Source organism: Pseudomonas sp. RC10 (assembly GCF_038397775.1).
GTDB classification, from domain to species: Bacteria; Pseudomonadota; Gammaproteobacteria; order Pseudomonadales; family Pseudomonadaceae; genus Aquipseudomonas; species Aquipseudomonas bambusae.
Map to the genome: position 1 here is coordinate 345,125 of NZ_CP151650.1, position 115,343 is coordinate 460,467.

Here is a 115,343-nt window from a genome sequence, read left to right on the forward strand (position 1 = left end):
TTCGTCTCGACTGTTGTAAACGCGTTGCCAATGAATGGGGAGCAAGGCAGGCAGGACGGCGTCCAGCTCGTCTTCGCCACCCAGCACCTTGGCGCCAGTGGCGGCGTGAACCGGGTTTGGCGCGCCGCTGCTGGCGCGAGTCAGGGCGCTGACGGCCATGCTGGTGACAAACGATGTCGCACCGGCCAGCAACATGCACGGCAGATTGCTGACAAATTTTCCCTTGCCGCCCTTGAGCATCATCAACGCCGCGATGGCCAGGCCAATACCCGGCGTCTTGCCGCTGCGAATTTCCCGCACCACTACTTTGCCGCCGCCAATGCGCACGTTGGGTGAGATCAATCCGGACGAAACGACAGTGGCATCACACGTGCTGCGGTCGCCACTGCGAACGGCGGGTTGCCCGTTGATGGTGACCTTGTCCGACCCTTCGGCAAGAAACTGCGGCGGCATGGGCGGGTGCCGTGTGCAAAGCACCAAGTCCAGCGGTTTGGGCACGACGCCCGGCGCGGGAACGGCCACTGTGGGGCGCCACATTTGGGCGAAGAACCCCTTGGCCATGTCCAGATAGGTAGGTTCGGCAGCGGGCTCCGCAGTCTCGGGTGTACCGCTGGCTTCAAGGTCGGACGGCACAGCACCCGCGGCGCGCGCGGCGGGAATCCCGTTGATGAAAGTGTCGGTCGATCCAGTGAGGATGTTGGCCTGTACCGTCGGCGGGAACAGGCCATTGCCGATGTCCTCGCATAACTCGCTTAACCCTTTGTCCGCCCCGGTCTTGCTCATCGCCACGCCGACCACCACACCGACCACGACCCCCAGCACGCAAGCGCCGAGCCCGCCGGTGGCTACGGTGATGCCCGTCGCGGCCACGACCGCCGCAGTGGCGAGTGCAGTGATTGCAACGTTGGCCGCGACCTCAAGCACACCCCCGAGGATGTCCGCCATCATCGGGGTGTGGGAAAGGGCGTCGCCGAGGCGGGCTGCGTAGAGGGGGTCAGACATTTCTTCTTCACGCCACGTAAGCGGGGGTTAATGGGCTACGGCTTTTTTACCTTCCAAACCCGAGTTGCAGCGGTGAACGATATGCCTCTAAAAAACAACGCCAGTTGGTTTACCTCCTCCCACCTGTAGGTCTGGGCTGAACTGAGGATAACGGAAGCGTCTTGGTTGGAGACTTCCAGAAAGTAGTGATCTTTTTCATAGTCACCACCACCATCCGTATTCAGAGAGTAACGAGCTGGGCGCATTGTTATTACGCAGTCATCCGCAAGATAAACAGTCGTTTCAAACTCAGCCTCGTCTTGATTCCACGGGTTTTTCTCCGGATGTTCTGGTAACTCATTTTGCGCATGACAAACCGTGTACCAATAAGGCTTCACCCCGACATCCAGCGCATTCTCGAGATTCGAACTCCAGCGTATGGCGTTTTTTTTCATATCAGTAGTCCAGATGAAGGTTGGATGTGATGCCTTTTTCAGTGTTCCACGCATTTACGTGGGGTCCAGCACCCAGCTGAGGGTGACCCGGTGAGTCATCTCTCCATCCAGATGTTTCAGATTGATTTCTCATCCCGATTTTGGTTTGCGAGTTTTTCCAGGTAGGCGGTCCGCCTCGGAATTCTGCCTTTGTAAAAGGCACAGGTCTGGACCCCAAATTACCCGCAATCTCCGAAGCAGCCTGTCGCGCCGCGCGCCGATTAGGCATTTGATACCGGTTTTCAGCCGCCGCCACGCCGCCATGTCTCTTGATGATCGACTCAGCATGAGCTTGAGCTTTTGCGTCTCGGAAGCATGGTTTCCAACCCAGCGGATCCACCCACCCAATCGGATTCGGCGCATACGCATACAGATTGATCCCACCCGCCAGCCCAATCGGGTCTGGCGTGGTAAACCGGCCCACGTCCGGGTCGTAGAACCTGAAGGTGTTGTAGTGCAGTCCGGTCTCGCGATCAAGGTATTGGCCTTGAAAACGCAGGTTCTGCTCTTCAATGAAATAGGGCTCGCGAACCTCTTCGGCGGTGTTGCCCCAGACTTGGTAACGCGCCTGCCAGACGATGTGGCCGTCGGTCTCGGTCAGTTGTTCGGGTAGGCCGTTGAGGTCGTTGTGGTAATAGCGGATTTTCTGAAAGTCGCCGCTGCCGTCGACCCGCGCGACAGGCTCGTGGCCATCGTCCGCGTAGACATAAAGGCTGGTCTGGGCGTGACGATACTCCTGTAGCAGACGCAGGCCGTCCCACGTGAAGCGGGTTTCGCCGATCAGCAAACCCTTCGCGTTGTGTTCGCTTTTGCCGACGCGTCGACCCAGCGGGTCGTAGGTCATGCGCACTACATGACCGTTCGGATTGTGCACTTCGAGCAAACGGCTCTCGGCGTCGTAAACGAAGCGCTGTGTGCCCTGTCGCACGCTGTGTTTTTCGATCATTCGGCCGAAGCCATCGTAGCGATAGCGTTTGTCCTGCCAGGTCAGCAGCTTGTTATGGCGGACCCATCCGGCGTTGGGACAGGGACCGTCCAGCAGGTTGGCCGCTGCGTCGTAGGCGAAGATTTCATCGCGACCGTGAGCGCTTTCCTGAGTGGCGAGAATTCGCGCCGTGGCATCGTAGTGCAGCAGTGTGCGCTGATCGCCTTGACGATTCCGCTGCAGGCGGCTGATCAGATTGTCTGCAAGGTCATATTCATAGTCTTTTGCGCTCTCGGCCGGCAATTGAACCGGTTGACCGGCGAGGCGTTGCTGGCGCGTGCGCAACCGGCCGCTGCGGTCGTACTGGCTGCGGGTGTTGATTTGGCCTTGGGTGCGCAGCACCTCGCGATGCAACCGGTCACGTTCAAAGTCGCAGATGACTTGGCCGCCCAGATTGATCTGGTGCAAATGGCCGCTGCCGTAATGCAGACGATTGAGCCAGCGGCCATCCGGCAGCAGGGTCTGAGTGAGATTGCCCAGTTCGTCGTAATGATGCTCAAGCGTCCCGGAGGCAGAGTTTTCAGTCAGCAATTGGCCAAGGGCGTTGTAAGTGAAGCCCACCCTTTGCTGCGCGCCGTCCGGATTGGTGAAAGTGATCTCGGTAAGTTGATCCCGCGCGTCGTAGCGGTAATCCGTTCGACCATCGGCGGTTGTCTTGGCGATCAATCGTCCCACCGCATCGCGTTCCAGCAGATGGCTCATCGCGTCAGAAGCTGGAATGCCCGCGTCCAGTGAGGGCCGTTGTTCGACTCGAACCGGATTGTTCAGCGCGTCGTAGGTGTAGCGCTTTTGACTGCCATCCAGATCCTGCTGTGCGACCAGCCGATCCCCTGCATCCCACGCAAATCGATAGCGCTCGCCATTCTCGTTGGTCAGCGCGTCCAGCCGACCATAGCCATCGTAATGAAACTGCACCTGACGCTGATGAGCGTCGAGGCGTTGCAGCGCCCGGCCACGGCGGTCGTATTGATAACGGGTGGTATGGCCTGCGGGATCGGTGTAGCCGGTCAGTCGTCCGCTGCTGTCTCGCATGTAATGCTCGACGCGCCCTTCGGGCAGCTGGCGCTGCAGCAGCCGTCCCTGAGCATCGTGCTGATACACCGTGCGCTCACCCAGCGCATCGGCGATGAAGTGCAGGTGGCCGCGTCGGTCATAGCCGAACGCTGTGCGGTATCCGGAGCAGTCGATGTGTTCGGTCAACTGCCCGTGTTCGTTCCAATGCAGCCGTTTGATCTTGCCCGTGGCATCGACGATTTCCCGGACCTGTCCGCGCTCGTCGTGGCGGTACTGGGTGAGATGACCGAGCGGGTCGGTCTCGTGGGTGCAATTGCCGCGTGCATCGTAACGGTATTGCCAGCTATGGCCCGCCGCGTCGGTCTCGGTCAACGGCAGCGACCAGTGCTCCAGCCAGAGTGTTGAGGTGATGCGCCCCAACGGGTCCTGGGTTGAACAGAGATTGCCTGCCTCGTCATAGGCGTACTGCCACTGTCCGCCTTGGGGATCGGTGGCCCCCAGCAACTGACGCTCATCGTTCCACGAAAATTGCCAGGTATCGCCCAGATTATTGGTGTACTCGGTGATCTGGTGCTGCGCGTTCCAACGACGAAAGCTCGCTCGGTTCAGGCCATCGGTGATCCGCGTCACGCCTGCACTCAGGTCATAGTCGAAGCGGTATTCGTCACCTTCATCGGTCCAGTGACGCACGACGCGCCACTCACGATCATCGATCAAAGCCCAATCGTAAAAACAGCGCAGCCCTGTGGGCAATTGATGCTCGACCATCCGTTGAGCGCTGTCGTAGGTGAAGCGCCGCTGCACATGGCCCAATGCATCACGGACTTCGGACAGATCGCCGCGCACGTCAAATCCGTAGGTCGCCAGCGTTTCGACGGATTGATCGTCGAATACCCGGTCGATGCGCTCGACGCGCCCCGGCCATTGCGCCGAATAGACCAACGTCACCCGCACAACATCGAAGGTGTCGCGCAGCTGGATCAGCCGCCCGTCAGCGTCGTAATCCAGATAAAGGCGGTTGTCATTCCGGTCTCCCCATTGCGTCAGACGCAAGCGGGCTGGGTCGGCCAGCGTCGGCTCAAACAGCCGATACACACCGTCTTCGCTTTCGATCAGCAACTGGCCGTTGCCATGACGCCGCACGGCCAAACCTTCGCCTGCGCTGAACGTGGCGCCGCCCAGCGGAATCGATCCCATATCAATCCGCCGTGCTTGTTCATCGATGTAAACCAGCCGTTCGCCGCCGTCCGGATGCGGTTCGACCTGCACGCTGATTTCATGCGCGACACTCCAACCCGCGCCGAACAGGCTGTCACGTCGCTCGTCCCGGCTGCTGTAGAAGCGTTGCCATGCCAGCGGAAGGATGCCGGGCAAGACGAAATCCAGCTCTTCGGCGCCTCCCAGAACTTTCGCCCCTGTCGCCGCGTGGACGGGGTTCGGCGAGCCGGCGATAGCGTTGGTCAACGCGCCCATCGCAGAACTCACGACAAAAGAATTCACCCCACTCATCAGCATGCACGGCAAATTGCTGAGGAATTTGCCTTTGCTGCCTTTGAGCATCATCAACGCGGTAATCGCCAAACCGATGCCCGGCGTTTTGCCGCTGCGAATCTCGCGTACCACGACTTTGCCGCCGCCGATGCGCACGTTGGGCGAGATCAGTCCCGAGGACACGACCGTGGCATCACAGGTGCTGCGATCCCCGCTTCGAACGGCGGGCTGGCCGTTGATGGTGACCTTGTCCGAGCCTTCGGCAAGAAACTGCGGAGGCATTGGCGGATGCCGAGTGCAAAGCACCAAATCCAGCGGTTTGGGAACGACACCCGGCGCGGGGACGGCCACCGTGGGACGCCACATTTGCGAGAAGAATCCTTTGGCCATGTCGAGAAAGCCCGGCTCTTCACCTTGAGCCTCTTCGGGAATTGCCTCGGCCGAACCGGTGGGGGCGAGCATTGACGGCACCGAGCCTGCCGCTCGCGCTGCCGGGATGCCATTGATGAACGTGTCGGTAGAGCCTGTCGAAATCGTGGCCTGCACCGTGGGCGGGAACAGCCCGTTGCCGATGTCTTCGCATAACGAGCTCAGCCCCTTGTCGGCGCCGGTCTTGCTCATGACCACGCCCACCACCACGCCGACCACCGCCCCCAGCACGCAGGCACCCAGACCACCCGTGGCGACGGTGAGGCCCGTCGCCGCCACCACCGCAGCCGTGGCCAATGCGCCTATTGCTACGTTGGCGGCCACTTCGAGCACGCCGCCAAGAATGTCCGCCATCATCGAGGTATGTGACAGCGCGTCGCCTACCCTGGCCGCCCATAACGCGTCAGACATCCGTTTCCCTCATTCGCGGCGACCTCACTGAATGCCGTCGAACGTCAGGGACAGTTTTATCCGCGTCCAGTGTTCAGCCTCGGCATCGCCCAGCGGCTGAGCCTTGACGTAACTCAGCGCGAGCATTTTGCGGGTGCCAGGCAGCACCAGCGCCAGTTGGTACTGATACACGTTGTCGGCGGCCTTGCTGAATTGACTGCGCAATTCCAATGCCTCGATTTCTTGCGCCGGACCCACGCGGACGGCCTGCGGGGGCTGATAACGGAGGCCGCTGACCTGTTGCTCCAACCGCTTGAGCTGTGCATCGAAATTGCTGTGCAATGTCTCGTCATCGGCCAGAAAACTGCGGCTGATAATCAGGCTGGTCTCAAGCGCCGGAAACTTGAGAATGTTGATGGAGCTGTCTTGCAGCTCGGCATCTGGCAGCGCGAACTGGAATTCATTGATGCGGTAAGTCATGACAACGGCTTCTCTTCAAATAGGGTCACTGGCTGGATTTGGGTTCGGGAAACATCCCTTTGACGGCGGCATCGATGCTGCCCTTGTCGCCCTGGCCATCGGGCGTTGCGCCCGGGCCACCGCCGATGTTCAAGTGCAGCTTGCCGCCGGTGTTGATCTCGGCGCTGCCTTCGGTATTGAAATTGAACTGCACGCCCGTCAGGTTGATCTGGCCGCTGGCGTTGAGCTCCAGCACGCTCTTGCCACACACCAGACGCAGGTTGTCACCGACCTCAATCAGATAGCTGCGACTGATGCTGTCAGTTTTGCTCGACCCCACCAGCAACACATCGTCCTGTTTGACGGCGCGAACCCGGTTTCGACCAATCGTCACCTGCTCATCATTACCAATGCTTTTATGCCGGTCATGCCCCACCGAATGGCTCTCATCGACCTCGACCACGATGTCCTGATTACGCTCGGCATGGATGTACAGCTGCTCCTCGCCCTTTTTGTCTTCCATGCGGATTTCGTTGAAGTTCGCGGGCGTGCCGCCTTTGCTCGAACGGCTTTTGGTGCCGCTTTGCGTGGCGTTGGCGGGGAGGTCGTAGGGCACGGTCTGTTCGGCGTTGTAGACGCGCCCGGTGATGATCGGACGGTCGGGGTCGCCTTCCAGAAAACTGACAATGACTTCCTGGCCGATGCGCGGAATTTGCATCGAACCCCAGTTTTTACCGGCCCAGGCTTGGGACACCCGAATCCAGCAGGAGCTGTTTTCGTTGGACTGATCGTGGCGGTCCCAATAGAAGTGCACTTTCACGCGGCCAAAGGAGTCGGTGAAAATTTCTTCTTTCTCGGGGCCGACGACGAGGGCGGTCTGCGGGCCTTTGACGATGGGGCGCGGGGTGGCGGGCAGAGGACGGAAACTCTGGTGCGCGTCGATGCAGGTGAGGTCGCTTTCGAATTGCAGTCCACCATTGCCCTGACCGGTTTCCAGGCTTTCCTGGGTGACCGTGTATTCGGCGCGGACAATCAGGTATTCCCGGTTCTGATCCTGACGGCTGAAGCCGCTGAGGCTGAACACATGGCCGGCGCCAAGACCGCGTGCGTTGCTGTTCAGCTCGACCCGTTCGTGCAGGCTCTGAATCGCTTCGATGCGGGTGCGCGCGTAGTGTTCGCCGTCCTCACTCTGCACGTAGGTGCCGGGGTAGTCGAACAGCGGATAGTCGCCCGCGCTGTGTGGACGGGGCATGGCGGAACGCACGTCGATGCGCGCGCTGGGGCGTTGGAAATCGTAGTCGTTGAGTTCAAGAGAACCGGGCTGGACTTCCTGCGCGAGTTTCCAGCCGCTGATGTGATCCCGTTCCCGATGCTGGCCGTCGGGGTGATAAAACGGCACGGATTCGTAACCGGGTGCAGGTGCATGAGCGCCGTAGGCATCGGCCAGGACCAGCACGTGACGGTCCTTTTCCTGGCGGAAGAAGTAATAAATCCCTTCCTGTTCCATCAAGCGGCTGACGAAATCGAAGCTTGTTTCCCGGTACTGAACGCAGTACTCCCACTCCCGATACGGGCGGCTGAGGGCGTCTTCGAAATCGGAAAAGCCGAGGTCGCGAAACACCTGCTTGATGATCTGCGGGATCGTCAGGTGCTGAAAAATCTTGCAGTCGGACGTGCGGGTCAGCATCCACAGCCAAGGGCGCAAGGTGACTTGATAGCTGGCGAACTGGCCCGTGTCCACGCCCTGACCGCACCGCGCGACCAGCCCGTGAAAGTGACGGCTGCCGCCACCGTCCAACTGCACCGACACGCTCATGGGCTTGCCGAGCAGTTGGTTGAGGTCGATGGCGTCGTCGTGGGAGGTCAGTTGAAGCTCGTAGGTGAACAGCCGACCCAATTCGTCCGTGCCGGCCAGGCTTTTGAGCAGCAGAACATCCGGGCCGAGCGGGCTGCTGACTTGCGCCAAGCGGGTGAGTTGCGTGAATAGCATGATTATTCCGAATGATGTGTGGGCGCTTGTAGGAGCGCGCTTGCCCGCGAATGCAATGTGTCTGAAACCTATGCACTCACTGACACACCGCCATCGCGGGCAAGCGCGCTCCTACAAAAGCGAAGAGGTGCTTAACCTCGATCGCTAAATTGATAATCCAACTGGTTATCCCGCTCGCTGATCCTGACCCCCGCCATCGGCTTGCCGTCGAGCATGCGCGTCAGGAACTCGCGGCTCATGTCCGGCAGCAGGGTGTTGGTCAGAATGGTGTCGATCATTCGGCCGCCGCTTTCGGTTTCGGTGCAGCGCGAGACGATCAAATCGACCACCGCGTCGTCGTAGTCGAATGCGACCTTGTGCGTGTTTTCCACGCGTTTCTTGATGCGGTTCAGTTGCAGACGCGTGATCGCCTTGAGCATGGTGTCGCTCAGCGGGTAATACGGGATGGTCACCAGCCGCCCGAGCAGCGCGGGCGGGAAGATTTCCAGCAACGGCTGACGTAGGGCTTTGGCGATCTCTTCCGGATCGGGCACGTTTTGCGCGTCTTTGCACAGGTGTGAAATCAGCTCGGTACCGGCGTTGGTGGTGAGCAGGATCAGGGTGTTCTTGAAGTCGATCACCCGGCCTTCGCCATCTTCCATCACGCCCTTGTCGAACACTTGAAAGAAGATTTCGTGCACATCCGGGTGAGCTTTTTCCACCTCGTCCAGCAGCACGACGCTGTACGGTTTGCGACGCACCGCCTCGGTCAGCACGCCGCCTTCGCCGTAGCCGACGTAACCGGGCGGGGCGCCCTTGAGCGTCGAGACCGTGTGAGCTTCCTGGAACTCGCTCATGTTGATGGTGATAACGTTCTGCTCGCCGCCGTACATGGCTTCGGCCAGGGCGAGGGCGGTTTCGGTCTTGCCCACCCCCGAGGTGCCCGCGAGCATGAACACGCCGATGGGTTTGCTCGGGTTGTCGAGGCCCGCGCGAGACGTCTGGATGCGCTTGGCGATCATCTGCAGCGCGTGGTCCTGGCCGATGATGCGCTTTTTCAAGTGCTGGTCGAGGTTGAGCACGGTTTCCAGCTCGTTGCGCGCCATGCGGCCGACGGGGATGCCGGTCCAGTCGGCGACCACCGAGGCGACGGCCTGATAATCGACGGTGGGGAGAATCAACGGGCTTTCGCCTTGCAGGGCGCTGAGGCGTGATTGCAGGTCAACCAGCTTTTCCCGCAGCGCGTGGCTTTGCCCGGCCCCAACGTCCTGATCGACGACGCCCGCGATTTCGCGCAACTCGGCGCGTGTGGCGAGCAGCTCGTCCACCAGCGACTTCTCTTCGCTCCAGCGGCTTTCCAGTTCTGTCAGTCGTGCGCGCTCGCTGCTCAGCAGATTCTCGCTGTTGGTGCGGCGTGCGCCCGTGTCGATACCAATCGCATGCTCCCGCGCAATGATCTGCAACTCGGTTTCCAGCGCTTCGATCCGGCGACGGCTGTCGTCGACCTCCGCAGGCACCGCGTGCAAGCTCATGGCAACGCGGGCGCAGGCGGTGTCCAGCAGGCTGACGGATTTATCCGGCAACTGACGCGCTGGAATGTAGCGATGGGACAGCTTGACCGAGGCCTCCAGCGCTTCGTCCAGAATCTGCACCTGATGGTGTTTTTCCATCGTCGAGGCGACGCCGCGCATCATCAGCAGGGCCTTGTCCTCCGACGGCTCGCCGACCTGCACCACCTGGAAACGTCGGGTGAGGGCGGGGTCTTTCTCAATGTGTTTTTTGTACTCGGCCCACGTCGTCGCCGCGACCGTGCGCAAGGTGCCCCGCGCCAGAGCGGGCTTCAGCAGGTTGGCGGCATCGCCCGTCCCCGCCGCACCGCCCGCGCCCACCAGCGTATGGGCTTCGTCAATGAACAGGATGATCGGCTTCGGCGAGGCCTGAACGTCTTCGATAACCTGACGCAGACGCTGTTCGAACTCGCCTTTCATGCTCGCCCCGGCTTGCAACAGGCCGACGTCGAGGCTGCGCAGTTCGACGTCCTTGAGTGCAGGTGGCACGTCACCGGCCACAATACGCAGCGCAAAGCCTTCGACCACGGCGGTTTTGCCGACGCCCGCTTCACCCGTGAGGATCGGGTTGTTCTGCCGACGGCGCATGAGGATGTCGACCATTTGCCGAATCTCTTCGTCGCGCCCGACGATAGGGTCGAGCTTGCCGCTACGGGCCTGTTCGGTCATGTCCACGGTGAAACGTTTGAGGGCTTCCTGTTTGCCCATCGCACTCGGCGCGATTGCGCCGCTGGCCTCGCCGGGTGTCGAGGCGGCGTTGAAGCCGTCGTTGGCGCTGAGGGCGTTTTCCGGGGAATCGCCAACGTACTCGTCAAAGCGCTCACTCAGGGCTTCGGTTTTGATCTTGTCGAACTCGCCTGACAGGCCCAGCAACGCGTGACGCAGGCTTGGCGTCTTGAGGATGCCGATCAGCAGATAGCCCGTGCGCACCTGGCTTTCACCAAACATCAGGCTGCCGTAAACCCAGCCGCGCTCGACGGCTTCTTCGACATGGGACGACAGATCGGTGATCGACGTCGACCCGCGTGGCAGGCGATCCAGCGCTTCGGTCAAGTCGCGGGCGAGGCGCGCCGGTTCGACGTTGAATTGGCGAATGATGCGGTGCAGGTCGGAATCTTGCAGTTGCAGTAACTGATGAAACCAGTGCGCCAGTTCCACGTACGGGTTGCCCCGCAGCTTGCAAAAGACCGTGGCGGCTTCGATAGCCTTGTAACCAACACTGTTGAGTTTGCCGAACAGCGCCGCGCGACTGATTTCACCCATGTTCCGTGCTCCTTGCGAATTGGTGTGGTGAAGGCGCGACGTCAGGTTGCGCGGCACTCGCCTCATCGGCGTAATGTCGGGCGAGAATCAGGTCGTCGGCGTCTTCTTTCGGCTGTCCCAGCCAGGTGTTGAACCCCAGGCGAAACTGGCCGTTGAGTTGCAATGTGGGAATGTGCGGTTGTTGCAGGATCAGGTTCAGGTCCCAGTCCAGCTCATGGCCCAGGTATTCAGCGACCCACGCCACCAGGTGCTTGAAGGGCTCGCCGTCGGGCAGCATGCCCATGTATTCGTCGAGCGTGAGAGGACCGAGGCGGATGCGGAATTTGTGCTGGCGATCCCAGACATGGCTGCCCAGACAGAAATCGATCCCCAACTGGTTGGCGCTGACACCCACGCGGCTCCGCTCGGGCAATTCGAGCCACTGACCCACGTACTCTTCGATCGCCACCGGCAAGCCGAAATAATCCTCAAGAATCGCTTTCAGGCCATCGGGGTAGCGGGTTTGCGCGGACAGGTGACCGCTGAAGTGCAGCTTGGCGGTGTCGGGAATCAGCCCCTGATTCAGCAGGCTCGGCATGCCTCTGCCACTGAACGCGGCGAGCCGGGCGGACCAGTAATCATCATCAGGCCGGTCGTGGCTGACGGTGGGTCGAGCCTCCGCCCACGCCCGATAAAACAGACTGAGCAGGCGATGATGGAACACGTCCAGAAAGCGCTTGCTGGTGCTGTCGGCGTTATTGCGCTCGCGCTCGCGGACGTACTCGGTGAGGTGGAGCGGCAACGGGCCGTTGGGGCCGCCCAGACCGAAGAAATACTGTTCGAGCCGCGCTGGCCGTTCGTCGTCAGCAGGCGTCAGCGCTGCCAGGGTCGAAGGCGCGAAAGCGCAGTCGGGCTGCTGACCCAGTCTCAACGGGTCGTCGGCCAGTCGCACGGAATGCCCGAGGCGCGGCAGGTCCGGGGACTCGCACTCGATGCGCCGCAGCGCCTGGAAGAAATCGTACTCCCACGGCGCTTCGTGCATGTCGGTGAGCGTACTCACAATGTCGGACGCCGACCGGGCTGAGCTTTCCAGCGCATGATCTCGCCGCGCTCGCGGGTGCGAATTACCGTTTCGGTGAAGCTGTTGATGGACACGTAGCGCGCCAGAAAGCGCTGGAACACCGAGCCCATCAGAAACACGCCCGTGCCGCGAAAGGCGTTCTCGTCGAACTCCAGGGTGATTTCCAATCCACGCCCAAACACGATGGGCCCCGGCATCGGCAGGCGTCGGGTGCAGGGCTTGCTGCTCACGTCAATCAGCCCCTCGATCTGCAATTGCAATGCCGCGTCTTGAGCGTCGCCGTAAAGGCGCAGCAACTCGCGCAATGCCGCAGCGCCTTGGCCCTGCTCGCTGAGTGACAGGTAATTCAGCGAGAGTTGGCTGATCAGGCGCCAGGCTTTCTGATCGTGGGCGTGGCTGGCGCGAGGACGGCTTGGGCCTGCCAGGCAACGAATCGATGTTACGGGTGCACTGTCGGCGAGGGTGAAGTCGGTCTTGCCGCCACCCACGTTCATGAACAACGGCAGGTCGCGATTGGTGCACAACGCGCTGACGCCCAGTTGACGCAGATCATGACGATGCGGGGCCTGTTGACTGTCCACCAGGCTGACAAAGGTTTCGCTGCCGACGTAGGTTGAGCGCGTGCCGGTGCGGCGTTGTTCGCTGGACAGCACGCGAGGTTCGCGACGTAGTGTGTAATAGGCTTTGTCACGGCCATAACGCGATGGATCGCGCACCGCGTAGAACGGCAAAAAGGCCTGTTCGGGACCGGTGCCATGCCCTGTCACGCCAGTCAGCGAATGAATTTCAAAATCCATCGGGCGCGTGCGATCAGCGATCACGTGGTGTTCGTTGACCCGGTCAGACAGGTGAATCCGATCGACACGACGCGGAAACAGATTGATCGCCGGGGTGCAGAACGGCACGAACTGCTGAGACCCGACGCTGCCTTCAAGGCTCTGATCAAGGCGCTCGAACAGCACGATCAATTCCAGCTCTTGGCCTTCGCACCGTTGCACCGCACGACTCAGCCCGGTGAAGTCGACGAACAGGTAGCGCTGGGGCAGGGCGAAATATTCCTGTAAAAGCCGATAGCCCTGAAACGCCTGCGCGACCACGGGCATTGCGGCTTCCCGGTCGTCGAATCCACGAGGCTTCAGCGCGTCACTTGGCAGGCGCTCCACCCAATCGCTGCCGGGCTGTCGTGCAAACACCGCGCAGGCATTGCCCAACAACTGCTCGTAAAGATGAAACGGCAATTCATCCGCGCCATTAAGGTACAGCGGCAGGTTTTCCAGATTCAGCGAATTGAACGGCAGTTCGGCGCCGGTCTTCAGCGTGATCCGCAACCCGGCTTTCGCCTTGGGTTCGCTGGCGGCGAGGCGGCCCAATACAGTCGCGGGATTGCCGAAATATTCAGCGTGGCTGACCTTGAGCGGCCACAGGGTAACGGCATGGGCGCTGCGGTATTCACAGGATGTCTGAGAGTCCCGACCCAAGGTGGCGCGCAACACGCTGTCACGGGGCAGGGTAAAGCCGCTGCTCAGCGAGCCTTCGTTGGGGTCGATCTGCATCTGCACCACCGTCATCGACGGCGTCGGTGCGAGGTAATGCGGGTAGGCGATTTCCAGCAGATTGTGGGTGAAGGTCGGGTACTCGGCGTCGAGCTTCAACTGCACTCGCGCCGTGAGATAAGCAAATCCTTCCAGCAGACGCTCGACATACGGGTCGGCGCAGTCCAGCCCGGACAGCGTCAGGCGCCCGGCGATTTTCGGGTATTCCTTGGCAAACTCCGCCGCGCTTTCGCGTACGTGTTGCAGTTCCTGGTTGTACAGTTCCAGCAGACGCGGGTTCATGTGCGTCTCCGTTGTTCGGCTGGCACAACCTGCACATGACCGGATTCCAGATCCAGATCGGTGCGCAATAAGAGCGGCAGCGCCACCGGTTGCGCCCACAGGTCGCCTTCGATCTCGAAACTCAGGGCGTTGTGGTTCATCTGGTCGGGCAAGGTCTGGGCGCGGACACGCAAGGTGTGGCGCAGGATGCGTGGCTCAAATGTGGCGATGGCCTGATGAATCAAGCCCTCCAGAACACCGACATCAATGCTCGACGCGCTGTTGCCGGCCAGTGCAGGCAGACCGTAATTAATCACTGATGTGCCGGCAGGGGTGTGCAACGTGGCATCGGCATCGAGCAAGGACGTGGTATTGAGCAGCCAGGTCAGGTCTCGTAATACCGACGCCTTGAGCTGGGTGAGCGACAGCACGCGTTTGTCCGCACCTTCCTGCAGATTGCCGGGTTCATCATCGGTGAGACGGTCGAGCAGCGAGGGCTGCAAGCGTTCGCGAGAGGTCAGGGTGTTCACCAGTCGAACTGCCCAACGAAGATTTTCTGGTCCCACCGGCGGATATTGCATCTTTCCACTTGGTGTACCGGAGCAAGTTCCACGTGGCCTTTGAAATAGCGGATGGCCTGCAGATCCGTCGTGCAGTTTGTGTCGGGAGGTGCTGCGCGATTGCTGTGCTGAACCATAAATATGTCTGCCGAAAGGTAGTTTTCGAGAACTGCCTTACCCAGAAAGTTTTGGCTGAATTGGCAAGGCCATTTCACATCAAGGCGCAGCAACGAATCGTCTGAGCGTGCCAAGGCGCACTGACCTTCGTCGTTGACCAGGCTGATGTTCCGGCCATCGAAAGCGAGTTTGCGTATTTCCTTCTGATCTTGGGGTTTAGTGCCAGCGTACGCTGCGAAGGTCAGTAGGCTCAGAAGGATGACAGCAAGAGATTTCATCACGCGAGCTCCCAGAACCAGACGCTTTTGGATCGATGGAAGTAGTCGCTGCCCCTTGTAGCGGTAATCCCGCGGTCCCACAGATCAATGTGATCCCCGCTTGGATGTCCTTCTGCATCATTGGGCTGATAAAAGAAATCCTTGAAGAAAATGATCCCCACCTTGTTCAGGATTTTGTCGCGATCAGATGCGCCATTCGTATAAATCGCCGGACGCCCGAGCTGGTTTTTCCACAGCCAATTGGCCAGGGACTCTGCCCCTCTGGCGTGCTCATGGGCGCATTTGGGTTCGCTGTAGGTGGATTTGTTTACCTTGATCGTGTGCTCGGCATTGAGCGTAATGCTCATGCGAATCGCACACTGGTTGACCCATGGCCCATCACATGGATCGCCGGCGGGATGATCGGCCATCAATCTTTCGTAGGCATTCCACAAATTGATAAACGACGGCTTGGCCACGGCTACGGCTCCCTGCAAAAAATGTCCAATTGAGCCACGCGCCTGCTCCGCGATGAGCAGGCGCATGGAGACAATCACAGCTTGGTGTTGGTGCGGATGTTCCAGCCGTACTTGATCAGGCCGCCATCCTTGGTGCCGTCAGCTTTCTGAGGCTGGTAGTCGACACGAACCTGGGCGAAGTTCAGCGTCAACTTCTCGGTCAGGCGATCCTCTGCACCCGAGCCACCGGTGTCGTAGCCGGTCACGATGACTTCCTCCAGCGTAATCACCAGATACTCGACCTGGCTCTCGCCACCGGCCTTGCGCACGGTCAAGGTGACCTTGTCGATGTGCTTGCCGCTGGAGCACACCATCATCAGATTCGGCGTTGCCTTGTCGATGTACTTGGTGAACGACAGGTCCCGAACGCTGACCTTGCCCGCACCGCCGCCACCACCGGTGTGCATGTTGCCGGACTGAGTCATGCCCCAGCTCCAGTTCAGAACATCGATTTCGTCCTTGTGGGCCTTGTCCTGCGACTCGCCCTTGATGTCGCCAATCTTGATGAAGATATCAACAGCCATGTTTTCTCCAGTGTGGTCTTCACCACGATGTTGATGACCCGAATGCCCGGATTCGGTGGGCATTCAGGATTCGGGGTTCAATCTGTAGGCGCGAATTCATTCGAGAAGCGGTCGGACGGGCGATCCATTTGCGGCGCCTGCCAGTCAGTTCCGGAATAAATTCGCTCCCACAGTGTCGAGATCGCGCTATCAGGCGCCCTTCGCCGAAGGCAGCTTGGACACCAGGCGCAGCGACACTGTCAGCCCTTCAAGCTGGTAGTGCGGGCGCAGGAAGAACTTCGAGTTGTAGTAACCCGGATTGCCCTCGACGTCCTCGACCACCACCTCGGCAGCTGCCAGCGGTTGCTGCGCCTTCGTGGTTTCGGTGGAATGCGCGGGGTCCCCATCGACGTAGTTCAAGATCCAGTTCTGCAACCAGCGCTGCATCTCGTCCTTCTCTTTGAAGGAGCCGATCTTGTCGCGCACGATGCACTTCAAGTAATGGGCGAAGCGGCAGGTGGCGAACAGGTACGGCAGGCGCGCCGCCAGATTGGCGTTGGCCGTGGCGTCCGGGTCGTCGTATTCGGCCGGTTTCTGCAAGGACTGCGCGCCAATGAAGGCGGCGAAATCGGTGTTTTTCTTGTGCAGCAGCGGCATGAAACCGTTCTTGGCCAGCTCGGCTTCGCGACGGTCGGAGATCGCGATTTCGGTCGGGCACTTCATGTCCACGCCGCCATCATCGGTCGGGAACGTATGGGCAGGCAGGTTCTGCACTTCGCCGCCGGACTCGACGCCACGGATTCGCGAACACCAGCCGTAATGCTTGAACGACCGGTTGATGTTCACCGCCATCGCATAGGCCGCGTTGGCCCAGGTGTACTTGGCGCTGTCGGCACCGTCGGTGTCTTCTTCGAACGCGAAGGCTTCCACCGGATCAGTCTTGGCGCCATACGGCAGGCGAGCCAGGAAGCGCGGCATGGTCAGGCCGATGTAGCGCGAGTCTTCCGATTCACGCAGCGAACGCCAGCCTGCGTATTCCGGGGTGGTAAAAATCTTGGTCAGGTCACGCGGGTTCGACAGCTCCTGCCACGACCCCATGCCCATCACGGTCGGCGAGGCCGCTGCGATGAAGGGGGCATGCATCGCCGCGCAGGTTTTCGACAGCTCGGTCAGCAGCTCGACGTCCTGTGGCGACTGGTCGAAATAGTAATCGCCGACCAGACAGCCGTAAGGCTCGCCGCCGAACTGGCCATATTCTTCCTCGTACATCTTCTTGAAAACCGGGCTTTGGTCCCACGCCGTGCCCTTGAATTTCTTCAGGGTCTTGTGCAACTCCGGCTTGGAGATGTTCAGCACGCGAATCTTCAGTTGCTCATCGCTTTCGGTGTTGTTGACGAGGTAATGCAGCCCACGCCACGCGCTTTCCAATTGCTGAAATTCCGGGTGATGGATCACCTGATTCACTTGCGCGGTGAGCTTGGCGTCGATGGCGGCAATGATCGACTCGATCGACGTAATGGCGTCGTTGGAGACCAGATCGGTCTGCGCCAGTGCCTGCTCGGCAAGGGTGCGAACGGCGGTTTCAACGGCTTCGCGAGCACGCTCGGTCTTGGGTTTGAACTCTTGCAACAGCAGCGATGCGAACGCGTTGGCGTCTTCGGTCTGGGCGGCGGGGGCCTGGGTGTCACGCAGCAATTCAGTCATGGTCGTTCGTCCTGATCAGGCCTTCGGCTCGGTGTCTTGGGGCTGAGCGCCTTGCGGTTTCGGCGCGCTGGCCAAGGCTTGCAGCAGGGCCGGGTCCTTGATCGCCTTCATGATGATTTCTTCTGCGCCTGTCTTGCCGTCCATGTAGGTCAGCAGGTTGGCCAGTTGGGTACGCGCTTCGAGCAACTGATTGAGCGAATCGACCTTGCGTGCCACGGCGGCAGGGCTGAAGTCGTCCATGCTCTCGAACGTGATATCGAGGCTGAGGTTGCCTTCGCCGGTCAGTTCGTTCGGGACATGAAACGCGACGCGAGGCTGCATGGCCTTGAGACGCGAATCGAAGTTGTCGACATCGACTTCCAGAAACTTGCGATCCGCCACGGCGGCCAGCGGTTCGGCGGGCTTACCGGCGAGGTCCGCCATCACACCCATCACGAAAGGCAGCTGGACCTTCTTCTCGGCGCCGTACAGCTCGACGTCGTATTCGATCTGGACCCGCGGGGCGCGGTTGCGCGCAATGAATTTCTGAGAACTAGTGTTCGCCACGTTGCTCCTCCTGGTCGCTGCTGCGACGTGATTGGCGTCATCGGTCGAGGCCGGTAACGGGGTTGCGTGATCCTGGTCGGTATTGGTTCGCTGTCTGAGCGAACCGGGTTACTCGAGGTCGGGCCCGCGCAGGTTTTCGAATTGGGACATGCCGTCGGGAATCAGATTGCGCACGATGGTCGCGAAGTCAGCGTGCACCAGATTTTTCGCGCGATTCAGCAACACTGGCAGCGGGCTGGAAGGCTCGCTGCGGGCGTAGTAACTCAGAATTTTGTCGAGGCTGCGGACCACGTCATCGCGGTTGTTCACGTCCCCGGACATGCGCGGTGCGACGAGTTCAGCGCGTTCTGGTGACGGCTCAACGAATGCCTCGGTTTCGCGTGTTTCGCGGGCATTTGTCTCGGTCACGATGCCGCCCGGCGCGTACTCGGCGAGGATGTGCAGCGCCTGCTTGAGCGGTTGCTTCAGAGCGGACAAGTCCACGCCCTGCGCCGAACCCACTTGGCTGGACACGTAATGCTCGATGGCGTCGACAGCGCTGTGGGCTTCCTGCAATGCGGAGCGCACGGCGGACAACTGCTCGGCGTCGGTGTCGCGCAGTGCGCCTGCCAATTCGTCGGCGGTGAGGTGTTCGTCTGCGAAACTCTGCAAGCCGCTGGCGTTCAGCGCCGCTCGCAGGCTGACCGAGCCGAGCGCACGTGAGCGGGTCAGCAGGCTCTCACGCAACAGCCGAACGTTGGTGTCGCAGGCGATTCCGGACAGGGCGTTGATGCGTACGGTGGGATCGTTGTCGTCGTCCGAATCGAGCTGCGGGTAGAGCGTTGGCCAGTACTGTCCCAACAGGTCGTTGATCAGCGTCAGGGCGTTGGCCAGCCCCGAAAATCCGTCGAGGGCCAAGGCGCTTTGCAGGAGAAAATGGGTGATTCGCAGGTCTTTGCTGCGTTGCAGAAGTGCGATGCTGGACTGTTCCACACGTCGCCAATCAGGCGGCTCCGCCGGGTGAACGGCATCACCCATACTGCGCTCGGGCTTGCCTTGGGCGTCGCGCTCCAACTGCAAAAAGTCCGCGTCATACTCCAGGTCTTCGCCACAGGGAGAGTTCGCGGAAACTGCAGCGAGCAACAACGGAACATCCACCAAAATCGATCTCCTTATCGGGTGCGGATAACTCTGATAGTTAACGAGGAAATTTCCTACGCCAACTACGGAACATTCTTTGTTTTATATGATCTGTGATGTCACATGGACATCATTCATGTTCAGAAAGTTGTGCATTTTTGGTGTGGAAGTTATCCGTTGTCAAGGTAAGCTATGCGCCCTCTGTGACAGTTGTGATGTATGTAACAGCCAGCAGGACTGGCGAGTCAGTCTCTGTACGACTGTCACGGATGTGTGGTTAGAATCTTGAAAAAGCCACCGTTTGACCCGTTTAAAACTGTTTTTTGAGCGTTTTTGCACGACATTCCCCTGTCAGGCGTAGACCCCCGTGTCTGTGTCTGGAGGCCCTAAGTGCAAGCAAGGAGGCGCAGTGTCGCTCTGTCTGACTATCACCAGTTATCACAAGATAACCCCTGGCCAAGTTCCTGAAAAAACACTGGGAACCGGGGTGATGGCAATTGGCCGCAGTCAAGAAAATGACTGGGTACTTCCCGATCCCGAACGTCTTGTTTCTTCACGACATTGCGTCATTCAATATAAAGACGGCCGTTACTACATTACCGACAACAGCACTAATGGCGTCGAGCTCGTAAACGCGGGCGTCCGGCTCCGTCGTGGAAACAGCGAACCGCTCGAAAACGGCGAAGTTATCCGCATTGGTGATTACGAGATTCAAGCGCGTATTGATTCAGCAATGAAAGAGCCTGAAGTGGGACTTTCAAAAGTTGACTATTCCGACAGTTTCGAAGCGTTGATGGGGCGTCAGAACAGCTCTACGCCGGTCGCGCTGGACATTTCTCCTGCCGCGCATTTTCAAGGCGGTGCGGCTCAGGACACGTTCCCCGATTTGTTCGATTTCCTGACCCCGTCCAGCGTCCCGCCGGCCACCCAGTCGGATCATGTCCCGGCGGAACGTCATGATTTTCGGCCGCCCATGCCCAACATTCCGCCCGCACCGCCCAAACAGGTTTCGGCACCTGGCGTCATTCCCGAAGACTGGGATCTTTTCGCTGACACGCCCAAGGTCCAGGCGCCTGCTCCTGTCGTGCAGCCCGATCCTGTTCCCGTTGTTTCAGTGATTCATTCGGAGCCTGTTTCCACGGTGCCAAGCCCTCTTGTGGACAACCCACATGAGTCTGCTTCCTCCGTGTCAAATCCGGATCTGCTCAAGGCATTTCTGCGCGGTGCGGGTCTCGATCACCTGCGGATTGATTCGGCTCAGACCGAGGCGCAGATGGAATCCATCGGGCGCAGTTACCGGCTGATGGTTGAGGGGCTGATTGACGTGCTGCGGGCGCGCAGCAGCCTGAAGGGTGAGTTTCGCTTGCAGCAAACCATGATTCAGCCCGTGGAAAACAATCCACTGAAATTCGCGCCCAATGCCGACGAGGCGCTGATGTTGCTGTTGCGTCACGGCAATCAGGCGTTCATGGCGCCGGATCACGCGATTGCGGACAGTTTCAACGATCTGCGTGCCCACCAGCTTGCCGTGATGGCGGGCGTTGAGGCGGCAATCAAAGCGCTGCTCAAGCGTTTCGAACCTGGGGAGCTTGAGGCGCGGATGGGCAAGCCCGGCGCCCTGTCGAACCTGTTCGGCTCACGTCAGGCCCAGCACTGGCAGCAATTCACCGAGCTTTACACGCAGATTTCCCGCGAAGCCGAAGACGATTTTCAAGTGCTCTTCGGCCGTGAATTCAGCCGCGCCTACGAGGAACACAGCACGCGACTGCGCCGCTCTTGAGCGACACACCAGGAAAAACGGATAGACAGTCAGTACGTCACGAGGACGAAGGATGTTTCGAAGAGTGGTATCGGCAATGGCCATGGCGCTGTTGCTGGTTTCTTGTGCCAAAAACGCGGAACCGCCGCAGCCGGTCGACACGACCCCTGATGCTTCCACCGTCACGCTGCATTTCAGCGCCGCAGCCGGGTTAAACCCGGGTGCCAATGGCCAGCCTGCGCCTGTGCGGGTGCGGCTTTTCGAATTGAAAAACGCTGCCAATTTCGGTCGTGCGGATTATTTCGCTCTGGCCGAGCGTGCGCCAAGTGCATTGTCCGCCGACCTGATCGATCAGGATGAAGTGCTGCTGCAACCGGGACAGGACTTGACTCTGGAGCGCCACCTCAACGAAGCCACTCGCCAGGTCGGACTCGCCGTGGGCTATCGCGAAATCGATCAAGCCCAATGGCGCGCATTGCTGAGCGTCACGCCACGTCAGGCCAGCGAATACCAGATCCACCTTGACACCCATGCCGTCAGCGTGAGCCGCGCATCTGCCGCTCAATCTGTCCGCCCTGCCCAATAGACAATCGGAGAACCCATGGCCTGGAACAATCGTGTGGTCTGGTCGGAAGGCATGTTCATCGGAACACAGCACTTTCAGCAGCATGACCGCTACCTGGAGAATCTCATCGATGCGCGAAGCCGTCCGCTGTCGGCGGGGGCGTGGGGCTTTTCCGAGCTGTCGCTGGATCACGGACTGCTGGCGCAGGGCAAGCTGGCGATCACCTCTGCACGCGGGCTGCTTCCCGATGGCACGCCGTTCAACATTCCCCATGATGACCTGGCGCCCAGCCCGCTGAACGTCGAGGACGGTTTGCGCGATGGTGTGATTTACCTGGCCCTACCGCTCAAGCGTGCGGGGCAGCGAGACACGGTGGACGAGGGGGAAGCACCGGGCGGGGCGCGCTTCGTCAGTCAGGTACGTGAAGTCCGCGACGACAACGCGCCATTCGAGAATCGCGTACCCGTTGCCGTAGGTGCGCGGGCCTTTCGGTTGCTCACCGAGAAGGAGGGCTTGAGCGACTACGCTGCCGTTGGACTGGTGCGGATCAAGGAAAGACGCGCCGACCGCGCACTGGTGCTGGATGACAGTTACATCCCGCCGGTCCTTGATGTGGCGGCGTCGGCCTCGCTCACGGCCTTTCACAGCGAATTGTCGGGCTTGCTCCACCAACGAGGCGAGGCATTGGCGGGACGGGTGGTCGCGTCGGGCGCGGGCGGCGCTTCGGAAATTGCCGATTTCATGCTTCTGCAACTGGTCAACCGCGCTCAACCGTTGATCAGTCACCTCAGCCAGTTGAGTCCGCTGCACCCTGAGCGTCTTTACAGCGAACTGGTGAGCCTCGCGGGGGAGTTCGCAACCTTCTCGAACGCGGGACGCAGGCCGGACGCGTTCGTGCGTTATCAGCATGACGATCTGGCGGCGAGTTTCGCGCCAGTGATAGACGCGTTGCGTGAAGCCCTCTCGATGCTGATCGACAGCAAGGCCACGCCGATCCCTATCCTCGAAAAGGCGTACGGCATTCACGTGGGCATGCTCAAGGATCGCACCTTGATTGACAACGCCAGCTTCATTCTGGTGGTGCGCGCCGACATGCCCAGCGAGACGCTGCGTGGCCGCTTTGCACAGCAGAGCAAGATCGGTTCGGTCGAGCACATCCGCGATCTGGTCAACCTGCAATTGCCGGGCATCAGCCTGTTGCCGTTACCCGTGGCGCCTCGACAGATTCCGTTCCACGCAGGGTCGACTTATTACGAACTGGATCGTGGCAGCGAGCACTGGAAGCTGCTGGCACAGTCGGGCGGTTTCGCGTTCCATGTCGCCGGCGAATTTCCCGGGTTGAACCTGGCTTTCTGGGCCATCCGAGGATAACGCGCGATGCCTTCCCACGACGAACCCCTCAACCCGCCGATGCCCGGAAACGACCGCACGCAGTTCATGCCGCGTCCCGGTGGCCGCTCGCCGCAACCCCCTGCTCAAGCGAATCCGCCGCCGCCGCCACTGTCCGTGCCCGCTGCGCCGTTGCCGTTGGGGCAGGCGCAAGGTTTGAACCCCCTTGAAGCCGCTGCCGGTCCGCTGCTGGCGCTGCTCACCCGTCTGCGCAGCACCATCGCCCACCCGGCGCCCGCGAGTCTGCGGGCACAGCTGTTGGGTTATCTGCGCCAGTTCGAAGAGCGCGCCGAGGCAGCAGGCGTCGTCCGCAATGAAGTGCTGCTTGCGCGCTACGCCCTCTGCACCGCACTGGATGAAGCCGTTCTCAGCACGCCGTGGGGCAGCACCAGCGAGTGGGGCAAACAGAGTCTGCTGATCACGGTGCACAACGAATCCTGGGGCGGTGAAAAGGTCTTCCAACTGCTGGAGCACTGCCTGCAAAGCCCCCGCGAGCGTCTGTATCTGCTGGAGCTTTTGTACCTGTGCATGTGCTTGGGATTCGAAGGCCGATATCGGGTGATGAACGACGGTCGTAGCCAGCTGGAAGCGCTGCGTGAACGGACCAGCGCTGCGATTCGCACGGCCCGTGGGGAATTCGAGCGGGAGCTGTCGCCGCATTGGCGTGGGCTGAGTGTTGTTCGTGACCGGCTCTCGCAGTTTGTGCCGCCTTGGGTCGGATTCGCGGTGGGGTTGGCGCTGTTGCTGATGCTGCTGTTTGGCCTGCGCCTCAAGCTGGCGTCCGACGCCGAACCGGTGTTCAAGAACATTCACGCGCTGGGCGAAATTCCGGTCCAGGCCATCACGCCCGCTGTCGTTCAGCCGAGGGTCATCGAACGGCCTCGTCTTGCGGGTTTTCTGGTGGAAGATATCAAGGCCAACCGGGTCGCCGTGGAGGATGCGATGGATCGCTCGGTGGTGACGATTCGCGGCGACGAGATTTTCTCGTCTGGCAGCGCCACCATCGTTGACGATTTTCAGCCGCTGATGCTGCGCATCGCCGATGCCATTCGCCACGTCAAAGGCCAGGTCCGGGTTACCGGCCACAGCGACAACCGCCCCATCGCCACCCTGCGTTTTCCCTCCAACTGGGCGCTGTCCCAGGCACGGGCCGAACAGGTCCTGCACATAATGGCGGCCAAGACCGGCGAGCCTGAACGTTTTTCTGCCGAAGGGCGTAGCGACACCGAGCCTGTGACTTCCAACGCCACGGCCGAAGGGCGCGCGAAGAATCGCCGGGTTGAAGTCACTGTGTTGGCGGAGGGGGTCGAGTGAAGGCGTTTTTCGGTTTTGTGATTCGCTGGGTCGTGCCAGTGCTCGGGCTGATCGCGCTGAGCCTGATCATCTGGTTCGTCGGCCCGGTGCTGGACATGCTGGTGCCCGAAGGTCGGCGCTGGGCGTTGATCGTTCTGCTGTTCGCCATCTGGATCGCGTGGCGGGTCTTTCGTATCGTTCAGGCCCGTCGCCACGCGGCGAACGTCATGGCCAGCCTGGCCGCGGAAACCCCACCGGACCCTGCCAGCGTCGCCACTGCGCAAGAGTTGGCCACCTTGCGTCAACGCATGGACGAAGCCCTCACGCTCCTGAAAAAAGCGCGCTTGGGCGGGGATGAACGTCGCAACCTCTACGAGCTGCCGTGGTACGTGATCATCGGCCCGCCGGGTTCGGGCAAGACCACCGCGCTGGTCAATTCCGGGCTGCATTTTCCGCTGGCCGCACAGATGGGCGCGGGCGCGATTCGAGGCGTGGGCGGCACGCGCAATTGCGACTGGTGGTTCACCGACGAGGCCGTTCTGCTCGACACCGCAGGCCGCTACACCACGCAAGACAGCCACGCTCAAGTCGACAAAGCAGCCTGGCTGGGCTTTCTCGACCTGCTGAAAAACCAGCGCTCCCGTCGCCCCATCGACGGCGCGTTCATCGCCATCAGCTTGTCCGATCTGCTGCTGGGCAGCGAGGCCGAGCGCGCTGCTCATGCGACGGCAATTCGTGCGCGGATTCAGGAGCTTTATAGTCAACTGGGCGTGCGCTTCCCGATTTACGTGATGCTGACCAAGCTCGATTTGGTGCCCGGCTTCATGGAGTTCTTCGATGCGTTGAGCAAGGAAGAGCGCGCGCAGGTCTGGGGCATGACCTTCGCCCTCGACGATGGCAAGCAGGCTGACGGCCCGCTGACGAACTTCCTCAGCGAATTTGCCCTGCTGGAACAGCGCCTGAATGCACGGCTGGTCGAGCGCTTGCAGCAGGAGCGCGACCCGGCAAGACGGGATCTGATTTACGGTTTTCTTCAGCAATTCGGCGCGCTGAAAGAAACCCTGCAAGGCTTTCTCGAAGGCGTTTTCAAGCCTAATGCGTTCGAAGACCGGGCGTTGCTGCGCGGGGTGTATTTCACCAGTGGCACGCAGGAAGGCAGCCCGATCGATCGGCTGATCGGCGCCATGGCCCAGAGCATGAATCTGGACCGCCAGCACTTGGCACGCCAGACCGGCACGGGTCGCAGTTACTTCATCGAAAAACTGTTCACCGCCGTCGCCTTCGCCGAGCGCGGGTTGGTGGGTGTGAACCCGAAAGTCGAACGTCGTCGCAAATGGCTGACCCGTGGCGCGCTGGCGGCGACCGTTGCGGTGGTGTTGGTGGTCGGCACCTTGTGGGTGATCAGCTACCGCGCCAATCAGGCGTACATCGCGCAGGTCGATCAGAAAGTCGCACCCCTTGGCCAAAGCGTGCAGAGCCTGAGCCCTGCGCAGCGCGACGTATTGGCCGTGCTGCCGCTGCTCAACGCCGTGCGTCATTTGGCGGGCGATCCTCCGGGCATGGCGCAAGGTTTGGGGCTGTATCAGGGCGACATGCTGGAAGCCGAATCCGGCAGCGTGTACCGCAAACTGCTGATCGCGGTGTTCGCGCCGCGCCTGGTCACCCGAGTGGAAGAGCAATTGCGCAGCGGTGGCAGTTCGGATTTTCTCTATGAAGGTTTGAAGGCTTATCTGATGCTGGCTGACAGCGAGCATTACGACCCGGATTTCATCAAGGCATGGGTCGCGCTGGATTGGGATCAAAGCCTGCCTCGCGATCTGCCGCCTGATCAGCGTCAGGCACTGGGCGAGCACTTGCAGGCGTTGTTCGAACGTCATCCGCCTAATGCCCGTCTGGATCAACGGCTGATCGATGATTTACGTCGGCAATTGCAGCAACTGCCGGTAGCTCAGCGTGTCTACGACCGGGTCAAACGCCAGAAGCTGCCCGACAGCGTCCCGGATTTTCGCCTGACCGACGCTGCGGGGCGTGATGCTGCACTGGTGTTCGCGCGCAAGAGCGGCAAGCCATTGGGCGAACCGCTGAGCGGCTTCTTCACGGCCAAGGGCTATCGCGAGGTGTTTCTGGCCACCAGCCTGAGTCAGGCCGGAACCCTGGCGGAAGAACAGTGGGTGTTGGGGCTGGATCGTGCCGATCAACAGAACGTCGTCAGCCTCGCCGGGGATGTGCGGCGCCTGTACTTTCAGGATTACCAGCGTCAGTGGGATGCATTGCTGGCGGACATCGATTTCGTGCCGATCACCAGCGTGGCGCAGGCGGCTGACGTGTTACGGGTGATTTCGGGGCCGACCTCGCCGCTGAAAAAGCTGCTGGTGGCGGTAGCGAAGGAGACTGATCTGCAACAGGAAGACAAGCTGCTCGCCGATCAGGGCAAGAAAGTTGAGGGCGGTGTCGATCAGCTCAAGCAACGCCTGGGCTCGATCCTGGGTCAGGAACAGGTCAGTCAGACAGCCGCGCCTGCCGCTGTTGAAGATCCGGTGAGCGCGCACTTCGCTGAACTCAACGCGTTTGTCACGAAGGGAGAGGGTGAACCGGCAGCTGTCGATGGCCTGCTCGCGGACATGAACGCGCTGTACGTTCAGGTCAGCGCGATGGTCGGTGCCAGTGGCGATGCGTTGCTGGGCGAAGCGAAAAACTCCGCCAGCGCTGCGGCGACGCGAGTGAATCTGAACGCCGACCGGGAACCACCGGTGGTGCAGAGTCTGGTGAAGTCAGTCGTCAGTTCGACCACCAACACGATGATGGGCGGCGTGCGCAATCAGCTGAATGCGGCGTGGGTCAGCGATGTAGTGAACGTTTATCGCCAGTCCCTTAGTGGTCGTTACCCGCTGGCACCGGGCAGCGCACGTGACGCCACGCTGGACGACTTCGGTCAGTTCTTCGGCGTGGGCGGAGTGATGGACAATTACTTCCGCAAATACCTGCAACCCTATGTCGATACCTCAGCTTCCAGCTGGCGCTGGCAACCGGGCGCCGCGCAGAAGCTGGGCATCAACGCCTCGGTCTTGCAGACCTTCCAGCGCGCAGCGGCGATTCGCGATGCCTTCTTCCGTTCCGGTGGCGTGCAGCCGACCGTGCGTTTCGAACTGAAGCCCGTCGCGATGGACGCTTCAGTCACCCAATTCCTGCTGGACCTCGACGGGCAGCAGATCAGCTACGACCACGGCCCCAGCCGCCCCGTCGCCATGCAATGGCCGAACCCCGGCAGCATCGGCGTAGTGCGCCTGTCGATCTCGCCGCCTGCGGCCAGTGGTCGTTCCGGCATCACACTCGAGGGTCCTTGGGCGTGGTTCCGTTTGCTGGACCAATCGGACCTCGTCGCCGGTGGATCGCCCGACCGCTTCAACCTGCGATTGCGGGTCGACAACGCCAGCATTTCCTACGAGTTGCGCGCCAACAGCGCGTTCAACCCTTTCAAAAGCCGTGTGTTGAGCGGTTTCAGCCTGCCGGAGCGGTTATGACGACGCTTGGTTTTTACGGCAAGTTGGCCAGTCGTGGCGATTTTGTCAGCCGCGGATTGCCGCAGAGCTTCATCAAACCTTGGGACGCGTGGCTGGCGGCGGGGTTGCAGGTCAGTCAGCAGCAGCTCGGCGAAGACTGGCTCAACGCTTATCTGGTCAGCCCGTTGTGGCGTTTTGCGCTGGCGGCGGGGGTATGTGGGCCAGATGCGGTCGTCGGCGTGTTGATGCCGAGCATTGATCGGGTCGGACGGTATTTCCCGCTGACGATGGCGCAGACGCTTGAACCCGACCAATCGTTGGCGGCGCTTACGGCTGCGCCAGAGGCGTGGTTTGAGCAGGTCGAAACGCTGCTGCTGGGGACGCTGGAAGAGGGCGCGGATTTTTCCGTTTTCGACGACCGCGCGTCCACGCTCGGCTTCCTGCCCACCACACACCGCGAGCCCATCAGCCGCTTTGCCGGTTTGCAGCGCACCACCGCGAACGACCCGGACAGCCGTCATCGAATGCTGGCGGAGCTGGCCTGTGAGGGTGCGAGCCTGTGGTGGGGCAAAGGGTCCGAGCGTATTGCGCCGGGGTTGATGCGTTGTCAGGGTTTGCCCGATCCGGCCGAATTCGGCAGCTACCTGCTCGGACAAGGAGCGTCGATCTAGATGCCTGCATTACCCCCAAACCCTCTTTTGCGCTCTGCCAGCAAGACCCATGTCGGCATGGTGCGGCAGATCAACGAAGACGCCTTTCTCGAATTACCGGAAAACGGTCTTTGGGCCATCGCCGATGGCATGGGCGGTCACGCGGCTGGGGATTACGTCGCCAGCCTGATCGTCGACAGCTTGCGCCGTTCCCTACTCTTCACGCCGCTGTCGCTCTACTCCGACGGTATTCGCACGACCCTGGCTGAAGTGAACGCCGCCGTACGTGAAGAAACTCGCCGTCGGGGCTTGAGCATGATGGGCAGCACCGTCGTGGCGCTTTTGGTACAGGGCGATCAAGGCGTGTGCCTGTGGGCCGGTGACAGTCGGCTTTATCGCCTGCGCGACGGCGAATTGCAGGGCCTTTCCCGCGACCACAGCTACGTGCAGGACTTGCAGGACAGCGGCTTACTCAGCGAAGCGGAAGCGCGGGTCCATCCGCGCGGCAACATCATTACCCGCGCCATTGGCGTCGAGGACACGCTGGACCTGGCCATGATCCACCTCGACATCCTGCCCGGCGACACCTACCTGCTGTGCAGCGATGGCCTGAACAAAATCGTTGAAGACCATGAGATCCGCGACGTACTCGCCCACCCCGACCCTTGGCAAGTGGTTCGCAGCCTCGTGCACCTGGGACTGACCCGGGGCGCCCCCGACAACATCACGGCCATCGTCGTCAAGGCTGCCTGAAGACAGATATGGACATACAGATTCCCGGATTCGACATAGAAGGTGAGATTGGCGAAGGCGCCATGGCCACCGTCTATCTCGCCACCCAACGCTCGCTGGAGCGCAAGGTCGCTTTGAAAATCATGGCGGCAGCGCTGGCGGCCGACGCCACGTTCTGCGAGCGTTTTTTGCGCGAAGGCAAAACCCTGGCGCGCCTGTCGCACCCGCACACGGTCACCATCCACGACATCGGCAATGTCGGCGCGCTGTATTACATGGCCATGGAATACCTGCCCAACGGCACGCTGAAAGAACGCGTTGCGGCGGGCATGAGTGCCGAACAGGGCCTGACCTACATTCGCCAGATCGCCTCGGCGCTGGGCTATGCCCACGCGCAGGGGTTGGTGCACCGCGATGTGAAGCCTGCCAACATCCTGTTCCGCGCCAATGGCTCGGCGGTGTTGTCGGACTTCGGCATCGCCAAATCGCTGGACGACCGCACACAGTTCACCCAAGCCGGTTTCGCCGTCGGCACCCCGAGTTACATGAGTCCCGAACAGGCGCGCGGGCTGGAGATCGACGGTCGCGCTGACCTCTATGCGCTGGGTGTCGTGCTTTACGAAATGCTGGTCGGAAAGCTGCCTTACAACGGCACCGATGCGCTCTCGACAGCGCTCGCGCACCTGACCGAGCCGCTGCCGGAGCTGCCGATTCATCACGGGCGTTATCAGCACATCCTCACCAAGCTGCTGGCCAAGGATCGCGATGACCGGTTCTCCGACGCCGCCGAGCTGATCGCCGCGCTGGATAACCTGCCGCCTGACAACATCGACGCGACGCAGATTCGTGTCTTGCCGCTGCCGCCAGCAGACTTGCACGTCGAGCCTGCGCCGAAAACCGATTTGGCTGGCCTGACGCCTGTCTCCATCGAAATACCCGATTTGCCGCCGCAACAGCCTGTAACACCGGTGAGACCCACGCCTGTGGGCGAGGCGTCGAGTCAGTCCGGACAGCGCAAAGGCCCCGTGCTGGCTTTGCTTGGCGTGGCGATTGCGGCAGCACTGGGATTGGGTCTTGGCGGGTATTGGTGGTTGAGTGACGGCAAGCCTGTGGTGGCTTCAACCGCAACCGCTTCAACGACGTCTGCCAATAAGCCACCTGGCGCCAGCCCGTCAAAGACGCCACCTGCATCGCCTGAAAAAACGCCCGTCACGCCCCCTGCGCAAGCCTCAGTGGTGGAGGCTGATGGTGGGGATCGCCCATTGTTGATGGCGAACAAAAAGACACTGTTCCAGCGTGTGTTGAGCAAGCCGGGTGCGAAGTTTTCCGCAGACGCCGGGGCAATGGGCGATCAAGCGCTCCCAGCGTTTTCGGTGCTGTACGCCTATCAGCGCAAAACCGTGAATGGTAGCGAGTGGCTGCGCGTCGGCGCGAGCAGTGACGGTCATAGCGAAGGCTGGCTGCCAGCGGATCAAGTCAGCGACTGGAAGCAAAGTCTGGTGCTGAAATTCAGCGAACGTTCAGGGCGCGCTCCGGCGATGTTCATGCGTGAGCCAAAGCAACTGGAGAAGCTGCTGAATGACCCTGCGGCAGCGAAAAAACTGCTGCTGGAGGCGCAGAAAAACGCCGACGCCAGCCACCAAGTGCTGGCCCTTGAACCCGCAGCGAGTGCGGTACCGCAGAACCAGTTCTACCTGCTGCCGATCTTCGACGCTAAAGAGACCTTTGATCAGAACGGCCAGCCGGTCCAGTTGCTCAACGTCGCCTCCATTGATCCCGGCAACACCCCGCAACGCACGGCCTCGGGTGAACAGATCAAGACGGCTGCCAGCAAAGACGCCTTCCGCACCGGGGTGGTGCTGGTGGTGGACACGTCGGTGTCGATGCAGCCCTACATTGATCAGGTGCGTGACGTGGTCGCCGAGCTGCAAAACCAGATCGGCAAGCGCGGCGAGCTGGATAACGTCAGCTTCGGCCTGGTGGGCTTTCGCAATAACGTGAGCAAGACGCCGGGTCTGGAATACCTCAGCAAGACGTTGGTCACGCTGGAGCAAGGCCGCGATCCGCAGCGCTTTCTGGAGCTGGCCCGGCAGGTCAAGGCCACCAACGTTTCAAGCCACTCCTTCAATGAAGATGCCTTCGCCGGGGTGATGCAGGCGGTCAATGGCATGGACTGGTCGGGGTATGGCGGACGCCTGATTCTGCTGGTCAGCGACGCTGGTTCCCTGCGCAAGAACGATCCCTACAGCAGCACGCAGATGAACGAGGCTGAAGTACGGCAGGCCGCGCTGGGCAAGCAGATCAAGATTTACGCGCTGCACCTGAAAACCGACGCTGGCAAGAAAAACCACGCTTTCGCCGAACAGCAATACCGCACGCTGACCGCCGACGCCAACCCGCAGATTGGTGATTTGTACGTGCCGGTGCCGGGCGGCGATGTGCAGAAATTCGGTGACCGCGTGGCCGAGATCGGCTCAGTCTTCGCCGATCTGGTGCATCAAGTGCGTAGCAATCAACCCCAGCTCGCGCCAACGCTTCCGGCGGCCCCAACCGTCGCCGACAAATCGGCCGCCATCGGCTACGCGATGCGCATGGACTTCCTCGGTCAGCAAACCGGCGTGCGCGCGCCGCAACTGGTCAGCGCCTGGACGGCGGATCGCGACCTCACCAACCCGACGCTCCCCGCGTTTCAGGTCTGCGTGATGCTCAGCAAATTGCAGCTGAACGACCTTCAGCAATCGCTGAAACTGATCGTCGATGCCGCGCGTAAAACCCAAAGCTCACCCAAGGATTTTTTTCAGGAAATTGCCAGCGCCAGTGCCTATATGAGTCGCGACCCTTCTGCCTTGCGCAAGGGCGGCAACCTCGCGCAGAGCGGGGTGTTGGGCGAGTATCTGGACGGCCTGCCGTATCGCAGCAAATCCCTGAGCATGACTCAGGATCTGTGGTTGTCGCTGAGCGTGGCCGAACAGGAAGATTTTATCGACGAGCTGGATTCGAAAATTCGCCTCTACGAAACCTTCCACAACGATCTGGCGAATTGGGTCCGTTTCGGCGACGCCGAGCCGGGTGATGCGCTGTACCGCGTTCCGTTGTCGACGCTGCCGTGATGATGAGTCTGCGAGACGTGCGCAAGACGCGAGGCGAAGGCAGCCAGCGTTACAGCCTGGTGATTCCGCGACTGGAATTGGCAGCGGGCAGGCAGTTTGCGTTGGTCGGCCCCAGCGGGTCCGGCAAAAGCACCGTCCTCGACCTGCTGGCGCTGGTTCTCTCGCCCGATGGGGCGCAGCGGTTTGACTTCATCAGCGACCAGGGGCACGTCGATGTTTTCGGGCTGTGGCGTGCCGCGCGGCAGAATCAGCTGGCGCAATTACGCAGTCGGCAGATCGGCTATGTGCTGCAAACCGGTGGGCTGTTGAGCTATCTCGATGTGCGCAGCAACATCAATCTGCCGCGCCAATTGCTAGACCTGCCCGATGACGGCTCGGTCGAGCGATTGGCTGCGCAGTTGGAAGTCGGCGAACACTTGCACAAGAAGCCCCAGGCGCTCTCGGTCGGGCAACGGCAACGGGTCAGTTGCGCACGGGCGTTGGCTCATCATCCGCACTTGCTGCTCGCCGATGAACCCACGGCTTCGCTCGACCCGCTGAACGCCTTGCGTGTCATGCAATTGTTGTTGGGCCGCGTACGAGAGCAGGGCGCCTGCTGCGTGATCGCGACCCACGACGAAGGGCTGGCGCGTAATGCGGGTCTGCATCCGCTGCGGATTGCGTGTTCACGTGATGATGATGGTGGCGTGACCGCAACGCTGGAGGACGCGCGCTGATGCGTATGGCTCTGGTGATGTCGCTGGCCTGGCAGAATTTTCGCGCCGATGCGCGACTGTCGGCCTGTGCGGTGTTGGCACTGGTCGCGGTGATTGCGCCGTTGCTGGTGCTGTTCGGGCTGAAGTTCGGACTGGTGGGCAGCCTCACCGAGCGGCTTGAACGTGACCCCACCGTGCGTGAAGTGATCCCCATGGGCGGCGGTCGTTTCAATGCCAAATTCATCGATGCGTTGGTGAAACGTCCAGACGTGGCATTCGCGTTACCCCGCACCCGACAGATTGCGGCGACGGCGGACCTGTCGATGCCCGCGCAAGATTCAGTGCTCAATGTCGAAATGATCCCCACCGCAGTGGGCGATCCGCTGCTGGGTGCTGCCTTGGCCCCGACCGAACTGGACCGTGTACTGCTGACCCAGACCGCTGCGGAAAAGCTCGGCGCCAAAGCCGGGGATTGGTTGGACGCCACCTTCACCCGTCAGGTCGGGGGGCAACCACAGGCCCAGCGCACCCGATTGCAGGTCACTGGGATTTTGCCGCTTGAGGCGTTTGGCCGTGATGGAATCTTCACCTCCCTCGCACTGTTGGAGGCAGTGGAAGATTACCGCGACGGGCGCGCCGTGGAGGCCATGGGCTGGGCGGGCGAGAGGTCCGAAACCGTTCAAACACGCGTATTTCCAGCGTTTCGGCTTTACGCCCGCAACCTTACTGACGTCGAACCGCTGCGTGTGTATTTCGCTGAGCAGCACCTGTTGGTGTCGACTCAGGCACAGACCATCGCTCAGGTTCAGTCCCTCAGCCGCAACCTCACGCTGGTCTTCTGGATCATTGCTGCGCTCGCGGTCGCCGGTGCCATCGCCGCGGTGTTCGCCGGGTCCTTGGCGTCGGTCGAGCGCAAGCGTCGCGAGCTGTCGGTGCTGCGTTTGATTGGCTTCAGCACCGGGGCGCTGCTGTTGTTCGTCGTCCTGCAAGCGATCTACAGCGGGGTGCTGGCCGCGATCATCAGTTTTGCGCTCTACGGCTTGGCCGAGCGCGGCCTCAACCATCTGTTCGTGCAGGTGCCGGGCGAATACGCCAGCCATCTGCTGATACGTCATTACGGCGTGGCCCTGCTGGCGGTGCTCGGTGCCAGTGCGACGGCGGCGGCATTGGGTGGCTGGCGTGTGGCGCGCATCGAAGCTTCGGAAGGAATACGCGATGTTTAAGTGGTGCAGGGCGTTCAACATACGGGCTGCCGCAATGATATGCGCGTGCCTCGGCCTGTCTTCGGGACTGCTGGCTGCCGACGAAAACACGCTGGATAACCCCAAACCCTTGGCCGACGATGTGGTGCTGCCGTTGCCGTGCGATGGCGAGATGGTATTCCGCTACGTCTATGTGTTGGCTCAAGGTACGCTGGACGATCGCGAAGTCAGCCTCGGCTACCCGTTCAGCGAGGGCGAGGCGGGGTACAAGCAGTCGTTCATCTCCGGTTACCGGCGTGACTTCATCAACGGCCAGTTCACCCTCAACGACCTGCCCGGCGACTGGCGCAAGACCATCAGCCCGCAGTTGCCGAAGACCGACGCTGCCACGCCGCTTAAGCCGATGCTGTATTTCATCGGTAAGTACGAAGTCACGGCTCGGCAATATGCCCAGGTAATGTCACAGGCTCAGTCTTTGGCCAGTGGCGAGCCGGCCCCCGCCTGCGAGGCGCCGGAAGGCATTGCGGGCCGCTTGCCCAAGGTCAAGCTGTCGCGCTTCGAAGCCGAACGCTTTTCGGCGGTTTACAGCGCCTGGCTGATGAAACATCACCGCGATCTGCTGCCCGTCAGCGGACGGGGAAAAACCGAAGACGACGGCGGCGTAGGTTTCGTGCGCCTGCCGACGGAGGTCGAGTGGGAATACGCCGCCCGTGGCGGTCAGGCGGTCAGCCGTCAGGAGCTTGAAGGTCGGTTATTTCCGCGCCGTGTCGAAGGCAGCGAAACGGACGGCCCGCTGGGCGACTGGGCAGTCTTCAACCAGGTCGCGGGCGGCACCGGACAGGCCGCACGTCTGATGCCCATCGGGACCAAGTTGCCCAACCCCATTGGCTTGTTCGACGTGATCGGCAACGCCGCTGAAATGGTTCAAGAGTCATTCCAGCTCGTACACGCAGGACGGCGCCAAGGGGCGTACGGCGGCTTCGTGGCCAAGGGCGGCAATTACCTGGAAGGCGAGGGCACGCTGTTCACGGGCATGCGCCGCGAGTACCCGCTGTTCGCCGCCGACGGCACCGAGCAAAGCAACGAAACCACCGGGTTCCGAGTTGCCATCGGGGCGCTGTCTGCCCCGCGCTCCCGCTATAAAGAGCTGTTCGAGCAATGGCAGAAAGAAGGGCGACTGGCCTCGTTGACCGACGCCATCGACGACGCTCAAGACCCGACCAAGCGCCTCGACACCATCATCGCCGCCAGCACCGACCCTCGCCTGCAAGCCGAACTGGGGCTGGTCAACGAAGAGCTCAAGCGCAACGTCTCACTCATCGCCCAACAACGCGAAGAAGCAGCGGGCAACCTGATCCAGTCCTCGGCCCTCGTCGCTGAAACCATCAACAACTACAACATTCGCCTCACCAACCTGCGCAAGAGCCAAAAACAGGCCGCCGACGCCAAGGATGAAGCCAGCGCCAAGCTGTTCGCCGTGGCCATCGAAAACGGCAGCAGTGCGCTGGACGGGGCCGTCGCCATCTATATCGACAACCTTGCCACCGGCACGCGCTACACCGACGCGGTGATTCAGGCGCAGTTCCAGCGGGTCAAGGAAGAACTCAATCGCAAACCGGTGCTGGGCAAGAGCCTGGTCGCCCGCGCCACGTTATTCGTTCGCCATGTGAGCAACTACCGCCAGCAAAATCGCGCGGACCCACAGGCGATTCTGAAGGAATTGCTCGCTTCGACCGCTCAACCATGACGGTCGTTGTCCAGCGAGCTTAAAGGGAGTCCGGACGGTCATTCGCCTCCGGCGTTGTAAAACCAAAAAAAGAGAGCATCACCATGCAGTTATCCCGTAACCCTGCTGTTAACACTGTGGTTTCGAACTCCAAATGCCGTGGGCTGTTGTTGGTCGCCGCAGGATTTGGCTTCGTACTGATGGCGGGATGCGCCAACTCGCCTGTGTCCAAGGTCGGCGCCAGCACCAAGGTCGAGTACTACCCGACGTGCTACGAGCCGGTGCAGCACTTGCGTCAGACTGACTCTGATGTGAGCAAATCCGTGATCGGCGGGGCTGCTGTGGGGGCGCTGGGCGGCGCATTGGCCGGGGCCTTGGTCGGCAACTCCCAAGACCGCGCGCGCAACGTCGCCATTGGCGTCGCCGGTGGTGCTTTGGTAGGTGGCGCGGCAGGCTATTACACCGAGAAACAAAAACAGATCACCGACGACAACCAGCGCATCGGCTCCTACGCCACCGATATCGACAAGAGCGCCGCCGACATCGACCGCAGCGTCGGTTACGCCAAAGCGTCGCAGTCGTGCTATCAGGGTGAGTTCACCAAACTCCTCTCCGCGCGCAAAGCCAAGACCATGAACGACACCGAAGGCCGTAAGCGTCTGGCTGAAATCGTTGCAGGCCTCAAAGAATCCAACGACCTGATCACCGCCGTAAACGGCCGCACTGGTGAAAACCTCGACAACTACACCCAAGCGTACGAAAAAGACCTGCAAACCGTAGGCGTTCAACGCGCCGACGTGGCCACCGTCGCGGCTGCAGACATCACTCCTGTCACCCCTACAACCAGCAAAAAGAAAGCACCGGCGAAGAAAAAACTGCCAACCGTACCTCAAGAAGCAGTCGCCACCGAGAAGACCATCCAGGACGCGAAAACCAAACAGGCCGCAGGCCAGCAGGTCGCCGCGACCGGCCAGTCTCAAGTCAACGCCATGTGCAAAAACCCGGACCTCGGCGACTGGGCACCGGTGCCTTGCCCGAATGTTTGATTAGGGCATAAAGGCGGGTCAGATAGTCTTTTCTATCTGAAGCAGTTGTAAACTTCTGGTTTACAACTGCCCCTTCAGCCAGCTCTCCATCAGTAATCACCGCTTGAATGTGCTTACCGATATTCTGCTTGCTGGTCTGATAAAGCTCAGCCATTTCCAGTTGCGTCAACCAGACTTGACCGTCCATTTGGCGCAGCGAGAATTACGCAGGCCATCTTCCGTGCTGTAGAGGATCAGGTCGCTACCTGTCATTGGGCATTGCCTCCGCGTCTTGCCTCAAGTGCCGACTCTGGCTAATCAAGCCATCGTGAAGAGAAGGCGCAAGCTTAAACTTTCGCCCTGAACAGGACGCCCACAAAAAAGCCCGCGCATCGGCGGGCTTCTTTATAAAGCGGATCCCGGTCTGCTGTGCATGACTCAGGATCGAAGATGGCGCACCTGGCGGGATTCGAACCCACGACCCCTGCCTTCGGAGGGCAGTACTCTATCCAGCTGAGCTACAGGTGCAACGCGGGCGCCATGATACCCATCTCGGTCCAAAGCGTCCATTGCATTGACTTGCCGTTTGTTTCGCCCTGACAAATGAACCTCGGGCTTACGTCGTTCTGGTCATGCGCGGTCAGATTACCCCATTGCCCTTCCTCTTCTGCGATAGCTATGTACCGCATCGCTTCACGCGCCAGCTGCTTCCCTGACGGTCTTTCAATCAGCAAGGACTTTCAGGATGGCGATCGACCTCGAACACTTTGAGCGCAGTCTGCATTCGATGGCGGATGCGCGGGCGGTGATGGCGAAGGCACGTGGCTATTTAGAGGCGTGGCCTGATATTTATCAGCTGGCGCGCAAGACGGCGGGTGAGTACCTGCTCAAGCACACCGGCAAGCCGCTGGATCCGGATCGCGTGTGGTGGAACGTGTTCGACGGTGCGGCCAGCGCGCCGACGTTTACCGGTTGGCGTCACAGCGGGCCGCCTAAACAGTCGATGACGTTCACGCAGTTGCTTATTCACCGTTTCAACGACGGTTTTCAGGTCGCGCCCGATGTGTTGCCGGTTTATGGCGGTTTCTATAACCGAAGCAGCGGGGCCCGTGAATACGGTCAGCACAACGAGGTGCAGCTCGAACCGGGCAAGGTGATGGGCGATTTGTGGGCGATGGATTTTGCGTCGCTTCTGGCGCAGCGCACTGAACGCTTCTGGCGTGAACATGGCGATGATTTTGCGCTGCTGGCGAAAGTGCGGCTCCTCGCGAGTCTTGATGAGGCGGTAAATCAAGGCGCGCTCATGCCTTCTGATCGTCAGCGCCTGCGCGCGTGGCTGGGGCTGGCGCAAGACAGGGTCACGCTGACCACGCTGCAAGCCGCGACGACGGGCAACGCCTTTCATATCCGGCATTACGTCGTGACGGGCGGGGGCCATCTGATCACATTGCGCGCTGACGATGGCCGCACCGTGTTGTATTGCCCTGGTACCGAGTGGCTGCCGCGCGCGTTTGCCAACCACGGCGATCTGGTGCATTGGCTGAGTCGTCAGCTTCGCTCGCGTGAAGCCTTTGATGCGCTGTTTCGCGTACATCAGCAGTCAGGCGCTGAGGCGCATCAGCAGGCGATGAGCAACCTGATGAAGCGGTTTGGGCCCGCGGAAGCGCCGGCCTGGCCATTCGGGGTAGGTCGGCGGGTGACGGGCGATCTGTTTGCCGAAATGCGGGATTGGGCCAAGACGGATCTTGCCGTCAGCCACACGATGGCCGTCAGTAACGCCGATTTGCGCAAGTCGCTCTGGCGTGGGTATCTCGGAGCATTTCTTGGGGTGTTCGGAGGTTTTCCCGTATTGGCGTGGCCGCTGGGACTGGTGGTGCTGGGGGCGGGCGTGGCGCGCCTGTCGCTGGACATTGACGCAGCGGTGCGCGCTCGGTCTGTGGTCGAGCGCACGCAGGCGGTCATCTCGGCGGTGGCGGACACGGTCGCTGCGGTGTTCTCGATCATTGATGTCGGGCTGGGCGTCAAGGCGCTGCATTTCAAGGCCCCGCCCCATGAGCGGCTAATCGCCACTCGGGTGTTAGAGCCAACTGACCGGTTGAATGACGAGCTGGAGAGCCTGGACGGCAATCGCATCGTGCCTGAGCCGATGACCACGCCGGGAATGCTTGATGGCGTGAGCGTCGATGATGACGGTTCGACCTGGATCGAGATGAATGACCTGACCCTTAGGGTTCGGCACAGCCCAGAGGCCGAGGGATGGTTGGCGGTGGATGATGACGATCCGTACGCCTTCCTGCCGAACACCCGGATGCAAGTGGTGACCGATTTCATGTGGACGCCGCTCGAAGTCGCCCAGCCCGAACTGGCAGTGTCCGGCCAATTGGAAACGGTTGCTTCGGGATTCTGGGACACCTACATGCAGGCTAACTACGAGTCGCACTGGGAGATGTCGCAGGCGTTGCTCGAACGCCAGCGCGAAACGTTATCCACAATCGCGCTGCCCAGCCCTTCGATGAGCAATCCGTTGTTGGAGAACCCACGGCAGTTTCGTTATCTGCTCAAGGACGGAAAGCCGTTTTACACCTGGGTCGACGAGGAATACTTCAACAATGATCTGGTCGCTGCGTACACCGATGAGTTGACGCAGGCCAACGGCGTGTTCCGCCATGGCGTGGAGATCGACAGTGAGATGGTCGCTTACCTGAATGACCTGTTCGATTCGCTGGAGCAGTTGCCCCGCAGCGAAGCCGTGCGTTTATGGCGCGGGGGCAGTGGTGCGCGAGCGACCGGCGGCGGGCAGTTCCGTAATGGAGAGCTAAACGTGGGCGACGTGTTGGTCACCACGGACATTACGTCGTTTACGGAAAACCCCTACGCGTTACGCGATTTTGTAGCACCGAAGCAGGTAAAAGGGTTGAAGCGGGTCAACGTCTTCGACGACACCTCGGTGGTCTATGAACTGATTGGCAAGGGCATGAACAGTGGCGTTCCCATCGGGCCAATGTCGCTGAGCACCGCAGAGGCGGAGGTCGTGTTCACCCCCGGTCGCTATCTGCGCATCGAATCTGTGCGAGAAGTGCGAGGTGAGCACTATCACTTCGTCAGGGTAAGGCTGCGTGAAGTGGACAAACCGGATGTAGGCAGTGTCTATGACTTGCGTACGGGGGAACCCTTCGACCGTGTGGCGTATGTCAACCGCGTGCGGCATGCATCGTTGGTCGAGCGGTTCTTTCCCGCTGCCCAGTGGCCTTGATGAGGACCCGCTGATCCGGAACGTTTCGTAAATCGGGCGCGTTTGTTCTTTTTTTCGAACACCCTATTGTCCTTTGTTGTTCTTGAACCTAGGATTCGTTTGAGATTTCAAACGCTCCCGTACGGTCACCCGCGCTTTTCGCGATCCGTGCGTGCGGGGCCCGGCGAATGTTTTCCTGACGGCAGCCTCGGCAGAGGCGCCTTTGAACAATCAATAATTCGCTCCGCCTTGCGCGGTGCTGTTTAGGAGGCCGACATGCAGCTCAAAGATTCGAAGTTGTTCCGCCAGCAGGCGTACATCAATGGCGCCTGGGCCGATGCCGACAGCGGCCAGACCATCAAGGTTAACAATCCGTCGAACAACGAGATTCTCGGCACCGTGCCGAAAATGGGCGCTGCTGAAACCCGCCGTGCCATCGAAGCTGCCGACAAGGCGCTGCCCGCCTGGCGTGCACTGACCGCCAAAGAGCGTGGCGCCAAGCTGCGTCGCTGGTTCGAGCTGATGATCGAAAACCAGGACGACCTCGGTCGCCTGATGACCCTGGAACAAGGCAAGCCGCTGGCCGAAGCCAAGGGCGAAATCGCCTACGCCGCTTCCTTCATCGAATGGTTCTCTGAAGAAGCCAAGCGCATCTACGGCGACGTGATTCCAGGCCACCAGCCGGACAAGCGCCTGATCGTGCTGAAACAGCCCATCGGCGTGACTGCTGCGATCACCCCGTGGAACTTCCCGGCAGCGATGATCACCCGTAAAGCCGGTCCTGCGCTGGCCGCCGGTTGCACCATGGTCTTGAAGCCTGCATCGCAAACCCCTTACTCCGCACTGGCGCTGGCTGAGCTGGCCGAGCGAGCGGGCATTCCTGCTGGCGTGTTCAGCGTCGTGACCGGCAGCGCGGGCGACATCGGCAGCGAGCTGACCAGCAATCCGATCGTGCGCAAACTGTCGTTCACCGGCTCGACCGAAATTGGTCGTCAGTTGATGGCCGAATGTGCCCACGACATCAAAAAAGTCTCGCTGGAGCTGGGCGGCAACGCGCCGTTCATCGTGTTCGACGACGCGGACCTGGATAAGGCCGTTGAAGGCGCGATCATCTCCAAATACCGCAACAACGGTCAGACCTGTGTCTGCGCCAACCGCATCTATGTGCAGGATTCGGTCTACGACGCGTTCGCCGAGAAACTGCAGGCGGCAGTCGCCAAGCTGAAAGTCGGCGACGGCCTGGCTGAGGGCACCACCACTGGCCCGTTGATCGACGAAAAAGCGGTTGCCAAGGTCAAGGAGCACATCGCTGATGCGCTGGGCAAAGGCGCGAAAGTGCTGAGCGGTGGCAACAGCCTGGAAGGCAATTTCTTTGAGCCGACCATTTTGGTGAACGTGTCCAAAGACGCCGCTGTGGCCAAGGAAGAAACCTTCGGCCCATTGGCGCCACTGTTCCGCTTCAAAGATGAGGCGGAAGTGATCGCCATGGCCAACGACACCGAGTTCGGTCTGGCGTCGTACTTCTACGCCCAGAACATGAGCCGCGTGTTCCGTGTGGCCGAAGCGCTGGAGTACGGCATGGTGGGTATCAACACCGGCCTGATCTCCAACGAAGTCGCGCCGTTCGGCGGTGTGAAGGCCTCGGGCCTGGGGCGTGAAGGCTCGAAATACGGCATCGAAGACTATCTGGAAATAAAATACCTCTGCCTCTCTGTTTAAGGCAGCGATATCCGACCCGCGCAGCGCGAGAGCGACGTTGCGCGGGTGTTTGTAGCAGCAAAACCCATTCGCTGGCCGGGAGGCCGCGGCAGTCGATCATCGTATGCTGCCGCTGTTGACCCCCGCCGCCTGATCCTTGAACCACGCCGCCCGATGAGCGGTGAATGAGGAAACCATGAGCAAAACAAACGCATCCCTGATGAAACGCCGTGAAGCCGCTGTACCCCGTGGCGTTGGTCAAATTCACCCGATCTTCGCCGAATCCGCGAAGAACGCTACCGTAACTGACGTTGAAGGTCGTGAGTTCATCGACTTCGCGGGCGGTATTGCTGTACTGAACACCGGTCACCTGCACCCGAAAATCGTCGCTGCCGTTCAAGAGCAACTGACCAAGCTGACTCACACCTGCTTCCAGGTATTGGCGTACGAGCCCTACGTTGAGCTGTGCGAAAAAATCAACGCCAAGGTCCCAGGCAATTTCGACAAGAAAACCCTGCTGGTCACCACCGGCTCCGAAGCCGTAGAGAACGCCGTCAAGATTGCCCGCGCTGCCACTGGTCGTGCTGGCGTGATCGCATTCACCGGCGCGTACCATGGCCGCACCATGATGACCTTGGGTCTGACCGGTAAAGTCGTGCCGTACTCGGCTGGCATGGGCCTGATGCCAGGTGGCATCTTCCGCGCCATCTACCCGAACGAACTGCACGGCGTGAGCGTTGACGACTCCATCGCCAGCATCGAGCGCATCTTCAAGAACGACGCCGAGCCAAAAGACATCGCCGCGATCATTATCGAGCCGGTGCAGGGCGAAGGCGGTTTCTACGTCGCGCCTAAAGCATTCATGGCTCGCCTGCGCGAACTGTGCGACAAGCACGGCATCCTGCTGATCGCTGACGAAGTGCAGACCGGCGCTGGCCGTACGGGCACCTTCTTTGCCATGGAACAGATGGGCGTCACTGCCGACCTGACCACCTTCGCCAAATCCATCGCTGGCGGCTTCCCGCTCGCAGGCGTTTGCGGCAAGGCCGAATACATGGACGCCATCGCACCAGGCGGTCTGGGCGGCACCTACGCCGGTAGCCCGATTGCCTGCGCCGCTGCGCTGGCGGTGATGGAGGTGTTCGAAGAAGAGCATCTGCTGGATCGCTGCAAAGCGGTCGGCGAGCGTCTGGTCACCGGTCTGAAAGCCATCCAGGCCAAGCACCCGGTCATCGGTGAGGTGCGTGCTCTGGGCGCAATGATTGCGGTCGAGTGCTTCGAAAACGGTGACACTCACAAGCCGAACGCGGCTGCTGTGGCGTCCGTCGTGGCCAAGGCTCGCGAGAAAGGTCTGATCCTGCTGTCGTGCGGCACCTACGGCAACGTTCTGCGCGTGCTGGTCCCGCTGACCTCGCCTGACGAGCAGTTGGACAAAGGCCTGAAGATCATCGAAGAGTGCTTCGCTGAGATCGCCTGATGCGTCATTGAAGAAGGGTCGCATTGATCAAAATGTGACCACTTCGTCAGAAAAAACCTGCTTCGGCAGGTTTTTTCGTTTATTGACGTCAGAAAATTCGCTTAAAGCCTGTCTCGCACGCCGCTCTTTGACTAAGGTACGAAGACTGATGCCGGAGAGTCATGATGACCGTTGTAGAGGCACCTGCTGTTCCTCGTATTTTGATTGCCGAAGGCGATCCTTGGGCACGTGAGATGCTCAATGAGCTGGTTCTGGACGTGCGCTGCGACGCGCAACTGGATGTGTGCTCGGACGGCAAGCAGGCGGTGGAGCTGATGCGTGGCTACATCCCGGATCTGGTGATCGCTTCCCGAGAGCTTCCGGGCGTTGATGGCCTGACCCTGCTGCGTGGGTTGCGCCTGCTAAAACGCCAGCCACCGGTGCGTTTTATCCTGCTCAGCAACCGTAACGACAGTGCCAGCGTGCGCGAAGCCGTGCAGTTGGCGCCGACGGCCTATCTGACCAAGCCGCTGAACATCGAAAGCCTGCGTCAGCGGCTGGAAAATCTGTTGCTCAAGGACGGCGCACAGGTCGCCTGCGAGGTGCCTGCGCTGGCGCCTGGCGTCGGGCTGGATGCCTTCCTGGAAAAACGTCGAGAACTGGCGGACGGCGGCCCGTTGTACGTCGATGTGCGCGAAGCGCTGACTCGCTGTCGCACGCCTGCGGGCATCGACCTCAAACGTCTTGAACAAGAATTGACCGACGACCCTCACGTTACGGCGGTGTTGATTGCCGCGGCGAACAGCGCTTCGCAGCATCAAGGCAAGCCCCAGCAGACCCTCGGACAGGCACTGGCAGTGCTGGGCGCGACTCAGAGCGCCAATTTGATTCAAGGGCTGGCGCTCAAGCGGGGCGCGATCCTGACGGACCCGTCGCTGATCATTCAGGCGAGTCAGGTGTGGGACGTTTCACGGCGAACAGCGGGCTATGCGCGGATTCTGGCGCGCACATTGGATCTGGACCACGAGCGCTGCTATTGCGCGGGCTTGCTCAGGGGGTTGGGTGATCTGTCGGTGATTCGCTGCCTTCAGGAATGGCTACAGGCCGGAGGCGTGCTAGACGATGCGACCATCGCCCACGCACTGGACCAATATGCGGCCGCATTCGGCTCGGCCCTGCGTACGCGCTGGCGTATTCCGTTGGAGCTGCGCGAACTGATTGCAGCGGTGTATCAGTACACCACCGGGGTCTACACCCGCGAAGTGCTGGCCATGAACCTGGCGGGGCAGATGGGCCGTCTCGGTCAGGAAGACCCGCTGGAGGCGCTGGCCAAGAGCAAATCGGCGCGGTTGTTGAAGGTCAACGCGTCCGATCTGGAGCGGGTGCGAAACAAGCTCGTCGCCTGACTACGTCTGCAAGACTGGACGCAAACCTGTGGGAGCCAGCAAGCCGGCTCCCACAGGGATAAGGCGCGTCGGATGAATGTGCAGTTACACGCCACTCAACGATGCCTACACCAACACAATCTGATTCTTGCCCTGACGCTTGGCCTGATACATCGCCGCATCCGCGCGGGCGAAGAGGGCTTCGAGGCTCTGGTCGTTGCTACCCAGGTTGGTCAGGCCCTGGCTGGCCGTGATGCCGAACGTCTTGTCATCCCGCTGAAAGCTCAGCCGCTGGATTTCCCGCTGCAGCCGCTCCGCGATCTGCTTGGCCATGTCCGGCGCGCAGCCGATGAACACCGCCGCGAACTCTTCCCCGCCAATACGCCCGAACAGGTCGCCCCGACGCAGCGTCGTGCGGCCGCATTCGGCAATGCGCTGGAGCACGATGTCGCCCTCCTGGTGACCGTAGGTGTCGTTGACCAGCTTGAAGTCATCCACGTCCAGCAGCAGAAACGCCATGGGCGTGCCTTGCAAACGGGCCTGTTCGAACTCGCGCTGGGCGCATTCGAAGAAATGGCGACGGTTGCTGCTTTGAGTGAGGACGTCGGTGGTGGCCAAGCGTTGCAGCTCGTCTTCCAGCTGCTTCTTCTCGGTGATGTCTTCCGCGATGCCCACCACGACCAGACGCTGCCCGTGCTCGGCCTGATGGCTGACGAAGCATTTGTCGCTCAGCCAACGAACCTGGCCGTCGGCCCGGATGATCCGGTATTCGCGGTCTTCAATGGAGCCCTTTTCCAGCACTTCACTCAGGCTGCGCTCGGCGTAGTCGAGGTCATCCGGATAAATGCTGTCGCGCCATTCGTTGTAATCGGCCAGCAGCAGGCCAGCCGAACGACCGAAGATGCGCTCGTAGGCGGGGCTGACGTAGATCATGCGCTGGGTTTGCCAGTCGAATGCCCAAAGCACGGCGTTGACACTCACCAGCAGCGAGCTGAACAGCTGTTCACGTTCGCTCAGTCGGGCAACTTCCGCTTGGGCGTGCATCAGAGCCAGAAGGGTTTCTGCTGTGGCGGGTGTGTCGATAGAAGGCGTCTGGTTGTCCATGAGCACTGCATCTCAATATAAGGTGCGGCGCACAGCCACAACATGTCACACAGCATAGTGCGAAGGTGATAATGAGATCGGCGTAGTGGCACGAAGTTCCGACGGGCGCCCATCCGGATGGATGGGCGCCGATAAGCGGCCTAAACGTGAGAGGGGCGTAGCGAGTAGGTTTTCAGCTGGTCAGCGAAGTCGCGCAGGGACTGAATGCCGCTGGCTTCCGCTTCGTGGACCCAGTCTTTGATGGCGGCGAGCATGTCGTGGCCATTGCTGCTGGTGCGCGCCCAGATCTGTTGCAGCGCGAGGCGTTTTTCGTAGATCACTTTCAGCGCCTGGCTGTGTTCCAGCATGGTCTGGATGCGCGCCTGATGCTTGTCTTCCAGCAGGCTGGTTTCGCGAGACAGCAGCCGTTTGGCCCGACGGAACTGATGACGGACCGACTCGTCGGCCTTGGCGAGTTCCTGTTTGACCAACGGCGCGATCACCAGCTTGCGGTATTGGGCCATGATCTGGAACCGGTTGTTGAGGATGGCCATGGCGGTGTCCATGTCCACATGGCCCTTGCCTGCGACCCGGTGGGCAATCGGCGCCACGCGCTGAACCCTGGCCAGACGCAGCCAGCAGAACACCTTGATCCACGCCCAGCCCATGTCGAACTCCCAGCGTTTGACCGACAGCTTGGCCGAGTTCGGGTAGGTGTGGTGATTGTTGTGCAGCTCTTCGCCGCCGATCAGGATGCCCCACGGCACCAGGTTGGTCGCGGCGTCCCGGCATTCGAAGTTGCGATAGCCGACCGCATGACCCAGGCCGTTGACCACGCCAGCGGCCCACACCGGAATCCACATCATCTGGATCGCCCAGACGGTGATGCCGATGACGCCGAACAGCGCAAGGTCGATGGCGCCCATGATCATCACCCCCAAAAGCGGGTAGCGCGAGTAAAGGTTGCGCTCGATCCAGTCTTCCGGGCAGTTCTTGCCGTAAATGCGCAGTGTCTCGGGATTTTCTGCCTCGGCGCGGTACAGTTCGGCGCCTTTGCGCAGAACCGTGGACAGGCCTTTGATGACAGGGCTATGCGGGTCATCCGCCGTTTCGCATTTGGCGTGGTGCTTGCGGTGGATGGCCGTCCACTCGCGGGTGTTCTGCGCCGTGGTCAACCACAGCCAGAAACGGAAAAAGTGCTTGAGCCCGGCGTTGAGTTCCAACGAGCGGTGCGCGGAGTAGCGATGGAGATAAACCGTGACGCTGACGATGGTGACGTGAGTCATCGCCAGAATGACTGCGACCAATTGCCAGACGGACAGGTCGAGCAGACCGTTGTTCCACATAGGCTGAGTTGCCCTCGGTTGTAACGCATGCGGGGTGCAGGGGGTGAGTACCGACCCTGAGACGACAGCGCGCATTATCACTTAGCCACCAGATAAAACCAGTCGGTGTTTTAGATAAGCGTCGCAGGATGTTTCTTACTCTATAATCCCGTCCTTTCGTAAGGTTTCTGGTTTTCCATGTCAGCGATTACCCGAGATGCGCTCAAAACCGCACTGTTGTATGGGCTGCTGTCGATTTTCTGGCTGGCGTTCACCGACTATGTGCTCCCGCTTTTGATCGAGGATTCGATTCAGTTGGCCCGTGCTCAACTGATGAGCGGTTATGCCTGGCTGTCGCTCAGCGCGCTGTGCGTCTACTTCGCACGATTCCGGCTGTTGAACTTCATGGGGGTAAAGGCCCGCCAACGCCGAAAAGAGGACATTCAACGCCTGCGTCTCGCCGCTGCGGTCTTCGACAGCACGTTGGAAGGGGTGCTGGTGACCGATGCAAGCGGCGTGATCGTTCATGTGAACCGGGCGTTCATGGAAATCACCGGCTATCAGCAGGACGAAGTGCTCGGCCTGACGCCGCAGAAGTTCAAGTCCGGACGGCACGGTCCCGAGTTCTACGAGCGCATGTACAAGACCATTTCCAGCGCGGGCCAGTGGAGCGGCGAGATCTGGAATCGGCGTAAAAGCGGCGAGATTTATCCGCAATGGCAGAGCATTCGCTCGATCAAAGATGATCAGGGGGCGATCACGCATTACGTCGCGGTGTTTTCTGACATCACCTCTATCAAGCATTCCGAACGTGAATTGGTCCATTTGGCCCATTACGACGCCTTGACGGATCTGCCCAACCGGCTGTTGTTCAGCGACCGAGCCGAGCAGGCGCTCACCCATGCCCGGCGAAAGAAAGAGACGCTGGCGCTGTTGTTGATCGATCTCGACCACTTCCAGCACATCAACGACAGCCTCGGGCACAACTTGGGCGACGAAGTGCTAAAGGCGGTCGGGGAGCGGTTGGCGAGCTTTTTGGAGAAAGGCCTGACACTCGCGCGATTGGGCGGTGATGAATTCGCCGTGTTGATCGAAAACCCGAATCAGGCCGTGCAGGCAGCAGAACTGGCGCAAGGCATCCTCGACGGAATGCGCGAACCCTTCGTTATTGAAGGCCAGCCGCTGTTCCTTTCAGCGAGCATCGGCGTCAGCATTTTTCCCCACGACGCGATGAGCGCCGAGCAATTGTTGCGCAACGCCGATGCCGCGCTGTTTCTTGCCAAAAGCCAAGGGCGAGAACGCTACGCCCTGTACACCGAAGAACTCACGGCGCGCGCCCAGCGTCGAGTCGAGCTGGCGGTTGAATTGCGGCAGGCGATCGTGCAGAACGAACTGCGCGTGTTCTATCAGCCGATCCACAATCTGCGCACCCGCCGCATTGAGGGCGTCGAGGCGCTGGTGCGTTGGCAGCATCCGCAGCGCGGGATGGTCTCGCCCGGCGACTTCATTCCCGTTGCCGAACAAAGCGGACTGATCGCGGAGATCGACAACTGGGTGCTGACCGAAGCCTGTCGGCAAATGCGCCAGTGGCTCAAGGACGGGGTGGCCCTGTCGTTTGTGGCGGTCAACGTGTCCAGCCGCCTGTTCGGCCGTGGCGATCTGGATCGGAGGGTCGCTCAGGTGCTGCATGAAACCGGGCTGGCGCCGGGTTATCTGGAGCTTGAAGTGACTGAGAGCGCGATCATGGACGATCCCGAGCAAGCGATTGAGCAGATGCATCGCTTGCGGGAGTTGGGCCTCAAGCTTTCCATCGATGATTTTGGTACGGGTTATTCGTCGCTGCTGCGGCTCAAGCGGATGCCGGTGCAGAAGCTGAAAATCGATCAGGGGTTTGTCGCGGGCCTTCCGGAAGATGAAGACGACATCGCCATCGTTCACGCGGTCATCGCGCTGGCCCAAGCCATGGGCATGCGGGTGTTGGCTGAAGGTATCGAGCAGGCCGATCAGGCAAATTTTCTGCTGAACAGCGAATGCGAGTTGGGCCAGGGCTACTGGTTTGCCCGGCCTATGCCCGCGGCTCAGATCGATTGGCAGCATGCGCCGGTGTTTGCGTTGAGCTGACATTCCGGTAGTCAGGCATCGACCTGTAGAAGCGAATTTATTCGCGAAATGGCAGAGGCGATGGAGTTGTATTGTCTGTAGCGACCCTTCGCGAATGAATTCGCCCCTACAGCGAAAATCGCGGTGATCTTGTAGGAGTGAGCTTGCTCGCGATGGCGTTGGGTCAGTCTGTCGTTTGCTGACGGAAAAACGCTATCGCGAGCAAGCTCACTCCTACAAGGTTTCGGGCCACTCAAAGCACCAAATTCACTTTGGTTATATCTGCATTCTTAAATAGTATTTTTAAGAATAACCCTCCCTCTCTAATATCGCGCTTACGCCACGAGCAGCCGCCTTCCCACCGCCGCTGCGGGCAACTCTTTCAAGGAGCACGATAATGAGCGCATCTCTACGTAGCGTCGACGGCCAGGACGAAGCAAGCATTCTGCGAGAAATTCAGAGCGCTCTGCGTGACCTGCGTTTCGGCGCGGTTGAAATCACCGTGCACAACGCGCAGGTGGTCCAGATCGAACGCAAGGAAAAATTCCGTTTGCAGAACCCTGGCAAGCAGCAGGGTTGAATACTGCTGGGCTGGGATCCGCAGGCATACCTGTAGGAGCGTGGCTTGTCCCGCGATCGGCGACGAAGTCGTCGTAGATTCGGTAAAAGCAGCATGGCCGCCATGCCGTATTCGCAGGACCTACGGCTGCTGCGCAGCCGATCGCGGGACAAGCCACGCTCCTACAGTAAAAGCTTCACCAAAATTAGAAAAACGCCAACAACACACAATTTCCAGGAGCTTGATTCATGTCCATTCGTCGTTACGCGCTGGCTGCACTTGCCAGTGCCGTGTTTGCCGGTTCCGCCGTTGCCAAGGACTACACGCTGTTGAACGTGTCGTATGACCCGACGCGTGAGCTGTATCAGGACTACAACGCTGAATTCGTCAAATACTGGACCAAGGCCCACCCAGGCGACACGGTCAAGATCAACCAATCCCACGGTGGTTCGGGCAAGCAAGGTCGCTCCGTCATCGACGGCTCGCCTGCCGATGTGGTGACCCTGGCTCTGGCCGGTGACATCGACGAAATCTCGAAACTGGGCAAATCCATTCCGGAAAACTGGCAGACCAAACTGCCGGACGCCAGCACCCCGTACACCTCGACCATCGTGTTCCTGGTGCGCAAGGGCAACCCGAAAGGCATTCACGATTGGGCTGACCTGATCAAGAAAGACGTCGCGGTCATCACCCCGAACCCGAAAACCTCCGGTGGCGCACGCTGGAACTTCCTGGCTGCGTACGCCTATGGCCTGAAAGCCAACGGCGGCGACGAGACCAAGGCCAAGGCCTACATCAAGACCCTGTTCGAACACGTGCCTGTGCTGGACACCGGTGCTCGCGGCGCAACCATCAGCTTCACCAACAACGGCCTGGGCGATGTCCTGCTGGCGTGGGAAAACGAAGCCTTCCTGTCGCTGAAAGAAGACGGCGGCGCCGACAAGTTCGACATCGTTGTGCCTTCCCTGTCGATCCTCGCCGAGCCTCCAGTTGCGGTCGTCGAGAAGAACGCCGAGAAACACGGCACCACCGAAATCTCGACTGAATACCTCAAACACCTGTACAGCAAGGAAGGTCAGGAAATCGCCGCGAAGAACTTCTATCGTCCTCGCGACAAGGAAATCGCGGCCAAGTACGAGAAGCAGTTCCCGAAACTGGAGCTGGTGACCATCGACAAGGATTTCGGTGGCTGGAAAGAAGCTCAGCCCAAGTTCTTCAATGATGGCGGCATCTTTGACCAGATCTATATTCCGAAGTAACACGCCCCATAACCTGTAGGAGTGAGCTTGCTCGCGATTCATGCCGCCAGACACCGCCATTGGGCCTGGTAGATCGCAGATCGCGAGCAAGCTCACTCCTACACGGGGTGTCGCGGAATTTGATAAATTTCGCAGCTTTCCCATGGCAAAAACCGACCCGGACCCGCTCCGGGTTCTGTGTATCAACCAAGGACCTTTATGTCTCGACGCATATCCCCCGTCATACCCGGCTTCGGGCTGACGCTGGGCTACACCTTGGTGTACCTCAGCTTGATTGTGCTGATACCGCTCGCGTTCATGTTCATCCACGCGTCGCAACTGACTGCCGAGCAGTTCTGGAACATCGTCACCGCGCCTCGGGTGCTGGCGGCGCTGAAATTGAGCTTCGGCACGGCGTTCTACGCCGCCATCATCAACGGCATCATCGGTACGCTGTTGGCGTGGGTGCTGGTGCGTTACACCTTTCCGGGCCGCAAAATCATCGACGCGATGATCGACCTGCCATTCGCGCTGCCCACGGCCGTTGCGGGTATTGCACTGACTGCGCTGTACACCCCGGCCGGTCTGGTAGGCCAGTTCGCTACCGACCTGGGCATCAAGATCGCGTATACCCCGTTCGGCATTACCCTGGCGCTGACCTTCGTCACCCTGCCGTTCGTGGTGCGGACCGTGCAGCCGGTGTTGGCCGACATTCCCCGTGAAGTCGAAGAAGCCGCTGCCTGCCTGGGCGCTCGCCCTCTGCAAGTGTTCCGCTACATCCTCGTCCCTGCGTTGCTCCCCGCCTGGCTGACCGGCTTCGCGCTGGCGTTCGCCCGTGGTGTGGGTGAGTACGGTTCGGTGATTTTCATCGCGGGCAACATGCCGATGAAAACCGAAATCCTGCCGCTGCTGATCATGGTCAAGCTCGACCAGTACGACTACGCAGGCGCGACCTCCATCGGCGTGCTGATGCTGGTGGTGTCATTCATCCTGTTGCTGCTGATCAACCTGCTGCAACGTCGCATCGAAACCCCGAACTGAGGAGGCGCACTATGTCTGGTCCATCGCTCATTGCCGCTTCCTCCGCCAACGCTGCCCGTCGTGGCAGTGCGGTGTCGCGGCGTATTCTGATCGGCCTTGCCTGGCTGGTTTTTGCAATCTTTCTGCTTTTGCCGCTGTTCGTTGTGGTCAGTCAGGGCCTGAAAAACGGTCTGGGTGGCTTCTTCACGGCGATTCTTGAGCCTGACGCGTTGTCGGCGTTGAAACTCACGGTGTATGCCGTGCTGATTTCCGTGCCGTTGAACGTGGTGTTCGGCGTCTCGGCTGCCTGGTGCGTGAGCAAATATTCGTTCCGGGGCAAGGCGATTCTGGTGACCCTGATCGACCTGCCATTCTCGGTTTCGCCCGTGATCGCAGGTCTGGTTTACATCCTGATGTTCGGCGCCCGTGGCGTGTTTGGGCCGTGGCTTCAGGATCACGACATCCAGATCGTCTTCGCGCTGCCGGGGATCGTGCTGGCGACCATCTTCGTGACCGTGCCTTTCGTGGCCCGCGAGCTGATCCCGCTGATGCAGGAGCAGGGCACGCAGGAAGAAGAGGCGGCGCGCCTGCTGGGCGCCAACGGCTGGCAGATGTTCTGGCATGTGACTGTGCCGAACATCAAATGGGGTCTCATCTACGGCGTGGTGCTGTGTACCGCCCGTGCGATGGGTGAGTTCGGCGCGGTGTCGGTGGTGTCCGGCCACATTCGCGGCGTGACCAACACCCTGCCGCTGCATGTCGAGATTCTCTACAACGAGTACAACCACGTGGCTGCATTTGCCGTGGCGAGCCTGTTATTGATCCTTGCGCTGTTCATCCTGCTGCTCAAGCAGTGGAGCGAAGCGCGCATTAGCCGTCTGCGCCAAAGCGCGGCGGAGGAATAATTCATGTCGATCGAAGTCCGTAACGTCAGCAAGAATTTCAACGCTTTCAAGGCCCTCAACAGCATCAACCTGGACATCCAGAGTGGCGAGCTGGTGGCTTTGCTGGGTCCGTCCGGCTGTGGCAAAACCACGCTGCTGCGTATCATTGCGGGGCTGGAAACGCCGGATCAGGGCAGTATCGTGTTCCACGGCGAAGACGTCTCCGGTCACGATGTGCGTGATCGCAACGTCGGGTTCGTGTTCCAGCACTACGCGCTGTTCCGTCACATGACCGTCTTCGACAACGTTGCCTTCGGCCTGCGCATGAAGCCGAAAAATCAGCGCCCGAACGAAAGCCAGATCGCCGCCAAGGTCCATGAACTATTGAACATGGTGCAACTGGACTGGCTGTCGGACCGCTACCCTGAGCAATTGTCCGGTGGTCAGCGTCAGCGTATCGCCCTGGCGCGTGCCTTGGCGGTCGAGCCAAAAGTGCTGCTGCTGGACGAGCCGTTCGGTGCTCTCGATGCCAAAGTGCGCAAAGAATTGCGCCGCTGGCTGGCGCGCCTGCACGAAGACATCAACCTGACATCGGTGTTCGTGACCCACGACCAGGAAGAGGCCATGGAAGTCGCCGACCGCATCGTGGTGATGAACAAGGGCGTGATCGAGCAGATCGGTTCACCGGGGGAGGTGTACGAAAACCCGGCGAGCGACTTCGTCTATCACTTCCTTGGCGACTCCAACCGTCTGCATCTGGGCGAAGACAACCACGTGCTGTTCCGTCCGCACGAAGTGTCGTTGTCGCGTCATGAAGTGGAAGGGCACCACGCAGCGGAAGTTCGCGACATTCGGCCACTGGGCGCGACGACACGTGTAACGCTGAAAGTCGAAGGCCAGCCGGACCTGATCGAAGCGGAAGTGGTGAAGGATCACGACAGCCTGATAGGCCTGGCGCGCGGCGAGACGTTGTTCTTCAAGCCGAAGGTTTGGCAGAAGGTTGCCGACATCTAATCGGCGGTCCGCTCACTCGCGAAACCCTGTGGGAGCCAGCAAGCCGGCTTGTATGTTTAGACTTGATGGGGTGGGAGGGACGGAAAGCCGAATCTGACTCTAGCCAGTACAGACCGTTGGGAGACTTCCAGCCCCACCCTGTCACCTACAAGCGCCGATATGGAATGCATCGGCCTGGACCGACGATAGAAGCAAGCCAGCGCTTACGGTGAACCCCCAGCAAGCTCTTCAACCCTAACTCGGAGGGTGTGACATGGCAATCCTTGATGCAGCGGCGATTGTGGGTGTCGATGTGGCGATGGCGGAACTTGTCACCGCTCAGCGTGGTGTGGATAAAACTCATTGTTTGGTCAATGAGCGAACTTCGATTCACCACTGGCTCAAGACATTGCCTCAAGGCAGTGCCATCGCCCTCGAGGCGACCAATACCTACCATCTGGACCTAGTGGAAATGGCCCATGACATGGGGCACCTGGTGTTTGTCGTCGATGCGGCACGCGTAAGCAAATATCGAGAAAGTCTGGGCAAGCGCGCCAAAACAGATGCGTGCGATGCACATCTGCTGGCTCGCTATCTGGAAAAGGAAGGTGACGAGCTGCGTCAGTGGAGCCCGCCACCCCAGTTGCACACCCAGCTCAAGCATCTGCTGCATCGCAGGGCCTCGCTGGTCAATAGCCAGACGTCACTGCGCCAAGGCTGGAAGGATGAAAAAGACCTCAGGAAGGGGTTCGAGAAGTTGATGCGTCGCTTCAGCCATCTGATCAAAGATATCGAGAAACAGCTCAAGCAAGTGCTGATCAAGTCCGGTGAAATGGATCAGGTCAAACGTTGCCAGGGCATCGAAGGCGTCGGGTTCCTGACCGCCACAGCGCTGTTTGCGGCATTCCTTCGAGGCGAATTCAAAAACGTAGATGCGTACATCGCCTATCTGGGGCTGGATTTGCGGGTGTCGGATTCCGGGAACAAATCCGGTCGCCGCCGGCTAAGCAAGAAAGGCGACCCCGAGGTACGCCGGCTAGGCTACAACGCTTCAATGGCCGCCTGCCGATCGGCGACATGGAAACCGTATTACGAGAAGAAAATAGGCGAGGGGAAAGCCAGAACTGAAGCGTTGACGATATTGAGCAGGAAGCTCGCAGGGGTGGCCTTCTCGCTGATGAAGAAACGGGAAGAGTACGACTCTACGAAACGTTTGGGGGTTGCCCCCCAAACATAGAATCTCCCACAGATGCTTATGCAGCAGCCTTCTTCAAATTCCGCTTGTGCGTGCGCCCCACTTTCCCCTCGATGCTGTTCTGCAATTTCTTGCGCATCCCCATCAGAAACGCCGCTTCGGCGGTGACGAACAGCGGGCCGATGATCAGGCCTGTGACGTCGTCGACGAACGCGGGTTTACGACCTTCGTAATAATGACCAACGAACTGGATCGCCCAGCCGATCACGAACAGCCCGACGCCCGAGCCTAGCCAGACCAGCGTGCTTTGCTGCGCAAGGTGCGCGCCGATCCACAGAAACAGCGTCAGCACGACACCGAGGGCGATGCCCAACGGCTTGTCGAGGCGCAGGTAAAACAGCGTGGCGGCGACCGTCGCCAGCAAGGCGGGCGACAACCACAGTTCGCCCAGCGCCCAACTGCTCCAGCCAGGCCGCGACAGCAGCACCGACACGGCAAGGACGATCAGCGGAACACCGACGAAATGGGTAGCAATGTTGCGGGTATCGCGGTGGTAAGCCGCATACTGGCTGAGATGATCGATGAGGTTTTTCATTGTTATTCCTCCTGCGTGCGTTGATCATGCCGCTGCTTTTTGGGCCGGGGCCTGCCCGTTGGCTCAGCCTGCAATAAAACGCCTACGAGAAAAAGGAGATTCACGTGACGAATGGAACGCAATGGCGCTCATGGTTGGACAACGACCACTGGTTCAATGATTTGCCCGCTGCCTTGCAGGATAGCCTGCTGACCGGCATGCGGCAGCGGCGGGTCACCCCCGGCAAACTCATCATCAAGCGCGGCGAGCCTGCGTGTGGGCTGTATGCGCTGCTCGCGGGCTCTGTGCGCTTCAACGACGTCAAACAGCAACGTCACTGGCTATCGCCTCAAACGGCATCCAAGCGGCCGTACTGGTTTGGTGAAATCTCCCTCTTTGATGAGCGGCCCCGCCGGCACGATGTCTACGCGCAAGACCAGGTCATCCTCCTGCACATGCCGCAAGCCCCCCTTGATCACATACTCGACCACAACCCTCGCTACTGGCGCATGTTCCGGCAACTGCTGGGAAGCAAGCTCGGCCTGGGCGTTCCTGCGCGGGATGAAATGACCCTGCTGCCCACTGCCGAGCGCGTCGCGTTCCGGCTGCTCATGCTCAGCGAAGGCTACGGCGAACTTGACCGCTCCGTGCGCATCGTCTCCGTTCACGACATCCCCTCCAGCCGCTGCCTGGGCCTGACCCCGGACGTCATCGAACGCGTGCTGACCGATTTCGCATCACGAGGAATCATCCGTCGGGATCATGATTTCATCAGCGTGCTGGATTCGGAAAAGCTGCGCAGGACAGCGCGGCATCGGTTGACGCAGTTGCTCGCCTGAATTTTTCCGCAGATAAAAAATTCTGTAACAACCCGCCCGTATTCTTTCCCTATCCCCGGCGAGCTGGGGGCAGACAGCGTGATTATCAGGGCTACTCCTTAAGGCAGGGGGTGGCCCTCTTTTTTGGTCGCGTGATTGACTGTGTTTGCGGCATATGAATTTTGGGTATTAATAAATATCTTCTTATTCTTTTTCGAATATATGTCCCTTCCCTATACTCGCCGCCATGAACGCAAAAAGTGCAGGAGGCGAAGGCCGTGCATAACGAATCGATCCGTTACTTGATCGTGCCAGGCTGGCAAGGATCTGCCGAAGACCATTGGCAAACTCATTGGCAGAACAGCCTGCCCAACAGCGTGCGCGTGGAGCAGGCTGACTGGCTGAAACCTCGCCGCGAAGATTGGGTCGGTGAGTTGCAGCGAGCGATTGCCGTCGACAGTTCACCCGTGATTCTGATCGCCCACAGCCTTGGCTGTGTGACGGTGGCTCACTGGGCGCAACTGGCGCCATTGGAAACCTTGCGACAAGTGCGCGGCGCTTTGCTGGTGGCGCCTGCGGACGTCGAGCGACCGAACTGCCCGCCGGCGATTCGTAACTTTGCGCCTATCCCTGAGCACATGCTGCCGTTCCCGGCACAGGTGGTCAGTTCCGACAACGACTCCGCCGTCAGCGCCTTGCGTGCGATGGAAATGGCCCGCAACTGGGGTGCCGAGATCGGCATTCTGAGCGGCGCGGGTCATATCAACGTGAAATCCGGCCATCAACGCTGGGAACAGGGCTTCGCTTACCTGTATCGCCTGCAAGGCCGTATCGAACAACTCACACGACGCCGCGCATGAAGCCATGTTGCGTGGCGATGATCGCGTCAGAACGCACGCTGATCACGACCTTTTTCGCCGCAGTGAACCGACAGGCGCTGCGGCCTTTTTTTTAACGCTCAGGCTTTGATGGCTTGGGCGGGAGCCTGCCATGAGCCCATCAGACGTACCTCAACAACCCCTCCTGACTTTTCCCGACGCTGAAAAAAGCCCCCTGAGCATCCGTGCCAAGGCGCTGGTGTTTTTCGACCCGCGCTCTCGTCGCTTGCGCGAAGAAATGGAGCAGCTTGCCCCCCTGGATTTGCCGGTCTTGATCCGCGGCGAACCTGGCACCGGTAAAGAACTGTTGGCGCGGCATATCCACCGTGGCAGTGATCGTTCGGGGTTGTTCGTCTCGGTGAATTGCGGGGCGATCAGCCCGACCTACGCCGACGCCGAGCTTTTCGGCTACGCGGCTGGTGCGCACAGCGGGTCAGCGAGTAGCAGGGCGGGATGGTTCGGTTCGGCGACAGGCGGGACGCTGTACCTCGACGAGATCGCGGACCTGCCGTTGCCGATTCAGATCAAATTGTTGTCGGCGCTGGAAAATCACGAAGTCACCCGGGTCGGCGCCTCGCAGCCGAGTCCTGTGGACGTACGTCTTGTGGCGGCGACGAGCATTGATCTGAAACTGGCCGTTGCCGCAGGGAAGTTTCACGAGCGGCTTTATAGCTACCTGAGCGAAGGACGATTGGACCTGCCATCCCTGCGCGAGCAGCCGGGCAACATTCTGCCGTTGGCCGAGTATTTTCTGGGGATCTATAGCCAGCGCCTCGACTTCGACATGCCCCTGATCAGCGATGCCGCGCAGAAAGTGCTGGAAGCGCACTACTGGCCGGGGAATACACGGGAGCTGGAGAACGTCATTCATTTTGCGTTGCTGGTCAGCAGCGGGGCGGAGATTTTGCCGGAACATCTCAACCTTCCTTCCCGCTGACCGTTGAGCTAATCACCCGTGGGAGCTGCCGGAGCTGTGCGACGGCCGCGAAATCGGTGTGTCAGACAGACCGCATTCGCCAGCGTCGTAACCTCCGCAAGCTCCCACAGGACCGTGTTCGGGGCAGAATGTTGAGTTATCTGGAAAACGCCGACGGCCGCGAGAGCGCTGACGTAGAGCCATTTGGAGATCATGAGAGATGGCCAAAAGCCTTCTGAGAACCAAAAAGCATAACGATTCGCTTAAAAAGTATTGTCTCGGAATAAAAAATCTCGGTAATGTCCGCATCAGCCGCCACCCCCATGGGGTCGTACCCGCGGCACTATCTCGACAGAGTTGCCCACAAGGCGACCGGATTTTAAGGACATCGCATGAAAAAGACGTTGTTGTTTACCGCACTGGCGGCTGCCCTCTCCTTTGGCGTCAACGCAGCCCAGGCTGCCGAGAAACTGGTCGTCGGCGCGACGGCCGTTCCCCACGCCGAGATCCTGAACCTGATCAAGCCTGAACTGGCCAAAGAAGGCGTGGACCTGGAGATCAAGGTGTTCACTGACTACGTGCAGCCAAACGTGCAGTTGAACGAGAAACGTCTGGACGCCAACTACTTCCAGACCAAGCCGTACCTGGATGGCTTCAACAAAGGTAAAGGCGCCACTCTGGTGACCGGCGTGGGCGTGCACGTTGAACCGTTCGGCGGCTACTCCAAGAAGTGGAAGTCCATCGACCAACTGCCTGAAGGCGCCACCGTTGCCATTCCGAACGAAGGCAGCAACGCCGGTCGTGCGCTCCTTCTGCTGCAGAAAAACGGTCTGATCACCCTGAAAGACCCGACCAACGCGCTGGCGACCCCGAAAGACATCGCCACCAACCCGAAAAAACTGAAATTCCGCGAGCTGGAATCCGCTCTGCTGCCACGCGCTCTGGACCAGGTTGACCTGGACCTGATCAACACCAACTACGCGCTGGAAGCCAAACTGAATCCGAAGAAAGACGCGCTGATCATCGAAGGTGCCGATTCGCCTTACGTGAACTTCCTCGTCACCCGTACTGACAACGCCCACACCGACGCGATCAACAAGCTGTCGAAGGCGCTGACCAGCCAGGAAGTCAAAGACTTCATCAACAAGAAGTACGACGGTGCGGTATTGCCAGCGTTCTGATGTTGTAGCAGCAGCTGATATCTCTGTAGGAGTGAGCTTGCTCGCGATGGCGGCTGAAGAGTCATCATTGCAGTGCCTGACCTAACGGTTCGCGAGCAAGCTCACTCCTACAAAGTCCGCCGTATGCCGGAAAAGAGTCGAGCTCACTGACCCACGTTTTTCACGCCGACGGCTCGTACATGCGTCGGCGTTTTTGCATCCGCGTTCAAGGCTCGGCGCAGGGCGATGAGCAATTTCACATTGTCGTCCAGCCCTTTGTCGGACGAGTGATCGTTGAAGCCTACGCGTTCCGGCATGATCGTTCCTCTTTTTCTTATCTCTGGAGAGCGCCTCGGGTCGCAGCGAGCAAGGCTGCGAGGCAGGAGATAGACACGCATTTTGCCTTTCGGGTTCGTGGCTAAAGATAAGAATTTGGTATCCGGACCGTTACCGATACTGGCATTGCGCCGTCGCTAGTTCTTTCAGCGCTATCCATATGCCGTAACGATATTTAAATTTCCCTTCTTATATCTATAAAGTCCCGACTTCTCAGTCACACCATTCTGGAGTCGGAGTTCTCATGCCAGCAGCCTCCCAAGCTTCCACGTCCGCTCAAGCGCCGAGTCAGCAGTTCGATGTGCGTCCATTCGCCGAAAAGGTGGGCGCAGAAATCGTCGGACTGGACCTGTCCCGCCCGCTGAATGACGCAGACTTCGCCCGCGTACACCGCGCGCACCTGGATCACCACGTTGTCGTGTTCCGCGATCAGCAGATCACGCCGCAGCAACAGATCGATTTCAGCCGCCGTTTTGGCGTGCTGCAGATTCACGTGCTCAAGCAGTTCCTGCTCGCCAACCACCCTGAAATCCTGATCGTTTCCAACATCGTTGAAAACGGTCAGCCGGTGGGTCTGGGCGACGCCGGTAAATACTGGCACTCGGACCTGTCCTACAAAGAGCTGCCGAGCCTCGGCTCGATGCTTTACGCCCAGGAACTGCCGAGCGAAGGCGGCGACACATTGTTCGCCGACATGCATCAGGCATGGGAAACCTTGCCTGAGCACCTGCGCAAGGCCGTTGAAGGCCGCAAAGCCGTTCACAGCTACACCTCGCGCTACAGCCACGGCAAAAACGCCGAGAACTGGCGCCCGACGCTCAGCGCCGAGCAATTGGCCCAGGTCGCAGTCGTCAGCCACCCGATCGTGCGCACGCACCCGGAAAACGGCCGCAAGGCACTGTTCGTCAGTGAGGGGTTCACCACGCACATCGTGGACATCCCGGAAGACGAAAGCCGCGCGATTCTCGAAGAGATCTACGCCCACAGCGTGCGTCCGGAAAACGTCCTGCGCCACAAATGGCAGGAGAACGACATGGTGTTCTGGGACAACCGTTCCCTGATCCACCTGGCGGGCGGCACGCCTGACCATCTGCGTCGTCGTCTGCACCGCACCACCATTCAGGGCGATGCTCCGTTCTGATTCACACCGATTGAGGGAGCCCGCTCCATGAACGCTGTTCTGCAAAGCCACACGGCTAGCAATCGCTCGAACGCGCAAGAGGCCAATCAGCCTACCGCTGAAGCGCTATTGCAAGTCCAGGGCGTCAGCCTTGAATACCGCACCCCGGAGCGCGTGGTGCGGGCCACTCATCAAGTCAGTTTCGAAGTCGACCCGGCTGACCGCTTCGTCCTCCTCGGCCCATCGGGTTGCGGAAAATCGACGTTGCTCAAGGCCGTTGCCGGTTTCATCACGCCCAGCGAAGGGCAGATTCGTCTGGCCGGTCAGCAGGTCACAGAGCCGGGGCCGGACCGAATTGTCGTGTTTCAGGAGTTCGATCAGCTTCCGCCGTGGAAGACCGTGATTGAGAACGTCATGTTCCCGCTGCTGGCCTCGCGCACCCTCAAGCGTCGCGAAGCCGAAGAGCGGGCGCGGCATTATCTGGAAAAGGTCGGCCTGAGCGCATTTGCCGACGCCTACCCGCACACCCTGTCGGGGGGCATGAAGGCACGGGTTGCGATCGCCCGTGCGCTGGCAATGCAGCCGAAAATTCTGCTGATGGACGAGCCGTTCGCCGCGCTCGATGCCTTGACCCGTCGCAAGATGCAGGAAGAACTGCTGGAGCTGTGGGAAGAGGTGCGCTTCACGCTGTTGTTCGTGACCCACTCCATTGAAGAAGCGCTGGTCGTGGGTAACCGGATTCTGCTGCTGTCGCCGCATCCAGGCCGCGTGCGTGCCGAGATCAACAGCCATCAGTACGACCTGAAAAGCCTAGGCGGCGTGGATTTCCAGGCGTCCGCGCAGCGCATTCACCGGCTGCTGTTCGACGAAGGCGAAGCGCCTGCAGTCGAGCAGGATTTGCGGTTTCAGGATATTCGGATCGCTTACTGACAGCGCAGCGGATACGCGAATTGAACATCACCGAACGCCCGGATTGAACGCGCCTTGTAGGAGTGAGCTTGCTCGCGATAGCGGTGTGTCATTCACCACACCACTGTGTGATCTGACGCATCGCGAGCAAGCTCACTCCTACAGGGGTTGGGTCGAATTCAAAAGAGATTTCCACCATGAGCCTTTCACCCCCCATTCGCGAGGAATACGAAGTCGCGCTGGAGCCTTTCACTCAGGAAGACCTGGCCCGCGACATTCCTCTCGTGCAACGCATCTGGCAGCAAAGCTGGGTGCGCAAGACCGTGATCCTGATCGCCCTGGCGGTGATCTGGGAAATTGCCGCGCGCATTCAGGGCAATGACCTGTTGCTGCCGAGTTTCATCGACACCGCCAAGGCCTTCATCGACGGCATCGTCACTGGCGAGCTGCTGGCCAAGGTGTGGATTTCCCTGACCGTGCTGGTCAAGGGCTACCTGATCGGCATCGTGCTGGCGTTCTTCATGACCACACTGGCCGTGTCTACGCAATTGGGGCGCGACCTGCTCGGCACGCTGACCTCAATGCTCAACCCGCTGCCCGCCATCGCGCTGCTGCCGCTGTCGCTGCTCTGGTTTGGGTTGGGCGAAAACAGCCTGATCTTTGTGCTGGTTCACTCGGTGCTGTGGGCTTTGGCGCTGAACACCTACGCGGGCTTTCTTGGCGTGTCCGAAACCCAACGCATGGCCGGCCGCAACTATGGCCTGAAGGGTATTCGCTTCGTCTGGCACATCCTGATTCCTGCGGCGCTCCCGTCGATTCTGGCGGGCCTGAAAATCGGCTGGGCGTTCGCCTGGCGCACCCTGATCGCCGCCGAGCTGGTGTTTGGCGCATCGTCAGGGAAAGGCGGTCTGGGTTGGTACATCTTCCAGAACCGCAACGAGCTGTACACCGACAAGGTGTTTGCGGGCCTCGCGGCCGTGATCATCATCGGGCTGCTGGTGGAAAACCTGCTGTTCAGCAATGTGGAGCGCCTGACCGTGAAGCGATGGGGCATGCAGCGCTGAGGCCGGGACATAAGACTCATCCAACACTTTTCGCTTCTTTTGTGAGGAATTTATGGGGACTTCTTTCAAACGCCCGACGCTGACCGCGCTGGCCGTCACACTTGGTCTGACCGGCGCGCTGCTGAGCAGCGGCGCACACGCCGAAGGCAAGATCAGCATCGCCCAGCAGTTCGGCATCGGTTACCTGATTCTCGACGTCGTGCAGCAGCAGAAGCTGATCGAGAAGCACGGCAAGGAAGAGGGCATTGACATCAAGGTCGACTGGAACAGCATTTCCGGCGCCACCGCGATGAACGAAGCGCTGCTGGCGGGTGCGCTGGACGTGGTGTCGGCAGGCGTTCCGCCGATGTTGACCATCTGGGACCGCACCAAGGGCAAGCAGAACGTCAAGGCCATCGCCTCGCTGGGTTCGATGCCGAACTACCTGCTGAGCAACAAGCCGGACGTGAAGACCGTGAAGGATTTCACCGACAAAGACCGCATTGCCGTCCCGGCAGCGGGCGTGGGCTTCCAGTCGCGCACCTTGCAGATCGAGACCGCCAAGCTGTTCGGTAACGCCAACTACAAGAAATTCGACGACATCTCCGTCAGCCTGCCGCACCCGGACGCTACGTCGGCGCTGATTGCAGGTGGTTCGGAAATCAGCGCGCACTTCTCCAGCCCGCCGTTCCAGTACCAGGAACTGGAAAACCCGAACGTGCATAAAGTGCTGAGTTCGTACGATGTGCTGGGCGGTCAGGCCACGTTCAACGTGCTCTACACCACCCAGAAATTCCACGACGAAAACCCGAAGACCTACAAAGCCTTCTACGACGCGCTGGCGGAAGCCGAGAAGATCATCAAGGCCGACAAGAACGCCGCAGCGAAGACCTACATCGAGGTCGAGAAGTCCAAGCTGCCGTTGCCGCTGGTAGAGAAGATCGTCAACGACCCTGAAATCGACTTCACCATCGTGCCGCAACGCACTTACATCTATGCCGAGAAACTGAATGAGATCGGCGTGCTGAAGAACAAGGCCGACAGCTGGAAGGATTTCTTCTTTGAAGAAGCCCATGGTGGGGCGGGTAGCTGATCCGCGCTCGCAGGGTTTTTAGCCGACATCTCCTGACCGGTCACTGCGCGCTCCTACGTTTTTTTGATGTTTTCCATGATCTGCGCCAACCCGCGATCCCTGTAGGAGTGAGCTTGCTCGCGATTGCGTCGTGTCAGACGCTATTAATGGTTCTGATACTCCGCCATCGCGAGCAAGCTCACTCCTACAAAACGGTGATCGTCTCCATCCTCTGCGTGGGATTGATCAAGCGTTCTTCAATCCGGCCAATGCCAGGCCGGTTGATCCAGCATCCCCTGACCGACAATCCCGGTCTGTCCCAATTCTTTCTCCAACACGATGCTGTTGCATTCCGGGTCCTGCTCCAGAGCGGCGATCAAACGGCTGGCATGTGACACGACCCACACCTGACAACGCTGTGACGCGCGAATGATCAATCTCGCCAAGGCAGGCAGCAGGTCAGGATGAAGGCTGGTTTCCGGCTCGTTGAGTACCATCATCGTCGGCGGACGCGGTGTCAGCAGGGCGGCGATCAGCAGCAGATACCGCAAGGTGCCGTCCGACAGTTCGGACGCAGACAGCGGCCTCAATAACCCCTCTTGATAGAACTCCAATGAGAACAGCCCGCCGCCCTGCGCATCGATGGCGACCCGCGCCCCCGGAAAGGCATCGCTGATCGCGGCGTCCAGCGCCTCCGGTTCGCCAATCTCACGAATGGTCTGCAAGGCCGCTGCCAGGTCTCGCCCGTCGTGATGCAACACCGGCGTGCGCGTGCCCAGTTGCGGTTTGCGCGCAGGCGCGTCGGAATCGCTGCGGAAGTGATCATAAAATCGCCAACCACGAATGCTCTCACGCAGTTGCAGCACTTCCGGCGATGAGCGCAGGTTGCCCACCTGATCGAACACGCTGTCGAAGGTCGGTGTGTGTTGCGCCAGAACCTCCCAACTGCGCCCTTCGCGAGTCCGAACCATCGGCCCGGCGCGGTCCACCAGCAGACTGGCAGGGCGATACAGCGGCCCGGCCCAGATGCATTCGCGCTTGATCTCCGGGTCCAGGGCGAACGCCGTGGGCGCGTTCGACGGCGGAGGCAGCCCCAGCGAAATCGCGTAGCTGAAATCCTCGGCCGCAAACCCCAGGCGCAATCGAACGACCTCTTTGCGCGGCCCGCCCTGCACTTCGACTTCGCCGTTGCGCATGCGTCGGCTGATGCTCTCCGGCCCGGCCCAGAACGTGGACTTCAACCCGCCCTCTCGGGCCAGCGCATTGATAACCCCGCCTTGAGCCGTTTCGGCCAGCAAACGCAGGGCGCGGTAGAGGTTGGACTTGCCGCTGCCGTTGGGTCCGGTGATCAGGTTCAGGCGTGCCAGCGGCATCACCAGCGTGTTGATCGAGCGGTAATTGGCGACGGCGAGGGTGGTCAGCATCGGGCCTTCCTTGCGATGAACGTGTGCGACCGACGGGTCAGATTTCGCCGAGTTTAGCGGCCAAAGGAACCCTGATCTACGCTCACAGTCGCATGATCACACCACGACGACGCTCGGCGGCGCGGTGTACGCAACGGCAGTGGCACAAGGAGCTTGCATGCCCGCTCAACCCTCGGTTCTTCACACTGGCCTAACGGCCCTCGCGCTCGGCATGTGCCTGGCGCTGCTGTCTGGCTGCGGCAAGGAAAAGCCCAAAGACCCCGTGCTGCCGCGCGTGCAGGTTCAACAGGTCAAAACCGCCGAGTTCGCGGCGGCCGTCGCGCTGACGGGCGATATCCAGGCGCGGGTGCAAACCCAACTGTCATTTCGCGTCGGCGGCAAGATCATCCAGCGCATGGTGGATGTGGGCGACCGTATTACGGCCAAGCAGGTACTCGCCAAGCTCGACCCCAAGGATTTGCAGACCAATGTCGATTCGGCCAACGCCGCTGTCGCCGCCGAACAGGCTCGCGTGAAACAGACCGCCGCGGCGTTCGTGCGTCAGGAAAAGCTGCTGCCGAAAGGCTACACCAGCAAAAGCGAATACGACGCTGCGCAAGCTCAACTGCGCGGCAGCCAGAGCGCGCTGAAAGCCGCTCAGGCGCAGTTGGCCAACGCGCGCGAACAACTGGGCTACACGTCGCTGATCGCCGATGCGCCGGGCATCATCACGGCGCGTCAGGCCGAAGTGGGTCAGGTGGTTCAAGCGACCATGCCGATTTTCAGTCAGGCCCGGGATGGCGAACGCGACGCTGTGTTCAACGTCTACGAGTCGTTGTTCGTCAACCCGCCAACGGATCAGCCGGTCGAAGTCACGCTGCTGGATAACCCGCAAATCAAGGCCACCGGCAAGGTGCGCGAAGTCACCCCAGCGGTGTCTGCGCAGACCGGCACGCTACAGGTGAAGATTGCACTGGAGACTCTGCCTCAAGGCATGCAGCTCGGCTCCGTCGTCAGTGCCGCGCTGTCGGTGCCTGCGAAACAGAGCGTCGAACTGCCATGGTCGGCCCTTACGAAAGGGCTGGGCGATCAACTCGGCCAACCTGCGGTTTGGGTGGTCGATGACCAGAACAAGGTCAGCCTGCGTGGCGTGACGGTCGGGCGTTACCTGACGGGCAAAGTCATCATCATCGACGGTTTGAAGAACGACGAAAAAGTCGTGGTCGCTGGCAATCAACTGCTGCACCCGGACATGAAGGTCGAACTGGCTGACGTCTACAAGAACCCGACAGGAGCACCGCAATGAAGCGCCTGACGGGAGTGACGTTGATGGCATTGCTCATCAGCGCGTGCAGCAAGGAAGAGCCACCACCGGAGCCGGTGCGCCCGGTGTTGTTCGTCGAGGTCAAACCCCAGGCTGAGGAAAGCCTCGGACGTTTCGCCGGGAACATCGCCGCGCGTTATGAAAGCACCTTGGGTTTCCGCGTCTCGGGCCGCATCGCCCAGCGCAGTGTCGATGTGGGCGCTGAAGTGAAGAAGGGCGACATGCTCGCCGTACTCGACCCGACCGACCAGCAGAATCAGGTGCGTTCGACCCAGGGCGATCTGGCCCGCGTCGAGGCGCAGTTGATCAATGCCCAAGCCAATGCGCGGCGTCAGCAGGAGCTGTTCGACCGAGGCGTCGGCGCGCAGGCGGCGCTGGATGTCGCAGTGACCGACCTCAAAACCTCACAGTCTTCCTTCGATCAGTCCAAGGCCGCGTTGCAACAGGCCAAGGACCAGTTGAGCTACAGCGAGTTGCGCACCGATCACGACGCCGTCGTGACCCAATGGAAAGTCGAAGCGGGGCAAGTGGTCAGCGCGGGTGAACAAGTGGTGACGCTGGCGCGCCCGGACATCAAGGAAGCGGTGATCGACCTGCCGGGACCACTGGCGGAACAGCTGCCCAACGACGTGGTGTTCAAGGTCGCCAGCCAACTGGAACCAGACATCAACACCACGGCCACTTTGCGTGAACTCGAACCGCAAGCTGAAAGCACGACGCGCACCCGCCGCGCACGCCTGACGCTGGCCGACACGCCACCTTCATTCCGGTTGGGCACGGCGATCAGCGTAACCCTCAGTTCGGCCATCGAGCCGCGCATCGAATTGCCGCTCACGGCGTTGCAGGAGGTCGACGGCAAGCAGCAGATCTGGATCGTCGATACGCAGAACCAGACCGTGTCGCCGCGGCTGGTGCAGGTCGTCAGCCGTAACACCGACAGCGTGGTGCTGGCCGGTGGTGTGAAGGGTGGCGAGCGCGTGGTGACGGCCGGTGTGAACAGCCTCAAACCGGGGCAGAAAGTCAAAGTCGATAAGGACAGCCCACGATGAAAGGGAAGTTCAACCTCTCCGATTGGGCGCTCAAGCATCAGTCTTTTGTCTGGTACCTGATGTTCGTCGGCTTGCTGATGGGCGTGTTTTCGTACATGAACCTGGGCCGCGAGGAAGACCCCTCGTTCACCATCAAAACCATGGTCATCCAGACCCGCTGGCCGGGCGCGACCGTTGACGAAACCCTGGAGCAGGTCACCGACCGCATCGAGAAAAAGCTCGAAGAGCTCGACTCCCTCGACTACGTGAAAAGCTACACCCGACCGGGCGAGTCCACAGTCTTCGTTTACCTGCGGGACACCACCAGCGCGGCCGCGATTCCGGAGATCTGGTACCAGGTCCGCAAGAAAATTGATGACATTCGCGGGACCTTTCCTCAAGGGTTACAAGGCCCGGCGTTCAACGACGAGTTCGGTGACGTCTACGGCTCGATCTACGCCTTTACTGCTGACGGGCTGACGATGCGCCAGCTGCGGGACTATGTCGAGCAGGTCCGCGTGCAAATCCGCGATGTGCCGGGGCTGGGCAAGGTCGAGATGATCGGCCAGCAGGACGAAGTGCTGTACCTGAATTTCTCCACCCGCAAACTGGCGGCGCTGGGGCTGGATCAGCGTCAGGTTGTGCAAAGCCTGCAATCGCAGAACACCGTGACGCCTGCGGGGGTGATCGAGGCCGGGCCTGAGCGCATTTCGGTGCGCACGTCCGGCCAGTTCGCCTCCGAGAAGGATTTGGAAACGGTCAACCTGCGCCTCAACGACCGTTTCTATCGCCTGACCGATATCGCCGACATCAGCCGTGGCTACGTCGATCCGCCCAAGCCGCTGTTTCGCTACAACGGCAAGCCGGCTATCGGCCTCGCAATTGCGATGAAAAAAGGCGGCAACGTTCAAGAGTTCGGCAAAGACCTGCACGCGCGGATGGAGGCGGCGACTGCCGACCTGCCCATCGGCGTGGGCGTGAACAACGTGTCAGATCAGGCGCAGGTGGTTGAAAAAGCCGTCGGTGGCTTCACCAGCGCACTGTTCGAGGCGGTGGTGATCGTGCTGATCGTCAGCTTCATCAGCCTTGGTATGCGCGCGGGGTTGGTGGTGGCGTGCTCGATCCCGTTGGTGCTGGCGATGGTCTTCGTGTTCATGGAATACAGCGGCATCACCATGCAACGGATTTCGCTGGGCGCGCTGATCATCGCCCTCGGCTTGCTGGTGGACGACGCCATGATCACGGTCGAGATGATGGTCTCGCGGCTGGAAATGGGTGACTCCAAAGAGCAGGCGGCCACATTCGCCTACACCTCGACGGCGTTCCCGATGCTCACCGGTACGCTGGTGACGGTGGCCGGTTTCGTGCCCATCGGCCTCAACGCCAGTTCGGCGGGGGAATACACCTTCACGCTGTTCGCGGTGATTGCCGTGGCGATGCTGGTGTCGTGGGTCGTGGCGGTGCTGTTCGCGCCGGTCATCGGTGTGCACATTCTCAGCGAGAAGGTGAAAAAGAAAGACGAACACCACAAGCCGGGCCGCATCGCCCGAGCCTTCAACAGCTCGATGTTCTGGGCCATGCGGCATCGCTGGCTGACGATCATCGTCACGGTGCTGCTGTTTGCGACCTCGGTGTTTTGCATGCGCTTTGTGCAGAACCAGTTTTTCCCGTCCTCTGACCGACCGGAAATCCTCGTCGACCTCAATTTGCCGCAAAACGCCTCGATCAACGAGACGCGCAAGGCTGTGGACAAACTGGAAGCGAGCCTCAAGGACGACCCGGACATCGTGCGCTGGAGCACCTACATCGGGCAGGGCGCGGTGCGTTTCTACCTGCCGTTGGACCAGCAACTGGAAAACCCGTATTACGCGCAACTGGTGATCGTCAGCAAAGGCCTGGAAGAGCGTGCCGGGCTGATGGACCGCCTGAAAAAGCGCCTGCGTGATGAGTTCGTCGGCATTGGCACCTACGTGCAGCCGCTGGAAATGGGCCCGCCAGTGGGGCGTCCGATTCAGTACCGGGTGAGTGGCGATAACATCGACAAAGTGCGTCAACACGCTATCGACCTCGCGACGCTGCTCGACAAGAACCAGCACATCGGGGAAATGATTTACGACTGGAACGAGCCGGGCAAGGTCCTGCGCATCGACATCAATCAGGACAAGGCACGGCAACTCGGGCTGTCGTCGGAAGACGTCGCCCAGCTGATGAACAGCATCGTTACCGGTTCGGCCGTGACCCAGGTGCGCGACGACATTTACCTGATCAACGTGGTCGGACGCGCCGTGGACGTCGAGCGCGGCTCGCCGGAGACCCTGCAAAACCTGCAAATCGTCACGCCGCAAGGCACGTCGATTCCGTTGCTGGCGTTCGCCAACGTTCGGTATGAGCTGGAGCAGCCGCTGGTCTGGCGCCGCGACCGCAAGCCGACAATCACCCTCAAGGCAGCTGTGCGTGATGAGATGCAGCCGACCGATCTGGTGAAAGAGCTGAAGCCCGAAATCGACAAGTTCGCCTCGGCGCTGCCACCGGGCTACAAGATCGCCACCGGCGGTACGGTGGAAGAGAGCGGCAAGGCCCAAGGGCCGATTGCCAAGGTCGTGCCGCTGATGATCTTCCTCATGGCGACCTTTTTGATGATTCAGCTGCACAGCGTGCAGAAGATGTTCTTGGTGGCGAGTGTCGCGCCGCTCGGGTTGATCGGCGTGGTGCTGGCGCTGGTCCCGACCGGCACGCCCATGGGCTTTGTGGCGATCCTCGGGATTCTCGCGTTGATCGGCATCATCATCCGCAACTCGGTGATTCTGGTGACGCAAATCCACGAGTACGAAGTGGCGGGTTACCTGCCGTGGGATGCCGTGGCCGAAGCCACCGAGCATCGACGACGCCCGATTCTGTTGACGGCCGCGGCGGCGAGTCTGGGCATGATTCCGATTGCCCGCGAAGTGTTTTGGGGGCCGATGGCCTATGCGATGATCGGCGGGATCATCATCGCCACCCTGCTGACGCTGTTGTTCCTGCCTGCGCTGTACGTGGCCTGGTACAAGATCAAAGAGCCGACGCAGGAACAGCGGGATAAATCCGAACAGGAGAAAAAGCGCAGAGCCGAGGGCCACGGCGCGGACGATGAAGACGAGGACGAAGACGAAGACGAAGAGGGTGAGCCCACACCTACACGCTAAGTCTCATCGGCCTACGTTGCCGTGGGAAACGTCTGAACGACGTTTGTAGGCTCCCTGAGTACGGTCGACAGCCTTGATCACTCAGTGGGTTGTCGTCATGTGTGGTTTCATTTTGCGTGCCGTGGGAGTGCTGTGTGCGTTCGTTTGCGGCTCTGTTGTCGCCAGTGAAACCTTGGAAAATGAATTCTGGCGGGTCGAGCTTGAGCCGAAGACGCTGGCGATCAGGGTGCATCCCATTGGCCAATCGGCGGTTCACGTGTCGTCGGGCGTTGCGTTGCATGCCGTCGGTCACATCGAACGGACTTCGGATCGCCTGAATTGGCAATGGGATGACGGTGCCTGGACGCTTGAGGCTCGTCTCGAACGGCGCGAATTGCTGCTGACTGTCACCGCCCGTGAGGCAGGCACGCTGGCGTTCCTCAACCAATCTGCAAACGCGATGGGCCGCGCCTTGATCTGGCCACTTGCCGAGGGGCATTACGTGCCTCGCGGTCACGCGGTGTGGCAGCGGTTTCTGGCCGAGCAAGGGCCGCTCAATACCACGCAGGACCTGAGCCTGCCGCTGTGGGGCATGGACCACGGCGTATTCAGCCTCACGTGGTTGATGACGCAACCGTTCAATAATCGGCTGACATTCAAGGCTCAGGGCGATGGGCTGGCGTTGACTGCGGCTCACGAATTCACGTCCCTTGATCCCCATGCGCCTCTGACTTTTCGCCTTTACCTTGGGGATTCAGATCCGCTGGCGGGGGCGCGTCGCTACCGGCAATGGCTGATCGACAGCGGCGCCTATCAGACACTCGACGAGAAACTCGCCAAAACCCTCGAAGCCCGCAAATTGATCGGGGCGGCCCATGCGTACCTGTGGGGCAACGATTTGCTGGGGTTGAAAGATGTTCGATCCTGGTCGCGGCTGATCGACGCGCTGAACTCTTCTGCACCGCTCGCCGTACGGTTCAAGGGGCTCATGAATGCGGAGGCGCGCGCGATGCTTGACCCTTCGCGTCCGCCGTTGCAGCGCTGGGAGCAAGTCGTGGTGCTGCGCGATTTGAACGGGGCGTTCAACACAGCGGCTCGCGCACGTTGGCGCACAGGTGCTCAACCAGACATGGACGTTCTGGCGTCGAGTTACGGTGAGGTGCGAACTGCAATCGCCCGGTTTTTTGGGGATGCACTGACGGGTGACCCCTCGCGCTGGGGCGGCATGCTCACAGCGAAAAACATCGAGTTGTTCCGAGCAGCGGGTCTCACGCGACTGTGGCTTGGTCTTGGTGACGGCTGGGAAGGCGGGCTGTGGCATCCCGAAGCGGTGCGTGCAGCCGTGAAGGCCGGCTACCTGATTTCCCCCTACGACTCGTACGAAACGGCGCTGTCCGACAGCGAAAACCCGGACTGGACCACCGCACACCTGGGCAGCGACGCGCACCGCGACTGCGGCATCGTGTTGAAGAACGGCACAGCGAAGAGTGGCTTTCAGCAGTCCGGGCACTACACCGATCCTCGTTGCGTCAGGCCATTGCTCGAAGCCCGCGTTCAGGCCGTGCGCGGGGTTGCCGGTTTCAACAGCTGGTTTCTCGATGCCTACGCCACGGGCATGGTCTTCGACAGCTACCGCTCTGGCGCGACTCTCACTCAGTCGCAAAATGCTGCTGCAAACGAAGACGCAGCGCGTTGGGTGGGCGAGTCTCAGGGGCTGGTCGTGGGCTCAGAAGACGGCAATGCCAGCACCTCGCAGGGCATCTTCTTCGCCCACGGCATGCAGACTCCGGTGATCGGTTGGGGCGATGCGGACATGAGCACGCTCGCTCAATCCCCCTGGTTCGTGGGCAATTGGTATCCTCCGGAAAAACCTGCCGTGTTCTTCAAATCCGTGCCCATCAAAGAGCGCCATCGCGCCGTGCATTTCGACCCGACGACACGCCTTCCGCTGTACCAGGCAGTGTTCCACGGCTCGGTCATCACTACCCATCATTGGCTGTTCGACAGCTTGAAACTGAGCAACGTCAGGGCGGAGAACGAGCTGACTCAACTGCTCTACAACGTGCCGCCGTTGTACCACCTGAGCCAGGACACGCTTCAGGCCCGGTTGAAGATCATTCAAAAGCAGGACGCTTTCTTTCGCCCACTGCATGAGCGATTGGCGACACAGGCCTTGATCGGATTCGAGTGGCTGACGGCTGACCGGTTGGTGCAACAGACTACGTTCAACGACGGCACGCGGCTGGTGGCGAATTTTGATGAAAGGGTGCGAGAGGTGGATGGGCGTTTGTTTGCTGCTCATAGCGTGACGGCGATCAAAGGAGATAGCGGCGTGACCGCTTATCAAGCGACTCTGGACTAATCGCGGAATGCTCGGTCGATGCGTGAACCCTGTGGGAGCGAATTCATTCGCGAATAGCGTTCAGGCGATAGAGATGCATCGACTGTACTGCCTATTCGCGAATGAATTCGCTCCCACAGGTCTATCATTTGCCGTGAGATCGGTGGTGCCTCAAACCCTACGCCACACACTCGCCAACCACGGCTGCTGCTCCCTCGGCAGCCCTTCCGGCCGGTAATAATGCTCGACCTCTACGAACCCCGCTTCGGTCAGCAGTGCGCTCCAGGATTCCAGGTCATGGAACGAGCCATACCGCTCGCCCTTCCAGCCTTCCTGATTGTTGCCCCGAGGGTTGGAGCTGAACAGCACGCCACCCGGCTTCAACGCATTGCGCAGCTCGCCCAAGACACGCGGCAATTCCTGACGGGGAACATGAAAGAGTGACGCGTTGGCGAAAATGCCGTCGAAGCGCTCGGCAGGCAGGTCCAATGCGAGAAAGTTCTGGTGGAAGACTTCACAGCTACTGTCGGCACGGGCCATGTCGGCAAAACGCTCCGAGCCGTCCAGCCCGGTCGCTACGTGACCCAAGGCGGTAAACGTGCGCAAATCCCGCCCCGGCCCGCAGCCAAAATCGAGAATCTGAAACGGCGCAACGCCCCGGATATTGCGCAACAACGCGTCGATGTTCTGGCTGACATCATGATCCCGCGTGCCCTCACGAAACCCCTCGGCCACATCGTTGTAATTGCCCAGCGTGGTGGCGGTGATCTGAGCGAGGTCCTGCGGATCGAGTTTCATGGGGGCGGATTCTGAGCGGAGGAAGCGGCCAATATACCCTTGCTCGCCGTAAACGACGCAAATCTGTAGGAGTGAGCTTGCTCGCGATGAGGGTGTATCAATCGCAAACGACGTATCTGAACCTCCGCGATCGCGAGCAAGCTCACTCCTACAGAAGGGGGCGTGCCAGGACGATGATTTCATCGATACCGCAACCCCCGACAAGCCGTCCTGCGTTAGTTGAGGACAAGCAACCCGGATCAAATCACCGTTTATTCAACCGCAACGCCAACCGATCCCCGCCCAGTTGAATCACCGCCACCAACACCACCAGAAGCACGATCACGGTCAGCATCACTTGCGTGTCGAAGCGCTGATACCCGTAGCGGTAGGCGATGTCGCCGAGGCCGCCTGCGCCAATCGCGCCGGCCATGGCCGAGGAGTTGATCATGGTGACGAGGGTAATGGTGAAGCCGCCGACGATCCCCGGCAGGGATTCAGGCAGCAGAACATGCCAGACGATGTGCCAGCGGCGGCAGCCCATGGCCTGGGCCGCTTCGATCAGGCCGTGGTCGACTTCGCGCAGGCTGACTTCCGCGATGCGGGCGAAGAACGGTGTGGCGGCGATGGTCAGCGGCACCACGGCGGCCCACACGCCATAGGTCGTGCCGACGATCAGGCGCGTGAAAGGGATCAGCGCGACCATCAGAATCAGGAACGGTACCGAGCGAAAGATGTTCACGAACGCGCCCAGCACGCGATTCACGTTCGGCGCTTCGAAGATCCCGCCTTTGCCGCTGGTGACCAGAATCACCGCCAGCGGAACACCCAGCAGCAGCGCAATCAGTGATGAGACGCCGACCATGAGAAACGTGTCGAGCGTGCCTTGCCACAAGCGTTCAAACCACATAACCCAGCACCTTTGCGTGTTGCGCCTGTTTGCGGGCGCGGATGAGCAGTTCTTCGACAGACAACGACGAGTGGCTGATGGCGAGCAGCAGATGCCCCAGCGCACGTCCCTGAATGCGCTCGACGCCGCCGTGCAACAGGCTGACGCTACCGCCAAACGCACTGAACAGTGCCGACAAGTCCGGTTCGCTACCGTGGCTGCCGGTGAACTGCAAGTCCAGCACGACGCTCGCGTTTTTGTCTGTCGGCTGAGGCTGCAGACGGGCCTGGAGATCGTCGGGCAGCGCATGTTGCAGCGGCGCCAGCAGGGTTTTGCTCACCTTGTGTTGTGGATCGCCGAACACCTGCCACACCGGGCCTTGCTCGACGATCTCGCCTTTTTCCAGGACCACGACGCGGTCGCAGATTTCCCGGATCACGGCCATTTCGTGGGTAATGAGAATGATCGTCAGCCCTAGCCGCTGATTGATCTCGCGCAACAGGCCGAGGATCGATTGCGTTGTTTCCGGATCGAGCGCCGAGGTGGCTTCGTCGCACAGCAGAATTTCCGGGTCATGAACCAGCGCACGGGCGATCCCGACGCGCTGTTTCTGGCCGCCGGACAACTGCGCCGGGTAGGCGTTGTGCTTGTCTTGCAGGCCTACCAGTTCCAGCAATTCGGCGACCTTGCGCTGACGCTGTTCCTTGGGAACGCCCGCGACCTTGAGCGGCAGTTCGACGTTCTTCCAGACGGTCTTGGCCGACATCAGGTTGAAGTGCTGAAAGATCATGCCGATCCGTCGGCGCAGTTCCACTAGCTTGTCTTCGTTGAAGGCCGCAATGTCGATCTGATCGATCAGCACCCGGCCACTGCTCGGCTGTTCCAGCCGGTTGATGGTGCGAATCAGCGACGACTTGCCGGCGCCGCTGCGCCCGATGATGCCGAAGACCTCGCCGCGCTGGATATCCAGGTCGATGCCTTGCAGAGCCGCGACCGGCCCCTGCTGCCCTTCATACACCTTGCCCAACTGGCTGAAGCGCACGTGGGCGTTGGCTTTTTCCGGGTGCAGACGCGCCTGTGCGGCGGAATGCGGCGTGAGCTCTTCCAGTGGCAGGGAGCGTTGCACAGTGGCGCTCATGGTCAGTTCTTCCAGCCAGGTTGATAGAGCGTGCCGTTGGCTTTATCCAGCGCCGCGCGGACGACAGGGGAGTGTTGATAAATGTCGATGAACTTGGCCAGACGCGGGTCGTCCTTGTGGTCCGGCTTGATCACAAACTGAATCACGTATTCCGGGTGATCGAGGCCGTCGAACAGAATCGCCGAGGTGGCATCGAAGCTCTTTGCCGAGCGAATGTAGGCCGGGTAGCCCTGCACCAGATCGGCGTCGTCATAGGCGCGCACCAGTTGCACGGCTTCGACCTGGATCAGCTTGATCTTCTTCGGGTTGGTGAGGATGTCGTCTTCAGTGGCTTTGTAGCCCACGCCTGGCTTGAGGGTCAGCAGACCGGCCTTGGCCAGCAGTTGCAGGCCGCGTCCGCCGTTGATCGGGTCGTTGGCGATCGCCACGGTGGCGCCAGTCGGCAGTTCATCGAAGCTTTTGTATTTCTTCGAGTACAGGCCGACGTTGTTGATGATCCCCGGCGCATACGGCACCAGATCGAAGCCCGAAGCGGCTTTGGCATTTTCCAGGAACGGAATGTGCTGGAAGTAATTCACGTCGATGTCGCCCGCATTGAGGCTGACGTTCGGCGCGATCCAGTCGGTGAACTCCACCAGTTCGACTTTCAGCCCTTGTTTTTCGGCTTCGGCGACAGCCGTTTCCAGAGGAATGGCGAACGCGGCGGTGGTGCCGACTTTAAGCGGCTTGTCGGCCGCTTGAGTGAAGCCGGTGAACAGCCCGAGGGAAAGGGCCAGGGTGAGCAGGGTTTTTGTCATGGTGTTGTGTCCGGTTCGGTGTCAGTGGTCTGGTGTGAATTATTTGGATTGACGCAGGCCTCCTGTAGGAGCGAATTCATTCGCGATGCGGGTGTTCAAGCGACGAATCTCCATCGGCTGTACCGCCCAGAATGAATTCGCTCCCACAGTTGGGGCATCGTTCGTCGTTAAGTCGGTGTCGCGTTATCGAGCGTGTTTGCTGCTCTGTATCCCGCCCCCGCATGCCTCTCAGGCAACCGCGCATCCCCGTCGGCAAACAGCTTTTCGCGCAGGGTCCCGTGCTCGTAGGCGGTCTTGTACGAACCGCGCCGTTGCAGCTCGGGAATCACCAGATCAATGAAGTCCTCATAGCTCTCCGGGGTGACGATGCGCGTCAGGTTGAAGCCGTCGAGGCCGGTCTCGGCGATCCAGGATTCCAGCTCGTCCGCCACCTGCTCGGGCGAACCGATAACGTTGATGTAACGCCCGCCCAGCGCGTGCTGATCCAGCAGTTTTTGCCGGGTCCAATCGTTGTTCTTGAGAATTTTGGTCGCCGATTGAATCGCGTTGCTCTTCACATGCTGGATGGGTTCATCCAGTTCGTAATCAGCGAAATCAATGCCCGTCGACGCCGAGAAATGCGCGAGCCCCGCTTCCGGGCTGGCGTACTTGAGGTACTCGGCATGCTTGGCGCGAGCGGCCTCTTCCGTCGCGCCGACGATGACGTTCAGGCCCATGAAAATCTTGATGTCGTCCGGGTTGCGACCGGCCGCCACAGCGCTGGCGCGCACTTTATCCACCTGTTCGCGAGTCGCCGGCTTGTTCTGGCCGCTGATGAACACGCACTCGGCGTTGCTGCCCGCGAACTGCAGGCCGCGATCCGAGCTGCCTGCCTGAAACAGTACCGGCGTGCGCTGTGGTGACGGCTCGCAAAGGTGGTAACCCTCGACCTGATAAAACTCGCCGTGATGCCGTACGTAGTGGACTTTTTCCGGCTGCGCGTAGACCCGCGCTTCACGGTCTTCGATGACCGCGTCGTCCTCCCAACTGCCTTCCCAGAGCTTGTACAACACCTCCAGGTATTCGTCCGCCTGGTCATAACGGCGATCGTGTTCGATCTGCTCGCTCAGGCCCATGGCCTTGGCCGCGCTGTCCAGATAACCGGTGACGATGTTCCAGCCGACGCGGCCTCGGGTCAGGTGGTCGAGCGTGGACATGCGACGCGCGAAGAGATACGGCGCTTCGTACGTCAGGTTGGCGGTCAGGCCGAAACCGAGGTTTTTCGTCACCGCTGCCATGGCCGACACCAGCAGCAGCGGGTCGTTGACCGGCAGTTGAATCGATTCTTTCAGCGGAACATCAATGGACTTTTGGTACACGTCGTACACGCCGACGATGTCGGCGATGAACAGCCCGTCGAACAGCCCGCGTTCCAGCAACTGTGCAAGATTCGTCCAGTATTCGATCGTCTTGTATTGGGTGGACGTGTCCCGAGGGTGCGTCCAGAAACCATGATTGATATGCCCGATGCAGTTCATGTTGAACGCGTTAAGCAGGATCTTTTTCTTGCTCATCAGATCGTCCCCCGGCGCGGCGGATTGACGTCGTTCAGGTAAAAGTTGCCGATGGCGTGGTACTTCCAGCGCACCGGGTCATGCAGCGTATGAACCCGTGCGTTGCGCCAGTGACGATCGAGGCCATGCTCGGCCAGCGTCGACTGAGAACCGGCCAGTTCGAACAACGTGCTGCCAGCAGCGAGCGAAATCTCGGTGCTGATGGCGCGGGCTTCGGCCACGGCAATCGAAGCTTGCGCGACGTTCTGCGCGCTGCTGTCGGCCCGGGCGCGATCCAGAAATTCACCGGAGCGTTCGAGCAAGGCTTCAGTGGCGTGCAGGCGAATGCCGAGCTTGCCGAAGCTGTGCAGCGTCAATGGGTCATCTACGGCTTTTTCAATGCCGGAATCGATCCACGGACGGGTGCGGGTCCGCACGAAATGCAAGGCATCTTCATAGGCTGCGCGAGCGATCCCCGTGTCGATGGCGGCATGAAGAATCTGCGCCAGCGGGCCGACAGTGGTCGGGCGTTCGAAGGCGGTCTGGAACGGCACCACGTCTTCATCGCTGACGTAAACGTTGTCGAACACCACCGAGCCGCTGCCCGTGGTGCGCTGACCAAAGCCGCTCCAGTCGTCGATGACGGTCAGCCCCTCCGTGTCGGCAGGAACGAACGCCAGCTGTTGAATGCCGTCGTCATCGATCACCGACGTCGGAATGCGCTGGGCGTAGATCGCGCCGGTGGAGTAGAACTTCCGGCCGTTGATGCGCCAACCTTTTCCGTCGCGGCTCAGACGCGTGGTCCGGTCATGGGCAATACGGGTGCCGAGTTCCGCCAGCGCATTGCCAAAGCGCTGACCAGCGAGCACTTCGGCATACAGCCGCTTTTGCTGCTCGGGGCTGCCGTTCACGCGCAGCACTTCGAGGGCGTAAAAATGGTTTTGCGGAATCTGGCCCAGCGAGCCGTCGGCCGCCGAGATGATGCGAATGACTTCAGCCAGCGTGACGTACGAAACGCCCGCGCCACCGAAGGCTTTGGGTACGCTGATGCCCCACAGGCCCGAGCGGGAGAATTGTTCAAGTTCGACGTGGGGCAGGCGGCGTTCGCGGTCGCGTACAGCACTCTCTTGTTTAAAACGTTCAGCCAGCGAATGGGCGACAGCCAGCGCCTGGGCGTCATTTTCGATGATCGCGGTCACCGCCTGCGTGTCACGCGGCAAGGATTGAAGACTCATATGTGTGCTTCCAGTTGTCTGGTTCAGATCCAGGAATGGCGGGCAGGCAGGGTGCCGTTGAGGTTCCAGGCGCCGACGGCGTGGACTTTCCAGCGCACGGGATCGTGCAAGGTGTGCACGCGGGCGTTACGCCAGTGCCGGTCGAGGTTGAATTCGGCCAGGGTGGCGCGGCTGCCGGAGAGCTCGAACAGCTTTTCGCTGGCCTGAAGGGCGATTTCGGTGGTCAGCACCTTGGCTTCGGCGACCACGATGGATGCGCGGGCCGCGGATTGCGCGTCAATGGGCGCCGCCGCAATTTCATCGAGCACACGACCGGCCTTGTGCAGCAGCGCTTCGGCGGCGTGAAGTTCCAGCTTCAGTTTGCCGATGTCGGCGATGACATACGGATCATCGCTGGCGCGTTCGACGTTCGCTTCGATCCACGGACGCGAACGTTCCCGCACGAAACGGATGCTCTCGTCGATGGCTTCTCGGGCGATGCCAGCGTCGATGGCGGCTTGAATCAGTTGAGACACCGCGCCCTGAATGCTCGGCGCGAGCGCCAGCTTCCAGTTTTCGATGACCAGATCGCCGCTGATTCGCACGTTGTCCAGCAGCACGCTGCCGCTGGCCGTAGTGCGCTGTCCGAAGCCGGACCAGTCGTCGATGATGTGCAGGCCCGGCGTGCCACGGGGCACGAACACCAGCACCTGCTTGCCGTCGTCGTTGATCGCTTTGACCGCCACCCAATGGGCGAACAGCGCGCCGGTCGAATAGAACTTGCGACCATTGAGCAAAAATTGATCACCGTCGGCGGTCAGGCGCGTTTTCACGTCGAGGGTGTTTTTAGTGCCGCGCTCCGGCCCTCCGTTACCGATGCGTGCGCCGTTCAAAATGCTGTCGAACAGCACTTTCTTCTGTGCGTCCGTGGCGCTGCCGACCAGAGAATTGAGAATGCCGAAATGGTTCTGCGGAATCTGTCCCACAGCGGGATCGGCGGCGGACAGGATGGCGAACACCTGCGCCACCGTCGCGAATGACACTTGCGGGCCACCATACGCACGGGGCACGGCAATGCTGCCGAGGCCACTGCGGGTGAACTGCTCGATTTCAGCCCACGGCAACTGGCGCTCGCGATCACGCGTAGCGGCAGTGGGGCGCACGAACGCTGCGAGTTCATGGGCTGCGGCGATCGCTTCGGCGTCGTTGCGCAGCACCTTGGCAGGCAGCAGAGGAGGAGCGATGTCCAGGGGATGCTGGACAGAAAGTGCGTTCAGATCAGTCATGGTGGCGACCCATCCTTCCGCGCAATGCCCTGGCGTTATGCACTGGGGTAATTGTGTACGTGACCATTGGAACCTCGATTCAAGACCGCAAGGGCGGCAGGGAAACTAGCGATGGTCCGGTGGTCCGGTGCATATACCCTAAGCGTGTATAAAAATTAAATAAACTTGCATTTAGGAATAAGCATAGAAGGCGAAGAGGGCCTGCGGACTGCTCGTCAGCGGGTCGGTCCAGACGAGGCAGGAATTGAAGACCAGAAGCAGCGTGAAATACTTGACGATATGTTTGCAGTGCATGGCGAACGTCTCGTAAAGGGTTTCCACGAGGCTAGCAGCGAGCCGCGGGGCGTCCCGGGCGGGGTTTGTAGGAAGGGTTATTTCGAGCTGTCGGACTTTTCGCAAGAGGTCTGAAGTTGCAGACCGGCTCACATTTCAGTCGGGCCGCCATTCTGGAGGGCCGTCGCGGCAGAGGCCGAAACCGCGACGGAGCATTGAGTGACAAACGTGTCTTACCCCTTCGACATTGGAGCCTCGCCGGTGCTGACCCGGATGGATCGTACAGGCGCCCACCGTGAGTTGTTGCCGACACGGTCAATGACGCAGTAAGTGACTTCCTGATGTGAGTCATCCCCGGCTTCCTGAATCAGTGTGGCAGGCACATGAACGTCGATGTCCTGCCCGACTTGTTCTTCGGTCAGCGCTGGCAGGTCCATCCGGATATCACCCCAACGCAGGGTGATTTCGTCGTAGACCTCCATGTGTGGGTAGCACTCGATTGAAATGTGCACGCCGTTCACCCATTGTTCGGCGCTCAGTCCGTGACGCATGACCGTTTCGTCAAACATGACGGGTGCCAGGCCTTGATTTTCTTCACCGTCGGTACTGACCAAATGACCGCCGGGAATCTCCAGTTTGACCCACACCTTGCAACTTGGTGATCGCACCGATTCGCTGCCTATCTTCGTGACGCGATAGTAGGTTTTAACCTTCCCGCTTTGTAGGAAACTCTCAGGAATATGTAGGACTGTTGTGTATCCGATGTCGGACTCAGATAAAAGTGTTGACGCAACATAACAGTCTCCCCAGAACAGTTCGATCAAGTCACCGCTCTCCATTTCTGGATAAGGATCGATATTCACCCGCAAATCGCTTGCGGCCAAGGCACCTATTCCTTGTTTGTTCAACTGCGGTAAATAAGGGGCGAAGAGCTTGAGAGGCATACAGCTGATGGGGGTGTAAATCATTTTGGGTTCTCACTGAATGATGGACTTGAACAAAGCATGCACCGGTTTTTCTCGATGCAAGCCCTCTCTGGAAACGATGTCGTTAGTACACGCTCGATGCGCAGTGTTGGCAAACCATACAAATAGTGCCAAATACCAGCTTGCTAATTTTTCAAGGCGATAGTTAGTTTTCGATTCGAGCTAATTGTGTTACTGCATATCTGTCAATGGCTCAGGAGGCTTAACGGCGTTTGTGTCAATTAAACAGACCCTTCCTACAAAGTATCAAAGGGTAGGGGCGGGGAACCGGCATGATGCCTTACATGAATTGGGTAGCGTGTTTATCGCGATAAAGACGAGTGAGGCCACAGAGAGAGCTGGCTTTATTTGTAGGATGTCAGGAAGTCAATCGACGTTATAAGAAGTGAAGCGAATTGTTGAACGAAACATTGGATAAGCTGATGGAAAGCGCGCGAAAGTACGGAAAAATATTGGGGATGTTCGCTTGGTCCAAACTTTTCCAAATGTTGGACCCAAAGAAAACGGCGCCCAAGGGCGCCGTTCGATACTGCAAGTTTTGTAGGACTAATTCCTGCTGCGCTCCAGAAATTGCCGAGTGCGTTCTTCTTTAGGGTTGGCGAACAGTTCCTTTGCGTCGCCCTGTTCGACAATTACGCCCTTGTCGATGAACACCACGCGATTGGCCACGTCACGGGCGAATTTCATTTCGTGGGTGACGATGACCATCGTGCGTTTTTCTTCGGCCAGGGCACGGATGGCGCTCAACACCTCGCCCACCAGCTCCGGGTCCAGCGCAGAGGTCGGTTCGTCGAAGAGAATGACTTCCGGCTCCATCGCCAAGGCTCGGGCGATAGCTACGCGCTGCTGCTGTCCGCCGGAGAGGCGACGCGGATAAGCGTCTTCCTTGCCCGCCAAGCCCACCTTGGCCAACAGCGAGCGCCCCAATTCGATGGCTTGGGCACGTGGCACCTTCTTGACCACGGTCGGGCCTTCGATGACGTTTTCCAGCGCCGTGCGATGAGGGAACAGGTTGAAGTTCTGGAACACGAAACCAACATGCTGGCGCAGTTGCCGGATCAAAGCCGCCTGTTGGGTCAACGGTCGGCTGCCATCGATCTTGATGTCGCCCACGACGATCGTGCCGCTGGTGGGTTCTTCGAGGAAATTCAGGCAGCGCAGAAACGTCGTCTTGCCGGAGCCGCTGGGGCCGATGATGGCCACCACTTCGCCCGGCTCGACTTTGAGGTCGATGCCCTTGAGGACCTGATTGCCCTTGAATTCCTTGGTCAGTTTTTCAACGGTGATCATGGCTCAGGACTCCACGTCGTGGCGGTTGGCCCGGGCTTCCAGACGGTTCTGAAAGTGCGCGAGCACGGTGCACAGGACCCAGTAAATCACCGCGACGGTGAAATACATGGTGAAGACTTCCAGTGTCCTCGACGAAATCAGCTGCGCCTGACGGAACACTTCCGGCACCTGAATGGTGGCGGCCATGGCCGTGTCCTTTACCAGCGAGATAAAACTGTTGCCCAGGGGGGGTAATGCGGTTCGCGCAGCTTGCGGCAGAATCGCCCGACGCATGGCCTGAGCGCGGGTCATGCCGATACTGGCGGCGGCTTCCCACTGACCCCGATCCACCGCGCCGATGGCGGCACGCAGGATTTCACAGGCGTAAGCCGCCATGTTCAGTGACAAACCGATGAGCGCTGCCGTGATCGCATCGAGTTCGATGCCCAGATCCGGCAGGCCGTAATAAATCATGAAGAGCTGAACCAGCAGGGGCGTGCCGCGAAAGAACGACACGTACACCCTGGCGATGGCGCTGATGAGCCAGACTTTCGACAAACGCATCAGTGCCAGGCCGAAGCCCAGCACCAATCCGAAAAACATCGATCCGAGACTCAGACCCACCGTGTAATACGCGCCCTTGAGCAGAAAGGGCGCGGAGTCCAGCGCGAGCTGTAGGCTCTCTGGAATCATTTGGTCACGTCAGCCTTGAAGTATTTCTGCGACAGCTTGGCGAGGGTGCCGTCAGCGCGCAGCTTGTCGATGGCCTTGTTGATCGCGGCCAGCAATTCAGGCTCGCCTTTGCGCAGCGCGATACCCGCTTCCTGACGGGAAAACGCTTCGCCGGAAACGGCCAGTTTGTCCTTGGTTTTCGCGACCAGCTCCAGTGCCGCGAGGCGGTCGACCAGAATGGCGTCGATACGGCCTACGCGCAGGTCCTGATATTTGGTTGGATCATCGTCGTAGGTTTTGACGATGGCATCAGGCACGTTGGTTTTCAGCCATTCTTCGTAGTTGGTGCCCAGGCCAACACCGACTTTTTTGCCTTTCAGGTCGGCGGCGGTCTTGATCACGCCAGCGTCCTTGGTTTGCACCAGGGCCTGGATACCGGAGACGGTGTACGGCTCAGAGAAGTCGTATTTCTTCTTGCGCTCGTCGGAGATGGTCACCTGGTTGATCACCACGTCCAGACGCTTGGACTCCAGTGCCGCCAGGATGCCCGCCCATGGGGTGGCGGTCAGCTTGACCTTGACGCCCAGCTCCTTGGCCAGCGCTTCAGAGAACTCGACCTCGAAACCGGTCAGCTTGCCGTCTTCGCCCACGAAGCTGAACGGCGGGTAAGTGCCTTCAAGGCCGACGTTGAGGGTGCCGTTCTTTTTGATGGCGTCCAGCTGTTCACCTGCGACGGCGTGAGTCACCAGGCCAGTGCCCAGCACCAGGCTGAAGGCCGACAGCAAGAAGGTGCGGCGAATTGCAGACATGTTCATGTGAGTCCCCTGTTTTAATTGGAATGTCAGGTGCGATTCAGACCTGACGAAACTACTGTGACATCGCCGCTTTATCCAGCTTTTTCAGAGGTCTGCCGGATTTTGTAGGAGCGGCTCGCGGCGATGATATAAGCAGTCTTTTAGTTTTAAAAATAATTAAAAATCGATTGCTTAGTTGATGTTGTTCTATGTGCTTCGGGTTGCCTGCACTGCTCTACCTGTGGGGGCCGGCTTGCTGGCGAATGCGTAGGGCCAGCACATGGAGGGTGACAGACCTGACGCTTTCGCCAGCAAGCCGGCTCCTACGCCTTCGGCAGAAGCCAGCGCCGAGCGTAACGTTCACTGCCCCGAAAAAATACCCGGATACGCAAACAAGGCAGGACCGCCGCCGGTGTGCAGGAAGATGACCGGGCCGTCGTCCAGACGCTGCCGACCGATGCCGTCCAGCAAGCCGGCCATTGCCTTGCCGGTGTACACCGGATCCAGCAGCAGCCCTTCCTGACTGGCAACCAATCGGATTGCTGCGAGGGTGCCAGCGTTCGGTTCGCCGTAACGCGGGCCGTAATATTCGTCCCACAGGTTGACCTTGAACGCGGAGGGCAGTGACTCGCCCAGCAGCTCGACGGTGCGTTCGGCCAGTCCTTGTACCTTCGGCGCCTGGGTTTCCTCAGGGCGGGAAACCGTCACGCCGATCACCGGCAAATCCGGCAAGGCCTCTGCCAACGCCAGACCAAGGCCGCTGTGGGTGCCTGCACTCCCGGAAGCCAGCACGACGGCGGCGAATTCCAGTCCCGTCTGATGGATCTGTTCCGCCAATTCAAAGCCCGCCCGCACATAACCCAGCGCACCCACCGGACTGGAACCGCCAACCGGCACGAGATACGGCTTTTTGCCGCTGTTGCTGAGGCGAGCGGCCAAGGCCTGAAGAAGCTCGTCCGCGTTGTCCAGGTTTTCCACCAACTCGACCTTGGCGTCGAACAGGTCCAGCAGCAGACGGTTGCCGTTGCCGAGGTAATTGCTGTCTTCGGTGCCAATCGGATTTTCCAACAGCGCGATGCAACCCAGCCCCAGCTTGGCGGCCAGCGCGGCGGTCTGGCGCACGTGGTTCGACTGGATGGCACCCGCCGTGATCAGGGTGTCAGCGCCTTGGGCCAACGCGTCGGCGGCGAGGTATTCGAGCTTGCGCAGCTTGTTACCGCCCATGGCGAGCGGCGTGATGTCGTCGCGCTTCACGTAAATGTCGCGACCGGCCCAGGCCGACAGACGTTCCAGCTTCTCCAGCGGCGTTGGAGCACCCAGCAGGTCCAGGCGATTAAAACGGTCGAGCTGTTGTTTGATCATGGTCGTGTCGAGGTATCCGCGAGTGAGTCGCTGGACTATAGGCAGACGTTTCCCACAGGGCAACCTGATGCTTTCCTGCGCTCGGCGGATGAAAACCTCACGAAAATTGTTATTTTTTTGCGGCAACGCTCGCCGTAGAGTGGTTTCACTTTCGGCCATGTCCAGCCTGACGAGCCGTTGAACTGAGGAGAAATCTGCGTGAGCACTATTCCCGAACTGTCTCCGAAAGACTGCGCGGAGGGGTTGACCGGCCACTGGCAGTTGCAGCGGATCGTGGGTGAGCTGCGCGCCGCGCGTGACGACTGGCGCACCCGCAACGGTCGTGTCAGCGGTGAGAAGGGTGGCCGAGAGCTGCCTTCCCGAGAAGCCATGCGCGACATTCTTGAGGCCCTGAGCGGTGCGCTGTTCCCCATGCGTCTTGGGCCGGTGGACCTGCGCGAAGAGAGCGAAGATTTTTACGTCGGCCACACGCTGGACGTGGCGCTGAATTCGCTGCTGGGCCAGGCGCGACTCGAGTTGCGCTATGTCGCCCGCCAACGGGGCGAAGATGCCAGCTGTGCCGATGTGCATGCCGAGCGATTGATTCAGGACTTCGCCAGCGCATTGCCCAACATTCGGCGCGTGCTCGACACCGATGTGTTGGCGGCCTATCAGGGCGACCCGGCGGCGCGCAGCGTCGATGAAGTGCTGCTGTGCTATCCGGGCATTCTGGCGGTGATCCATCATCGTCTGGCGCACCACCTCTATAACAATGGTTTGCCGTTACTGGCGCGGATCAGTTCCGAGCTGGCGCATTCGGCTACGGGCATCGATATTCACCCTGGCGCACAGATCGGCCTGAGTTTTTTCATCGATCACGGCACGGGCGTGGTCATCGGTGAGACGGCCATCATCGGCGAGCGCGTGCGCATCTATCAGGCCGTCACATTGGGCGCCAAGCGCTTCCCGGCGGACGAAGATGGCCATCTGCAGAAAGGCCACGCGCGGCACCCGATTGTCGAAGACGACGTGGTGATTTACGCGGGTGCGACCATTCTGGGCCGTATCACCATCGGCAAAGGTTCGACCATCGGCGGCAACGTCTGGCTGACCCGCAGCGTGGCGCCTGACAGCAACGTGAATCAGGCGAGCCTGCAACACGACGACGGGACGCAGAAGTAATCATCCCCGGCCCCTGTAGGAGTGAGCTTGCTCGCGATGGCGTCAGAATGGTCACCTTAATGGGGTCTGACCCACCGCGATCGCGAGCAAGCTCACTCCTGCAGGTCAGCATTTAAGCGGGGTTGATGTGTGCCTGTCGGTCCCTGCAATTGGTCCTTTCACCCCTATCCATGTTTTAATTGAACGTTCAATCAAGTTAAACCGGTGGTTCGCTGCCCGCTTGCAACAGGAGGCCTACCCTTGCCGTATCCGCTTCAGACGAACGTTTTCACCCCGCTCACGGCGGTATGCGCATGAGTGTCCCGAGCGCGCAAAGCAACGCGCCGGCGCGCATGAACGCCCCCGTTTTCTACTTCGCCGCCAGTTTCATTCTGATCTTTGGACTGGTTGTCATCAGCTTCCCCGAGGCGTCCGGCCAGTGGCTCCTGGCCGCGCAGAACTGGGCCGCCAATACCGTTGGCTGGTATTACATGCTGGCCATGACCCTGTATTTGCTGTTCGTGGTGATCACGGCGCTGTCCGGCTACGGCAAGATCAAACTCGGCGCCGATCACGACGAACCCGAGTTCAGCTACCTGTCCTGGGCAGGCATGTTGTTCGCAGCGGGGATCAGCATCACGCTCTTCTTTTTCTGCGTCTCCGAACCCTTGACCCACATGCTCCAACCGCCACAAGGCGAGGGCGGGACTACAGAATCGGCCCGTCAGGCCATGCAGCTGCTGTTTCTGCATTGGGGGCTGCATGGCTGGGGCGTTTTCGCCTTTGTCGGCATGGCGCTGGCCTACTTCGCTTATCGCCACAACCTGCCGCTGGCGTTGCGCTCGGCGCTGTACCCGTTGATCGGCAAACGCATTAACGGCCCTATCGGCTACGCGGTGGACGGTTTCGGCATCATCGCCACGGTCTTCGGCCTCGGCGCCGACATGGGCTTCGGCGTGCTGCACCTGAATTCGGGGCTGGACTATCTGTTTGGCGTGGCCCATACCCACTGGATTCAGGTCGGGTTGATCACGCTGATGATGGGCGCGGCGATTCTCGTGGCTGTGGCGGGTGTCGACAAAGGCGTGCGGGTCATGTCCGACATCAACATGTTGCTCGCCTGCGCGTTGTTGCTGTTCGTGCTGTTTGCGGGGCCGACTCAGCATTTGCTGAATACGCTTGTGCAGAACATCGGCGATTACCTCGGCGCGTTGCCCACCAAAAGCTTCGACGTGTACGCCTACGACGCGCCCAACAACTGGCTCGGCGGCTGGACCGTGTTCTATTGGGCCTGGTGGATCGCGTGGTCGCCGTTCGTCGGCCTGTTCATCGCCCGCATTTCAAGGGGGCGCACGATCCGCGAATTCGTCTTTGGCGTGTTGTTGATTCCGCTAGGATTTACCCTCGCGTGGATGTCGATCTTTGGCAACAGCGCCATCGACCAGGTGCTCAACCATGGCATGACCGCGCTGGGACAGTCGGCCATCGACGACCCGTCCATGACCCTCTACCTGATGCTGCACAACTACCCGTGGAGCAAAACCGTCATCGCCGTCACGGTGTTCATCAGCTTTGTGTTCTTCGTCACCTCGGCCGATTCGGGCACCGTGGTGTTGTCCACGTTGTCGGCCAAAGGCGGCAGTCCCGACGAAGACGGCCCGAAATGGCTGCGGGTGTTCTGGGGCGTGATGACAGCCCTGATCACCAGCGGGCTGTTGTTTTCCGGGAGCATCGACGCGCTCAAATCGGCGGTGGTGCTGACTTCGCTGCCGTTTTCGTTGATTTTGCTAACGATGATGTGGGGGCTGCACAAGGCGTTCCATCTGGAATCGCAGCGGCAGATCGCCCAGCTATATTCGCTGGCGCCTGTGTCGGGTGCGAGGCGTGGAGGCTGGCGCCAGCGTTTGAGTCAGGCCGTGCACTTTCCGTCTCGTGACGAGGTGTACCGGTTCCTCGACCAGACCGTGCGCCCGGCGATTCAGGACGTGACGGAGGTATTCGCCGAGAAGGGGCTGAGCGTGATCACTCAGCCCGATCCAGCGAATCACACTGTCGGCCTGGAAATCGGCCATGGTGAGGAACGGCCTTTTATTTATCAGGTGACGATGCGTGGCTATTTCACGCCATCGTTCGCCCGGGCGGGGATGGGATCGAAACAGCTCAACAACCGCCGCTACTACCGCGCCGAAGTGCATTTGAGCGAGGGCAGTCAGGATTACGACCTGGTGGGCTACACCAAGGAGCAGGTGATCAACGACATCCTCGACCAATACGAACGGCACATGCAGTTTTTGCATTTGGTTCGGTAGCCCGAAGTCCGCCTGATGACTTCTGTAGGAGCGAATTCATTCGCGATGCAATCGTATAGCCGATACACATGTGTCGCCTGACGCATCTTTCGCGAATGAATTCGCTCCCACAGATTTCAGTTAACGCCTACAGGGTGTGTACCGATTCGAGATCAGGGGCACCCTGCAAATGCCCGTGCAACAACCGCAGCGCCGGCACATCCAGTGCCTGCGCCGCGTAGCACAAGCCCACCCGACGAATCAGGTTGGGCGTGCGCGCCGGACGGGAAATCACGCCCGCGTGATGGCTCGCCATCGACTCCGGCAACATCGCCAGCCCTGCGCCCGCCGCGACCAATCGCAATGCCAGCGTCATCGAACCTGCGGTCGCCACCACTGAACCCGAGCTGCGGTTATACAGCTCCATCAAGCGCTGATGAGAGGGATGGGAAGGGCAGGTGATCCATTGCACGTTGGCGAGGTCGGCTTCATCCAGATGAGGCCGATCTGCCAATGGGTGGCTCGCTGAAAGGGCCAGCACGAAAGGCTCTTCCCACAGCGGCAAGAACAGTTCGTCCTCGCAACAATCCTCTTCCACCGACAATCGTGCATCGCCGCTGCACCCATCGTGCAAGGTAAGGAGCAGGTTGGGCACGACGCGATAGGCCATCGCCAAAAACGTCTCAAGATGGCTGGCAGCGATCTCGCTTTCGACGCCCATTTCCAGCGTCAGCCGATCATTGCGCTGGCGAAACTGATTGCTCAGTGCCTGAGCTTCCGCCAGCAACCGACGGGCCTGCGGATAAAGCGTGCGCGCATCGTCGGTAACCTCGACGCCCCGTGGCAGACGTTGAAACAGCGTCGTCCCCAGCGCGTCTTCGAGCTGGCGAATGGTGACCGACAGCGTAGGCTGGCTGGTGAACAGACGCTGCGCCGCCGAGGTGATGTTGCGCTCTTCGAACACCGCGATGAACGCATTGAGTTGACGCATATCCATATCAGAAACCGATGTCAGCAAGAGGAATAAAGCATTTTTCGAGCGTCACGAGGGCTGAATATACTCGCTTTATCGCTTCTGCTACGACGTATCCATCGACACTTCTTATCGCTCCCTGCCATTCAAAAAGAAGAGAGGACTGCATGACTTACATTGCTGCCGAAAATCGCTACGAGCGCGTTCCGTATCGCCGCGTGGGCCGCAGCGGCCTGGTGCTCCCAGCGCTGTCCATGGGCCTCTGGCACAACTTTGGCGACAGCACGCCGATGGAAACCCAGCGTGCCATGCTGCGCACCGCGTTCGACCTGGGCATCAACCACTTTGACCTGGCGAACAACTACGGCCCGCCCTACGGCAGCGCCGAGGTCAACTTCGGTCGTTTACTGCGCGAAGACTTCAAGTCATACCGCGACGAGCTGATTATCTCCACCAAAGCCGGTTGGGACATGTGGCCAGGCCCTTATGGCCAGGGCGGCGGTTCGCGCAAATACGTGCTGGCCAGCCTTGATCAGAGCCTGCAGCGCATGGGCCTCGATTATGTGGATATCTTTTATTCGCACCGCTTCGACCCTGACACCCCACTGGAAGAGACTGCCGGTGCGCTGGCGACTGCGGTTCAGCAAGGCAAGGCGCTGTACATCGGGATTTCGTCTTACTCGGGCGCCAAGACCCGAGAAATTGCGGGTTTGCTGAAAGAGTGGAAAGTGCCGCTGCTGATTCACCAACCGGCCTACAACCTGCTCAACCGTTGGGTGGAAAAAGACCTGCTGGACACGACAGACGAGCTGGGCTCGGGCGTCATCGCCTTTACAGCGCTGGCCCAAGGGCTGCTGTCGGACAAATACCTTAACGGTATTCCGAAAGATGCGCGGGTCAATCGCCCAGGCGGTGGTTCGTTGCAGGCGTCGCACCTGTCCGAGAAGAACATCGAACATGTCCGTGCGTTGAATGAGATCGCCAAACGTCGCGGCCAAAGCCTGGCGCAAATGGCGCTGGCGTGGACCTTGCGCGACCCTCGCGTGACCTCCGCGCTGATTGGCGCAAGCCGTCCGGAGCAGATCATCGAAAACGTCGGGGCGCTGGATAACCTGGTGTTCAGCCAGGAAGAACTGGCCGAAATCGACCGGTTCGCGGTGGAAGGCGGGATCAACCTGTGGGAAAAGCCGTCGTCGGCTGAATAACGCGCAGATCCGCTTGATTTGAAATGCGGACCCTGTAGGAGTGAGCTTGCTCGCGATGCGTTGGCTCAGTCACCTCGAAGGCGACTGACAGATGGCGATCGCGAGCAAGCTCACTCCTACAATGGCAAGGTGTTCCCGATGATTGAGGGCAGGACTTAACCCTCATCCCCCTCATCATCATCCCCACCATCGATCTTCATACCCAGCTCCTTGATCTTGCGGGTCAAGGTGTTGCGGCCCCAGCCCAGCAATACAGCAGCGTCGCGACGACGGCCTGCCGTGTGCTTGAGGGCGGTTTCGATCATGATGCGTTCGAACGTCGGCACGGCGCTGTCCAGCAGGCTGGACTGTCCGCGTGCCAGCGCCTGATCGGCCCATTGACGCAGCGCTTGTTCCCAGTTGGTCACAGGGGCGGCGTCTTGCGGCAGGCTCAGCAGCTCCGGCGGCAGATCGCTGATGTGCACTTCACGGCCCGAGGCCATGACTGTGATCCAGCGGCAGGTGTTTTCCAGCTGACGCACATTGCCCGGCCATGGCAGGTGCTTGAGGTATTCCTCGGTCTCGGCCTTCAACAGCTTCGGCTCGACCGCCAGCTCCTGCGCGGCGCGGCTCAGGAAATGCCTGGCCAGGGTCGGAATGTCCTCGCGACGGTCGGACATGCGCGGAATGTGGATGCGAATCACGTTCAGACGGTGGAACAAGTCCTCACGGAATTTCCCGGCCTGAACCAGCGTTTCAAGATTCTGGTGAGTCGCCGCGATGATGCGCACGTCCACCTTGACCGGCACGTGGCCGCCCACGCGGTAGAACTCGCCATCAGCCAGCACACGCAGCAAGCGGGTCTGGGTGTCGGCAGGCATGTCGCCGATTTCGTCGAGGAACAGCGTGCCGCCGTCAGCCTGTTCGAAACGTCCGCGACGCAGGTTCGCAGCGCCGGTAAACGCGCCTTTCTCGTGACCGAACAGCTCGGATTCCATCAGGTCTTTCGGGATCGCCGCCATGTTCAGCGCGATGAACGGCGAGGCCGAACGCGGGCTGTGGCGATGCAAGGCGTGAGCTACCAGTTCTTTACCGGTCCCCGATTCGCCGTTGATCAGCACGGTGATGTTGGAGTGGCTCAAACGCCCGATGGCGCGAAACACTTCCTGCATCGCCGGGGCTTCGCCGATGATTTCCGGGGTGCGGGTCAGGGTTGGCGCAACGTCCATGCCCTGTTGTTCCTGAGCGTGCTGATTGGCGCGCTTGACCAGCGAAACCGCTTCATCGACGTCGAAAGGCTTGGGCAGGTATTCGAAGGCGCCGCCTTGATACGAGGCCACGGCACTGTCCAGGTCCGAATGCGCGGTCATGATGATGACCGGCAGGCGCGGGTGCTGTTCGCGAATCCGCGCTAACAGGTCCAGGCCGCTGGCGCCGGGCATGCGGATGTCGGAAATGATCACGTCCGGCTGTTGACGCGCAAGACGACTCATCACGCCATCGGCGCTGTCGAAGCTCTGCGTGGTCATGCCTTCTTGCTGCAAGGCCTTTTCCAGTACCCAGCGGATGGAACGGTCGTCGTCGACGATCCAGACAGTTTCACTACGGCTCATGTCGAAGCTGCTCCTTGTTCCAGCGGCAGGAAGATCGAGAAAGTGGTGTGGCCAGGATGGCTGTCACACTCGATCAGCCCCTGGTGCTGACTGATGATGTTCTGGGTGATGGCAAGGCCCAGCCCGGTACCGTCCGGACGGCCACTGACCATGGGGTAGAAAATCGTTTCCTGAAGTTCCGGGGGAATGCCGGGACCGTTGTCGATGATTTCAATCTTGCTCACCAGCCGATGGCGCACATGGCCGATGGTGAACTGACGCATCGCACGGGTGCGCAGGCTGATCCGACCCAAGCGCAGTTCGTTCTGCCCGCTGATGGCCTGCATCGCGTTGCGCACGATATTGAGCACGGCCTGGACCATTTGATCCCGGTCGATCAACACATCCGGGATACTTGGGTCATAGTCGCGCACCAACGTGATGCAACCCTGGCTTTCGGCCTCGACCAGGCTGCACACACGCTCCAGCACTTCGTGGACGTTGGTCATCGCCAGCGACGGCAGCTTGTTCGAGCCGAGCATCCGGTCGACCAGATTACGCAGGCGGTCGGCTTCTTCGATGATGACGTTGGTGTAGTCCTTAAGGCTCTCTTCCGGCAGCTCACGCGCCAACAACTGCGCGGCCCCACGAATTCCACCGAGGGGGTTCTTTATTTCATGCGCCAAGCCACGCACCAGCATTTTGGTGGTTTCCTGCTTCGACAGCTGGGCCTCTTCCTTGGTGATGCGCAGCAGGCGATCACGGGGGTGAACCTCCAGCAGCAGCATGGTCTCGCCTTGCGACAAAATCGGCGTCACGGCGTAATCGACGGTCAGCGTTTGGCCGGTCAGCGCAGTCAGCATGGCTTCGCGCTTGGTGAACGGGTGCGCCTGTTCCACCGCTTGGCGCAGTGAACTCAGAGCCTCGGCGGACTCGGTGAACAACTCACTGATGAACTGCCCGTGACTGCGCTGGCCACTGATCGCCAGCAGCATTTCGGCAGCCGGGTTCATGTACTCCAGACGCAAGTCCGAGTTGAGCAAAATCGTGGCAGTGGTCAGGTTGTCGAGTAGCAGTCGGTGCAACGTGTCGCTGATTGTCATGAATCTCGTTGACCTCTTTTGGCTCATTGCACAAGGGAATAGGCCCAGACGTGCAGGCGCTGATTGGTCTTCGCCAGCGGTGGAAGACGGCGGATGGCGCTCAAATTCCTGCTGATTGTGTGAAAAATGCAAAAACCAAACCAAGCTCCGAAAAGAAGCGTCGAATGAAGTGTTTCGGGCGTTTTTTGGACGGCAGGCGCGCAGATTGAGCAGCTGCTTGCGAACCGTGAACCAAAATGGGGTTTTAATCGGAGCGCCCGTTCAGCTTGTGCACCATTATGGAGCTTAGCCGCTTTAGGGAGGGCGTTAGAAAAAAGGCAGGATGCTGCTCTCTTCAGGTGGCTTGTCCTTGATCGGACATTCTGGGCGCACGCCGTATTCCTCGTTCTTGCAAGGATTGGCGAGGCGTTTCTGTGCGAGTGAAATCCGCATCATGTGAAACGGCTGGTTGGGCGTGCGTTCGGCCACGCGACCGTACTGGTCAACGATCTCGATCGAGAGCAGGTGCGTCCCGCGATCAATGTTGGTCAGCGGAAACACCGGGCTGCGCCCCGCATCGCCATAAACCTTTCCGTCGAGCAGCAGCCGGTAGACGTGGCCGGGTTGCAGTTCAGGATCGTTGGTGACCGTCACGATCAGGTTGCCCTGGATGTCGCGAATCGTGCTGTCCGGCTCCGGCGCGAGAATGCGCAGCAACTGGTAGTGAAACAACGGTCCCGGTTTGGGCTTGGCGCTGGAGGCCTGGCTGGGCTTTTTAGGGGCTGACCTGATCTGGTTGCTCGGGGCAATATCGACCTTTTTCGCATTCTTGTGCGGCTGATCGGTGAAGACCCGATTCCCCTCTGCATCAATGTAGGTATAAACCTCGGCGACGGCAGAGTGGCCGATGAGCATCAGCACACAGATCAGCGGCCAATGCAGCCAGACGTGTTTAGGGTTTGCCGACATGAACTCGCTGCACGGTCAAGTTAATGGTCTGGCTCTGCTGAATGACCTGGGCGCCTTGCAGCACCTGAACGGACAGGCTGTGTTCGCCCCGGTCCAGGTCGGTGACCTGAATCCGCGGCACGTTGGTCGGTGAGCCGTAAGGTCTGCCGTCCACCAGCAATTGCAACTGATGCCCGGCTTGCAGACGTGGCTGAATCATCACGCCGACCAGAAAAGAGCCGTTGTTGGCCCGCAAGGCTTCGTCGTTTGGCAGATCGGTCAGTTGCAGCGTCTGGTAAGACGCGCTGACCGGCTGCGCCTGATTCTGGACGGGTGATGAGCTCGCGCGTGGTGCGGTGGTTCCGACTCTGTTCAACGGAGGCAGGTCCACCGTCTGGACCTTCGCCCCGTCCGGCGGCTGGTTGGTGAAAGCCGTATTGCCGTTGGCGTCGGTGTATTTGTAGATCTGGGCAGCTGCGGGCAGTGCCAACAACAGCAGCACAAAGGCAAGGCTTTGACGCATGAAAACTCCGTTACCACGATCAGGAGAACGACAACTGGCGCAGCGCAGACGAGGCTGCCGGGCACAGGCGCCAGCATAGAGCAAAACCCGAAGGGCAGTGTCACCCGCTGAGTGTGTCGAAACGTTAATCCGTCAGGTTTTCGGCTGTGCCTTGCACAACCCGTCAGTCGCCTGTTCCAGTGCCTTGAGCATGACGGGATCGGTGGTCTGGCGCTGAATCTCGGCGAGCAGCCAGCTTGAGCAGGCGCTGTCGTTTCGACGCGGCACGAATGCAGCCAGGTTTTTCATCATCTGCGGTTGCAGCGCATCCAGTTGCGTCCGGATTTCCGCCATCTGACTGGCCGCCGGTTGCGCAGGTGCCCGCCCGGTTTCACGCCACTGCGCAATCCGCCCGTACTGCACGACCTTGTTCGCTTCGATTTGCGCTTTCATGAATGCGCGGACATCGCCTGTGTCGAGGCGATAGGTGGCAGCCTGGGACTCGGCATTGGCAATCACCTGGCGCTCACGCTCAGAGTCCTGCACTGGCTTGCCGCTGTAGAACTTGCTCAGGGCTACGTCGTTGGCGATGTTGAGGCGTTGGGTGATCGTGTTCAGCAGTGCCTGTACTTCGACCGGGGTGGTGACAGTAGGAGACCCGCTGGTGCAGCCGATCAGCAAAAAAGAGAGCAGGAGCGTGAGCCAGAGCGATTTCAGCATTTGAAAGTCCTTGGAGGTGATGGCGGCATACAGCCTGCCGGCGAGCCGAGCAGTATCCAGAAAAATCCCCTGAAAGCGCGATAAACAAATACCACAGGCCCATTTTTCGCAGGCACAAAAAAGACCTCCCGAAGGAGGCCTCTTTTTTCAAGCCGCTGTCGCGACCCTACGGGATCAGACGCTGTAGTACAGGTCGTATTCCAGTGGGTGTACGAAAGTGCGTACTTTGATTTCTTCTTCCGATTTCAGGTGGATGTACGCGTCGATGAAGTCATCGCTGAATACGCCGCCTTTGGTCAGGAACGCACGACCTTTGTCCAGCTCTTCCAGGGCTTCTTTCAGGCTCCCGCACACTTGTGGGATCTCTGCAGCCTCTTCAGGTGGCAGGTCATACAGGTTTTTGTCAGCTGCGTCGCCAGGGTGAATCTTGTTCTGGATACCGTCCAGACCGGCCATCAGCAAAGCTGCGAAGGCCAGGTACGGGTTGGCTGCCGGGTCCGGGAAACGTGCTTCGATACGACGGCCACGTGGGCTGGAGACGTATGGAATACGGATCGAAGCGGAGCGGTTACGGGCCGAGTAGGCCAGCATGACTGGCGCTTCGAAGCCTGGAACCAGACGCTTGTACGAGTTGGTCGCCGGGTTGGTGAAGCCGTTCAGGGCCTTACCGTGCTTGATGATACCGCCGATGAAGAACAGAGCGGTTTCGGACAGGCCGGCATAGCCTTCGCCTGCGAAAGTATTCTTGCCATCTTTGGCGATGGACATGTGGACGTGCATGCCCGAACCGTTGTCGCCGTACAGAGGCTTCGGCATGAAGGTCGCGGTGCGGCCGTAGGCGTCAGCAACGTTGTGGACAACGTATTTCAGGGTCTGGACTTCGTCAGCCTTTTTAACCAGCGTGTTGAATTTCACGCCGATTTCGTTCTGACCCGCAGTGGCCACTTCGTGGTGGTGCACTTCAACGATCTGGCCCATTTCTTCCAGAGCGTTGCACATTGCGGTACGGATTTCGTGGTCGTGGTCGACCGGTGGCACTGGGAAGTAGCCGCCTTTGACGCCTGGACGGTGGCCTTTGTTGCCGCCTTCTACGTCCTGGTCGGTCATCCACGAACCTTGTTCGGAGAAGATTTTGAACATGGAGCCGGAGATGTCGGACTTGAACTTGACCGAATCAAAGATGAAGAATTCTGGCTCTGGACCGACGAACACAGTGTCACCGATACCGGTGGACTTCAGGTATTCCTCAGCGCGGTGAGCGATGGCGCGTGGGTCGCGATCGTAGCCTTGCATGGTCGAAGGTTCGATGATGTCGCAAACCAGGATCAGGGTCGGCTCTTCGGTGAACGGGTCCAGGACGGCGGTTTCGTCGTCTGGCAGCAGGATCATGTCGGAAGCTTCGATGCCTTTCCAGCCTTCGATGGAGGAACCGTCGAACATCTTGCCGACTTCGAAGAAGTCATCATCCAGTGCGTCACGCGCTGGCATGGTGACGTGCTGCTGCTTGCCTTTGGTGTCAGTGAAGCGCAGATCAATCCATTTAACGTCATGATCTTTGATGAGTTGAACCGACTTCGACATGTTGTCCTCCGGGGTGGATTAGGGCCGGGTAGTTGTTAGCCCCTAAATATGGGTGATGCCGGGCGCGATAGTCGGCCAAGGCAACCTGCCTCACAAGGGAGCAATTTGCATGCCAGTGCCCCGTGTTGGGTTTTCATCGGAAAATGCCGGGTTTTGGCGCGTTAAACGTCGCATTTGTGAAAAACAGCGCACCTTTATGGTGCTCTAGGATTGTATACAGTCCTATTTTGGTGCGCTGATGATCGGCTATACGATAACTGGTTAAACCTTGAGCAATTTCCGCTATAATCCGCGCCCCCCTTTTTCGACCGGCTCCTTGCGCGCTGTTTTCATGAAACTAATCGTTAAAGTTTTCCCGGAAATCACCATCAAAAGCCGGCCTGTGCGTAAGCGCTTCATCAAGCAGCTGGCCAAGAACATCCGTACCGTGCTCCGTGATCTGGACCCGGCGCTGGTGGTGGATGGCGTGTGGGACAACCTTGAGGTCGAAACCAAGGTCGAAGATGCGAAAGTCTTGCATGAAATGACCGAGCGCCTGAGCTGCATGCCGGGCATCGCACATTTCCTGCAGGTCGATCAGTACCCGCTGGGCGACATGGATGACATCTACGAGAAGTGCAAGCTGCACTTCGGTGATGCCTTGCCCGGCAAGATTTTTTCGGTGCGCTGCAAGCGCGCCGGTCATCACGACTTCAGCTCGATGGACGTCGAGAAGTACGTCGGCAGCAAACTGCGTCGTGAATGCAATGCGGCCGGTATCTCCCTCAAAGCACCCGAGGTCGAGGTCCGGATCGAGATTCGTGATCAGCGCCTGTTCGTGATCCACAGTCAGCACGACAGCATCGGCGGGTATCCATTGGGCTCACTTGAGCAAACGCTGGTGTTGATGTCCGGTGGCTTCGACTCCACCGTGGCCGCCTATCAGATCATGCGTCGCGGCTTGATGAGCCATTTCTGCTTCTTCAATCTCGGCGGCAGGGCGCACGAGCTGGGCGTGATGGAAGTCGCGCACTTCCTCTGGAAGAAGTACGGCAGCTCGCAGCGGGTGCTGTTCGTCAGCGTACCGTTCGAGGAAGTTCTGGGAGAAATTCTCGGAAAAGTCGATAACAGTCATATGGGCGTAGTATTGAAGCGTATGATGTTGCGCGCTGCGACCAACATTGCCGACAGGCTGGAAATCGACGCGCTGGTGACCGGCGAAGCGATTTCCCAGGTGTCCAGCCAGACGCTGCCCAACCTGTCGGTCATCGATTGCGTGACGGAAAAGCTGGTCTTGCGCCCGCTGATCGCCAGTCACAAGCAGGACATCATCGACCAGGCCGATCAGATCGGCACCGGCGATTTTGCCCGGCACATGCCTGAATACTGCGGTGTGATCTCGGTCAATCCAAAGACTGCGGCCAAGCGCCACCGCGTCGAGCATGAAGAAAAAGAGTTCGACATGGCCGTGCTTGAGCGTGCGCTCGAAAACGCCCGTCTGGTGCCCATCGATCGCGTGATCGAGGAATTGGGCCAGGACGTCCAGGTCGAAGAAGTCAGTCAGGCGCTGGCCGGGCAAGTGGTCATCGACATCCGGCATCCGGATGAAGCCGAGGATCGCCCGCTGGACCTGTCAGGCGTCGAAGTACAAACGTTGCCGTTCTTTGCATTGAACAGCCGTTTCAAGGAACTGGATGACACGCGCCAGTACCTGCTTTATTGCGACAAAGGCGTCATGAGTCGCCTGCATGCTCATCATCTGCTCAGTGAGGGGCATGCCAATGTGCGCGTTTATCGACCGAGCTAAGTGCCCGGGGCTGTTTGCCTGTGGCTTGCGTCACCGGCCCCCCGACACCAGTCGTCAGCCGTAACGGCTTTCGCCGGCTCCATTGTTCATAGCTGTCTAAGATTATTCAGCTGACCGAATCCTCTGATCGAGATACACAAGTGATCGAAAATCTACGCAACATCGCCATCATTGCTCACGTTGACCACGGTAAAACTACCCTCGTTGACAAGCTTCTGCGCCAGTCCGGCACCCTTGAGCGCAACGAGCTCAACGACGAACGCGTGATGGACTCCAACGACCAGGAGAAAGAGCGCGGTATTACCATTCTCGCGAAGAACACCGCGATCAACTGGAATGGCTACCACATCAACATCGTGGACACCCCGGGCCACGCCGACTTCGGCGGTGAAGTAGAGCGCGTGATGTCGATGGTTGACTCCGTTCTGCTGCTGGTCGACGCTCAAGACGGCCCTATGCCGCAAACCCGTTTCGTGACCAAGAAGGCGTTCGAAGCCGGCCTGCGTCCAATCGTGGTCATCAACAAGATCGACCGTCCGGGCGCGCGTCCGGATTGGGTTCTCGACCAGATTTTCGACCTGTTCGACAACCTGGGTGCGACCGAAGAACAACTGGACTTCCAGGTTGTTTACGCTTCGGCCATCAACGGCATCGCCGGTCTGGACCACACCGACATGGCCGAAGACATGACCCCGCTGTACCAGGCGGTCGTCGATCACGTGCCTGCTCCGAAAGTTGACCGTGATGGCGCTTTCCAGATGCAAATCTCGGCACTGGACTACAACAGCTTCCTGGGCGTCATCGGTGTTGGCCGTATCGCGCGTGGTCGCGTCAAGCCGAACACCCCGGTTGTGGCGATCAGCGCTGACGGCAAGCGTCGCAACGGCCGTATCCTGAAACTGATGGGTCACCACGGTCTACACCGCGTCGACGTCGAAGAAGCAGCAGCTGGCGACATCGTCTGCATCAGCGGCTTCGAAGAGCTGTTCATCTCCGACACCCTGTGCGACCCGACTGCCGTTGAAGCGATGAAGCCGTTGACCGTCGACGAGCCAACCGTTTCCATGACCTTCCAGGTAAACGACTCGCCATTCTGCGGTAAAGAAGGCAAGTTCGTGACGTCCCGTAACATCAAGGACCGTCTGGACAAAGAGCTGCTGTACAACGTTGCACTGCGCGTTGAAGAAGGCGACTCGGCTGACAAGTTCAAGGTTTCCGGCCGTGGTGAGCTGCACCTCTCGGTACTGATCGAAACCATGCGTCGCGAAGGCTTCGAGCTGGCCCTGGGCCGTCCTGAAGTGATCATCCGCGAAATCGACGGCGTGAAGCAGGAACCGTTCGAAAACGTCACCATCGACATCCCTGAAGAATCCCAGGGCAAGGTCATGGAAGAAATGGGTCTTCGTAAAGGCGACCTCAGCAACATGGTGCCGGATGGCAAGGGCCGTGTTCGTCTGGAATACAACATCCCTGCTCGCGGTCTGATCGGTTTCCGTAACCAGTTCCTGACCCTGACCAACGGTGCTGGCATCCTGACCTCGATCTTCGACCGTTACGCTCCAGTGAAGTCGGGCCACATGTCCGGCCGTCAGAACGGCGTTCTGGTTTCGGTTGAAACCGGCAAGGCGCTGACCTACTCCCTGGAAACCCTGCAGGCTCGTGGCAAGCTGTTCGTTGAACACGGCCAAGAGATCTACAACGGTCAGATTGTCGGCCAGAACAGCCGCGACAACGACCTGGGCGTCAACCCTACCAAGGGCAAGAAGCTCGACAACATGCGTGCTTCGGGTAAAGACGAAACCATCGCTCTGGTCCCACCTGTTCGCTTCACCCTGGAACAGGCTCTGGAATACATCCAGGAAGACGAGCTGTGCGAAGTCACGCCGAAGTCCATCCGTCTTCGCAAGAAGATCCTGGACGAAAGCGAGCGTACCCGCGCTGCCAAGAAAGCCAAGGTGTAATTAGCCCCGGCTGAACGAAAACGCCCCCGGTCGAAAGGCCGGGGGCGTTTTTGTTTGAGTGGCATTTAACTCTGTCTTTTCTGCGCCTGCGCACTCGCTTTTGATTCTGGCCGCAGGCCGTAGGAGCCGGCTTGCTGGCGAATGCGGTGTGTCAGCCGCGTCATGGGTATCTGGCACAACGCCTTCGCCAGCAAGCCGGCTCCCACAAAAATCCGAGTCGGCCTGTCAGAACTTCAACGGCACCCGGCCGGAGTTCGAGCTCAGCGTGCCGCTGCTTTCGCGCACGACTTCTTTCGGCTTGTACGCGCAATAGCCTGGACGCGGGCCGATTCTCGGGTGATTGCGGCAGGTGTCGGGACGCTTGTCGTAGATTGTGCACAGGCGGCTCTTGCGATCCAGGTACAGGCAGTCGTTGTTGCTCATGCGCTGCAACGTGAAGATTCCCGACTTCTGATTGAAGCGCTCGACAATGCCTTCCTTCTGCAAACGCTTGGCGATGTTCTTCGGGTTATCGCCCTGTTCGAACTCGTCCACGATGCCGATGCGGATCAGGTCCTTGATCTTCGCTTCCACAGGCAGGGTGCAGCAGCTGGACACGCAGCCCCCGCACATGTGGCTGGAATACTTCTGCCAGGTTTCGAGACGGTCGATTTCGGCGGCGGCGATCAAAGTGGGCTTCATGAGCGTGAGGTTCCGGGTGTATCGGGCGCGCGATCATACCGGGCTGCGCGCATTTCCCCTATCGCAATTTGATCGGCGCGACTGTCGGCAAACCGCCCGCCGCTGCCACGACTTGGCAACACAGGCCGAGTAGCTTAGGTGGCCAAGCGAACGAGTCCGAAACGGGGGTGGCTCATGCAACAGGCACAGCACGTGGTCAATGAGGTCTTTGATCTGTACCTGCAACGTGGCAGCGACGATTACATCGGCGAGCCGGTGTCGCAGATCGAGCACATGTCCCAGTCCGCGCAATTGGCGCTAAGCGAAGGGTACGACGACGAAGTGGTGCTGGCGGCGTTCTTTCACGACATTGGCCACATCTGCGATCACGAGCTGGACGTGTCGAGCATGGGCGGCTATGGCGTGGCGAGCCATGAGCGTGTTGGCGCCGATTACCTGCGCAAATGCGGGTTCAGCGAGCGCGTCGCCAAATTGGTCGAGTACCACGTTCAGGCGAAGCGCTACCTGACTCTGCGTCAGCCCGGCTACTACGCGCAACTCAGCGAAGCGAGCCGCCGCACCTTGGAATATCAGGGTGGCGTGATGAGCGAGGCCGAGGCGACCGCCTTCGAACAAGACCCATTGTGTAATGTGAGCCTGCGGATGCGGCAGTGGGACGAGAGGGCGAAAGAGATGAATGTGCCGGTGATCGATCTGAAAATTTTGAGGGAAAAGGCGCTGGCGCTGCTGATTGATGCTTGAGTGATTGACGCGGCCCTCTGTAGGAGCGAATTCATTCGCGATTGGCCGGTACATCCGCGAGGTATGTATCGGGATTACCACCGTCTCGCGAATGAATTCGCTCCTACAGGGCTGTCGCTTACGACAGTACCACTTGCGCCAACGCCTCAACCTGCTCCTGCCGCTCCGCCTGATTGAGCTTCGCATGCGGATTCAGCGACGACCATTGCGGGTGCGCCCGTGCTTTGCGCAGCGCGTCCGGCAGTTTGCCTTCGCGCCAGGATTTGTCCTGCGGCGCATCCAGTCTGATGCTGTCCATCGCTGCGTGGCCCCGCGCCTCCAGCGCCAGCAGCAGTTGCCGTTGACGCAGGGCCAGCAGTCGCAGCACCGCGTCATCTACCGTCAATTCACGTTGGCCCTTCAGTTTGCCGAGCAAGCGCCCGCCATAACTGCGCGCCGTCTGCAGGGCGCCTCCGGCAATCGCCCCGACCAACGCCGCCGCACCCAGCGTGATGCCCCCGACCAGTAGGTCTACGCCTGCGCCCGCCGCTGCACCGGCCGCGATGCCACTGCCAACCCGCACGCCCAACAGCTTCAGGGTTTCCGGGTTGAACAGGTCATCGCCCCAACGTCCATCCAGCAACGGTAGGTCGCTGGCCAAGGCATCTTCGCGACGAAACGCATAAAGCTTCAGCAGCGCCTCGACACAACGTTGCTCGCGCTGGCGGACTGACTGGCGAAGGTCATCAATGGCGGCCTGCATGCGATCGGCCTCTGTCGAGACGCTACGCCGACAGGCCGCGCAGTCGATCAATAACTCGGCGATCTGACGCGCGGCGCTGTGGCGACGAAGCTCGCGTTGAGCCTGTTGATCCGTGATCAGCCGCTCCAATTGTGGGCGCGAATTTTCCAGCAGCAGAGCCAGGCTTTCATACAGCCGCCGCTCGCCGTCTTCCGGGGGCGCCACGCTGTCGAAACGCACCAAAGCATGAAGGCCCAGCCGGGCTAGGGCTTCGCGCCAATCCGGCTCACGATGCTGCGAACTGCTGACGAAATTCAGCACCGGCAACAGCGGTTTGCCGCAACTGGCCAAGACTGCCAGTTCATCACGGTACTTAGCGAGGACCGGTTCGCGAGCGTCGATCACGTAAAGCCCCGCGTCCGACGCCAGCAACTGGCGCAACACCTTGGCTTCCTGTTCGAAGCGCTGTCGGGCTTCGCTCCCTTCGAGAAATCGGGCCAATCGCGCAGGGCCGTCGAGGCGTTCGCCGGGGCGATCCAGGCGCTCCAGAAAGTCGAGCAGGGCGATGGCGTCTTCCAGGCCAGGTGTGTCGTACAGTTCCAGCAACGCTTCGCCGTCCACCGACAAGCGCGCCCCTTCCACGTGCCGCGTCGTGCTGGGGCGATGGGACACCTCGCCAAAGCCGACGTCACGGGTCAGGGTCCGCAGCAGTGAAGTCTTGCCGACGTTGGTGTGCCCGACGACGGCCAGTTTCAGCGGGCGCGCTTTTGATCCTTCAGTCATGTCCGGTCTCCAGCCAATTCAATGGCGCGCGGTCGGTCCACGTCAGCTCCAGCTGTCCCAGTGCGACGTGCCAGTCGTCCAACCGGTCGGCGTCCAGCGCTTCCCCGTCGGGCGGGGGCAGCAGCCAGACCCGCGTGGCGGTCGCGCAGCGTGCCATCTCGGCGATGAGCGCAAGACTGCCGCGATCAGGCGAGCGGCGGGGATCGCAGGCAATCACGAGGCGTGCGGGCGGGTAGCGGGTCAGTTGGTCAAGCAGATTGCGGCGGGATTCGCGGCTGTCGAGGACGCCTGCGTCGGCCACGTTTTCGGGCAGCGTCGGCGGCCAGACGCGTTGATCATCCAGCTCGATGGCGACCAGCAACGCGCCTTCGCTGTCAGTGACCGAAGGGCCGGGTTGCACCGAGTGCAACGAGGCGGGCGCGGCGTCGTTGATCCCCAGCCGCTCGCTGCTCGGCATCAAGCGTTCGCGTAGCTCGACGAAGCCAGGCTCGCTCAGGTCCAGCGCCAATTGCTTGCGGCCTGCACGCCAGCGGCCATAGCAGAACAGGGCCAGCAGTAGACGAGGGGCAATGCCGTACACGACGAGAACGCCCACCAGCCAAGCTGCCCAGGCCTGTCGGGCGTTCTCGATCACCAGCGCACTGTCGCCGCTGGCGCGGATCATGTCCTCGGTCGGCACGCTGAAACCCAGCATCGACGGCAGCGTACCGAGACTTTGAGTGAGATTGACGAACGTATCGCTGCCGAGAATCGTGGTTTCCCAGACAAACCCGTAGCGCCGGGTCGCCATCAGCAACAGCAGTAAAGTGAGAGCACTGAGCAGGGCCAGCAGCCAGAGCCCGTTGACACAGGCGCCCAGCAGCCAGCGATTCAGTCGTTTGCGTTGCAACAGCAGGATCAGGGCGGGAGCCAGTTGCGCCGCTTGAGCATCGCGGGCGAGTTTTTCGCTGAGCCACCACCAAAGCCTTCCGAGGCTGGCCGCGCTTTCCCCAGCGAACAACAGGCCCAGCAGCCAGCTGATCAACAGAATCAGGTTCACGCCCAACAAACTGCCCAGGGCCCAGAACACGTTGACTGGGGCTTGGCCGTTGCCCAGCGCTGCGAACGCCAGGCCGGCCCCGCTGATCACCGCGAAAATGGCCAACACGATCAGCGATAGTCGCGCGCCCTGTTTCCAGTGCCGCAGCGCTGCAAGCATGCCGTCGCGCTCGGCCAGCCAGCGGGCTCTGTGTTTGATGCGGGTCAACAAGTCGCCCCCTGTCACGCGGGCGCGGCGATTGGCTTCGTCGTCATCGAGCGGGCCTGCGTGCTGCTCGCGCAGGCGCACCGCTTCGGTCAGCCAGAGTTCATCGAGTGGGGTCAGTGCAGTCACACGGCGTCTCGTTGGTGAAATCAGAAGTGAGCATAACCGCTGCGGCTGACTCGCGCAGTCAAGCAGTTGCAACTTAGGACAACCGCTGTCGCGAGCAAGCTCACTCCTACAACCGATCGCATCATATGCATCCGTGCATACCTGCATGCGTGTGTGCATGGGTACTGCTATCCTCGCCGCCATGAAAAAACATCTCCCCCTCAGCCTGATTGCCGCCCTCGGTGAAAACCGGGTCATCGGCGTCGACAATTCCATGCCCTGGCATTTGCCGGGGGATTTCAAATATTTCAAGGCCACCACGCTGGGCAAGCCGATCATCATGGGGCGCAAGACCTGGGATTCGCTGGGCCGTCCGTTGCCGGGCCGGTTGAACATCGTGGTGACCCGCCAGGCGGACCTTCAATTGGAAGGCGCCGAAGTATTTACCTCACTGGGCGCCGCCGTTGAGCGTGCCGAAGCGTGGGCGACGGAGCAGGGTGTGAGCGAAGTCATGTTGATTGGCGGCGCGCAGCTGTATGCGCAAGGGCTGGCGCAGGCAGATCGGCTGTACCTGACACGCGTGGCATTGAGCCCTGAAGGGGATGCGTGGTTCCCCGAGTTCGATCAGGCGCAGTGGCAGCTGGTTTCTAACATTGAGAACCCGGCGGTGGATGACAAGCCTGCGTACAGCTTTGAGGTGTGGGAGCGAAGGTAGAACAGGTCCTGCGCCTGCCCCCATCCAAACTGTAGGAGCGAATTCATTCGCGAAAAATGGATCAGGCGACAAAGATGGGCCTACCTGAAGGCCGATTCGCGAATGAATTCGTTCCCACAGATTTACCTCGCCATTGCCAGCAGGCTTGTAACAAATAGGTCGCTTTTACGTCATCTGTCGTGATCGGCAATGAACATGACGCCATCAGAACGCGCACCGTCGCTGACGCATTAAAACAGTCACTACTTTTTGTTACGGTCCAGCCTCGAATTTATAAAGGGGAGGATACCGTTATGAAGCTCGCACCAAAATTGTTGGCCGTTGCGGTCTGTCTGGGCCTTGCCGGTCAGGCGTTTTCGACGGAATTGAAGCACTGGCCGGAGCCTGCGGCCAAACAGCTGGATGCCATGATCGCGGCGAATGCCAACAAGGGTAATTTCGCGGTGTTCGACATGGACAACACCAGCTACCGCTACGACCTGGAAGAGTCGCTGCTGCCGTATCTGGAAAACAAAGGTCTGTTGACCCGCGAAAAGCTCGACCCTTCCCTCAAGCTGATCCCGTTCAAGGACACCGCTGAACACAAGGAAAGCCTGTTCAGCTACTACTATCGCCTCTGCGAAATCGACGACATGGTCTGCTACCCGTGGGTCGCGCAGGTGTTCTCCGGCTTCACGCTCAAAGAGCTCAAGGGCTACGTCGATGAGCTGATGGCCTCGGGCAAGCCGGTACCGAGCACCTATTACGAAGGCGATGTGGTCAAGACCATCGACGTGCAGCCGCCGAAGGTCTTCACGGGCCAGACCGAGCTGTACAACAAGCTGATGGAGAACGGCATCGAGGTCTACGTGATGACCGCTGCGTCCGAGGAACTGGTGCGCATGGTCGCGGCAGATCCGAAGTACGGCTACAACGTCAAACCGCAGAACGTCATCGGCGTGACCACGCTGCTGAAAAACCGCGAGACCGGCGAGCTGACCACCGCACGCAAGCAGATCACGGCAGGCAAGTACGACGAAAAGGCCAACCTCAACCTTGAGCTGACGCCTTATCTGTGGACTCCCGCGACCTGGATGGCGGGCAAGCAGGCGGCGATCCTGACCTACATCGATCAGTGGAAAAAACCGGTGCTGGTGGGCGGCGACACCCCAAGCAGCGACGGCTACATGCTGTTTCACAGCGTCGATGTGGCCAAGGGCGGCGTGCACTTGTGGGTCAACCGTAAGGACAAATACATGACCCAGCTCAACGGCATGATGAAGTCCAACGCCGAGGCACAGGCCAAGGAAGGGTTGCCCGTGACGGCGGACAAGAACTGGGTGATCGTCAAGCCGGATGAGATTCAGTAATCAAAGGCGTAGGTGCCGCAGCCTGACTGCGGCATTGAGGCACATAAAGAACCTGTAGGAGTGAGCTTGCTCGCGATAGCGTTGTGCCAATCATTGTATTTGAACCTGATACACCACCATCGCGAGCAAGCTCACTCCTACAGGTCATGTGCCGAGCATGAAACCGTGCAAAACAAAAAACCCGGCATCGCTGCCGGGTTTTTTCATTCGCAACCCAGGCGCCGATCACGGCACCAGCTTGTCCAGCAGCGCTTTGTCACGCACGGCGCCTTTGTCGGCACTGGTCGCCAGCAGGGCGTAAGCCTTCAGGGCGGTGGTCACCTTGCGTGGACGCGCTTCGACCGGTTTCCAGCCTTTCTTGTCCTGCTCGGCGCGGCGTGCGGCCAGCTCTTCGTCAGAGACCAGCAGGTTGATGCCGCGGTTCGGGATGTCGATCAGCACCTTGTCGCCGTCACGCACCAGACCGATTGCGCCGCCAGCAGCGGCTTCCGGCGAAGCGTGACCGATGGACAGACCGGAAGTCCCGCCAGAGAAACGGCCGTCGGTCAGCAGTGCACAGGCTTTGCCCAGGCCTTTGGATTTCAGGTACGACGTCGGGTACAGCATTTCCTGCATGCCCGGGCCGCCTTTCGGGCCTTCGTAACGGATGATCACGATGTCGCCAGCCTTCACTTCGTCGGCGAGGATGCCGCGCACGGCGCTGTCCTGGCTTTCGAAAATCTTCGCGTTGCCTTCGAACACGTGGATCGACTCATCCACACCGGCGGTTTTCACCACGCAGCCGTCCAGCGCGATGTTGCCGTACAGCACGGCCAGGCCGCCCTCTTGCGAGTAGGCGTGCTCAACACTGCGGATGCAGCCGTTCTCGCGGTCGTCGTCCAGGGTTTCCCAGCGAGTGGACTGGCTGAACGCGGTTTGCGTCGGGATGCCAGCAGGACCGGCCTTGAAGAAGTGATGGACCGCTTCGTCGTCGGTCTGGGTGATGTCCCACTTGGCGATGGCTTCTTCCATCGACTTGGAGTGCACGGTCGGCAGGTCGGTGTGCAGCAGTCCGCCACGGGCCAGCGAACCCAGGATGCTGAAAATACCGCCAGCGCGGTGCACGTCTTCCATATGGTACTTCTGGATGTTCGGCGCCACTTTGCACAGCTGCGGCACCTTGCGCGACAGGCGGTCGATGTCGCGCAGGTCGAAGGCGATTTCGGCTTCTTGAGCGGCCGCCAGCAAGTGCAGGATGGTGTTGGTCGAACCCCCCATCGCGATGTCCAGCGTCATGGCGTTTTCGAACGCTTTGAAGTTGGCGATGTTGCGCGGCAGTACCGAGTCATCGTTGTCGCGGTAGTAGGTTTTGCACAGCTCGACGATGGTGCGGCCAGCCTGAAGGAACAACTGTTCGCGGTCGCTGTGGGTCGCCAGGGTCGAACCGTTGCCTGGCAGCGCGAGGCCCAGGGCTTCGGTCAGGCAGTTCATCGAGTTGGCGGTGAACATGCCGGAGCACGAACCGCAGGTCGGGCACGCACTGCGCTCGTATTCGGCGACTTTCTCGTCAGAGGCGCTAGAGTCTGCGGCGATGACCATCGCGTCAACCAAGTCCAGACCGTGGCTGGCGAGTTTGGTCTTGCCGGCTTCCATCGGGCCGCCAGAAACGAAGATCACCGGGATGTTCAGGCGCAGGGCGGCCATCAGCATGCCGGGGGTGATCTTGTCGCAGTTGGAGATGCAGACAATGGCGTCGGCGCAGTGGGCGTTGACCATGTACTCGACGGAGTCGGCGATGATCTCGCGGCTCGGCAGCGAATACAGCATGCCGTCGTGACCCATGGCGATGCCGTCATCGACTGCGATGGTGTTGAATTCCTTGGCCACGCCGCCGGCTTTTTCGATCTCGCGGGCAACCAGCTGACCCAGGTCCTTCAGGTGCACGTGGCCCGGAACGAACTGAGTGAAGGAGTTGGCGATGGCGATGATCGGTTTCTTGAAGTCTTCGTCTTTCATGCCCGTTGCACGCCACAGGGCACGCGCGCCGGCCATGTTGCGGCCGTGGGTAGACGTTTTCGAGCGGTAATCAGGCATTGGAGCACTCCGGGCGGCTAATCAGGTTCAGTAAGGGAGTGAGCTTCTCTTGGTCCATTGCAACGGCGACAGGTCGCTGCCGTTACGGATGAGGTCGGCGACGTCACAGGATCACTGCGCGCTCGACCGGAGCTCATAAACCCGCCGGGGGATGATTGGCGATGAATAGGGCGATTCTACACCCCTGACCGCGGGATGGAATGGTTGGGATCGAAGCATCGTAAGCGTCCTGTGGTAACCCTGTAGGAGTGAGCTTGCTCGCGATGGCATTTCAACAGACACATTCTGACTTTCTAATATGGGAAGGGGTGACGTGCGCCTCCTAACCTGATTCAGACGGTTTTGGATGAGGTAAAGGAATGTCGGATCTCCCACGTTATAAATCTCTACGCAATGGTCGATACTCCGAATCAGGACGAATCTACCTCATCACCTCGGTCACTCAACACCGTAATCCTGTGCTCAACGATTGGCGTTTAGGACGGTTGGTTGTAAGCGAACTGCGCATGGCTCACGAATCCGGCGCCGCAAACTCATTGGCTTGGGTCGTAATGCCTGACCACATTCACTGGCTGTTTGAATTGAAAGACAGCCAGCTAACGTCGCTCGTTCAACGAATCAAGTCGTGCAGTGCTCGCGCAGTCAATCGCGCGAGGGGGGAGCATCAGCAGCTTTGGCAAAGAGGCTTTCATGACCGTGCCCTTCGACGAGACGACGATATTGTGAAGATGGCGAGGTACATCGTCGCCAACCCACTGCGTGCCGGGATGGTGAAAAAACTAGGCGATTATCCGCTTTGGGACGCTGTGTGGCTGTGACACCAGATCGCGAGCAAGCTCACTCCTACAGGTCTTACGCTAACCCGGTAGGAGTGAGCTTGCTCGCGATAGCGTCATGTCAGACGCCGCTTACTCAGCTATTCGGCAACAACCGGCAGGTGATGCTCTTGATATACCGCGTTTCCGGAATCGCCGGGTGGACCGGGTGATCCGGACCTTGGCCGCCGCGTTCCAGCAGCTGGATGTTGCGGTCAAGGTGGCGGGCGCTGGTCAGAAGGATGTTCTGCAGGTCGTCTTCCGGCAGGTGCATCGAACAGGAGGCGCTGACGAGGATGCCGTCTTTGCTGAGCAGGCGCATGGCCTGTTCGTTCAGGCGGCGGTAGGCGCCTTCGCCGTTTTTGAGGTCTTTCTTGCGTTTGATGAAGGCGGGCGGGTCGGCCACGATCACGTCGAAGCGTTCTTCAGCGTTTTTCAGCTCTTTAAGGGCTTCGAACACATCGCCTTCGATGCAGGTGACCTTCTCGGCAAAACCGTTCAAGCCAGCGTTGCGCTCCACGCCATCAAGGGCGAAGCCAGACGCGTCGACACAGAACACTTCGCTGGCGCCGAACGCGCCCGCTTGAACGCCCCAGCCGCCGATGTAACTGAACAGGTCCAGCACGCGCTTGCCTTTGACGTACGGCGCCAGGCGCGCGCGGTTCATGCGGTGGTCGTAGAACCAGCCGGTTTTCTGGCCTTCCATCACCGGCGCTTCGAATTTCACGCCGTTTTCTTCCAGCGCGACCCACTCCGGTACCAGACCGAACGCCGTTTCTACATAGCGGTTCAGGCCTTCGGCGTCACGGGCGGCCGAATCGTTTTTCAGCAGAATGCCGCTCGGCTTGATCACTTGAATCAGCGCAGCCAGCACATCGTCCTTGTGTTGCTCCATGGTGGCCGATGCCAATTGCACCACCAGAATGTCGCCGAAACGGTCAACCACCAGGCCTGGCAGCAGGTCGGAGTCGCCGTAGACCAAGCGATAGAACGGCTTGTCGAACAGGCGCTCGCGCAGGGACAGGCAGACGTTCAGGCGGTGCACCAGCAGGGATTTATCCAGTGGCAACTTGATATCGCGAGACAGCAGTCGCGCGCAGATCAGGTTGTTCGGGCTCATGGCCACGATGCCGAGCGGCTTGCCGCCTGCCGCCTCAAGAATGGCTTGAGCGCCTGGAGCGAAGCCATTGAGCGGGGTGGCGGCAACGTCGATTTCGTTGCTGTAAATCCACAAATGACCGGCGCGCAGGCGACGGTCGGCGTTGGGCTTGAGGCGCAAGCTAGGCAGGGACATGACGTCGCTCCGGGGAAAAAAGAGCGGGATTATACCGCTGCGCGCTCGCTCGGGTGAATTTACCTGTAGGCGGTCTGTCGGGACCGAAGAGTGTTTCAACGGTTGTCGAAGCATGGGCGGTAAGGGTTAGAATCGCCCCCTGACCTTGAGTGTGTACTTATGTCCCAAGAGCTTACTTCCGAGCAGATTCAGCAGGCGTTGCAAGGCATCAGCGTGCCGCCCCAGCCGCAAATCATGGTCGATTTGCAGATGGAGCAGTACATGCCCGACCCTGATCTGGGTGTGATCGCCCGGTTGATCGCACAGGACCCGGGGCTCTCCGGCGCCTTGCTTAAGATCGTCAACTCCCCTCACTACGGTCTCGCGAACAAAATCGCGTCGATTCAGCGTGCGGTGAACCTGCTGGGCAGCCGCTCGGTGATCAACCTGATCAACGCGCAGTCGATCAAGGGCGAGATGACCGACGAGACGATCGTGGTGCTCAATCGTTTCTGGGACACCGCCCAAGACGTTGCGATGACCAGTCTGACGCTGGCCAAGCGAATCGGCTCGCAAACTGTCGACGAATCCTACGCGCTCGGTCTGTTTCACGACTGCGGTGTGCCATTGATGCTCAAGCGCTTCCCCGAGTACATGAATGTGCTGGAAGAGGCTTACGCCAAGGCGGGGCCGGACCGGCGCGTGGTCGATACGGAAAACCACATTCTCAACACGAACCACGCGGTTGTCGGCTATTTCACGGCCAAATCATGGCGTTTGCCTGAACATGTGAGCAATGCCATCGCTAATCACCACAATGCGCTGGCGATCTTCCAGGAAGAGTCGGGCCGTAATGCGCCGCTGAAGAACCTGCTGGCGATCCTGAAAATGGCCGAACACATTTGCTCATCGCATCGGGTCTTGGGTAATCAGGCGGTGGACCATGAGTGGAACAGCATTGGTCACCTGGTTCTGGATTACGTGGGCCTGTCCGACTACGACTTCGAAAACCTCAAAGAAAGTATCCGAGAACTGAGCGCACACTGAGTTTGCGCGCTCGCGTTTCACCCGCCATCGAGCCGCCCCATGCCTGAATTACCTGAAGTCGAAACCACTCGTCGGGGCATCGCGCCCCATCTCGAAGGCCAGCGCGTCAGCCGCGTGATCGTGCGGGATCGCCGCCTGCGCTGGCCAATTCCGGAAGACCTGGACGTACGGTTGTCTGGCCAGAAGATCGTGGTGGTCGAGCGACGCGCCAAATACCTGCTGATCCAGGCCGAAGTCGGCACGTTGATCAGTCATTTGGGTATGTCCGGGAATTTGCGGCTGGTCGAGGCGGGGTTGCCTGCCCTCAAGCATGAGCATGTGGACATCGAGCTGGAGTCGGGGCTGGCGCTGCGTTACACCGACCCGCGGCGTTTCGGCGCGATGCTGTGGAGCCTCGACCCACACAACCATGAGTTGCTGATTCGGCTGGGGCCTGAGCCGTTGACCGATCTGTTCGACGGGTTGCGGTTGTATGAGCTGTCGCGTGGCCGTTCGATGGCGGTCAAGCCGTTCATCATGGACAACGCCGTGGTGGTGGGCGTGGGGAATATCTATGCGACTGAAGCCTTATTTGCGGCGGGCATCGATCCGCGGCGTGAGGCCAAGAGTATTTCAAAGGCCCGCTATATAAAGCTGGCGATTGAGATCAAGCGCATTCTCGCGGCGGCCATCGAACGCGGCGGCACCACGTTGCGTGACTTCATTGGTGGCGATGGGCAACCGGGGTATTTCCAGCAAGAGCTGTTCGCCTATGGCCGAGGCGAGGAGCCGTGCAAGGTCTGCGGGACGATCATGCGCGAGGTGAAGCTGGGGCAACGGGCGAGCGTGTTTTGCCCGAAATGTCAGAAGTAAAACGAGACGGAATTTGTGGGCAGGGTCTGCGTGGCCCCCTTGCGTAACCCCAATCCCTGTTTATAGTGAGCAGCATCACTTTCCCGCTGTGCCTGAAGGATCACGCCATGAGCCCGTTTCGCATTCTCGCTGCCACCCTGGCCTTGTTTTTCGGCTTGCAGATGACCCCGGCGATGGCGCAGGTCGAGGCATCAGGCAGCGGCGACCCCGTTTACGAAATCCAGAACCCCCCGGCCTACGCCATGATCGGCGACCTGTTGATCGCCCGCCCGCTGCTGATCGTCGCCACGGTCGCGGGTGCGGCGCTGTTTGTCGTGGCCTCGCCATTCGCGGCGGCAGGCGGCAATTTGGGTGCCACCGGTAAGGCTCTCGTGGTCGATCCCGGCAAGGCCGCTTTCGTCCGCTGCCTCGGCTGCACCACCAGCGGCTACGGCAAACACGACTGATCCGCGCAGGTCCGAACCAGACTCAGCGGTGCATCGGGCCTGAAGATCGCTGAAATCCCTACGCCGCGAGGATCGCTCGCGGCTTCCACGCTGGAGTTGTTCTTGCGCCACAGCAGCACTTGCTGGTTACCGAAATCGCGCTTCGTTTCCCTGAGCTTGTAGCCTCGTTCGCGCAGGTCACTCAATTCTTCGGCGGTAAACGCCCCCGGCTCGTACTCCATCACATCCGGCATGTACTGATGGTGGTAACGCGGCGCTGACACCCATTGGGCCACCGGCTGGTCGTCCAGGTATTCCAACATCGACAGCAGCACAATGCTCGGAATCCGGCTTCCTCCCGGAGTGCCGAAAGCGGTGAAGGTGTGCGGGCTTTCGATGAAACTGGGACTCATACTCGACAGCGGCCGTTTGCCCGGTTCGATGATGTTGGCCTGACTGCCCACCAATCCGTACGTGTTGCTGCCTTTGGGATCGACGGCGAAATCGTCCATCTCATCGTTGAGGATCACGCCGGTGCCGGGCACCGTAAACGTCGAGCCGAACGGAAGGTTCAGGGAGAGCGTCGCCGCAACGGCATTGCCTTCGTCGTCGAGCACTGAGAAATGGCTGGTG

At 60.1% G+C, this 115,343-nt stretch carries 91 protein-coding genes, 1 tRNA gene and 1 pseudogene (2 of these 93 running past the window's edge); 47 read left to right on the top strand and 46 right to left on the bottom strand.

Annotation, left to right across the window (positions count from 1 at the left end; translation table 11 throughout):
* The 15 genes from AAEO81_RS01575 to tssA form a co-directional block, all read right to left on the bottom strand.
* Positions 1-1,002 carry the 5' portion of an RHS repeat-associated core domain-containing protein gene (locus tag AAEO81_RS01575; RefSeq protein ID WP_341961238.1) on the bottom strand. It extends 3,378 nt beyond the left edge of the window, so the window shows 1,002 of its 4,380 coding nt (coding positions 1-1,002); its start codon is at positions 1,000-1,002; its stop codon lies beyond the left edge, outside the window.
* Positions 1,003-1,037: 35 nt separating this feature from the next.
* Positions 1,038-1,436, bottom strand: coding sequence for a hypothetical protein (locus AAEO81_RS01580; RefSeq protein WP_341961240.1), 399 nt, complete (start codon positions 1,434-1,436; stop codon positions 1,038-1,040).
* A 1-nt stretch (position 1,437) separates the two neighbouring features.
* Positions 1,438-5,805, bottom strand: a complete 4,368-nt coding sequence (locus AAEO81_RS01585) for an RHS repeat-associated core domain-containing protein (protein WP_341961241.1) — start codon at positions 5,803-5,805, stop codon at positions 1,438-1,440.
* Positions 5,806-5,829: 24 nt separating this feature from the next.
* Positions 5,830-6,264 (bottom strand): DcrB-related protein, encoded by a 435-nt coding sequence (locus tag AAEO81_RS01590; protein ID WP_341961243.1) that lies wholly within the window; start codon positions 6,262-6,264, stop codon positions 5,830-5,832.
* Positions 6,265-6,289: 25 nt separating this feature from the next.
* A complete protein-coding gene (locus tag AAEO81_RS01595) occupies positions 6,290-8,233 on the bottom strand; it encodes a type VI secretion system tip protein VgrG (RefSeq protein ID WP_341961244.1) in 1,944 nt (647 codons plus the stop codon).
* 131 nt (positions 8,234-8,364) lie between these two features.
* Positions 8,365-11,043, bottom strand: a complete 2,679-nt coding sequence (tssH, locus tag AAEO81_RS01600) for a type VI secretion system ATPase TssH (RefSeq protein ID WP_341961246.1) — start codon at positions 11,041-11,043, stop codon at positions 8,365-8,367.
* Positions 11,036-12,115: a type VI secretion system baseplate subunit TssG gene (gene tssG, locus AAEO81_RS01605; RefSeq protein WP_341964437.1), complete on the bottom strand. Its 1,080-nt coding sequence runs from the start codon at positions 12,113-12,115 to the stop codon at positions 11,036-11,038. The genes tssH and tssG overlap by 8 nt, the downstream gene beginning before the upstream one ends.
* On the bottom strand, positions 12,079-13,938 hold the full coding sequence (gene tssF / locus AAEO81_RS01610; RefSeq protein ID WP_341961248.1) for a type VI secretion system baseplate subunit TssF: 1,860 nt from the start codon (positions 13,936-13,938) through the stop codon (positions 12,079-12,081). The genes tssG and tssF overlap by 37 nt, the downstream gene beginning before the upstream one ends.
* Entirely contained in the window at positions 13,935-14,450 is a 516-nt protein-coding gene (tssE, locus tag AAEO81_RS01615; RefSeq protein ID WP_341964438.1) for a type VI secretion system baseplate subunit TssE, read from the bottom strand. The genes tssF and tssE overlap by 4 nt, the downstream gene beginning before the upstream one ends.
* Complete coding sequence (locus AAEO81_RS01620; RefSeq protein WP_341961250.1) at positions 14,444-14,872, bottom strand: hypothetical protein; 429 nt, start codon at positions 14,870-14,872, stop codon at positions 14,444-14,446. The genes tssE and AAEO81_RS01620 overlap by 7 nt, the downstream gene beginning before the upstream one ends.
* Positions 14,872-15,330: a type VI secretion system amidase effector protein Tae4 gene (locus AAEO81_RS01625; RefSeq protein WP_341964439.1), complete on the bottom strand. Its 459-nt coding sequence runs from the start codon at positions 15,328-15,330 to the stop codon at positions 14,872-14,874. The genes AAEO81_RS01620 and AAEO81_RS01625 overlap by 1 nt, the downstream gene beginning before the upstream one ends.
* Before the next feature lie 74 nt (positions 15,331-15,404).
* Positions 15,405-15,893 (bottom strand): type VI secretion system tube protein Hcp, encoded by a 489-nt coding sequence (locus AAEO81_RS01630; protein ID WP_166595856.1) that lies wholly within the window; start codon positions 15,891-15,893, stop codon positions 15,405-15,407.
* Positions 15,894-16,082: 189 nt separating this feature from the next.
* Positions 16,083-17,576, bottom strand: coding sequence for a type VI secretion system contractile sheath large subunit (tssC, locus tag AAEO81_RS01635; protein WP_166595855.1), 1,494 nt, complete (start codon positions 17,574-17,576; stop codon positions 16,083-16,085).
* Positions 17,577-17,591: 15 nt separating this feature from the next.
* Positions 17,592-18,122, bottom strand: coding sequence for a type VI secretion system contractile sheath small subunit (gene tssB / locus AAEO81_RS01640; RefSeq protein WP_166595854.1), 531 nt, complete (start codon positions 18,120-18,122; stop codon positions 17,592-17,594).
* A gap of 108 nt (positions 18,123-18,230) precedes the next feature.
* The gene (gene tssA, locus AAEO81_RS01645; RefSeq protein ID WP_341961254.1) at positions 18,231-19,259 is read right to left on the bottom strand and encodes a type VI secretion system protein TssA; all 1,029 of its coding nucleotides are present in this window, start codon (positions 19,257-19,259) and stop codon (positions 18,231-18,233) included.
* A gap of 391 nt (positions 19,260-19,650) precedes the next feature.
* On the opposite strand from tssA, the gene tagH reads away from it, so the two are divergent.
* The 12 genes from tagH (at position 19,651) to tagQ (ending at position 36,908) form a co-directional block, all read left to right on the top strand.
* Entirely contained in the window at positions 19,651-21,021 is a 1,371-nt protein-coding gene (gene tagH / locus AAEO81_RS01650) for a type VI secretion system-associated FHA domain protein TagH (protein WP_341961256.1), read from the top strand.
* 52 nt (positions 21,022-21,073) lie between these two features.
* Positions 21,074-21,586 carry a type VI secretion system lipoprotein TssJ gene (gene tssJ / locus AAEO81_RS01655; RefSeq protein ID WP_341961258.1) on the top strand — a complete coding sequence of 171 codons (513 nt, stop codon included), beginning with the start codon at positions 21,074-21,076 and terminating at the stop codon, positions 21,584-21,586.
* A gap of 15 nt (positions 21,587-21,601) precedes the next feature.
* Positions 21,602-22,936: a type VI secretion system baseplate subunit TssK gene (gene tssK, locus AAEO81_RS01660; RefSeq protein ID WP_341961259.1), complete on the top strand. Its 1,335-nt coding sequence runs from the start codon at positions 21,602-21,604 to the stop codon at positions 22,934-22,936.
* Positions 22,937-22,942: 6 nt separating this feature from the next.
* Positions 22,943-24,268 carry a DotU family type VI secretion system protein gene (locus AAEO81_RS01665; protein WP_341961260.1) on the top strand — a complete coding sequence of 442 codons (1,326 nt, stop codon included), beginning with the start codon at positions 22,943-22,945 and terminating at the stop codon, positions 24,266-24,268.
* Entirely contained in the window at positions 24,265-27,768 is a 3,504-nt protein-coding gene (gene tssM / locus AAEO81_RS01670; protein ID WP_341961261.1) for a type VI secretion system membrane subunit TssM, read from the top strand. Before AAEO81_RS01665 ends, tssM begins: the two co-directional genes overlap by 4 nt.
* Entirely contained in the window at positions 27,765-28,418 is a 654-nt protein-coding gene (tagF, locus tag AAEO81_RS01675; RefSeq protein WP_341961263.1) for a type VI secretion system-associated protein TagF, read from the top strand. The genes tssM and tagF overlap by 4 nt, the downstream gene beginning before the upstream one ends.
* Complete coding sequence (locus tag AAEO81_RS01680) at positions 28,419-29,150, top strand: protein phosphatase 2C domain-containing protein (protein WP_341961265.1); 732 nt, start codon at positions 28,419-28,421, stop codon at positions 29,148-29,150.
* 8 nt (positions 29,151-29,158) lie between these two features.
* Positions 29,159-32,239, top strand: a complete 3,081-nt coding sequence (locus tag AAEO81_RS01685) for a serine/threonine-protein kinase (protein ID WP_341961266.1) — start codon at positions 29,159-29,161, stop codon at positions 32,237-32,239.
* The gene (locus AAEO81_RS01690; RefSeq protein ID WP_341961267.1) at positions 32,239-32,955 is read left to right on the top strand and encodes an ABC transporter ATP-binding protein; all 717 of its coding nucleotides are present in this window, start codon (positions 32,239-32,241) and stop codon (positions 32,953-32,955) included. Before AAEO81_RS01685 ends, AAEO81_RS01690 begins: the two co-directional genes overlap by 1 nt.
* The gene (locus tag AAEO81_RS01695; protein WP_341961268.1) at positions 32,955-34,157 is read left to right on the top strand and encodes an FtsX-like permease family protein; all 1,203 of its coding nucleotides are present in this window, start codon (positions 32,955-32,957) and stop codon (positions 34,155-34,157) included. The genes AAEO81_RS01690 and AAEO81_RS01695 overlap by 1 nt, the downstream gene beginning before the upstream one ends.
* A gap of 34 nt (positions 34,158-34,191) precedes the next feature.
* Positions 34,192-35,883: an SUMF1/EgtB/PvdO family nonheme iron enzyme gene (locus AAEO81_RS01700; RefSeq protein WP_341961269.1), complete on the top strand. Its 1,692-nt coding sequence runs from the start codon at positions 34,192-34,194 to the stop codon at positions 35,881-35,883.
* Positions 35,884-35,966: 83 nt separating this feature from the next.
* Positions 35,967-36,908 (top strand): type VI secretion system-associated lipoprotein TagQ, encoded by a 942-nt coding sequence (tagQ, locus tag AAEO81_RS01705; RefSeq protein WP_341961270.1) that lies wholly within the window; start codon positions 35,967-35,969, stop codon positions 36,906-36,908.
* A 430-nt stretch (positions 36,909-37,338) separates the two neighbouring features.
* Here the strand turns inward: tagQ and AAEO81_RS01710 are convergent.
* Positions 37,339-37,415 (bottom strand) — tRNA-Arg (locus AAEO81_RS01710).
* A 217-nt stretch (positions 37,416-37,632) separates the two neighbouring features.
* On the opposite strand from AAEO81_RS01710, the gene AAEO81_RS01715 reads away from it, so the two are divergent.
* The 4 genes from AAEO81_RS01715 to AAEO81_RS01730 all read left to right on the top strand — a co-directional run bounded on the left by AAEO81_RS01715 (position 37,633) and on the right by AAEO81_RS01730 (position 44,679).
* Positions 37,633-40,140 carry a DUF6543 domain-containing protein gene (locus AAEO81_RS01715; protein ID WP_341961272.1) on the top strand — a complete coding sequence of 836 codons (2,508 nt, stop codon included), beginning with the start codon at positions 37,633-37,635 and terminating at the stop codon, positions 40,138-40,140.
* A gap of 255 nt (positions 40,141-40,395) precedes the next feature.
* On the top strand, positions 40,396-41,838 hold the full coding sequence (gabD, locus tag AAEO81_RS01720; protein ID WP_166595841.1) for an NADP-dependent succinate-semialdehyde dehydrogenase: 1,443 nt from the start codon (positions 40,396-40,398) through the stop codon (positions 41,836-41,838).
* 175 nt (positions 41,839-42,013) lie between these two features.
* Complete coding sequence (gene gabT, locus AAEO81_RS01725; RefSeq protein WP_341961274.1) at positions 42,014-43,294, top strand: 4-aminobutyrate--2-oxoglutarate transaminase; 1,281 nt, start codon at positions 42,014-42,016, stop codon at positions 43,292-43,294.
* 164 nt (positions 43,295-43,458) lie between these two features.
* Positions 43,459-44,679 carry an HDOD domain-containing protein gene (locus AAEO81_RS01730; RefSeq protein WP_341964440.1) on the top strand — a complete coding sequence of 407 codons (1,221 nt, stop codon included), beginning with the start codon at positions 43,459-43,461 and terminating at the stop codon, positions 44,677-44,679.
* Between the two features lie 105 nt (positions 44,680-44,784).
* Here AAEO81_RS01730 and AAEO81_RS01735 read toward each other — a convergent pair whose 3' ends face one another.
* Both AAEO81_RS01735 and desA read right to left on the bottom strand, forming a co-directional pair.
* Positions 44,785-45,762, bottom strand: coding sequence for a sensor domain-containing diguanylate cyclase (locus AAEO81_RS01735; protein ID WP_178115725.1), 978 nt, complete (start codon positions 45,760-45,762; stop codon positions 44,785-44,787).
* 140 nt (positions 45,763-45,902) lie between these two features.
* Entirely contained in the window at positions 45,903-47,087 is a 1,185-nt protein-coding gene (gene desA, locus AAEO81_RS01740) for a delta-9 fatty acid desaturase DesA (RefSeq protein ID WP_341961277.1), read from the bottom strand.
* Positions 47,088-47,264: 177 nt separating this feature from the next.
* Between desA and dibA the strand changes: the two genes are divergently transcribed.
* From dibA to AAEO81_RS01775, 7 genes are all read left to right on the top strand, one after another.
* Positions 47,265-49,187, top strand: coding sequence for a phosphodiesterase DibA (gene dibA, locus AAEO81_RS01745; RefSeq protein ID WP_341961279.1), 1,923 nt, complete (start codon positions 47,265-47,267; stop codon positions 49,185-49,187).
* 376 nt (positions 49,188-49,563) lie between these two features.
* Positions 49,564-49,746 carry a sulfur starvation response protein OscA gene (gene oscA / locus AAEO81_RS01750; protein ID WP_081565193.1) on the top strand — a complete coding sequence of 61 codons (183 nt, stop codon included), beginning with the start codon at positions 49,564-49,566 and terminating at the stop codon, positions 49,744-49,746.
* A gap of 227 nt (positions 49,747-49,973) precedes the next feature.
* Complete coding sequence (locus AAEO81_RS01755) at positions 49,974-50,984, top strand: sulfate ABC transporter substrate-binding protein (protein ID WP_341961281.1); 1,011 nt, start codon at positions 49,974-49,976, stop codon at positions 50,982-50,984.
* Between the two features lie 198 nt (positions 50,985-51,182).
* The gene (gene cysT / locus AAEO81_RS01760) at positions 51,183-52,004 is read left to right on the top strand and encodes a sulfate ABC transporter permease subunit CysT (RefSeq protein WP_341961282.1); all 822 of its coding nucleotides are present in this window, start codon (positions 51,183-51,185) and stop codon (positions 52,002-52,004) included.
* An 11-nt stretch (positions 52,005-52,015) separates the two neighbouring features.
* On the top strand, positions 52,016-52,888 hold the full coding sequence (gene cysW / locus AAEO81_RS01765; RefSeq protein WP_166595835.1) for a sulfate ABC transporter permease subunit CysW: 873 nt from the start codon (positions 52,016-52,018) through the stop codon (positions 52,886-52,888).
* Positions 52,889-52,891: 3 nt separating this feature from the next.
* Positions 52,892-53,881, top strand: coding sequence for a sulfate ABC transporter ATP-binding protein (locus AAEO81_RS01770; RefSeq protein ID WP_341961284.1), 990 nt, complete (start codon positions 52,892-52,894; stop codon positions 53,879-53,881).
* Between the two features lie 253 nt (positions 53,882-54,134).
* Positions 54,135-55,097: an IS110 family transposase gene (locus AAEO81_RS01775; RefSeq protein WP_341958274.1), complete on the top strand. Its 963-nt coding sequence runs from the start codon at positions 54,135-54,137 to the stop codon at positions 55,095-55,097.
* 16 nt (positions 55,098-55,113) lie between these two features.
* Here AAEO81_RS01775 and AAEO81_RS01780 read toward each other — a convergent pair whose 3' ends face one another.
* The gene (locus AAEO81_RS01780) at positions 55,114-55,650 is read right to left on the bottom strand and encodes an Mpo1-like protein (protein ID WP_341961285.1); all 537 of its coding nucleotides are present in this window, start codon (positions 55,648-55,650) and stop codon (positions 55,114-55,116) included.
* A gap of 104 nt (positions 55,651-55,754) precedes the next feature.
* On the opposite strand from AAEO81_RS01780, the gene AAEO81_RS01785 reads away from it, so the two are divergent.
* From AAEO81_RS01785 to AAEO81_RS01800, 4 genes and pseudogenes are all read left to right on the top strand, one after another.
* Positions 55,755-56,468: a Crp/Fnr family transcriptional regulator gene (locus AAEO81_RS01785; RefSeq protein ID WP_341961286.1), complete on the top strand. Its 714-nt coding sequence runs from the start codon at positions 55,755-55,757 to the stop codon at positions 56,466-56,468.
* Positions 56,469-56,725: 257 nt separating this feature from the next.
* Positions 56,726-57,307 carry an alpha/beta hydrolase gene (locus AAEO81_RS01790; protein ID WP_341961287.1) on the top strand — a complete coding sequence of 194 codons (582 nt, stop codon included), beginning with the start codon at positions 56,726-56,728 and terminating at the stop codon, positions 57,305-57,307.
* Between the two features lie 130 nt (positions 57,308-57,437).
* Positions 57,438-58,253 (top strand): annotated as a pseudogene (locus tag AAEO81_RS01795) (sigma 54-interacting transcriptional regulator); the annotation flags it as partial.
* Between the two features lie 380 nt (positions 58,254-58,633).
* The gene (locus AAEO81_RS01800) at positions 58,634-59,422 is read left to right on the top strand and encodes a MetQ/NlpA family ABC transporter substrate-binding protein (RefSeq protein ID WP_166595830.1); all 789 of its coding nucleotides are present in this window, start codon (positions 58,634-58,636) and stop codon (positions 59,420-59,422) included.
* 143 nt (positions 59,423-59,565) lie between these two features.
* Here AAEO81_RS01800 and AAEO81_RS01805 read toward each other — a convergent pair whose 3' ends face one another.
* On the bottom strand, positions 59,566-59,718 hold the full coding sequence (locus tag AAEO81_RS01805) for a hypothetical protein (protein WP_341961289.1): 153 nt from the start codon (positions 59,716-59,718) through the stop codon (positions 59,566-59,568).
* A gap of 263 nt (positions 59,719-59,981) precedes the next feature.
* Between AAEO81_RS01805 and AAEO81_RS01810 the strand changes: the two genes are divergently transcribed.
* From AAEO81_RS01810 to AAEO81_RS01825, 4 genes are all read left to right on the top strand, one after another.
* Positions 59,982-60,878 carry a TauD/TfdA family dioxygenase gene (locus AAEO81_RS01810; protein WP_166595828.1) on the top strand — a complete coding sequence of 299 codons (897 nt, stop codon included), beginning with the start codon at positions 59,982-59,984 and terminating at the stop codon, positions 60,876-60,878.
* 27 nt (positions 60,879-60,905) lie between these two features.
* Positions 60,906-61,787: an ABC transporter ATP-binding protein gene (locus AAEO81_RS01815; RefSeq protein ID WP_341961291.1), complete on the top strand. Its 882-nt coding sequence runs from the start codon at positions 60,906-60,908 to the stop codon at positions 61,785-61,787.
* 176 nt (positions 61,788-61,963) lie between these two features.
* Entirely contained in the window at positions 61,964-62,830 is an 867-nt protein-coding gene (locus AAEO81_RS01820) for an ABC transporter permease (RefSeq protein WP_166595826.1), read from the top strand.
* 52 nt (positions 62,831-62,882) lie between these two features.
* Positions 62,883-63,902, top strand: a complete 1,020-nt coding sequence (locus tag AAEO81_RS01825) for an ABC transporter substrate-binding protein (RefSeq protein WP_341961293.1) — start codon at positions 62,883-62,885, stop codon at positions 63,900-63,902.
* A 236-nt stretch (positions 63,903-64,138) separates the two neighbouring features.
* On the opposite strand, the gene AAEO81_RS01830 is transcribed toward AAEO81_RS01825, so the two are convergent.
* Positions 64,139-65,305, bottom strand: coding sequence for an AAA family ATPase (locus tag AAEO81_RS01830; protein ID WP_341961295.1), 1,167 nt, complete (start codon positions 65,303-65,305; stop codon positions 64,139-64,141).
* Positions 65,306-65,516: 211 nt separating this feature from the next.
* On the opposite strand from AAEO81_RS01830, the gene AAEO81_RS01835 reads away from it, so the two are divergent.
* The 4 genes from AAEO81_RS01835 (at position 65,517) to AAEO81_RS01850 (ending at position 73,159) form a co-directional block, all read left to right on the top strand.
* A complete protein-coding gene (locus tag AAEO81_RS01835) occupies positions 65,517-66,590 on the top strand; it encodes an efflux RND transporter periplasmic adaptor subunit (protein ID WP_341964441.1) in 1,074 nt (357 codons plus the stop codon).
* The gene (locus tag AAEO81_RS01840; protein WP_341961297.1) at positions 66,587-67,657 is read left to right on the top strand and encodes an efflux RND transporter periplasmic adaptor subunit; all 1,071 of its coding nucleotides are present in this window, start codon (positions 66,587-66,589) and stop codon (positions 67,655-67,657) included. Before AAEO81_RS01835 ends, AAEO81_RS01840 begins: the two co-directional genes overlap by 4 nt.
* Positions 67,654-70,818 (top strand): efflux RND transporter permease subunit, encoded by a 3,165-nt coding sequence (locus AAEO81_RS01845; RefSeq protein ID WP_341961298.1) that lies wholly within the window; start codon positions 67,654-67,656, stop codon positions 70,816-70,818. Before AAEO81_RS01840 ends, AAEO81_RS01845 begins: the two co-directional genes overlap by 4 nt.
* A 97-nt stretch (positions 70,819-70,915) precedes the next feature.
* Positions 70,916-73,159 (top strand): glycoside hydrolase, encoded by a 2,244-nt coding sequence (locus AAEO81_RS01850; protein ID WP_341961299.1) that lies wholly within the window; start codon positions 70,916-70,918, stop codon positions 73,157-73,159.
* Positions 73,160-73,309: 150 nt separating this feature from the next.
* Here AAEO81_RS01850 and AAEO81_RS01855 read toward each other — a convergent pair whose 3' ends face one another.
* The 12 genes from AAEO81_RS01855 to AAEO81_RS01910 form a co-directional block, all read right to left on the bottom strand.
* Positions 73,310-73,936: a methyltransferase domain-containing protein gene (locus AAEO81_RS01855; RefSeq protein ID WP_341961300.1), complete on the bottom strand. Its 627-nt coding sequence runs from the start codon at positions 73,934-73,936 to the stop codon at positions 73,310-73,312.
* 244 nt (positions 73,937-74,180) lie between these two features.
* Positions 74,181-74,825, bottom strand: a complete 645-nt coding sequence (locus AAEO81_RS01860; protein ID WP_166595818.1) for a methionine ABC transporter permease — start codon at positions 74,823-74,825, stop codon at positions 74,181-74,183.
* Entirely contained in the window at positions 74,815-75,942 is a 1,128-nt protein-coding gene (locus AAEO81_RS01865; protein ID WP_341961303.1) for an ATP-binding cassette domain-containing protein, read from the bottom strand. Before AAEO81_RS01865 ends, AAEO81_RS01860 begins: the two co-directional genes overlap by 11 nt.
* A gap of 2 nt (positions 75,943-75,944) precedes the next feature.
* Complete coding sequence (locus AAEO81_RS01870) at positions 75,945-76,739, bottom strand: MetQ/NlpA family ABC transporter substrate-binding protein (protein ID WP_341961304.1); 795 nt, start codon at positions 76,737-76,739, stop codon at positions 75,945-75,947.
* Between the two features lie 167 nt (positions 76,740-76,906).
* Positions 76,907-78,292 (bottom strand): LLM class flavin-dependent oxidoreductase, encoded by a 1,386-nt coding sequence (locus AAEO81_RS01875; RefSeq protein WP_341961305.1) that lies wholly within the window; start codon positions 78,290-78,292, stop codon positions 76,907-76,909.
* The gene (locus tag AAEO81_RS01880) at positions 78,292-79,506 is read right to left on the bottom strand and encodes an SfnB family sulfur acquisition oxidoreductase (RefSeq protein WP_341961306.1); all 1,215 of its coding nucleotides are present in this window, start codon (positions 79,504-79,506) and stop codon (positions 78,292-78,294) included. The genes AAEO81_RS01875 and AAEO81_RS01880 overlap by 1 nt, the downstream gene beginning before the upstream one ends.
* 23 nt (positions 79,507-79,529) lie before the next feature.
* A complete protein-coding gene (locus AAEO81_RS01885; RefSeq protein ID WP_341961307.1) occupies positions 79,530-80,771 on the bottom strand; it encodes an SfnB family sulfur acquisition oxidoreductase in 1,242 nt (413 codons plus the stop codon).
* A 506-nt stretch (positions 80,772-81,277) separates the two neighbouring features.
* Positions 81,278-82,012: a hypothetical protein gene (locus AAEO81_RS01890; RefSeq protein WP_341961308.1), complete on the bottom strand. Its 735-nt coding sequence runs from the start codon at positions 82,010-82,012 to the stop codon at positions 81,278-81,280.
* Positions 82,013-82,576: 564 nt separating this feature from the next.
* On the bottom strand, positions 82,577-83,320 hold the full coding sequence (gene tcyN, locus AAEO81_RS01895) for an L-cystine ABC transporter ATP-binding protein TcyN (RefSeq protein ID WP_341961309.1): 744 nt from the start codon (positions 83,318-83,320) through the stop codon (positions 82,577-82,579).
* 3 nt (positions 83,321-83,323) lie between these two features.
* Positions 83,324-83,992: a cystine ABC transporter permease gene (gene tcyL, locus AAEO81_RS01900; RefSeq protein ID WP_166595810.1), complete on the bottom strand. Its 669-nt coding sequence runs from the start codon at positions 83,990-83,992 to the stop codon at positions 83,324-83,326.
* Entirely contained in the window at positions 83,989-84,786 is a 798-nt protein-coding gene (gene tcyJ, locus AAEO81_RS01905; RefSeq protein WP_166595809.1) for a cystine ABC transporter substrate-binding protein, read from the bottom strand. The genes tcyL and tcyJ overlap by 4 nt, the downstream gene beginning before the upstream one ends.
* Positions 84,787-85,125: 339 nt before the next feature.
* A complete protein-coding gene (locus AAEO81_RS01910; protein WP_341961310.1) occupies positions 85,126-86,127 on the bottom strand; it encodes a D-cysteine desulfhydrase in 1,002 nt (333 codons plus the stop codon).
* A gap of 198 nt (positions 86,128-86,325) precedes the next feature.
* Here AAEO81_RS01910 and epsC point away from each other — a divergent pair, with 198 nt between their 5' ends.
* Both epsC and betT read left to right on the top strand, forming a co-directional pair.
* Complete coding sequence (gene epsC / locus AAEO81_RS01915; RefSeq protein ID WP_341961311.1) at positions 86,326-87,288, top strand: serine O-acetyltransferase EpsC; 963 nt, start codon at positions 86,326-86,328, stop codon at positions 87,286-87,288.
* A gap of 293 nt (positions 87,289-87,581) precedes the next feature.
* Positions 87,582-89,576, top strand: a complete 1,995-nt coding sequence (gene betT / locus AAEO81_RS01920; RefSeq protein ID WP_166595806.1) for a choline transporter BetT — start codon at positions 87,582-87,584, stop codon at positions 89,574-89,576.
* A gap of 127 nt (positions 89,577-89,703) precedes the next feature.
* On the opposite strand, the gene AAEO81_RS01925 is transcribed toward betT, so the two are convergent.
* Positions 89,704-90,552 carry a LysR family transcriptional regulator gene (locus tag AAEO81_RS01925; protein ID WP_341961312.1) on the bottom strand — a complete coding sequence of 283 codons (849 nt, stop codon included), beginning with the start codon at positions 90,550-90,552 and terminating at the stop codon, positions 89,704-89,706.
* 143 nt (positions 90,553-90,695) lie between these two features.
* On the opposite strand from AAEO81_RS01925, the gene mgrA reads away from it, so the two are divergent.
* Positions 90,696-91,733 carry an L-glyceraldehyde 3-phosphate reductase gene (gene mgrA / locus AAEO81_RS01930; protein ID WP_341961313.1) on the top strand — a complete coding sequence of 346 codons (1,038 nt, stop codon included), beginning with the start codon at positions 90,696-90,698 and terminating at the stop codon, positions 91,731-91,733.
* A gap of 155 nt (positions 91,734-91,888) precedes the next feature.
* Here mgrA and ntrC read toward each other — a convergent pair whose 3' ends face one another.
* The 6 genes from ntrC to glnA form a co-directional block, all read right to left on the bottom strand.
* Entirely contained in the window at positions 91,889-93,325 is a 1,437-nt protein-coding gene (ntrC, locus tag AAEO81_RS01935) for a nitrogen regulation protein NR(I) (protein WP_166595803.1), read from the bottom strand.
* Positions 93,322-94,407: a nitrogen regulation protein NR(II) gene (glnL, locus tag AAEO81_RS01940; RefSeq protein WP_062385603.1), complete on the bottom strand. Its 1,086-nt coding sequence runs from the start codon at positions 94,405-94,407 to the stop codon at positions 93,322-93,324. The genes ntrC and glnL overlap by 4 nt, the downstream gene beginning before the upstream one ends.
* Positions 94,408-94,713: 306 nt before the next feature.
* Positions 94,714-95,328, bottom strand: coding sequence for a DUF4124 domain-containing protein (locus tag AAEO81_RS01945; RefSeq protein WP_341964442.1), 615 nt, complete (start codon positions 95,326-95,328; stop codon positions 94,714-94,716).
* A 10-nt stretch (positions 95,329-95,338) separates the two neighbouring features.
* Positions 95,339-95,857, bottom strand: a complete 519-nt coding sequence (locus AAEO81_RS01950; protein ID WP_341961314.1) for a DUF4124 domain-containing protein — start codon at positions 95,855-95,857, stop codon at positions 95,339-95,341.
* Positions 95,858-95,989: 132 nt separating this feature from the next.
* Positions 95,990-96,556 carry a chorismate mutase gene (locus tag AAEO81_RS01955; protein WP_341961315.1) on the bottom strand — a complete coding sequence of 189 codons (567 nt, stop codon included), beginning with the start codon at positions 96,554-96,556 and terminating at the stop codon, positions 95,990-95,992.
* 174 nt (positions 96,557-96,730) lie between these two features.
* Positions 96,731-98,137 (bottom strand): glutamate--ammonia ligase, encoded by a 1,407-nt coding sequence (gene glnA / locus AAEO81_RS01960; protein ID WP_166595800.1) that lies wholly within the window; start codon positions 98,135-98,137, stop codon positions 96,731-96,733.
* Positions 98,138-98,468: 331 nt separating this feature from the next.
* Between glnA and thiI the strand changes: the two genes are divergently transcribed.
* Positions 98,469-99,923 (top strand): tRNA uracil 4-sulfurtransferase ThiI, encoded by a 1,455-nt coding sequence (gene thiI / locus AAEO81_RS01965; RefSeq protein WP_341961316.1) that lies wholly within the window; start codon positions 98,469-98,471, stop codon positions 99,921-99,923.
* A 140-nt stretch (positions 99,924-100,063) separates the two neighbouring features.
* The gene (gene typA, locus AAEO81_RS01970) at positions 100,064-101,884 is read left to right on the top strand and encodes a translational GTPase TypA (RefSeq protein WP_166595798.1); all 1,821 of its coding nucleotides are present in this window, start codon (positions 100,064-100,066) and stop codon (positions 101,882-101,884) included.
* Between the two features lie 225 nt (positions 101,885-102,109).
* Here the strand turns inward: typA and AAEO81_RS01975 are convergent, their stop codons facing one another.
* Positions 102,110-102,565, bottom strand: a complete 456-nt coding sequence (locus tag AAEO81_RS01975) for a YkgJ family cysteine cluster protein (RefSeq protein WP_341961318.1) — start codon at positions 102,563-102,565, stop codon at positions 102,110-102,112.
* Between the two features lie 174 nt (positions 102,566-102,739).
* Here AAEO81_RS01975 and AAEO81_RS01980 point away from each other — a divergent pair, with 174 nt between their 5' ends.
* On the top strand, positions 102,740-103,306 hold the full coding sequence (locus AAEO81_RS01980; RefSeq protein ID WP_341961319.1) for a phosphonate degradation HD-domain oxygenase: 567 nt from the start codon (positions 102,740-102,742) through the stop codon (positions 103,304-103,306).
* Between the two features lie 118 nt (positions 103,307-103,424).
* Here the strand turns inward: AAEO81_RS01980 and AAEO81_RS01985 are convergent, their stop codons facing one another.
* Both AAEO81_RS01985 and AAEO81_RS01990 read right to left on the bottom strand, forming a co-directional pair.
* Positions 103,425-104,810: a DUF3482 domain-containing protein gene (locus AAEO81_RS01985; protein ID WP_341961320.1), complete on the bottom strand. Its 1,386-nt coding sequence runs from the start codon at positions 104,808-104,810 to the stop codon at positions 103,425-103,427.
* Positions 104,803-106,182 (bottom strand): DUF2868 domain-containing protein, encoded by a 1,380-nt coding sequence (locus AAEO81_RS01990; RefSeq protein WP_341961321.1) that lies wholly within the window; start codon positions 106,180-106,182, stop codon positions 104,803-104,805. Before AAEO81_RS01990 ends, AAEO81_RS01985 begins: the two co-directional genes overlap by 8 nt.
* 181 nt (positions 106,183-106,363) lie before the next feature.
* On the opposite strand from AAEO81_RS01990, the gene AAEO81_RS01995 reads away from it, so the two are divergent.
* Positions 106,364-106,876, top strand: a complete 513-nt coding sequence (locus tag AAEO81_RS01995) for a dihydrofolate reductase (RefSeq protein ID WP_341964443.1) — start codon at positions 106,364-106,366, stop codon at positions 106,874-106,876.
* A 293-nt stretch (positions 106,877-107,169) separates the two neighbouring features.
* Positions 107,170-108,225 carry a haloacid dehalogenase-like hydrolase gene (locus AAEO81_RS02000; RefSeq protein WP_341961322.1) on the top strand — a complete coding sequence of 352 codons (1,056 nt, stop codon included), beginning with the start codon at positions 107,170-107,172 and terminating at the stop codon, positions 108,223-108,225.
* A gap of 225 nt (positions 108,226-108,450) precedes the next feature.
* On the opposite strand, the gene ilvD is transcribed toward AAEO81_RS02000, so the two are convergent.
* The gene (gene ilvD / locus AAEO81_RS02005; protein ID WP_341961323.1) at positions 108,451-110,298 is read right to left on the bottom strand and encodes a dihydroxy-acid dehydratase; all 1,848 of its coding nucleotides are present in this window, start codon (positions 110,296-110,298) and stop codon (positions 108,451-108,453) included.
* Positions 110,299-110,657: 359 nt separating this feature from the next.
* Between ilvD and AAEO81_RS02010 the strand changes: the two genes are divergently transcribed.
* Positions 110,658-111,116 (top strand): transposase, encoded by a 459-nt coding sequence (locus AAEO81_RS02010; RefSeq protein ID WP_341961324.1) that lies wholly within the window; start codon positions 110,658-110,660, stop codon positions 111,114-111,116.
* Between the two features lie 94 nt (positions 111,117-111,210).
* Here AAEO81_RS02010 and AAEO81_RS02015 read toward each other — a convergent pair whose 3' ends face one another.
* Positions 111,211-112,407, bottom strand: a complete 1,197-nt coding sequence (locus AAEO81_RS02015) for a class I SAM-dependent rRNA methyltransferase (protein ID WP_166595789.1) — start codon at positions 112,405-112,407, stop codon at positions 111,211-111,213.
* 213 nt (positions 112,408-112,620) lie between these two features.
* On the opposite strand from AAEO81_RS02015, the gene AAEO81_RS02020 reads away from it, so the two are divergent.
* The 3 genes from AAEO81_RS02020 (at position 112,621) to AAEO81_RS02030 (ending at position 114,731) form a co-directional block, all read left to right on the top strand.
* The gene (locus AAEO81_RS02020; protein WP_166595895.1) at positions 112,621-113,433 is read left to right on the top strand and encodes an HDOD domain-containing protein; all 813 of its coding nucleotides are present in this window, start codon (positions 112,621-112,623) and stop codon (positions 113,431-113,433) included.
* A 39-nt stretch (positions 113,434-113,472) separates the two neighbouring features.
* On the top strand, positions 113,473-114,285 hold the full coding sequence (gene mutM / locus AAEO81_RS02025; RefSeq protein ID WP_166595788.1) for a bifunctional DNA-formamidopyrimidine glycosylase/DNA-(apurinic or apyrimidinic site) lyase: 813 nt from the start codon (positions 113,473-113,475) through the stop codon (positions 114,283-114,285).
* Between the two features lie 107 nt (positions 114,286-114,392).
* Entirely contained in the window at positions 114,393-114,731 is a 339-nt protein-coding gene (locus AAEO81_RS02030) for a multidrug transporter (protein WP_166595787.1), read from the top strand.
* On the opposite strand, the gene ggt is transcribed toward AAEO81_RS02030, so the two are convergent.
* On the bottom strand, positions 114,713-115,343 hold the 3' end of the coding sequence (gene ggt, locus AAEO81_RS02035; protein ID WP_341961325.1) for a gamma-glutamyltransferase. The gene runs 1,112 nt beyond the window's last position; only the last 631 of its 1,743 coding nucleotides appear in the window; its start codon lies beyond the right edge, outside the window — the gene reads right to left on this strand; the stop codon is at positions 114,713-114,715. The genes AAEO81_RS02030 and ggt overlap by 19 nt on opposite strands.

Excerpts from the sequence above, each read along its gene's own strand:
- AAEO81_RS01825 (WP_341961293.1), top strand. The coding sequence starts at position 62,883 with ATGGGGACTTCTTTCAAACGCCCGACGCTGACCGCGCTGGCCGTCACA.
- AAEO81_RS01865 (WP_341961303.1), bottom strand. The coding sequence starts at position 75,942 with ATGAGCGCCACTGTGCAACGCTCCCTGCCACTGGAAGAGCTCACGCCG.
- AAEO81_RS01735 (WP_178115725.1), bottom strand. The coding sequence starts at position 45,762 with ATGGACAACCAGACGCCTTCTATCGACACACCCGCCACAGCAGAAACC.
- AAEO81_RS01885 (WP_341961307.1), bottom strand. The coding sequence starts at position 80,771 with ATGACTGATCTGAACGCACTTTCTGTCCAGCATCCCCTGGACATCGCT.
- AAEO81_RS02010 (WP_341961324.1), top strand. The coding sequence starts at position 110,658 with ATGTCGGATCTCCCACGTTATAAATCTCTACGCAATGGTCGATACTCC.
- AAEO81_RS01890 (WP_341961308.1), bottom strand. The coding sequence starts at position 82,012 with ATGATTTACACCCCCATCAGCTGTATGCCTCTCAAGCTCTTCGCCCCT.
- AAEO81_RS02030 (WP_166595787.1), top strand. The coding sequence starts at position 114,393 with ATGAGCCCGTTTCGCATTCTCGCTGCCACCCTGGCCTTGTTTTTCGGC.
- thiI (WP_341961316.1), top strand. The coding sequence starts at position 98,469 with ATGAAACTAATCGTTAAAGTTTTCCCGGAAATCACCATCAAAAGCCGG.
- tssK (WP_341961259.1), top strand. The coding sequence starts at position 21,602 with ATGGCCTGGAACAATCGTGTGGTCTGGTCGGAAGGCATGTTCATCGGA.
- AAEO81_RS01860 (WP_166595818.1), bottom strand. The coding sequence starts at position 74,825 with ATGTGGTTTGAACGCTTGTGGCAAGGCACGCTCGACACGTTTCTCATG.
- tssH (WP_341961246.1), bottom strand. The coding sequence starts at position 11,043 with ATGGGTGAAATCAGTCGCGCGGCGCTGTTCGGCAAACTCAACAGTGTT.
- AAEO81_RS01800 (WP_166595830.1), top strand. The coding sequence starts at position 58,634 with ATGAAAAAGACGTTGTTGTTTACCGCACTGGCGGCTGCCCTCTCCTTT.
- gabT (WP_341961274.1), top strand. The coding sequence starts at position 42,014 with ATGAGCAAAACAAACGCATCCCTGATGAAACGCCGTGAAGCCGCTGTA.
- AAEO81_RS01770 (WP_341961284.1), top strand. The coding sequence starts at position 52,892 with ATGTCGATCGAAGTCCGTAACGTCAGCAAGAATTTCAACGCTTTCAAG.
- AAEO81_RS01590 (WP_341961243.1), bottom strand. The coding sequence starts at position 6,264 with ATGACTTACCGCATCAATGAATTCCAGTTCGCGCTGCCAGATGCCGAG.
- mutM (WP_166595788.1), top strand. The coding sequence starts at position 113,473 with ATGCCTGAATTACCTGAAGTCGAAACCACTCGTCGGGGCATCGCGCCC.
- AAEO81_RS01715 (WP_341961272.1), top strand. The coding sequence starts at position 37,633 with ATGGCGATCGACCTCGAACACTTTGAGCGCAGTCTGCATTCGATGGCG.
- AAEO81_RS01820 (WP_166595826.1), top strand. The coding sequence starts at position 61,964 with ATGAGCCTTTCACCCCCCATTCGCGAGGAATACGAAGTCGCGCTGGAG.
- AAEO81_RS02015 (WP_166595789.1), bottom strand. The coding sequence starts at position 112,407 with ATGTCCCTGCCTAGCTTGCGCCTCAAGCCCAACGCCGACCGTCGCCTG.
- AAEO81_RS01995 (WP_341964443.1), top strand. The coding sequence starts at position 106,364 with ATGAAAAAACATCTCCCCCTCAGCCTGATTGCCGCCCTCGGTGAAAAC.
- dibA (WP_341961279.1), top strand. The coding sequence starts at position 47,265 with ATGTCAGCGATTACCCGAGATGCGCTCAAAACCGCACTGTTGTATGGG.
- AAEO81_RS01780 (WP_341961285.1), bottom strand. The coding sequence starts at position 55,650 with ATGAAAAACCTCATCGATCATCTCAGCCAGTATGCGGCTTACCACCGC.
- tcyJ (WP_166595809.1), bottom strand. The coding sequence starts at position 84,786 with ATGAACATGTCTGCAATTCGCCGCACCTTCTTGCTGTCGGCCTTCAGC.
- ntrC (WP_166595803.1), bottom strand. The coding sequence starts at position 93,325 with ATGAGCCGTAGTGAAACTGTCTGGATCGTCGACGACGACCGTTCCATC.
- AAEO81_RS01810 (WP_166595828.1), top strand. The coding sequence starts at position 59,982 with ATGCCAGCAGCCTCCCAAGCTTCCACGTCCGCTCAAGCGCCGAGTCAG.
- AAEO81_RS01805 (WP_341961289.1), bottom strand. The coding sequence starts at position 59,718 with ATGCCGGAACGCGTAGGCTTCAACGATCACTCGTCCGACAAAGGGCTG.
- AAEO81_RS01835 (WP_341964441.1), top strand. The coding sequence starts at position 65,517 with ATGTGCCTGGCGCTGCTGTCTGGCTGCGGCAAGGAAAAGCCCAAAGAC.
- AAEO81_RS01620 (WP_341961250.1), bottom strand. The coding sequence starts at position 14,872 with ATGAAATCTCTTGCTGTCATCCTTCTGAGCCTACTGACCTTCGCAGCG.
- AAEO81_RS01585 (WP_341961241.1), bottom strand. The coding sequence starts at position 5,805 with ATGTCTGACGCGTTATGGGCGGCCAGGGTAGGCGACGCGCTGTCACAT.
- AAEO81_RS01630 (WP_166595856.1), bottom strand. The coding sequence starts at position 15,893 with ATGGCTGTTGATATCTTCATCAAGATTGGCGACATCAAGGGCGAGTCG.
- AAEO81_RS02000 (WP_341961322.1), top strand. The coding sequence starts at position 107,170 with ATGAAGCTCGCACCAAAATTGTTGGCCGTTGCGGTCTGTCTGGGCCTT.
- glnL (WP_062385603.1), bottom strand. The coding sequence starts at position 94,407 with ATGACAATCAGCGACACGTTGCACCGACTGCTACTCGACAACCTGACC.
- AAEO81_RS01595 (WP_341961244.1), bottom strand. The coding sequence starts at position 8,233 with ATGCTATTCACGCAACTCACCCGCTTGGCGCAAGTCAGCAGCCCGCTC.
- gabD (WP_166595841.1), top strand. The coding sequence starts at position 40,396 with ATGCAGCTCAAAGATTCGAAGTTGTTCCGCCAGCAGGCGTACATCAAT.
- AAEO81_RS01875 (WP_341961305.1), bottom strand. The coding sequence starts at position 78,292 with ATGAGCAAGAAAAAGATCCTGCTTAACGCGTTCAACATGAACTGCATC.
- AAEO81_RS01685 (WP_341961266.1), top strand. The coding sequence starts at position 29,159 with ATGGACATACAGATTCCCGGATTCGACATAGAAGGTGAGATTGGCGAA.
- AAEO81_RS01755 (WP_341961281.1), top strand. The coding sequence starts at position 49,974 with ATGTCCATTCGTCGTTACGCGCTGGCTGCACTTGCCAGTGCCGTGTTT.
- AAEO81_RS01695 (WP_341961268.1), top strand. The coding sequence starts at position 32,955 with ATGCGTATGGCTCTGGTGATGTCGCTGGCCTGGCAGAATTTTCGCGCC.
- AAEO81_RS01730 (WP_341964440.1), top strand. The coding sequence starts at position 43,459 with ATGACCGTTGTAGAGGCACCTGCTGTTCCTCGTATTTTGATTGCCGAA.
- AAEO81_RS01680 (WP_341961265.1), top strand. The coding sequence starts at position 28,419 with ATGCCTGCATTACCCCCAAACCCTCTTTTGCGCTCTGCCAGCAAGACC.
- AAEO81_RS01855 (WP_341961300.1), bottom strand. The coding sequence starts at position 73,936 with ATGAAACTCGATCCGCAGGACCTCGCTCAGATCACCGCCACCACGCTG.
- AAEO81_RS01955 (WP_341961315.1), bottom strand. The coding sequence starts at position 96,556 with ATGCTGAAATCGCTCTGGCTCACGCTCCTGCTCTCTTTTTTGCTGATC.
- AAEO81_RS01815 (WP_341961291.1), top strand. The coding sequence starts at position 60,906 with ATGAACGCTGTTCTGCAAAGCCACACGGCTAGCAATCGCTCGAACGCG.
- AAEO81_RS01840 (WP_341961297.1), top strand. The coding sequence starts at position 66,587 with ATGAAGCGCCTGACGGGAGTGACGTTGATGGCATTGCTCATCAGCGCG.
- tagF (WP_341961263.1), top strand. The coding sequence starts at position 27,765 with ATGACGACGCTTGGTTTTTACGGCAAGTTGGCCAGTCGTGGCGATTTT.
- cysW (WP_166595835.1), top strand. The coding sequence starts at position 52,016 with ATGTCTGGTCCATCGCTCATTGCCGCTTCCTCCGCCAACGCTGCCCGT.
- AAEO81_RS01880 (WP_341961306.1), bottom strand. The coding sequence starts at position 79,506 with ATGAGTCTTCAATCCTTGCCGCGTGACACGCAGGCGGTGACCGCGATC.
- AAEO81_RS01775 (WP_341958274.1), top strand. The coding sequence starts at position 54,135 with ATGGCAATCCTTGATGCAGCGGCGATTGTGGGTGTCGATGTGGCGATG.
- tcyN (WP_341961309.1), bottom strand. The coding sequence starts at position 83,320 with ATGATCACCGTTGAAAAACTGACCAAGGAATTCAAGGGCAATCAGGTC.
- oscA (WP_081565193.1), top strand. The coding sequence starts at position 49,564 with ATGAGCGCATCTCTACGTAGCGTCGACGGCCAGGACGAAGCAAGCATT.
- AAEO81_RS01690 (WP_341961267.1), top strand. The coding sequence starts at position 32,239 with ATGATGAGTCTGCGAGACGTGCGCAAGACGCGAGGCGAAGGCAGCCAG.
- AAEO81_RS01830 (WP_341961295.1), bottom strand. The coding sequence starts at position 65,305 with ATGCTGACCACCCTCGCCGTCGCCAATTACCGCTCGATCAACACGCTG.
- tcyL (WP_166595810.1), bottom strand. The coding sequence starts at position 83,992 with ATGATTCCAGAGAGCCTACAGCTCGCGCTGGACTCCGCGCCCTTTCTG.
- ilvD (WP_341961323.1), bottom strand. The coding sequence starts at position 110,298 with ATGCCTGATTACCGCTCGAAAACGTCTACCCACGGCCGCAACATGGCC.
- tssC (WP_166595855.1), bottom strand. The coding sequence starts at position 17,576 with ATGACTGAATTGCTGCGTGACACCCAGGCCCCCGCCGCCCAGACCGAA.
- glnA (WP_166595800.1), bottom strand. The coding sequence starts at position 98,137 with ATGTCGAAGTCGGTTCAACTCATCAAAGATCATGACGTTAAATGGATT.
- AAEO81_RS01975 (WP_341961318.1), bottom strand. The coding sequence starts at position 102,565 with ATGAAGCCCACTTTGATCGCCGCCGCCGAAATCGACCGTCTCGAAACC.
- cysT (WP_341961282.1), top strand. The coding sequence starts at position 51,183 with ATGTCTCGACGCATATCCCCCGTCATACCCGGCTTCGGGCTGACGCTG.
- AAEO81_RS01665 (WP_341961260.1), top strand. The coding sequence starts at position 22,943 with ATGCCTTCCCACGACGAACCCCTCAACCCGCCGATGCCCGGAAACGAC.
- tssF (WP_341961248.1), bottom strand. The coding sequence starts at position 13,938 with ATGAACCCGCGTCTGCTGGAACTGTACAACCAGGAACTGCAACACGTA.
- desA (WP_341961277.1), bottom strand. The coding sequence starts at position 47,087 with ATGTGGAACAACGGTCTGCTCGACCTGTCCGTCTGGCAATTGGTCGCA.
- AAEO81_RS01580 (WP_341961240.1), bottom strand. The coding sequence starts at position 1,436 with ATGAAAAAAAACGCCATACGCTGGAGTTCGAATCTCGAGAATGCGCTG.
- AAEO81_RS01980 (WP_341961319.1), top strand. The coding sequence starts at position 102,740 with ATGCAACAGGCACAGCACGTGGTCAATGAGGTCTTTGATCTGTACCTG.
- AAEO81_RS01700 (WP_341961269.1), top strand. The coding sequence starts at position 34,192 with ATGATATGCGCGTGCCTCGGCCTGTCTTCGGGACTGCTGGCTGCCGAC.
- AAEO81_RS01925 (WP_341961312.1), bottom strand. The coding sequence starts at position 90,552 with ATGGATATGCGTCAACTCAATGCGTTCATCGCGGTGTTCGAAGAGCGC.
- AAEO81_RS01870 (WP_341961304.1), bottom strand. The coding sequence starts at position 76,739 with ATGACAAAAACCCTGCTCACCCTGGCCCTTTCCCTCGGGCTGTTCACC.
- AAEO81_RS01985 (WP_341961320.1), bottom strand. The coding sequence starts at position 104,810 with ATGACTGAAGGATCAAAAGCGCGCCCGCTGAAACTGGCCGTCGTCGGG.
- AAEO81_RS01950 (WP_341961314.1), bottom strand. The coding sequence starts at position 95,857 with ATGCGTCAAAGCCTTGCCTTTGTGCTGCTGTTGTTGGCACTGCCCGCA.
- mgrA (WP_341961313.1), top strand. The coding sequence starts at position 90,696 with ATGACTTACATTGCTGCCGAAAATCGCTACGAGCGCGTTCCGTATCGC.
- AAEO81_RS01910 (WP_341961310.1), bottom strand. The coding sequence starts at position 86,127 with ATGATCAAACAACAGCTCGACCGTTTTAATCGCCTGGACCTGCTGGGT.
- tssJ (WP_341961258.1), top strand. The coding sequence starts at position 21,074 with ATGTTTCGAAGAGTGGTATCGGCAATGGCCATGGCGCTGTTGCTGGTT.
- AAEO81_RS01850 (WP_341961299.1), top strand. The coding sequence starts at position 70,916 with ATGTGTGGTTTCATTTTGCGTGCCGTGGGAGTGCTGTGTGCGTTCGTT.
- tagQ (WP_341961270.1), top strand. The coding sequence starts at position 35,967 with ATGCAGTTATCCCGTAACCCTGCTGTTAACACTGTGGTTTCGAACTCC.
- betT (WP_166595806.1), top strand. The coding sequence starts at position 87,582 with ATGAGTGTCCCGAGCGCGCAAAGCAACGCGCCGGCGCGCATGAACGCC.
- AAEO81_RS01845 (WP_341961298.1), top strand. The coding sequence starts at position 67,654 with ATGAAAGGGAAGTTCAACCTCTCCGATTGGGCGCTCAAGCATCAGTCT.